We start from the raw sequence: 112,130 nt of genomic DNA on the forward strand, positions 1-112,130 counted from the left end.
CTGCTCGCCCTGGAACTCTACACGTATGTGATTATCGCCAGCGCGATCTTCTCCTGGCTCTATGCCTTCAACATCGTCAATTCGAGCAATCAGATCATCAATTCCATTGGCCGGGTTCTCTACAATCTGACGGAGCCTGCGCTCAGGCCGATCCGGCGGTTCCTGCCTGATCTCGGCGGTGTCGATATTTCTCCGGTGATCCTGCTGCTGGCGATCATCTTTGTCCGCCAGCTGATCATCCTGAACATCCTGCCGATGTTCCGCGGCTACTGACGCCCTCACCATGAAGAGCCCGGCCGATTTGCCGGGCTTCAATCGGTTGCTCCAGCCTCTTCTTCCCAAGTGCTTCAAGCGCATTTGCATCGGAATGGCGGATCGCAACAGGATATTAAAAAAGCCCGGGTCAATCGCCCGGCCCCTAAACCCAAGTGTGGTTGCAAGCAAAACGGCTCCAGCGTTTAGCGAAGCAGACATTCGCGCCAGCTAGGCTCGCAGGCGCTTCCGGCCCAACGGGGCGTTCGATCAGTCTGTGGTGAAGTTCTGCTTGGAGGTCTTTCGAGACATTCGGTGTTTTTCACTCAACGACTTTTAAGGGCGGGGAGTGTGAATTCGCTGCGGACGGAACGAGTGTCTGAAACGGGGCCGAAAGTGGACTGGCAGCTTCGAGGTCCTACGTATCGATAGCTGCCGTTCAGATAGCGGCATCGAAATCTCTACCTGTTTGCCGCATCTGATCCGGTCTTCTCATTGGTATCACGAAGTATGACGACACCCGCGATGTCCGGCAGGTCATCCATTGCAGTGAAGTCGTCGCCATCTGCAATCCTAAGTGCGAATTCGACCATCGGATGCAGGCCACGCCGTAGGCCTAGATAATCCGGATCAAGCTTTTCGAGCGACGTTGTAAGGCGCAGCCGCGCAAGACCAGACGCGGCCCTCTCCGGTGTCCCGCTGCCGGGGCGTGTCCCTTGGCCGACGTTGCACAACAGGCAATGCAGGGGAATCGAATGGACACGGTGCACGTCGAACGATTCGTCTGGGAGCGCGCATGCGACAGCCGACGCTTCTGCCAGGCTGATGCCGAAGCCGAGCACCTGATTAGGATCATCGGATTGCAGCGACTGGCATTTTGGGGGCACGCGGCTCAGGTCAGTAACATGGTTGTAGAAGGCGTAAAGGGCTGGGACACCTTGGTTTCGCGCGGTGGCTAGTAACTGGTCGATCTGGCGAACCGGCGGCGTCCGCTTGCCGATATTGCGATTGATGCCTTTGTAAATCTGCTCAGCATCTTCAAGCCGCTTGGCTTGGACGAGGATAGTCAGCGACTGCGTCCCGTGAACGTTCACAAACGACCACAGCCAATCCGCACCGGTCTTGGCCTCTTGCGCCTTGTTGAACGCAACAACCTGAACTTGGCCGGGATACGCAGTCTTCAGATCAAGCAGGATCGTTTCGGTGATCGTCTCCTCATTGAATGGTAGACGCGAGCTTTTGGCTGCGCTCCGCTTCGCCCAAACCATACGCGACAAAGCCAAGAGGAATACCTGCTCTTGCGAGAGGCTACTCATGCGCGTCTCCCCTTGAAGTCGATAGTGCTCTCGCTCCGTTTATCCGGTTATTCGTCATTTTGCTCGGCCGCGAAAATGCCTTGCCATCGTTCGCGGATCTGTCCTATCCCAGCGTTGACAAGTGGTTCGAGGAAGTTAGCCGAGTTGTCGACAAGCCCTTCCGCAACTTGGTCTGCGGCCTCGCCGATTATCTTGCTGCCCAACGTTTTCAGCGCCCCTTTTATAACCGCCTTCACGCCGCGGTCAGGCGCGCCAGCATCGATCAAAGCACGCTTCACTGCCTCGTGTTGAGCGTCTGGAATGATGTTCAACATCAGGTCTGTGACTGTATCCAAGGGCGCGCGTACGAGCGCAGAATTAAATGAAGTGTCGGAGAAATGCCCTATTTCTCGGATCCTCTGGCGCAGGTGAGCGAGGGTTAGAGGGTTCTCGATCTCCATAACGAAATAATCGCCATCTTTGGCAAACTTCGTGTTGATCAGTGCATTTTTGATAAGCTCGTCGAGCCTATGCCGATCACTACCATACCGGCGTATTTCCAGATCGAAAATTAACTGCGAAGCCTTCGTCCGTGTGACCATTAGATCTGTCATCAGACTGTAGATAGTTGCTTCAGTCTGAAGGATGCCAAGATTGCGCATTAAATCAAAGACACGCAGTTCGATCTCTCGCTTGGGAAGTGAGCCAAATGCTGGCGTCATGAAGTCCTTGAGGAAGTGTTCAACTTCGGCCCTGAGTTCTTCTTCCCCGATCAATTCGAGCGCGCGCGCGATGTCCATTAAATCCGCTCCCAGAATAGCCTAAGCGACCGACAAGGTTCGGTGCAATTCCCTCGCTAGTGATCATAACACTAATGTGCGCTCTACAGTTGAGGAAGTTGGAAATGAAATGGCGATATGTATCTTGGTTGAAGCTGAGGCCTGCCTCAGCCAGCTTCTGAAGGAAAATTTGGGACCAAGTATTAGATTAATCGAAGTGACATTGAATGTCCTTTCCGGGGCCGAAAGCAGACCGGAAGCTCTCGATACAGAGCAAGCTCGAGCGGTCGTTAGACCGACGTGTGCTCTGGGCTCAGTGTACCCGAGATTTCGCGTTGTCCGCTCGTGGTGCAGTATCCCAACGCTCTATCAACGTCGCCATAGGAACGGAGTGCAAGTGATGCTCAGAGCTCGACATCAGCAATAGCCGATTGATGGTGTTGTCCTGAAAGCCACTGAACCGAAACGCGGTCGTAAGACGCGCCGCGATCGCGGGGACTTTGGCGTGCGCGATCAAGGATTTCATCGTGTCCCGCTGTCGCCGGAAGCGTGCAGCGAGCTGCGCCTCGAAATTAGGTTTCAGGTTCTCAGCGGAACGAGTGGCTGTGTACGAGAAGGCGGAACGGAAGAGCGATCCCATCCCGCGGAACGACGGGTCTTCGAATACGCGAAGTATCGCCTGGTGGCCCACAGGGAATCCGATCGGGGTAGACGCAATCTCGCGCTGCAACTGGATCAGGGCAGAGGTGGTGCCGAGATGGCGCCTGGCGAGCGCCGCTTGAAGCTCCTTCCAGCGGAAGGAACTGTCGGTCAGTATTTGAGCGCCGGTCGCCTGGGCCAGGTACATCGCCATCTCGAAGTTGGGGGCCATCTTCATCACTTCGAACTGGCCGCCATTCGTGAGAGAGTCTTCCTGTAAGATGGCTAGCGTGTCGTCAACCTTCATCTGTTCGACGAGGTCGACGAGTGTATTCATCGGCATCGGTTCGTCATCACCGGCCATCTTCAACATGCGCTCGGCGAGGGCTTCATTTGGCATGTTCAGCATCGTACGGCGCATGTCTTCTTGAATCACCGCCTCAAGCCTTGGGTCCTCGGCCGGACCGAGATTTATAGCCCGAGATCTGGCCTCAGCCATTGCCATCATCTGATCACGGAGGTGAAAATCGAAATCGCATGGATCCGGGATCAGGGTGATCAGCCCGGCCTCAACAAGCGGCATGAGCTGGAAGAAAGTCATCAGGGTCTTGAGAGCTTCGCCTCGGTACTTGCGAGGGTGCTCTGTGGGGCGCTTGTCTTCCTGCAGGGTCCGAGAGATTAAGAACGGGTTCTGGATGATGACCTCACCGAAATACAGAGGCGCCCCGAGCGCAAACTCCATTATCAGCTTGGGATGTAGCGATCCTGTATAGACCGAGCGCATCATGCCGTCCGGCTTGGGCAAGAGGGCTAGCAGGTCGGTCTCGAGCGGCCACAGGCCCTCGTACAGGCGATACATCAGGGCGATCTTGTCGTCGGTCATCTCGCGGCGGATCGTATCCCAATCCTTGGTCCTCAATTCGAAGAGCTTGGTCAGAGCGTCCATGAACATCATGTTGCGCTCACGGATGCTTTTCTCCGTCCACGACGTGCGTAGGTGCGCCGACTTATCCCGACAGCAATTCCCGAACGAGTGGCCGGATCCACAAGGACAGTATTCGCGTGGCCGGGGAAGAACCTTCGGCTTCTCCTTGAGCAGCCATTCCCGTGGCTTCTCGGTTCGCCCGAACTGGTCCTGATAGTAGACTTCTCCGTTTTCGAAGCTGGCATACATCTCTCCGCCGAACCGGTAGAGTTCGTCCGACGGCGGAAGGAAAGTCGTACGCAGGTCAGCCCAGGACTTGGACACCACCTTTTCAGGGAAAAGATCCTCCCGGCGGGAACCGGCGACATAGCGGTCAGCACGAGCCTTGATCACGAGGTTCACCTCGGCGACCTGATCGTCGGTCAGGTGCCGCTTCCTGATGAACTCAATCGTGGACACCATCGTGGACTGGTAGTTCCGCGCGAACGTCCGCTTCGCGTCGGGGTTAGTTTCGGGGTTCTTCGCGTATTCGAGGTTGGTCAGGATTAGGAGGTGATCCGGCTCCAACGGGAAAAGCGTCTGCGAGCCTTTGAGAGCGGTCGACGGATCTTCGGGATACCGGTTCCGGGCGTCGGACGGTGGTATGGCATGGTTATAAACGGTGATAGGGTGGTCGCTTACGATGAACTTGACGCCAGCCCGCTCCGCTGAGACGATCTCACGAACTCCGGTGGTCCAAGTCGTAATGTTGAACATACGGATACCCTGCATCTCGACCATCAACTGGTTCTGGGCGACGCCCGGCAAAATTTCGCTAACTCGACCGATCTCCGGATACTGCTGGCGTAGCCACGCGAGACCTTTGGGGGTTCGCAGCTTCTGGATGTCCAGGAATTCGAAGAGGTCCATGAAATGTTCATGCCAGGCACCTTGATCATCGCCGCAGAATGCCCGGACTGCGTCGGCACCTCGCCTATCGATGTCACCGAAAAACGTTCTCTCGATCTCATCGTTGACCCCGGCACCGAAGAATGTCGAGTAGAGGTCCTGCTCGACAAACGCCCGTGACGTAGGTGAATCGAAAAGGCAGCGCCCGCTAGCCGCCGTTCCGTCACGGCGTTTGAAAGTGGGTGGCTTCAGGTCAAGGAGGCAATGCGTGGTTTTCCCAGGCGTGAAGAACCTTTCCTGATACCATTGCGGGACATAGTGGTTCTTCCTGGTTACTGACATAAGTGCTCGCTGCGTCCGATACGGGATATCCAACCAGCCTGATTCGTTAATCGGCCGACCAATAATGTCCGTTATCAACAGTAGCGAGAAGCTTGCCGAATGTCAGGAATGGGGACGCGTTGCCGTCATTGATTGAGCACACGTCCAATGGCAGCTTTGGGGCCGTTTCTTTCATTTGATCTAAGGTCCGGATTGTCCGATCAGTTGCCATTCAAGGCCCTTGGCTTTTATTCGTCCGCGGTTCCCTGCGTGCTGAAACCACTCCGTACGGCAATTGGGAGACGAAGATCGGCGGCGCAGTCTGCGCGGTATTGCAGACCGATATGAAAATCGAACGCAGCGATGGCGGTTATGGCATTCACCGCAGTTCCCTTGACCGCAGGATACTCTAGGATTTCGGCTTGGGGTATCGCTTGACGCCCTTCGGGAACCCGGCGTTCACGCCGGGAATTTTCAGCGTGCTGGTGTCCCACCCGTTGGCTTTCAGCGCGCCCGGCAGCCAGAACCCAACCGAGTTTGACAGCAGCTGGTCACTGTTGATCAGCGAATACTTGAGCCGCATCATGAAGGCATCGATGTCATCCGCCGAGGTCAACGGGTAATCTCCGGGGATTTGCTTCGATAACACGGTCTCAATGTCGTCGACGTTGTAGAACGCATTCCGCGCGATCTGGGTGCGATTGTAGACACCCAGCCAAGCGGTCTGCGAATAGAAGCCATAAGTCGCGGCATCGAGATCGCTGGTAAACACTTCAAGCGGGCACTGTGTGATCACCGAAACCTTCGTGCAGGGGGCCACCGCATAGGGCATGATCAGGATGTTCTCTGCCCCGATCTTGCCGTCGCTCAAGACAGGCAGGGCCGCCGCAAGCTGGTTGGTCGACAAGGTCAGCCCCGCCCCATAATTGGTGCCGATGGGCATGTGCACCACAACACGGGCGTCAGCCCAGTTGATTGTGTCGGTGTTGTTGGCGATCATCATTTGCAACTCCTGGACACTGTTGAGTGCCGCCAGCATGAAGGTGCCGATCATCACGTTGTTGAACGGCACTTCATAGCGCTTGTCACCGCCATTGTAGAAATCTTCCGCGACCGACCTGGCGTCAAAATTCTTCACCTTCCCGGCACGGACACGTTGGACATAATCCAGCGCCATCCACATCCCATAGGTCATCATGGCGTTGATCTCGTCCGGGCGTTCCTTCCAGGAGGGCGCGTCCAGCTTGCTGATCCAGTCAGGGTTAAGCTTCAACTGCGATGCAGCATGGGCGATGCGGGTCTCGAGGTCCGACAACAGCTTGTCAAAGAGCGGAGAGTTGTCTGCCTTCAGCGCCGCAAGATAGGCCAGGGCGGGGCCAATGTGCGACAGCGCCGTCGCCTGCACGAAACCTGTGGCCGGGTCGTTGCGGGTGAGCACATGGTCCAGCAGCTTGCCAGCGGAGGCCTGTTTGCCGTCATAAACAAATACACCGTAGCCATTCACGATGACCAAGGGACCATCGGAGGCAATAGGGCCTGCCCCGCCGTTCTTGGCCACCACTTGCGCCAACGCCCAGCCGATGCTGGGGTTGTCTGCACTGCCTTGGCTGCGAGGGAAGATGTTGAAAAGGCAGGTGAACGTCGAATCCACGCTTGGCGGGGCGGCACAAGGATCGGTGCTTTGCGCCCTGAGAGGCAGGGCCAGGCCAAGGATCAAAACGAGAGCGAGCACGGGAACCGAATACAGACGCATATCAAAACCCCTTTGGCTGACTATGCGCGCAATCATACACACTCAAGATTGAGTTGGCATGGGAAGACCACACAAAGTTGTCTCCGGAATATGGTAAACCCAGTCGTTCCCTTATGTTGACTTCACATCAGGCTTGCTTGCGTTCTGACCCAAGGTCCGCTTTGTCCACTCTGCTGCCGTTCGTGCACGTCGCGACGAATGTCCGGTTCCCGTGCAACGAACGGCGGTTTTCAGGACAAGGCCGAGCGCTGGTGAATGATCAATTTGCGGGCGCGAGGCGGGCGATTTGCGTTCCTGCCAGCGCAGGGCCGGGGAAGCCGCAGTTTCTTGCTTGTTTCAGATTTTCAAAACATGTCCGAACCCCGAAGGCCCTGCAGGACCAAGGAGTTCGGCTTAATCTTTTACCTTACGCCCATTTTGTGGGTTAAGGGGCCGGGGTCAACCACCCGGGCTTTTTGCTGGCCGGTGGCTTCAGCCTTCCAGTTTGCGCGCCTCATCAGGCAGCATGATCGGGATGCCGTTACGGATCGGGTAGGCAAGCTTGGCGGTGCGCGAAATCAGCTCCTTGGCGTCCGCGTCATATTCCAGCGTGGTCTTGGTCACGGGGCAGACCAGCAGTTCCAGCAGCTTGCGGTCAACCGGGCGTTCGGTCGGTTCTGTCATCTGGGAGTGTCTTTCAGGTTGGAGCGCCATGTTCGGAGCACTCACTGCAAGGTGGTGCCGCCGTCATTCTGCGAGCGGGCAATGTCCATTTCGGTGATGGCAATCAGGGTTTCGGCACGGGTCTTCAGGTCGCGGGCTTCCAGAAGGGCCTGCTTTTCCTGCGGGCCGTAAGGGCACATCATGCACAGGGCGTTGACCAGCACCTCGGTTTCGGCTTCCGACACGCTTTGCCAGTCGGCTTCCAGGTTGTTGGCGTCCAGATAGTCGCGCAAGGTCCTCAGAAGGCTCGTCCGGTCGACTTCCTCCTCGCCCTGGCCGCACTTGAGGTCATGTGCAAAGGCGGAGAAATCGCACTCGATCTGGCGGAACCTGCTGTAGTCTTCAAGTTCGCGGCCAACGGCAAACCTGGTGATGCCCTGCAGCGTGATCAGGTACCGCCCGTCGCCGGTTTCCTGAAAGCTGGTGAGCCTTCCGACGCAGCCGACGCTGGCAAGAGCCGGATTGTCCGGATCGTCCGAATGACGGTCGGGTGAAGGCTGCACCATGCCGATCAGGCGGTTGCCGGCCAATGCGGCATCCACCATGTCGATATAGCGCTGCTCGAAGATGTTCAGCGGCAGCTGTGTGCGGGGCAACAGCAAAGCACCGGCAAGCGGAAACACAGGCAGGACCGGCGGCAGATCCGCGATGGTCTCGTAAATGGCATTTCCCGCCTGCATTCCAATGCCTTCTTTGTTTTCGTTATCGCAGCATGACTGCCAGCTTCGTGCTGTTTCCTAAATGTGTGTCAGTTGCGGCGGTCGTCAAGAAAACAGGACGGAGGAAAGCTTGCGACGGCCGTAGGCGCTGGCCGGATCCTTGAAACCCCAGGCTTCGAAGAACTGCAGCAACTGCTTGCGCGCGCCGTCCTCGTTCCACTCGCGGTCGCGGCGAACGATCTCGATCAGTTCGTCGACTGCGCCTTCCTTGTCGCCCTTGCCGTTGAGGCCAAGAGCCAGGTCGAAGCGGGCCTGCAGATCAAGCGGATCCTTGGCAATGCGGTCCTGAAGCTCGGCAAGGTCGCCGAGGGATGCGGCCTGTTCGGCCAGTTCCACCGCAGCCTTGGCCGCCACATAGGCTTCGTCGGAGTGTTTTTCTTCCGGAACCAGTTCCAATGCCTGCTTGGCCCGTTCCAGGTCGTCAGCACCGATATAACACTGTGCCAGGCCGGCAATCGCGGTCACGTTGTCCGGTTCCATCTGCATCACGGCGCCGAAAAGCTGGGCCGCCTGACCATAATCCTTGGCAAGCAGAAGCTCTGCGCCCTGCTCCAGGAAGGTGTCGGTCTGGCTGACCGGGGCAGGGCCGGCAACGCGCTCGATAAATGCCTGGATCTGGCTTTCCGGCTGTGCGCCCATGAAACCGTCCACCGGCTGGCCATCCTTGAAGGCCACCACGGCAGGAATCGACTGTATACCCATCTGGCCGGCAATTTCCGGATGGTCGTCAATGTTCATCTTGGCCAGCTTTACGCGGCCGCCGGCGGCTTTCACCGCAGCTTCGATGATCGGTGTCAGCTGCTTGCACGGACCGCACCAAGGTGCCCAGAAATCAACCAGAACCGGTTGCTGGCGGGAAGCTTCCATGACATCGGCCATGAAGGTCTGCGTCGTCACGTCAAAAATGAGGTCGCCTGCGGGGGCGTCGCCACCACCGTTGCCACCGCCCATGCCGCCGCCGCCCATTTGGCCGCCATAACCGCCACCCATGCTGGCGCCAAAGCCGCCGCCGACCTGGCCGCCGATGCTGTAATTGCCGTTGCTCATGTGCCGCCTCGAATTTTCCTGCCGGTGCCTGAGGCCTGCCGGCTCAAAGTGAATGCCGTTGAAGGGTTGATTTGGCCCATAACATGGAGCCACTGCGCGCGAAATACAAACGCCTTCGCCTGCCGAAAGTGGGTGACGGTTACAGGCCGGCTGCCTTGGCCTCTTCGCTGACCGCCAGAACCTGCGCCGTGTGGCCGCAAGCAGAGGCGAATTTCAGAAGGTCGGCTGCGGAGATCGCCGTCGTCGCGTTGTTCTTCAACGGGTGATAATTCAGCACTTCATGTTGCATCATGGCTGCGTCGAACACGGGCGTGACCCTTTGGGCTTCGCGGTCGTTGATCAGCGAGAAGGGCGTCACCGAACCCGGTTCCACGCCCAGCACCTCCATCAGAAGATCTGCATTGCCGAAAGATACGCGCCCTTGAGCGCCGATGATCTGGTGCACTTTCTTCAGGTCGATTTCCGCGTCGTGCAGGGCAACGATCAGAAACAGCCGTCCCTTCTTGTCCTTCACGAACAGGTTCTTGGTGTGGCCACCGGGAATGCGGTCATGCAGGTCGCCGGACTCGGCAACTGTAAAGACGGGCTCGTGATCCACCGTCGTGACAGGGATCCCGAGTTCCTCGAAATAGGCCAATAGGTCGTCGCGTGTCGCCGGCATGGGTTTTCCTGAGAATTTTGAGAGCTTTTGCGCTGTCTAACGCGATTTGGCTGCCGGCCACAAGAGGTGAAGGGTAGAAAAAGCGGCAGAAATCTGCGATTTTCCGGCTTTGATTTCACAGGAAATCCACAAATCGACGGCTAAAAAAATTTCTTCAATTTCGGTGTTGCAATCCGTCTCAGCATAGTTCATATACTGCGCCACCGACGCCGAGGCGGTCACCGCCACGGACCAGGGACGCTATGCGGGCGTAGCTCAGGGGTAGAGCACAACCTTGCCAAGGTTGGGGTCGTGGGTTCGAATCCCATCGCCCGCTCCAATTCGACCGAAGGGTCCAGAAAACCAGCATTCGAAAGAATGCTGGTTTTTTTGTTTTTGCTCCAGGATTGGCGGCTTGCCGCGCGCTATCGGCAGTATTTCAAGGTTCGTCTAAACATTGATACAAACCCGGCTCCCAAACTGAACGAAGTTGCAGTGGCCAGGGAGTAATGTCAGCGAGCATTATACGGAGAAGCCGGATAGCGGTTGTCTCCGTCTTTTGCTTTGCCTCAAGTACCCAACTTGGCTGCAGTGGAACCATTCGGTTCCGCTGCAGTTCCAGTGCCTGCCAGCGCTCGGCGTCCTGTGTCGCTCCATCCAGATCCTGCCCGGCACACTCCGAAGCTTTTCAGGCCCAAAGAGACTCGTTCGGAACCGGTTGTCCGGCACGTCCGGTCGCGTTTCAAAAAAACGATCTCTCCGCGGTCAATAGTACCGCGCCTTCTGCCGGGCCGTGTTACCGTGCCCGCGTGCCGCATGCAGTTGGGGGGAAGGCATTGAACGCATTGAAGGAACATCCGGTTTTCGGTTTTGTCGACTGGTGCCTGCGTGGCATCGGGCAGGTCGTGTTTCAGAACAATCCGGTCTCGGGTCTGATCATCCTGGGTGCGCTTTTCTTCAATTCGCCGATCTATGGCGCCATTGCCGTTTTCGGAGTGGTCATCTCCACCGCAACGGCAGTGTTGCTGCAGGCGGACAAGGGGCTGATCCGCGACGGGCTGTTCGGCTTCAACGGAGCGCTTGTCGCGCTGGCCTTGATTGCGTTTACAAGCGAGGATTTCCATTACGGCGCTGTTCCGTCCGTTTATCTGACGGTCTATATCGCGTTCGGTTCCGCCATGACGGCCATGGTCTTCACCAGTCTTGCAAATCTGCTTGGCCCGCATAGGGTCGCGCCGCTGACAATGCCGTTCGTGCTGGTCGGCTGGCTGTTCCTGTTTGCTGTCCTGAAGTTTCACAGCATCGATGCCGGCCCGCTCGCCAAGCCTGTCTCGCCCACCCAGTATGACGGCACGGTCCAGTACACTCTGGCGACCTGGTACAAGGGCATCGGCAATGCCATCGGCCAGATCTTCTTTCAGGACAACTGGATCAGCGGTTACCTGATCGTGCTCGGGATTGCGGTGAATTCGCGCATCAGCGCACTCATGGCACTGTTCGGGGCCAATGTGGCGGCCTTTGTCGCCGTTGTTTACGGCGCGCCGGAAGGGGCGATCAGTGACGGCCTGTTCGGTTATAACGCGGCCCTGACGGCGATCGCTCTCGGCGGTTTCTTCCTGGTGCTGACGCCTGCCTCTGCCCTTTACACGCTGTTTGCGGTCGTGCTGTCGACCTGGCTCTGGGCGTCCGTCGCGATCTTTCTGGAGCCCATCGGCATGCCGGTGCTCACCTCGACCTTCGTGATCGTGACCTGGCTGATGCTGATCGGCGTCAACGGATTTGCAGCCCTTGTTCCGGTTGCTCCGGCTGAAGCCGTTACGCCGGAGGCCAACCGCAGGCGTTATCTCAAGGCGTTGCGGGAAGGTTGAGCCGGCAGACAAGTCAGGCTCCATGCAGGCCGAGAAAGCTGGACTTGGATAGGTTGATACCTCCGACCAGCCTGTCGTCCTTCTCCAGTCTCTCCATCGTCGTTCCGGCCAGACGTAGCGTAAGCCGAGACCGGGGAGGCAAGAGCCTCTCCTGTTTCTTGATGCTGCCAGATCAGGGGCTCTCCGATCCCGGATCTTCGCTTCGCTGCGTCCGGGATGACGTTGGAGAGGGAGGTGTGTGAGCGGGTCTTTATTGAGCGGCTCCGCTCGCATTTCTCATGACGTCAGGCTCAGACTTTCAGAAAACAACCGTTTTCAGCGTTTGAGCGTTCGGCAAGGTCTAGGGCGACCTGAAGCCGGGCGCCGTGGTCGAAATCGGGGTCGGCCGGTGCGCCGGTCAGGATAGCGGCGGCAAACCGCTGGTAGACTGTCGGAACAGCGCCAACCTCGATGTCGGTCCAGGTCGCAGAAGAAAGATCTTCGCCCTGGCAGATGCGCAGGCCTTCGATGCCCTTTTCGAAACGCACTTCCAGGCCGCCCTTGTCGCCATAAAGGCGCAGGCGCAGGTCGTTCAGATGGCCGGAGGCAAACCTGGTGGCGCTGATCGTGCCGAGCGCACCGTTTTCCAGCTCGGCCTGCAGGGTGGCGCTGTCGTTGGCGTCGAGCGTGTATTCGCCGATCCTGCCGCCCTCTGCCTTGTCGAAGGTCTTCAGCCGGCAGGAAAGTTCGCTCACCGGGCTGCCGGCGGCGAAGATGACGAAGTCGAGGATATGGATGCCGACATCGCCGAGAACGCCCTTGGAACCGTGCGCGCTCGACAGGCGCCAGAGCCACTGGCTCTCGGTCTTCCAGTCCCCCCACGCCGGCTGCGTCAGCCAGCTTTGCAGGTAGGAAGCCTCGAAGTGACGAAGCGCACCGATGGCACCACCTGCAACCAGCTCGGCAGCCTTCTGCAGCACGGCAATATTGCGATAGCTCAGGTTGACCATGCCGATCAGCTTCTTCGCGCGGGCCAGATCCGCCATCTCCCGCGCATCGGTAGCGTTGGTCGCCAGGGGCTTTTCACACAGGACGTGCTTGCCCGCGGTCATCAGGGCCATCGTGGTCGGATGGTGCGCAGCGTCCGGCGTCACGTTGGCTGCAGCGTCAAAATCGCCCCAGGCAATTGCCTCTTCCAGCGTTGCGAAGCGGTTCGGAATGGCGAAGGTGTCGCAGAACTGGGTGAGCACGTCCGGGCGCTGGTCGACGCCGCCGACGATTTCAACGCCGTCGATCCTTGAAAAGGCATCCGCATGGGTACGCGCCATGTTGCCGGTGCCGACTATCAGGATCCGGAGAGGGTGTGCAGCAGAGGTCACGGAGATCTTCCTCAGCGTTTGAGGGCAGGACGGACCGGCGAAAGTCTGCCGGTCCGGAAGGGAAAGTGGATCAGCGGAAACCTTCTTCGCCGTCGGCGTGCAGCTTCGGACCGCGTTCCTCGATCTTTTCGGGAGCCGCTTCCACCGGAACATTGGGCGCAATGTTCGGGTCGGCGATCCGGGCCATCGGGTTGAACGCCCATTTGACGCCGTTCCTCAGCACCGTCTGCACATGGGTGTTGTGATAGGTCGGATAGGTTTCGTGCCCCGGGCGGAAGTAGAAGACGTTGCCCGCGCCGCGCTTGTAGGTGAGGCCCGAGCGGAAAACCTCGCCGCCCTGGAACCAGCTGATGAAGACCGTCTCCAGCGGTTCCGGCACACCGAAGGGCTCACCGTACATTTCTTCCATCTCCAGCTCGAAGCTGTCCGGAAGACCGTTGGTGATCGGATGGTTGCGGCTGGTCACCCACAGGCGCTCGCGCTCCCCGGCCTCGCGCCAGGTGAGATTGCACGGGCTGCCCATCAGGCGTTTGAACGGCTTGGCGAAATGGGCCGAATGCAGAAACACCATGCCCATGCCGGACCAGACGGCGTCGCAGACGCGCTCCACCACTTCGTCGGAAACGTCGCCATGGGCGGCGTGACCCCACCACAACAGCACATCCGTTTCGGCAAGGCGTTCCTTCGTCAAGCCGTGTTCGGGCTCCTGCAGGGTGGCGGTGGTGGCGGTGATATCGGGATCGGTGTTCAGCGTATCGGCAATGCACTGGTGCATGCCGTCCGGATAGACTCCCGCGACGATCTTGTTGTGCTGTTCATGGACGTTTTCGCCCCAGACCACGGCTCTGATCGGCATTTCAGCCTCTCCCGTTCTTCAGATGTTGGCAGAATTGTTGGCGAGCTAAGGATAGAAAGCGCTTTCTTTTGAAAAGTTCCTCCAAAGCGCTTTGGATAGCGCTAGCACCGAGGTTTTGTGCTGTCAATCGGAGGGGCTGTAATATTCGATCACAGTTCTCGCCGGTTTCTCCCCGGTTGGTACGCTCTGTGTTGTCGACAGATGTCCGTCGTTCAGGGCGGGGCCTCAAGGGCGGACACTGCCAAGGCGAAGAAGGGGTCGATCGGAACGAGATGGCTGGGGGCTGTGACCCACCGCCGCATTTCCAGTCAGGCCAGCTCATGAAAACATACCATATGTTATGGTTTGTTTTGGAGGAGTAGTGAAATGAATGGTCTATTGCTTGCAGCTGCGGGCCTTTCGGCTGCCGTCTGCCTGCTGCATACATTCGCAGGGGGACGGGCGATTGCCGTACCGTTGCTGAAAGCGTCGGATCTGCACCCGGTGCCGAAATATGTCGCCTATTACTGCTGGCATATCGTGACAATCGTTCTGGCAATGATTGCCGTCATGTTTGCCGTCGCAGGTGTGCGGGCTGAAAGCCTCGATCTTGGCTTGGTGGCGACCGTGTTGACAGCTTCTTTCTGTCTGCTGGGCCTTGCGGTGCCACCGCTGAAGAAGCAGAAATACAGCCAGATGCCGCAGGGCTGGCTGTTTCTGCCGATTGTCCTGCTGGGTGGTCTTGGTATTCTGGGCGGAGTGAGTTGACCTGAGGAAGCGTTTCGGAAAATCGGACTGGCTTGATCTCGGTCTGACGCAGCTTGCAAAGGATGGGCCGGCGGGACTGACCGTCGAGGCTCTCTGCACCGCAGCAGACCGCACGCGTGGCTCGTTCTATCACCATTTTCAGGATCACGGGGCATTCGTCGAAGCCCTGATGCTTGCCTGGAAACAGCGGCACACGCTCGACATTGCCGAACAGACGATGGCCGAAAAAGGGGATCTGCGGGCGCAGAAGCTGTCGGATCTTGCCAATCGCCTGGACCACCGGCTGGAGCAGGCCGTGCGCCAATTCGCGCAATCGGACCTTCGGGCGCAGGAGATTGTTCGGGACGTCGATGATTTGCGAACCGGGTTTGTCGCGCAGCTCTACGAAGCCGAAGGGATGGAGCCTGCGCTTGCAGCAGATGTTGCCAAAATCGAATACGCGGCTTTTGTCGGCAGCCAGATTGTCTGGCCGGATATGCCGGTAGATGAGCGTGTTGCCCTCGATCGGCGGTTTGCGCAGCTGGTTGCAATGGCGACAGAAACAGGGTCGAGAAAATAACTCTCGACCAGAGAGGCAAAAAAATCCGGGCGCTCGAAGCGCGCCCGGGGTAATGCGTAGGCTGTTGGTGCCTCAGTAGCCGGCGGAAAGCGCGCCGGGGCGGCGCGGGTCGGAAGCCCCCGCCAGAATACCGTCAACCAGCATGATCGACTGAGTCGACCCCATGGCGTTCTTGACTTCCACCTTGTGCCCCCGGGCTTCCAGCAAGCGGATCGTGTCCGGAGAAAGACCTTCCTCGATGCGGATTTCATCCGGCAGCCACTGATTGTGGATGCGCGGAGCAGCCGTCGCTTCTGCGATGTTCATGCCGTGATCGACGACGTTGAGGATGATCTGCAGCGTGGTGGTGATGATACGGCTGCCGCCGGGCGAACCAGTGGCAAGGAACAGCTTGCCGTCCTTGAATACCAACGTCGGGCTCATGGACGAAAGTGGCCGCTTGCCGCCCTCGACAGCGTTGGCCGTTCCACCGATGAGGCCATAGGCGTTGGGTACGCCGGGCTTTGCGGAGAAGTCGTCCAGTTCATTGTTGAGCAAGACACCTGTGCCGTCGGCTGTCAGGCCAACGCCGTAGGAGAAGTTCAGCGTGTAGGTGTTGGAAACCGCATTGCCGTCCTTGTCGACAACGGAATAATGCGTGGTCTGGTTGCTTTCATAGGGGAAAGGATCGCCGGGCTTCACCTCTTCGGAAGGCGTTGCCATTTCCATCTTGATGGATTTCACCAGTTCAGCGGCATAAGCCGGATCGGTCAAACCCTTTACCGGAACATCGACAAAATCCGGGTCGCCCAGATACTTGGAGCGGTCCGCGTAGGCGCGCCGCATGGTTTCTGCCATCACGTGGATGCTGTCGGCGGAATTCGGACCATATTCGGCAAGTGGATAGCCCTGCAGCATGTTGAGGATCTGCACGATGTGCACGCCGCCGGAAGACGGAGGGGGCATCGATGCGATTTGATAGCCGTGGTAGCTGCCCACGACGGGGTCTCGCCAGACCGGTTTGTATCCGGCAAGGTCTTCCTTGGTCATGCCGCCTCCGGAGGCAGTCACTTTCTGTGCGATCTTTTCGGCAACTTCACCGGTGTAGAACCCGGCTGCGCCCTTGTCGGCGATCAGTTTCAGTGTTGCGGCAAGATCCGTCTGCTTGAGTGTCTCGCCCGGTACGAACGGCAGGCCGCCGGTCTTGTAGAAGATCGCGGCGGTGGCCGGGTCCTGAAGAAGGCGTTTTGCGGATGCGGTCAGCGATGCCGCGAGATCCGGTGTCACTTCGATGCCGTTTTCCGCAAGGCCAATGGCAGGTGCGACCAGCTCTGCCCAGGTCAGCTTGCCGCTGCCGTGTTTTTCAAAGGCCTCGGCAAAGCCGGCGACCGTGCCCGGCACACCGACAGCAAGACCGGAAAAGCGGGATTTCTGGTTATCGGGTTCGCCGTCTTCTCCCAGGAACATGTCCTTGAAGGCTGCGGCAGGTGCCATTTCCCGATAGTCGAGCGCCTTGGTGTCGCCGCTGTCCGCCAGGTGGATCATCATGAAACCACCGCCCCCCAGATTGCCGGCGCGCGGCAGCGTGACGGCAAGCGCGAAGCCGGTGGCAATGGCGGCATCGACTGCGTTGCCTCCTTTCTTCAGGATGTCGACACCGACGCGGCTTGCAACGGCTTCCTGGCTGGCAACCATGCCGTTCTGCGCCGTTTCCGGCTGGAAGCGGTCCTTCAGAGAATAGATCGGCGAATCCTGCGCCGAGAGAGGTGCCGCGATGCCGACAACAAGGGCGGTCGCCAGGGAGACCGCGGCAAAGCTGGATTTGAGAAGATGTTTCATGTGTCTCTCCGGTCGCCTGGATGGCGGGAGTTGGCAAGTGGTGGGTAGGACGCGCAACGGGCGTGGCGCTCTGTCCGACAACTTTAAGTCGTTCTTGATTCAGCGCAAGGCTAGATGATCAGATAGGCTGCAGTCTTGAAGGGACAAGCTGCACGAGGGCCAGAACGCGACTGGTTGAAGGAGGATTCATGAGCAGGGCTATTGCCGTTTCGAAACCGCGTCTCCATTCGGGTGTGCGATCATTCCTGGGTGGGGCCACCCTGATTGCTGTCGCCGCCCTCTCCGGTGCGAGTGCTGCCGAGGCAGGCGATGCTGCTGCCGGCAAAGCGCTGGCGCTGCAATGGTGCTCTGCCTGCCACCTCGTGTCTGAAGACCAGGATCGCGCCTCCAGTGCGTCGCTGCCAAGCTTTTACGACATTGCGAAGGATCCCGGCTGGACGGAAGAAAAACTTGCGACCTTCCTTGCCGATCCCCATCCGCAAATGCCGAACATGACCCTCGGCAACATCGAAATCGCCAATCTCGCCAGCTACATCGAATCCCTTGCACCCTGAGGTTCTTCGCTACACCAGACCTCGTTGCAAGGGGGCAGAAGCCCGTCCTTCGAGACGGCACACGCGTGCCTCGTCAGGACGTGGTCTAGGGGTACCGCAAGATTTGCCATTGGTCCCTTAAAACTCGAAATCGGCCAGCATCGCGGCGTGGAAGGATCCGGCATAGGCGTCTTCATCCGCGTCGAAGACTTCATCCGGCAGGCCGACATTGAACACCTTGAAGTCAACCGTCCGGTGGGCGACGGATGCGCTGGCCAGAATGTGGTCCAGAGCCTGTCCCTTGCCCTTGTGAATGACGGTCTGGCGCTTTTCCGGCGGCAATGAAGCGTCAAGCTGGTAGAGGCGGCGCGCGGCAAGTTGCGGCGAGCAGGTGTCGTCCGGGTCCGCGCGCAGCAGCCTCAAGGTTCCGGTTTCCCCGGTCGCGTTGAAATCTCCCGCCAGGACGATCTGGCTATCCTCGCTTGCATCGAAAAGGTCCTCCACGGCAAGGCGCAGTTCGAGTGCCTGGGCGGTCTGTTTCAACACTGATAGCTGATACCCTTCCGCCCAAGCGGAAACGGATGTCCACGTCCGGTCCTCTGCCTTGCCGCCGCGAATCATTGCGGCGATAGGCGCCCGCAGATGAACGCAGAAGACGTGCAGGGGGCGGTCGGTGCCGATGTCGATTTCCACCTGCAGAACGGGCCGGTCGAACAGGATCGTCTGCGGGCTGTGATAGGCCGGTACAGCGGTTTTAGGCTGCCAGTGTGGCGGGTGGGCATGTGCCTGGTAGAGGCTTAAGCACCTGGTTATCGGAAAGCGAGAGAGAACCACCAGATTATGGCGGTCGCCCGGACCCTTTCCGGAAGGTCGTTCGCTGGTTGCCAGGTGAAATTTCTCGTACGGCGTTCCCTCCAGAAGAAGTTCCAGCGCCTGGAACTGCCGTGCTGAGACACCTTTCCGTTTCTGCGCGTTGACTTCCTGCAGACAAAGAATGTCGGCCTCAAGCTCCAGAATCTTTGGCCGAAGCGCGTCCAGCCGGGGTGTCAGTGCGTCCGGATCATGCCGGTCCGCACCAAAGGATTCCATGTTGAAAGTGGCAAGTCTCATTCAGCAGGCCCGAAGCTGGAAAGCGTACCTGAAACCATAGCCGCGCATCGGGCCAAGTGGTAGAGAGCGCTGATGCAGGAATAGGCCGACCAAAGACGGGGAGAGGCGAATGAGCGGAGAGGAATGCCCCTGTGGCAGTGGCAAGGGATTCGATCTGTGCTGTGAACCTTATCTTGCCGGAAAGGCCCTGCCCGAAACCGCAGAGGCCTTGATGCGTTCGCGTTACAGTGCTTACGTCCGGCAACTCATTCCGTATCTGAAGGAAACACTCTGGCCGAAATATCAGCCGAGTTTCGATGCGCAAGGCACCGCGCGCTGGGCGGCGGAAAGCCACTGGACGGGCCTCAGTGTGTTGGCCGCCGACAAGGGCGGGCCTGCCGACAGGGACGGCACCGTTCTTTTTGAGGCAAAATACCTGTCCGCCGGCAAGCTTCACGTGCACCGCGAACTGAGCCGTTTCCGCAAGAAAAGCGGTCGCTGGTATTATGTGGAGGCCGTGCCGGAATAGGTCGGCTGGCTGTCTTCATTTTTGACTTTGAAAAAATCGTCCGGTCCCTGCGATTGGCGGCGGGAGCAGGGACCGGACCAATTTGCAGATAGAAGGGGAGGCAGCCCTCAACATCCGCAACAAGGAGATCGGGAAAGCCCGCGGCAGGGTCAGCCGAGGGTGGTCGACAGGGTCGAATCGAATCTCGTTCTCTATTTGTTCTCATTAGCATGATTCCCGGTGCCGGTGTCAAGCAGGCAAGCTGTCCTCATGGATGTCCGAACACTGAGAACGGAATTGTCAGGATGGAAGGTAAAATCAACGTCTTGACCAACTTTCCGTCGTCCTCACACATCTGTGAAACGTTGCTGGCTGCGTTTGACTGATCGCCATAGAATATTAAGTCACTCATGTCACAAATACGGAAGAGTACTCATAAGGGACCCCTACGTGCGTTTTTCCGCCAACTCCTGGACCAAGCGTTTGCAAGGCATCGCCTCGCCTCTGGGATTGGGCAAAGGTGCTGATCAGATCCTGGAGTTCCTGAAGGGAAGTGGAAGCGAACGGCACGCTGCGGGCCGGATGGCGGTATCGACCTTTGCGGTGCGGATCGCCGGTGCAGCGCTCGCCTATCTGTCGCAAATCGTGCTCGCGCGCCTGTTGGGGGCGCATGACTATGGCCTCTATTCGGTTGCCTGGACCTTCGTGATCGTTCTGGGTGTCATGGCCTGCGGCGGCTTTTCCACCTCCGCCAGCAGGTTCATCCCGCAGTATCTGCAGAACCGGGATATGGCGCGCCTGCGCGGGTTCTTGCGAACAAGCCGGCAAATGGCGTTTTTTCTCGGGGGAGCAGCGGCGGTCATCGGTATCGGCTGTCTATCCCTGTTCCGCCCGCTTATTGATACCTCCTATTTCCAGCCCTTGTCGGTCGTCCTGCTGGCGCTGCCCTTCTTTGCCTTCGGACTGGTGCAGGACGGTATCGCGCGCAGCTACGACTGGTCGTCGCTGGCAATGCTGCCAACCTATATCTGGCGGCCGCTGGCGATCCTGTTCCTGCTGGTCGGTGCCGTTCTGGCCGGGTTTCGGCCCGATGCGCTGACAGCCGCCATCGTGGCTGTCGTGGCAACGGCGCTGGTCGCGCTTTACCAGTTCCTGCATCTTCGCAGGCGGCTGGGCCCCCGCGTTCCGAAGGGGCCGTACAAGGTCGAGTTCAGATCCTGGCTGGCGGTGTCCATGCCGATGCTGATGGTCGACGGTTTCCTGCAGCTGATCACCAGTGCTGACGTGATCATGGTGAGTTTCTTTCAGGATCCGGACGAGGTTGCGGTCTATTTCGCCGCATCCAGAACCCTGGCACTGGTGCATTTTGTCTATTTTGCCGTAAGGGCCGCCTCCGCGCATCGCTTCTCCAGCTACACCCACAATCAGGATCTTTCGGGGCTCGCCGGTTACATGCGGCAGGCAACTCTCTGGACCTTCTGGCCGTCTGTGGCCGCAGGCGTGGGGCTGCTTCTGATCGCGCCGCTTCTGCTTGCTCTTTTCGGCAGCGACTTTGAAAGCGGCTACGAATTGATCGCCCTCCTGATGATCGGTGTGCTTGCACGCGCATCCGTCGGTCCGGCCGACGCCCTCCTGACGATGACAGGGCACCAGAACACCTGCGCCGGCATTTATGCCGGGACGTTTGTTCTCAATGTCGTCCTCAATCTTGTTCTGATCCCGCTGCTCGGCCTTGCCGGAGCGGCCATTGCCACAAGTCTTGCGATCCTTTTTGAGGCCACTGCCCTTGCGGTTGTGGCAAAACGGAAGCTCAATATCACGACGTTCGTTTTGCCCCTGCTTTTCGCCAGGAACCGTCCGGTTGACCAATGATACGCTCTCTTCCGTGCAGCTCGAGGTCTTGTCTCTCGATCCGTTGAGCGCCGCCATACCGCTTGACGACTGGCAGGCGCTTTGTGCGGCTGCCCTCAGTCCGAACCCCTTCTTTGGCCCGGATTTCCTTTGTCCGTTTCTGGAAAAGATGAGCAAACAGGCGGTACGACTTGTCGTGGTCCGGGAGCAGCCGGGTGGCCGCTGGCTGGTGGCGGCTCCCGTCGGCCGACGTCGTTTTGGATTGGCCGTTGCGGTCAACACCACCTGGGCAACCGAATACGCACCGCTCGGAACACCGCTGATCCACCCGGACGCAAGTGCCGAGGCAATTGCCGCTTTCATCAATGCCGCTCGAGAGCCCGGGAATGTGCTCGCCATCCCCTATCTGCCGCTGCATTCTCAGTCGGCAACACGCTTGAGGGCTGTGGGCGCGGGAAAGAAGTCTGTTCTGGCGAAGTCCTTCCGGGCGAGCCACGGCGCCGGAGCCACAGGCAAGTCACAACTTGCCGAGGCTGACAGCGGCAAGAGGCGCAAGGAAATGCGCCGGCTGATGCGCAGGTTGGGTGACCATGGCAAGACCAGCTTCCGCAGTCTGTCCGGATCTGATGCCATTGCCGGGTTCGAAGCCTTTCTGGAGCTCGAGGCCTCCGGCTGGAAGGGCCGGTCCGGAACCGCGCTGGGCAGCCAGTTCGGGACGGCGGACTTTGCCCGCACGGCCGTCGCCAATCTGGCAAGTCGAAACGGGGTCCGGATCGATCAGCTCTGGTCGGGACAGACACTGGTTGCCGCCCTGGTGCTGTTTCGGCAGTCCGGCAAGGTGTATTCCTGGAAGATCGCCTTTGACGAGGAGTTTGCCCGCTATTCTCCCGGAGCCCAGATCGCGCTGCAGGCCTTGAAGATCAATCTGGCCATTCCTGGCTTCAGGGGAACGGATTCCCTGGCCATTCCCGGGCATTCGATGATCGAGCCCTTGTGGCGGGGCCGGCTGGAAACCGGCACGATGCTTTTTGCCGATGGCCTGAAGCGGTCGATATGCAAGACGGATCTGAAGCTTGAACAAGCCCTGCGCCGAGGCGCACGGGCGCTGAAAAAGCGCCTGCGCTCCTGAAACAGGAGAAGGCTAGCCTTCGACGCTCTCGAGATCCCGCAATTTCCGGCGAATGATCTTGCCGGTGGTGGTCATGGGCAACGAGGTGACGAATTCGATTTCCCGCGGATATTCATGGGCCGACAGACGTTCGCGGACGAAAGTGCGGATATCGTTTTCCAGAGCCGCGCTTTTTTCCGCGCCCGGCTTCAGGACGATGAAGGCCTTGACGATTTCCGTGCGCAGCGGATCCGGTTTGCCGACAGCCGCGGCAAGCGCGATCGACGGATGCTTCAGCAGACAATCCTCGATCTCGCCGGGGCCGATCCGGTAGCTTGCCGAGGTGATGATGTCGTCGTCGCGGCCAACGAAATGGACATAGCCATCCTCGTCCATCAGGCCCTGGTCGCCGGTGATCATCCAGTCTCCGATGAACTTCTCCCGCGTCGCCTCCGGCTTGTTCCAGTATTCCAGGAACATTACCGGGTCCGGCCGGCGGATGGCGATCTGGCCGAGGGTTTCAGCCGGCAGCTCATTGCCTTCATCATCGATGATCGCAACCTGATGGCCAGGCGTTGCCTTGCCGATGGCGCCAGAGCGGCTGACGCCAAGTGCGGCCGCAGAACCGAGCACTGCGTTACATTCCGTCTGGCCATAGAATTCATTGACGTTGAAGCCGAATTCCGCAGCGAACCAGTCATAGGTTTCCCTGCCGAGGGATTCTCCCGCAGAGCCGACGCTGCGCCAGGTGAGGTCGAAGCGCTCGGACGGACGCTCCAAAGCGCGCAGCATCTTCAAAGCCGTCGGTGGAATGAAGGCATTGCGGATCTTTTGTCTTTCAAGAAGATGGAAGGCAAATTCCGGGTCGAACTTGCGAGACGCGTGGCAGACCACCGGCACACCGAGAGAAAGAGCCGGGAACAGCGCATTCAGCAAGCCGCCTGCCCAGGCCCAGTCCGCGGGCGTCCAGAGCAAGTCACCTTCACGGCCAAGGAAATTCTGCGAAAGCTCGATGCCAGGCATATGGCCGAGCAGCACCCGGTGGCCATGCAACACGCCCTTGGGCTGCCCCGTGGTGCCGGACGTGTAGATCATCAAAGCCGGATCGTCGGGTGTGGTCGCAAGGGTCCGGTAGGTGTCGGACGCCTTGTCCAGCAGATCGTCAAACCCGAACACGCCGGTTTCCGGTCCGTCGACCGAGATCACCAGATCGAGGCCGGGCAGGTCGGACCGGATTTCCGCAAGCTTTGCCAGGCCGGCCGTGTCAGTCACCAGAACGCGGGCGCCGGAATCTGAGAGCCGGTAGCGGAGCGCTTCCAGTCCGAACAGGGCTGCCAGAGGCACCGCAATTGCACCGGTCTTGTAGGCCGCCAGATGTGCGATGGCGGTTTGTGGGATCTGCGGCAGAAGCAGGGCAACCCGGTCGCCGCGGTTGAGCCCGAGGCCTTCAAGGGCGTTGGCAAGGCGATTGGCCGACCGGTTCAGCGCAAGATGGCTCCAGTCCCGGCACGAACCGTTCTCGAGAACCTGACGGATCGCGAGGCGCTCCGGGTCTCTTGCAGCCCATTCATCGCTGACGGCTGCGGCCATGTTGTAGGTTGCGGGCCGAGGCCAGCGGAATGTCTCTCTCAGCGCGTCGTAGTTGCCAGTAGGCTGCAGCATTTCAGAGCGTCCGGTGCTTCAATTTTGAGCAGCGGAGTGTAGGGCGGTCATTGCTGCAGCGCAATAGAGCCGAAATCCATCCTTTGAAAGCAGCGATGAAATCCTTAACCGGACTTCTGAAACAGGCCGGCAAGCGTGGCTGGAATAAAATCTTATACTGTCATTATTCCTTATAAATTATCGATTGTCCGAGTGTGTCAGCCAAGCGCGATGGTCCGGAAATTGTTAACGCCTGCCTGCGTGAAACATGGGCATGGCACCACGATCCCAGTTGGCCTGTGACTGCGATTTTGTGGTGAGAAAATCAGCATCCGGTAGCAACGTATTCACTAATAAATGCGAGGTTTCCTTAACTTATGAGGATCAAAATCCCGCCAGGATAAAAAATAGTCCGGCTGGGGACCTGTAGATCCATGAAGATGTTTGGGCAGTCCGCGCTCGCTCGTGTCGGCGCGCTTTCCGTGAAACTGAAAATCCTTTCTCTGAGCCTTCTGACCGCAATCGGCATGTTGTCGATCGGCGGGGTGTTCTGGTGGAGCCAGAACGAGGTGGCCGGAGCCTTCAACAAGCTTGATCAAAGCGCGGGACTGGCACGCAGCGTCGCTGATCTTTCAGATATTGCGAACGGCATGCGCAACATCGGCAAGGGCTACCTGGCGCGGCCGGAGGAAAAGGACCACGAACTTTTCGAGGCCAAGCTCGGTGAGGCGCATGGGGTTCTGGATGACATCTCCGCCAAGCCTGTTGCCGCAGCCTTCAATGCGGAGATCGCAGACGTTCGCGACACGCTTGACGGGGCGTCGGGTGCCTTTTCGTCGCTCAATACCGTTCAGCGGGAAATCGGCTTCAATTCCGAAACAGGCCTTCGAGCAACGCTCAGCGAAAACGCCGACGAGGTGCTGAAGCGCCTGAAGAAGGAAATGCGCTTCGGTGGCGGTCCGGACTTCGAGAAGATGGTCACCACCATGCTCGATGTTCAGTTGTCGGAAAAGAAATTCATTCTCGACCGCAACGACGTTGCCCTCGGCAACTTCGAGGTGGCATTCGGTCGGTATGAGCGCCTGTTGAAGAAGGCTTATCTGCCGAACGAGATCAAGGAAGACGTCGGCTCCAAGATGGCGGTCTACCGGGAAGCGTTCGACGCCTACACGGCGGCGGTGGCCGAAAAGGACAAGTCGATCGAACTTCTGGAAACACTGTTCGATCTGGTGCCGCCACGTCTGGAAGCGCTCAACAATGCCGCGCGCGACGCCGAACTGGCAGCCGAGCAGGATCTTGAAACCGTCCGGGCTTACTCGACCCTTGCCGTTGTCAGCGTGATCGCCGCTTTCCTGGTATCCGGCGTCCTGGCCGGAATGCTCATCGGCCGGTCCATCGCCAATCCGCTTTCGCGTCTCCAGAACGCCATGGAAGAACTGGCGTCCGGGCATGTGGACGTCAATCTGCCGGCCGCCAAAGGCAGTGTCGAAATCGCCGCCATGGCGCGCACCGTTTCCGTTTTTCAGGATAATGCCGTCGAACGGCAGCGCCTCGCGGCCGCATCGGAAGAAGAAAACGCGCAGCGCGATGCCCGTGTGGCCCGTCTTGAATCGCTGATCGCCAATTTCGAGGCAACGGTCGGGCAGGCTCTGGAAAGTCTCGACCGGTCGACCTCTGACCTGACGCAGACCTCTGCCGCCGTCGAAGCCGCGGCGGACGATGTTGCCCAGCAGGCGGACCGGGCCGGCAACGCCGTGCGGGTGGCTGCTGAAAACGTCAACTCGGCGGCATCGGCCAGTGAGGAACTGGCGGCGTCCATCAACGAGATCTCCAACCAGGCGTCAAACTCCACGACGGTGGCCAAGAAGGCGGTTGCCAGCGCGGAAGGCACGTCCCAGACCATGGGGCAACTGTCCCGCGCGGCCGACCGGATCGGCGAAGTCATGGGGCTGATCCGCGATATTGCCAATCAGACCAACCTCCTGGCGCTCAATGCTACCATCGAGGCTGCCCGGGCAGGCGAGGCCGGCAAGGGCTTTGCGGTCGTGGCCGCCGAAGTGAAGCAGCTTGCGGACCAGACCTCGCGTGCGACGGAAGATATCGCCAGCCAGGTGGAAGCAATCCAGATGTCGTCCAGCCATGCGCTTGAAGCGATCGATGAGGTGACCGGTATCATCTCCGAAATGGAAGGCCTGGCCTCGGCCGTGGCATCGGCCGTCATCCAGCAGGATGCCGCGGTTCAGTCCATCGCCAAGAACGTGGTCGATGCCTCGACCCGCTCGCATGAAGGGGCCGAATGCATGACCGCGGTCGGCTCCGCCACCGAACACGCCCGGGCAACCGGCGGCGAGGTCGAGCAGCTGGCAACGTCGCTGTCCGAACAGGCAGCCCTTATCCGCAGCGAGATCTCCAACTTTCTTTCCGGTGTTCGCGCGGCCTGACCGCGCGATAACACGACGAACAAGGCCAGCCTTCCCTCAGGAGGGCTGGTTTTTTGTCTTTCGCGAGGTTGTGGCTGAGGAAAGAATTACTTCGTCGCAAGGGGATGGGCGCTTTCCACCAGTTCGCGCAGGCGCTCGTCCAGGACGTGGGTGTAGATCTGCGTCGTGGAAATGTCCGCATGGCCCAGCAACTGCTGCACCACTCTGAGGTCGGCACCGTTCTGCAACAGGTGGGAAGCGAATGCGTGGCGCAGCACGTGCGGGGAAATCTTGCCGGCATCGAGACCGGCGGCGACGGCAAGGTCCTTCAGGTCCCGTGCAAAATGCTGGCGCGTCAGATGTCCGCTGTCGCCGTGGGAGGGAAACAGCCACGGGCTTTTTTCGTACGCTCCTTCGGCGGCACGCAGACCGACGTAGTCCTTCATGGCAGCCTGGGCTGCGCGGGACAGCGGCACCAGCCGCTCCTTGCCGCCCTTGCCCCTGATTTCGATCAGGCGGGCGTCCCGGAGCGCAGCGGTAACCGGCAGGGCAACCAGTTCCGAAACGCGCAGGCCGGTCGCATAAAGCACTTCGATAAGTGTGTACATGCGCTGCGTACGCAAGCGTGCCGCCGCGCTTTTCTGGGGCTTTTCGGTTTCCGCCCTGGCGGTTTCGATCAACCTGTCGACGTCTTCCATCGACAGCACCTTGGGCAGGCTCGCGCGCTTCTTCGGGGCGGACAATGTGCGGGTCGGGTCGTCTTCCCGGGAGCCTTCTGCGTAAAGGAACTTGTAGAACTGCTTCAGCGCGGACAGGCGTCTTGCCTGCGAGGTCTCGGCAAATCCGCGCCGGTTGAGATCGCCCAGGTAGGCCGAAATGTCTTCGGATTGCGCTGATGCAAGCATCTTTCGGCCTAGGAAGCCTGAAAAATCCTCCAGGTCGCGGCGGTATCCGGCCAGCGTGTTTTCTGCCGCGCCGCGTTCGGCGGCCAGCATTTCGAGGAAGTTTTCAAGATCGAAACCGGTTGCCATTGCGTATGCCTTCGCAAAGGACCTGAAACTTGTCCCGTTGATGACCCGCCGTTTGAAAGCGTGTGCTAGCGGCCGAAGCCGTCTTTCTTCACCCTAACCTCGATTTCCCGTTCACGCGGATCGACAAGGTTGGCCAGGGAGTAGATCGCGCCATAACCGAGCGCGCCGAGCAGCAGCAGCACGAGCAACAGGCGGGTCAGGGTCGGCACGTCGGCTGTCTCCAGGTCAGGGCGTCGGTCCGCTCACGGGCAAGCGAATCGGATAGGCGATTGTTTCAACAAGGCGGGGGCGCATGCAAGGCAAAGCAGCAGTCCGGCAGGCGGAGTTCCCCCGTGTCTTTTTTGACGAATATGCTAAAACGCCGCCATGACAGAACACGACAAGGCGCGGTCTTCCGAAGGAGGATCCGCGGAGACAGACGTAAAACCCGTTGATCTGGCCCGCCTGGTAGCTGCCCTGGGGCATCGGTCCATCGTTCTGGTGGGAATCATGGGCTGTGGCAAGTCGACCGTCGGCAAGCGGCTGGCGCACCGGCTGGGCCTTGAATTTGTCGACGCCGATACCGAAATCGAGCGCGCGGCCAACATGAGCGTGGCGGAAATATTCGCCGAACACGGCGAGCCTTATTTTCGCAGCGGTGAAGAACGGGTGATCGCCCGTCTTCTGCGTGAAGGACCGCAGGTGCTGGCAACGGGCGGCGGCGCTTTCATGAGCGAGGCAACGCGGGCGGAGATCGCCGAGCTTGGCCTGTCCATCTGGTTGAAAGTCGATTTCGACACGGTCATGGCACGGGTCCGGCGCAGATCCACGCGTCCGCTGCTGCAGAACCCCGATCCCGAGGGAACGATGCGCAAGCTGATGGCTGACCGCGAGCCCGTCTATGCCAAGGCGGCCCTGACGGTCACCTCCAAGGACGTTCCGCATGAGGCGGTGGTCGATCAGATCGTCGCCACCCTTGCGGATCACCTGTTCGAACGCGAGGCCACCAGCGCCGCGCAAACATCAATGACCTGATTTTAGAAGCGTGACGGCATGGTAGACACGGTAGTGGCAAAAGCATTGTTGGGCCGGGACGAGAAGATCGTCCGGGTCGATCTTGGCGCGCGCAGTTACGACATCAAGATCGGTCGGGGGCTGCTTGAAGGAGCGGGAGCGGAAATCGCCGCTGTTATGCCCGGCGCGCGTCTTGCGGTCGTTGCCGATGAAACCGTTGCGGGCCTTCATCTGAAGGCTTTTTCGCAGAGCCTCAAGGCCGCCGGTCTGGAGCACACCGCCATCACGGTGCCGGCAGGCGAAAGCACCAAATGCTTCCGTGAATTCGAGCGCCTGTGCGACGAGGTTCTGGCCGCCCGGCTGGAGCGCGGCGACGCGGTCGTCGCCCTTGGCGGCGGTGTCGTCGGTGACCTGACGGGCTTTGTCGCCTCGGCCGTGCGTCGTGGCATGGCCTTCATCCAGGTGCCGACCACGCTTCTTGCCCAGGTCGACAGTTCCGTCGGCGGCAAGACCGGCATCAATTCACGTCATGGCAAGAACCTGATCGGCGCTTTCCACCAGCCCGCCCTGGTGCTGGCCGATACCGCCATTCTGGATACGCTGCCGCTGCGCGACTTCCGCGCCGGTTATGCGGAAGTCGCCAAATACGGGCTCCTGGGTGATGCGGATTTCTTCGCCTGGCTGGAGACCAACTGGCAGGCGGTCTTTGCAGGTGGCGCGGAGCGGGACGAGGCCGTCGCAAGGTCCTGTCAGGCAAAGGCGGATGTGGTTGCTGCCGACGAGCTGGAATCCGGCCGCAGGGCGCTGCTCAATCTGGGTCACACGTTCGGCCACGCGCTTGAATCGGCGGTCGCCTACGAGACCGAGCGTCTGGTCCATGGCGAAGGCGTTTCCATCGGCATGATGCTGGCACATGAATTCTCTCAGCGCCTCGGCCTGATCGGCGAGGACACCGTCGAACGTGTCCACAAGCATCTGAGCGATGTCGGCCTGCCTGTGCGGGTGCAGGACATCCCCGGTCAACTGCCGCCGGCTGAAACGCTCATGGATATCATTGCACAGGACAAGAAGGTCAGCCGGGGGGCGCTGACCTTCATTCTGACGCGCGGTATCGGCGAAGCCTTTGTCGAAAAAGGCGTCGATCCCGCAGTGGTGTCTGACTTCCTGAAGGAGAAACTCGAGGCATGACGGAAACGGCTCTCTGGCTGGCGATTGTCGCCATCTTCGTTCTCCTGTTCCTGTCCGGCTTCTTTTCCGGTTCGGAAACGGCGCTCACCGCCGCATCGCGCGCGCGCATGCACCAGATGGAAAAAACCGGCGACTGGCGCGCCCGGGTGGTCAGCCTGCTGATCGCCAACCGGGAACGTCTGATCGGCGCGCTGCTCCTGGGTAACAACCTGGTCAACATTCTGGCGTCTGCGCTGGCAACCAGTGTGTTCCTGTCCCTGTTCGGCGACGCTGGCGTTGCACTTGCCACCCTGGTGATGACCGCCCTCGTTCTGGTTTTTGCCGAAGTGCTGCCGAAGACCTGGGCCATTTCGAACCCGGAGCGGTTTGCGCTGGCGGTGGCGCCGATCGTGCGGTTCGTGGTGGCCGTGTTCGGCCCGATCGTGGTCGGGGTGGAGTGGATTGTCCGCAACATTCTGAAGCTGGTTGGCGTCAATATCGGCGACGACACCTCGATCCTGTCGCCGCACGAGGAACTGCGCGGCGCCGTCGATCTCCAGCATATCGAAGGTGGCCTGGAAAAGGGTGAGCGCGACCGCCTCGGTGGTTTGCTCGATCTTGCGGAACTGGAAGTCTCGGACGTGATGGTTCACCGCACCAACATGGTGGCGCTGAATGCGGACGATGCGCCGGACAAGCTGGTGAACGCGGCCCTGGCATCGCCCTATACCCGCCTGCCGCTCTGGCGCGGGGAGAGCGACAATTTCGTCGGCGTGCTGCATGCCAAGGATCTGCTGCGTGCGTTGCAGGCTGCCGGTGGCGATGCTGCGAAGATCAACGTTCTGGATATCGCTGCCCCGGCCTGGTTCGTTCCCGACACGACTTCGCTTCAGGATCAGCTCAATGCATTCCTGCGGCACAAGTCCCATTTCGCGCTCGTGGTTGACGAGTATGGCGAGGTGATGGGCCTGGTCACGCTGGAAGACATTCTGGAAGAAATCGTCGGCGAGATCGCCGATGAGCACGACGTGGAGCTGGAAGGCCTGCGGCCGCAAGCCGATGGCTCGGTGATTGTCGACGGCTCGGTGCCGATTCGCGACCTCAACCGCGCTGCCGACTGGAGCCTGCCGGACGACGAGGCGACCACGATCGCCGGTCTGGTCATTCACGAAGCGCGGATGATCCCGGACGAGCGCCAGATCTTCACCTTCCACGGCTTCCGCTTCACGGTGCTGCGGCGGGAGAAGAACCGCATCACGCGGCTGCGCATCATGCCGCTTGGCCAGATTCCGGGCGTCAAGATGCCGGCCGGAGCTGCCCAGGCCGTTGCGGGCGCGGCTGCGAAAGCGGGCACCTGAGCCAAAAATCCACCCGGTTTCAAAGGCCGGGTGGGACTACTTAGGTTGATTGGGGCTGGTCTGAAGACCAGCAAAAAGGCGAGCCTGTCAGCCGCCCGAAACCCGGGCCGCGCGGGGATCCGGTTCGCTGTCGGCGCGAATTTCCAGCGCCAGGGCGTGCACACCGCCGGCAATTTCATCTGCAAGCAGGTCGTTGATCGCCCGATGCCTTGCCACGCGGTTCATGCCTTCGAAAGCGGCTGCGGCGATCTGTACCCGGAAGTGGGTTTCGCCGCCCTCGCGCCAGCCACCGTGGCCCCTGTGCTTTTCCGACTCGTCGATGACGTTCAGAAAAGACGGCGAGAAGGCTGCGGAGAGTTTGTCGGTGATCGTCTGCTTTGTGCTCATGTGTCTCACTTGGCGTAGCTGTTTTCGAAGTTCAAGTCTTTCGTGGTCCGGCCCTGCCTGATACAGTGCCTGGCTCTTCGACTTTCGAAATCCGGTGCGGGGAAATTAACTTTGGATACCGGGACAATGCAACGGCCTGCGGCTTGCCCGTCGGCCCTCACACTTCAATATTTCGGCGCATGAAACTGGACTCAAAACTCTTCGACAGCATCCGTGTGAAACCGGACAAGGAACGGGTGGAACAGGATCGCCATCCTTCGTGCGACCATCCGGGTTGCAAGCGGCCAGGCACGCACCGGGCGCCGAAAGGGCGTGACCGGGAGGGGCAGTATTTCAATTTCTGCGTCGACCATGTGCGCGAATACAACAAGTCCTACAACTATTTTACAGGTATGGGCGACGACGACGTGCGCACCTATCAGAAGGACAGTCTGACGGGGCACCGGCCGACCTGGAAAATGGGCGTAAACCGGCAGGCAGCCGAGGGGCCGGACGGGTTCGACGCCCGCTCCAGCATGCGCTCCAATGCGCAGCGGCGCACCGAGCAAGTTCGGCGCCCGCGCGAAAGAAAGCTACTAACGCTTGAAAAACGTTCCCTGGATGTGCTCAATCTGCCTTACACAGCCCGTGGCGCCGAAATCAAAGCGCGCTATAAGGAGCTTGTTAAATTGAACCATCCGGATGCCAATGGCGGTGACAGGTCTTCCGAAGACCGCCTGCGGGAAATCATTCAGGCGTATAACGTTCTGAAAAAAGCCGGTTTCCTTTAGAGCCTGCAGGGTCCTGCCGGCTTTTCCCAAACGACCCTTCCCGAACTTCCGGGACTGCGGAGGACTGATGACTGAGACGACGACTGCGGCCATGGCCATGCCGGACACTGAAATTTCCGTAGAAGAGGTTTTCGGTTTCAAGTCCGACCTCAAGGTACCTGCATTTTCCGCGCCGTCAGAACATGTGCCCGAGCGTGACGAAGACTACCTGTTCGACCGCGCGACCACGCTGGCGATCCTGGCGGGTTTTGCCCATAACCGGCGCGTGATGGTGACCGGGTATCACGGTACCGGTAAATCGACCCACATCGAGCAGGTGGCGTCGCGTCTCAACTGGCCGTGTATCCGCGTCAACCTGGACAGCCATATTTCCCGTATCGATCTGGTCGGCAAGGACGCGATCGTGATCAAGGACGGCAAGCAGGTCACCGAGTTTCGCGACGGGATCCTGCCCTGGGCCTATCAGCACAATGTCGCGCTGGTCTTCGACGAATACGACGCCGGCCGTCCGGACGTGATGTTCGTGATCCAGCGTATCCTGGAATCTTCCGGCCGCCTGACGCTGCTCGACCAGAGCCGGGTCATCCGTCCGCATGCCGCCTTCCGGCTGTTCGCCACCGCCAACACGGTCGGCCTCGGCGATACCTCCGGTCTTTATCACGGCACGCAGCAGATCAACCAGGCGCAGATGGACCGTTGGTCGATCGTCACCACGCTGAACTACCTGCCGCATGACAACGAGGTGGATATCGTTCTGTCGAAGGCCAAGCACTTCCAGTCGGACGAAGGCCGCAACACCGTTTCCAAGATGGTGCGCCTGGCGGACATGACCCGGAACGCCTTCATCAACGGCGACCTGTCCACGGTCATGAGCCCGCGTACGGTGATTACCTGGGCGGAAAATGCCCAGATTTTCGGCGATGTCGGCTTTTCCTTCCGTCTGACCTTCCTCAACAAGTGCGACGACATGGAACAGTCCCTGGTGGCCGAGTTCTATCAGCGCTGCTTCGGTGAAGATCTGCCGGAATCCTCCGTCAACGTAGTCATGAGCTGAGGTCCCGATGGCACCGCGGCCGGGTCACAATTCCCTTCCGGGCAGCAAGCCCGCACCGAGCACCGAGCCATTCAAGCAGTCGGTGTCCGGTACCATGCGGGCGATATCCGGAGAGCCGGAACTGGAAGTCATCTTTTCCGGTGACCGGCCCGGTCTCAGCGGCATGTCCGCGCGCTTGCCCGAGCCCTCGCGCAAGATCAACGCGCGCGAGATCGCGATTACCCGTGGTCTGTCCGACAGCATCGCCCTGCGCATTGCCTGCCACGACAAGGCTGTTCATTCCAAGAACATGCCGCAGGGCCCGGACGCACGAGCGATCTTCGAAGCGGTCGAACAGGCCCGTTGCGAAGCCGTTGGCGCGCGCCGGATGCAAGGGGTAGCCGACAACCTGTCGGTGATGCTTGACGACCGGTTCCGCAAGTCCGGTGCGCCGGATATCTCCAGTCGGGAAGAAGCGCCGTTACAGGATGCGCTGTCCCTGCTGGTGCGTGAACGCCTGACCGGTGCGAAGCCGCCGGAAAGCGCGACCAAGCTCGTCGACATGTGGCGCGGCTGGATCGAGGACAAGGCCGGTGCCGACCTCGACAGGCTGGAAGCCGAAGTCGAGGACCAGAATTCCTTCGCGGCCCGTCTGCGCGACGTCCTGAAATCGCTCGATATGGGCGATGAGCTTGGCGATCACGACCAGGACATGGACCCGGAAGAAAACGAGGACCAGGGCAACAACGACGAAGCTGAATCGGGCGACGACAGCGAAGAAGATTCCGGCGAACAGGAAGCCTCTCCGCAGGAGATGGAACTTTCCGGCGAAGAGCAGGAAAGCGGCGATACGGAAGCCGCCGAAGCCGATATGGAAGACTTCGCCGATCAGGACATGTCGGAGGATACCGAGGAGCCGGGCGAAAGCGACCGGCCCGATACGCCGTTTTCCAACCGGCCGGAATCCGACTACCGCGTGTTCACCACCCAGTTTGACGAGACGATTACCGCTGAAGAACTTTGCGACATGGCGGAGCTTGATCGTCTGCGCGGGTTCCTGGACAAGCAGTTGACCCACCTGCAAGGGGCCGTGGCGCGCCTTGCCAACCGGTTGCAGCGCAAGCTGATGGCGCAGCAGAACCGGGCCTGGGACTTCGACCTTGAAGAAGGGCTTCTGGACACCGCCAGACTGACCCGTGCCGTGACCGATCCGATGGCTCCGCTTGCCTTCAAGCAGGAGCGCGACACCAATTTCCGCGACACGGTCGTGACGCTGCTTCTGGACAACTCGGGATCCATGCGCGGCCGTCCGATCACCGTTGCCGCCACTTGTGCCGACATTCTGGCGCGCACGCTGGAGCGCTGCGGCGTGAAGGTCGAGATCCTCGGCTTCACCACCAAGGCCTGGAAGGGCGGCCAGTCGCGGGAGAGCTGGATCGGTGCCGGCAAACCGCCGACACCTGGCCGGCTCAACGATCTGCGCCACATCATCTACAAGTCCGCGGACGCGCCCTGGCGCCGGGCCAGGCGCAATCTCGGCCTGATGATGCGCGAGGGCCTTTTGAAGGAAAACATCGACGGCGAAGCCCTGCTGTGGGCCCATGACCGGCTGATGGCACGGCCCGAACAGCGTCGCATCCTGATGATGATTTCCGATGGCGCGCCGGTGGACGACACCACGCTTTCGGTCAACCCGGGCAACTATCTGGAGCGTCACCTGCGCTACGTCATCGAGGAAATCGAGACCCGGTCGCCGGTCGAGCTGATTGCCATCGGTATCGGACATGACGTCACGCGCTACTACCGACGGGCGGTCACCATTGTCGATGCCGAAGAACTGGCGGGTGCCATGACGGACCAGCTTGCCAACCTTTTCGACGACGAGGTGGACACCTCCTTCAACACGCGTGGCCGCCGTCGCCGCGCGGGTCATCGTTAGTCGGCAGGATCTGGAAAACATGGGAGCAGAAAGGCGTCTTTCGGCAGGCAGCTTCGCGCTGGCTGCCGCCTTTCTCTCCACTTTCTGGTTTGCTGCGCCCGCCGCCGCCGGGGCGCCGGAGCTGCTTTCGGACGCGCAGCCGGTCAAGGCCCGTACCCGGTCCATCGACACATTCCGCATAGGGCTTGCCGATACGACCTTCGGCAAGCTGACTTTTCTTGGCGGTGTGGAGCTGATAGCCGCGGACCGCAAGGTCGGCGGGCTTTCCGGTCTGATCAGTCTGGACGGGGGAAGCGCGTTTCTGGCGGTCACCGACAACGGACATTGGGTCAGCGGCCGAATCGTGCAGACGGCGGATGGCAAGCCGACGGAGATCGAAGACTTGCGTTTCGCGCCGCTTTTGGGGGCCGATGGCAAAACGCTCGATGCACGCTGGGGTCATGACACCGAGGCACTGACGCTGTCGGGCTCCGGTCTTTATGTCACTGCTGAAACCCGCAACGCCATCTACCGATATCCGTGGCCGATTTCGACCGGCAAGGAAAGGATGATCGGTGAAGTCGCGCTGCCGCAGGATATTCGTGATCTGCCGCGAAACACCGGTCTGGAAGCTCTGGCAGCCGGGCCGGAGGACGGCCCGTTGGCCGGCAAGCTCGTGGCTGTCGCGGAATCAGCGCCAAGCGATCTGCACGACCTGTCTGGCTTCATTATTGGTCCGGACGGCACGGAACGCTTCACCATCCGCCGGTATGAGCGCTTCGATGCGACGGATGCGGCGTTTCTGCCCGGCGGCGACATGATTCTGGTGGAGCGCCGCTTCAGCCTGCGTGATCTGATCGGCCTGCGGTTGCGGCGGTTCAAAGGAGCCGACATTGCTGCCGGAGCCGTTCTGGAAGGCGAGTTGCTGCTGGAGGCCGACTTCAACTCCCAGATCGACAACATGGAAGCTCTGGGTATTCACACCAATGAAAACGGTGAAACAATCCTGACGCTTGTCTCCGACAACAACCGTTCGATCCTGCAGAGGACCTTGTTCCTGAGGTTTCGGCTGGAAGATTGAGGCGCGGGAGCACTTCTGCCCGGCAAGTCGGTCCCCGGACGACCAACCCGCCTTTTTCGCGCCTAGTGCCTAGGCGGCAGTTCCCTTCGGCATGGCCTGAAACAGGCCGAGCACGATGCGGTAAGGGGCGAGCAGGGCGACGGCAACCAGCATCTTGACCAGGAAGTCTCCCGCGGCCAAGGACACCCACAGCAGCGCCTGGGTATCGTCGCTGATGCCCAGGAAGGGCACCGGGAAGGCGAGCGAGCTGTCGTCCATCCCGAACAGGCCGTCGATGAAGGCAAAGCTGGCGGAAAAGGCGATGCCGAAGAACAGGAGCGTGTCGATTACCGAGCCGATGAAGGAAGAGGTGATCGGCGCTTTCCACCAGGCCAGCTTTCGCATGCGGTCGAATATCGTCACGTCCAGCAATTGCGCGACCAGAAACGCCGTGCCGGAGGCGATGGCAATGCGGGGCGTCGCCAGCCAGACCGACAGGACCACGGCAATCAGGAAGCCGGCAATCACAACCTTGCGTGCGGCGGTCGGGCCGAAACGGCGGTTGGTGAGATCGGTCACCAGGAAGGCGACCGGGTAGGTGAACGCACCCCAGGTGAGCGTATCGGCAAGATTGACACCGCCGATGAAATGCTCGACCGGGAACTGGACCAGAAAGTTGGATGCAACGACAACAGCCGCCATCGCCAGAATGGCGACTACGTGATGGCTTGCGGAGAAGGTCCGAGTTTCGGTCATGTGTTCACCTCATAACGACAGACGCCCAACCGATATCGATTGGGCGTCCTGAAAAGGTTCTTTGCAACTATGCGAGCTGCCCGCTGCCGGAACGAGCCGTGCAGGCGCTTCAGGCCTTAAGCGGCAGCGGCTTCAGCCTGCTTGCGCTTGATGTCGACCTTGATCTTGCGAGCAGCATCGGACAGGTCCGCGTCGCTTGCCTTCATCAGGTATGCGTCCAGGCCACCGCGGTGTTCGACGGAGCGCAGTGCGTGTGCGCAGACCTTCAGCTTGAAGGTTTCGCCGAGCGTGTCGCTGATGAGGGACACGTTGCACAGGTTCGGCAGGAACCGGCGGCGGGACTTGTTGTTAGCGTGGGAGACGTTGTTGCCCGTCATCACATCTTTGCCGGAGAGTTCGCAACGGCGTGCCATGATATCACCTTTTGTTTTCGTGGCTGGGCCGTTACTTTGAACCCAGCAAGTCCAACCGGAACCGGCGCGGACCTGAGGCCCGGCGACATCGTCTCCGGCATTTCTCGGAAAAAGTTGCCCCGCTATAATGGGAGTGAAGGCCAACGTCAAGACATCTCCGCCGCTTTGCGGAGATTCACTGCTTTTATTTGCAGGACGCCCGGCTGTTAACCAGTGAGTTACCATAATTTAGAATGATTGGGGTCGTTCATCGAGCGGGATTTATGGTATCTTTCCGTCGCGGAACACTCATGGCGCGGGGGCGCAATTCGCTGCCAGACGGCAGTCCGGAGGTTTTGAAGTGTTTGGTTTGATGTCTCTCGGGCGGCTGGTCGCCCTGCCAATGCTTGCTGCGGCGCTGCTGACGACACCGGCGGAAGCCAAGAAAAACAGCGTCGGCGGCCTTTACAATATTTCGATTGCCGGCTTCAAGGTCGGGCGCGGAACGCTGTCGCTCGTCATGCAGGGCAATGCCTATTCGGCCAAGGTCAGTCTGGAACCGGCAGGTATCGGCACGCTGTTCACCACCGGCAAGGGTGGGGCGGAAGCATCCGGCTGGATGGTCGGATCGCGCGTCGTGCCGTCGAAATACAGGATGGCGTCGCACGCCTCCAATCTCGATTTCTACGTCAACCTGAGCCAGGGCTCCGGGTCCATCCGTTCAATGGAAGTCGCGCCGCAGTTCAAGCCCAATCCGGAGCGGATCAAGGTGACGGATCGGCATACGCGCAATGCGATCGATCCGCTGAGCGCCGCTCTGATGCCGGTGGGCCGTGCCAAGGACAGTCTCGGGCCGAAGGCCTGTTCGCGTCGTCTGCCGGTGTTCGACGGCTGGACACGGTTCGATATCAAGCTGAGCTATTCCGGCACGAAGGAAGTCTCGGGCCACGGCTATGACGGCCAGGTCGTTGTCTGCAAGGCCCGCTGGGTACCTGTCGCCGGGCACCGCCCGTCCAAGGATTCGGTCAAATACATGGCTCAGGCCAACATGGAAGTGTGGGTTGCGCCGATGGGCCGTGACAACGTGCTCGTCCCCTACCGGATTTCCATCGACACCAAGAACGGCCGCCTGATCGTGGAAGCGGACAAGCTCAAGATCGACGGTGCCGGCAGCGATCAGGCATCCGTCGACTGATCACCGACCCTTCTTCGGCCCTTTCCGGCAAAAAAACCGGGAAGGGTTTCCCAGGCGCGAGAGGCTTTCAATCCCTGTTTGCCGGCACACCGAGACTTGCGCCCACTTGCGTCTCTTGATACAGCCCTCCAACTATGCGTTCAGGCACGCTTGCGTTGCCTGGAGTATCTTGCGTTGTTCAGACGCGGCAAAGATGCTTGAACGTCTTTGAAATGATCGACATTCGGGTGGCTGGTCTCTTTCGGCTGGTAATCCTTCGATCTTGTGACAGAATTTCCGGAGCGGCCGCCGGACGTAAGGCGGTGCCGGCTTGTTTCAGGTAACCGAGTAAATGCACAGCTATTTGGAATTCGAAAAGCCCGTTGCAGACATTGAAGGCAAGATCCAGGAGCTGCGCGCTCTGGCCGGGGAAGATGGCGAAGCCGTCAATGTCGACAGTGAAATCGACCGGCTGAAAACGAAATCCTCGCAAACGCTGCAGGACCTCTACGCCAAACTGACGCCCTGGCAGAAAACGCTCGTTGCCCGCCATCCCGATCGCCCGCATGCCGTTGCCTATATCGCCGGTCTGATCGAAGATTTCACGCCGCTAGCCGGTGACAGGAAGTTCGCCGAAGATGCAGCGCTGATCGCCGGCATCGGTCGTTTTCGCGGTCAGTCGGTGGCTGTACTGGCTCAGGAAAAAGGCCACGACACCGAAACGCGTCTGAAGCACAACTTCGGCATGGTCCGTCCGGAAGGTTACCGCAAGGCGGTCAGGGTCATGGAAATGGCCGAACGTTTCGGCCTGCCGCTGATCACCTTTGTCGACACCTCCGGCGCCTATCCGGGACGCGGGGCTGAAGAGCGCGGTCAGTCCGAAGCCATCGCCCGCTCGACGGATGTCGGCCTCGGCCTTGGAACGCCGTCCGTTTCCGTCGTCATTGGCGAAGGCGGCTCCGGTGGCGCGATCGCGATCGCGACCGCCAACAAGGTTCTCATGATGGAACACGCGATCTATTCGGTGATTTCACCGGAAGGCGCCGCCTCCATCCTGTGGCGCGACAGCGCCAAGGCGCAGGACGCTGCGACAGCACTGAAGATCACCGCACAGGATCTCAAGCAGCTCGGTGTCATCGATGACATCATCAAGGAGCCTGTCGGCGGTGCGCACCGTGCACGTGAAATCGTTATCGACAACGCGGGCAAGGCGATCGAATCTGCGCTGAAAGAGCTGGCGGGCCTGTCGCCGGATGAAATACGCAAGCAGCGGCGCGAAAAATTCATCGCTATCGGCAGAACCCTGAGCTAGGTCTTCCTGCCCGACCTGGTGTCTTCCTGCTGCCGGTTTCGGCGATTTTGCCGCGCAGGCAATCGCGCAGTGCACCAAGCTGCTGTATTTTAGGAAAAAACGATGCAAGGCCGCCGTAAAAGCGGCCTTTTTGCCATCCTGTGGCCAGAATTTGCCGTCATTCAGGCGAAGTTGGGACGCACAAGATGACGCTTGGGCAAGTTTTTGTTCCTATCACCATAATTTTGGTCGCAGGCACAATCCGGTTTCAGTAACTTATCGTCAACCATCATTCCCTAGCCTTTGCGCGGGGGCGAGGACGCAGGAAGTGCGGCAAGGCAGTTCGTTCGCCTTTGTCCGTTTCCGCTTAGTTTGGGACAGTATCATGGTCTTTCGGCGCCTTATGAACACGCCAGCCGGCCTTCTTCTTGGCAACAGCGGCCTGAGTGGCCGCAAGGCAGCCCGTCTTGGTGCGGCGCTGATGCTTGCCGGTGTGCTGGCGGCTTGCCAGGCAGACGAATTCACTGCAGGCCCCAACAAGGCGCAGCAGCCTGTCAGCGCGTCGATCAAGCGCAAGATGAACGATCTCAACATGAGCTCGACCTCGCCGATCATGATCCGGATCTTCAAGGAAGAAAGTGCTCTGGAAGTCTGGAAACAGACCCGCACGGGCAAATATCAGCTTCTGGACGAGTTCGAGATCTGCAAATGGTCCGGCAAGCTCGGCCCGAAGTTCAAGGAAGGCGACCGTCAGGCCCCGGAAGGCTTCTACGAGATCACGCCTGCCCTGATGAACCCGAATTCCAGTTATCACCTGGCTTTCAACCTCGGTTACCCGAATTCCTATGACCGCTCCCACGGCCGCACCGGCTCGCATCTGATGGTGCATGGCGCCTGTTCGTCCCGTGGCTGCTACGCGATGACAGACGAGCAGGTCCAGGACATCTACGCGCTTGCCCGCGACAGCTTCAAGGGTGGTCAGCGCTCCTTCCAGGTCCAGGCCTTTCCCTTCCGCATGACGCCGGAAAACATGGCTCGCCACCGCGACAGCGAGCACATGGAATTCTGGAAAATGCTGAAGACCGGCTACGACCATTTCGAGATCACGCAGACCCCGCCGCAGATTTCCGTCTGCGAGAAGAAATACGTGTTCGATGCCACCACGCTGGTTGAAGGCGTGCCCTTCCGGGCCAGCGCCAAATGTCCCGACTATCAGGTGAGCCCGAGCATCGCGACGGCAGTTGCCTCCAAGCAGCGTCGCGACAACGAGAAATACCAGCAGCTTGCTGCCCGCTTCGATGCTCGTGACGAGCGCCAGAAGCGCTGGGAAGAGCGCTCCAACCGGCTCGCCGAAGCGCTCGGCGGTGGTGAGGACGACACCAATCCGGCTGTTGCCACGGCCGAGACGGCTGCGCCTGACGTACAGCCCGCAGCCGAAACGGCGACGGCTGCAGTTCCTGCAGAAGCGGCTCCGGCGGCACAGCGGCGGCCGGGTTCGGCGGTCGAGACCGCCTTTGCCCCGCAGGACCAGTCGGGCAGCAGCTCTGTCGGAAGCTTCTTCAAGCGTTGGGTACCCTTCGGCCCGAAAGCTTCGGAAGAAGGCGCTGGTGTTGGTCCGATCGAAACCGAAGTGGTTCCGGATACCAAGCCGAACTGATCGGTCCCGGATTCAGCCTCAAACCCGGTCTTCAGCTCCATGGAGATCCCGCACACCGGATGATGTCCACATCCAGAGGACAGCAAAGTCCTCAGGATGTGGAGGGAATGCGATCCGAACTGCGTGACGGTGGATTGAGCAGATCTTGCGTGATGTGGGAGGCTCGCGGCGCAAGCCCGCAGGCACAGCCTGCCTCAACGGACGTTATTTGATCGCGGTGATGGCGGCCCATTGGGTTGGTTTGCGGTCGTAACCACTTCCCAACCAGGTTTCTGTTTCCAGGATGCTCCAGGTTGCCCCTTCTCGCCAGATCGCAGTCAGTTCGTCCTGAGGCAGAAGATTGTAGTAGCGACCAAACGCGTCTGTGCCTTCGTTGGTGCCAACCTTGAAACTGGCCCAAACGACCCCGTTCTCGTGTAGCGCCCGATGAATTCTCTCAACCACATCGCCGAGGTCGGCTCTTGGAGCGTGTGTCAGTGCGGCGCAGGCATAGACGCCGTCATAAACCTCAACCGCATCAAGCTCGTTAAACAACATGGTCCGAACCGGCTGGCCTAACCGTTGCGCAGCTATCGCAGCGAGTTCGGACGAGCCATCCGTCGCATCCAGGACGAAGCCGGACTTGAGTATGGCCTCGGCGTCCACACCGCCTCCGGTTCCCAGTTCCAGAATTCTGCCCTTTGCTTTGCATCGCTCCAGGAAGGCAGGCAATCTGGGATTAGGCGTCTCCTTGTCGGCAACATATTCCTTGGCAGTGGTGTTGTAAAAATTCACTGTTTCGCTGGTCATTGATGACGCTCACCCCTCCCCATCAGGTTCAATTTCAAATTCGCATAACTTGAAGTTGTGGCGGCTGTTTGCGGCGCAAAGTTGGCCTGGAAGGCCGTTGTTGAGGAGGGAGCCTTATCGTGCCGGGATTTGAGCGGAGCATTCCTGGCGGGAGCGCTTGCTCTGGTGGAGTAGGTGGACAGATCTCGGGATCCTCGACACCTGTCAGGACGGCAGCAGGCCCTTGGCTTCAAGCGTCATTCTTGTGGCTTCGTTGAGATCATATTTACCGAGATCTTCGGGAAGGACCCATGCGAAGTCCTCGAACTCTTCGTTGCTGGAAACGTTGCGGTTCGCCGCCTTGCAATCAAATATGAGATAAATCATGTAAATCTGCTCTGACGTGCCGTCCGGGTAGGTCTTTGTCCGGACATCGTCGCGAAACGTCCAGGGTTGGACGTCCTCAATCGTCAGGTCGGATCCCAGTTCTTCCGAGATTTCTCGAAGCAGCCCTTCTGTCATCCGCTCACCCTGTTCCAGTCCGCCACCCGAAAGTGCCCATTGTCCGGGAAAGACACCCCGGTCGCTTGGCATCTTGCACAGAAGGTACGCGCCTTCGTTTTCGATCAAAGGGCAAACAATAATTCTCTGACGCATGTCTTTCTCGATCTAACTGATTTTACGAGGAAACTTCCGGCTACGATCCGCGGCAACGGCGGCATTCGTCGCAACAAGGTGGCAGTCTCCCGAACCTTTGAAAGGTTCAGGGGGCGATGGACGGGTTGTTTGCGATGGAGTGTCGATCGGTGTTTTGAAAGACAAAAGCTACCGCGTCGATCACGTGCTTGTCTTTTACTGCAGCGGCGGCAATCCCCTTGAAACACCTTCCTGCAGCACGGCCGGGTCGTAGGCCTTTCGCGAGAAAACCTCTCGCACCAGAGGTTCGAAGCTTTCCAGCGTGTCCATTTCATAGTCGGGATCGAAGGAGGACTGGTCCCAGCGTTCGCAGAAGTCGGCGCAGGCCTGGAAGTGCATGTGATCCTTGAACTGGTCGCGGGCGTTTTCGTCCCAGCCATAGTGACGGCCGTAATAGAGCATCTGGAAGATGCCATGATGTTCCACCACCCAGGCAACCTCGTCCCGCACGAAGGGGCGGATGACCTCGGCAGAGAATCGGTCGTGGTTCTGCGGGGCCAGCCCGTCGCCGATATCGTGCAGAAGCGCGCCGACGATCCAGTCGATGTCCGCCCCTTCCCGACGCGCCCTTGTGGCCGCCTGCAGGCCATGCTGCATTCGGGTGATCTTGTAACCGGACAGCGTGTCCTCGTTCTGGCGCTTCAGCTCGGACAGGATCCGTTCCGGTGTCAGGGCGTGATAGGGCCGTTCCGCTTCCGCCAGCAGATCGTAGTCTTCCTTGGTGCCGTCTTTCATCTGGGTGAAGGACACGGTTTTCATGGCGCACACTCCTGTTTTGCGGGAGTGTGCGCCAGGACTTCCGATAAAGTCCAGACAGGAAACACCCTGCTTCTGTGAAGGCCTTCTGCCTAGTTTGCCGCTGGCGCCGGCAGGTGTGGCAGAACCACTTCGACAGCCAGGCCGAGCGACAGCAGATGCCGGTCGGAATAGGCGGGGCCATCAAGCTCCAGGCCGACGGGCAGGCCGTCCGATGTCAGCCCCGCGGGCAAGGACAGGCCCGGAATACCGGCGACGGAACCCGGGTCGGTGTTGCGGATGAAGGTGGGGAAGGTCGGTACGTCTTCTCCGTTCAGCGACACGGTTTCATCGGATCCGGTGATGGGCTGTGCCGGCAGCGGGGTTGTCGGGAAAACCAGCGCGTCCAGCTTGTTGGCTGCAAAGACTTCAGCATATCCGGCCTGGATCAATGGCCGCATGTCGTCCATTGCCTCCCGGTAAACTGCATCCGGGATCGCCTGGTTGCCCAGCACCAGACTGTCGAAGACGAATTTGACGTCGGGGCTGGCGACTTCATCGGCTATGTCCTGCAGCCCGAGCCCGGTTTCATGCGTCTCCAGAAAGGCTGCAAGATCCCGTTTCACTTCCCACAGGGCGATCGGGAAACCGGCTTTTCCGGCAAGTTCAAGCTCCGTGCTTATATCGACGGGAACAAGGGTCACGCCGGCGGCCTGCAGCTTGTCCAGGGCTTCCTTGAAGAGACGATCCGTTTCCGGTGAGAGGTTGTCCGTCAACACGCCTGGAACACCCAGGCGGACGGTGCCGAGGTCTGCAGGGTCGAGTGTCGCAGTGCTACCCGTGATCACCGCATCGAGGAGGACCAGGTCGGAAACCGTTCTTGCAATCGGACCGGGTGTGTCGCGGGTCGCGGAAATCGGCACGATACCTTCCGCCGGATAGCGGCCTGTGGTCGGGCGCAGACCGGAGACACCGTTGAGTGCCGAGGGAATGCGCACCGAGCCACCCGTGTCGGTTCCAAGGCCGGCCGGTGCCAGCCTGGCGCCGATCGCAGCGCCGGTGCCGCCACTCGAGCCGCCGGCAAAGCGGTCCGGATCATAGGCGTTGGCAACCGCGCCGAAGGCGGCGTTGTTCGAGGTGATGCCGAAAGCAAGTTCGTGAAGATTGGTCTTGCCGAGCAGGATCGCGCCCGCATCGCGCAGTTTCTTCAAGACAGGCGCGTCTTCTGCGGGCACCCATCCTTTCAGGGCAGGCGTGCCACCGGTGGTCGGCAGGCCAGCGGAGGCAATGTTGTCCTTCACGACAATCGGCACGCCGTGCAGCGGTCCGAGGGGTTCACCTGCCTTCACGCTTTCATCGGCGGCTGCAGCGGCTGCAAGCGCGCCTTCGCTGTCGAACGTTATGTAGACATTGCCCGGGTCATCGCCGGTTCTGGCGATGAGGGCGTTGACGAGATCCGTGGCTGTCAGCGTCTGTCCGGCTATGGCGCTCGCCGTTTCCGCCGCACTCATGGTGGTGATGTCGTCGGCGGCAAAGGCCGGACCGGCAAAGACGGCTGCGATCGCAGTCAGTCCTGCTGTGAGATGCACTTTCATGTTTGTTCCCCTTCTTATGCATGAGGGAAACAGCAAACGCCTGTGCCTTTTCCGGCGCATCCTCGAAAATGAGGAGGCGCTTCGTTTATTGGAGAGAAAGTCGCGTGTTGACGCTGGCGAGCAGTTCCGCCCGGCTAGTCACCCCTGATTTTTGAAACACCGCCTTGAGATGGGAGCGAACGGTCGTGACGGAGATTTCAAGTTCCGCCGCAATCTCGCGGTCGCGCTTGCCTTCACTCACCAGGCAAAGCACGTCCTGTTCCCGGCCGGTGAGCCCGTGGTGGCCGGCCCAGGCCGTCAAGCGCAAGCGGGGGTCGGCATCGCGCTGTTTGCGTTCGTGTGCTTGCATGTTCGCAAGGGCATGTCCGAAGGACGTGCCGATCGCGTTCAGTATTTCCAGGTCGCGCTGCTGGAAGGTTTCCTTGCCGGCGCCGCGCCAGATGCGCAGGTCGCCCAGATGGCCTGTCGCCGCATAGGCATGGAAGTTCATGCCCTGATGCAGGCCGTCCCTTGCCAGAAAGTCGTTGTAGAATTCGGTGCGCAGGAAATCTTCCCGGGAAATGACCTGGTCGAGGTGGGTGGCGCGCCGGCACATGCGGAACCTGGGTGTAATCGGATCGCAGTGCTGGAAATGGTGCTGGTAGGCGGCGAGATTGCTCTCGTCCATGTTCAGGAACACGCCGTCCGTGTCGCCGTCGGTCCTTGTCCAGACGTAGGAGGCAAAGTAGTCTGCCTCCAGAAGGTCCAGCAAGCGGGTGCCAAGCTGCAGCCTGAGTTGCCGTGCGTCCTGGATGGCGATCATGTCCTGCATGATCGCGAAGATCAGATTTGTTTCCCGGCCCGAAAGCGTTGTCAGCATGCCAGACCTCCTCTTGCGTCATGGTAGCGAGGAAGAGGAGATCCGTCATCCAAAAGGATCGGGCCGGGTGTCATGCCTATTTCGGCATCAGGGCCCAGTAGTCGAAATCGAGGACCACTTCGGGCAGGTAGTTGTCCTCATGGTCCTGTCCGGGGAAGTCATGGCAGGTCCGGTTCTTGGTGGCGACAAGCCGCAGACGCAGCGCGCCGACGTCCGAGCGGCCGTCGATATCCGCCTTGTCCAGAACTTCCGACCAGGCATAAACCGTGTCGCCGGCCGCCAGCGGGCCGACGTGGCGACCGCCGTTGATGCCGGCAATATGAAACGCGTTGGCCAGCCCGTTGAACGACAGCGCACGGGCAATGGAGATCACGTGGCCGCCATAGACCAGGCGGTGGCCGAAACGGTTGTAAGCTTCCGTGTGCTGGTTGAAATGCACCTTGGCGGTGTTCTGGTAGAGACGGGTCGCCAGCTGATGCTCGGCTTCCTCCACCGTCATGCCGTCGACATGGTCGATCTTCTCGCCAATCTCGTAATCGTCGAAACGGTACTCGGATCCGGCCAGGTCATTGTCCCAATTGGCGGTGTCGAGCAATGGCACGGCGGTGCCGAGAGACTGCGGGTCGAGCGCTGAGGGAAGTTCCGGCACCACCGGTTCCGGCGCCGGATTGGCGGCAACACGCTTGTTGACCATCACCCAGCGGACATAATCCAGCACCTCGGTGCCGTTTTCGGTGTAGCCGGTCGAGCGCACATAGACGACGCCGGTCTTGCCGTTGGAGTTCTCTTTCTTGCCGATCACCTCGGAGACGGTGGAAATGGTATCTCCCGGGAAAACCGGTGCCAGGAACCGGCCGCCGGCATAGCCCAGATTGGCGACGGCATTCAGCGAGATGTCAGGCACTGTCTTGCCGAAGACAATATGAAAGGTCAGCAGGTCGTCGACCGGGGCGTGGGAATAGCCCAGGGATTTTGCGAAAGCGTCTGACGACTGAACCGCAAAGCGAGAGCCGTAAAGCGCGGTGTAAAGCGCCTGGTCACCGCTGGTGACGGTGCGCGGCGTTGCGTGGCGGATGACCTGTCCCACCTTGAAGTCTTCGAAGAAATTGCCGCGATTGGTCTTGCTCACCTGTGCCTCCCGGTTCTGATTTGTCGGAGAGGATTAAGCCCGCTGCGGTGCACACAAGCAAGTCAGACGTTTTGCCGATGACCTTGTGAAAGCAAGTCGAGGCTTTGGCATCCCGTGCCAACCCGGGAGCGGTTGCCGGTTGGCAGGGGCCGCTCGGCTATTTGCCGGCCGGGTCGGGCAGCGCGCCACAAAAGCCGCCGCTCGGGGCGGTGCCGGAGCCCAGAGCCAGAAGTTTCGGGGCCTTGTAGGGATTGGGCGGTGTCGCAGATGCATCGAGAGCAATCATTGCCGCAAGTCCGGCAAGGGCGATAAAGGCTGTTACCAACCGGGTCATGATCTCGCCTCCAGCTTCAGGAGCGGGCGCAGTTTCACGCCGTAGATCGATCCGGCAAAGGCGGCCGCGAACCAGACCCAACCGTGCAGGCTGCCGGTCGAGATGCCGGAAAAGAACGCGCCGACATTGCAGCCGAAGGCAAGGCGCGAGGAATAGCCCAGCAGAAAGCCCGCCACCATTGCGGCGAGCCAGGCCTGTGCCGGCAGCGACTGGATTTTCTGTGACAGGCCGCCCGTGCGCCAGCTGGCGACCAGAAAGGCACCAAGGATGATGCCGATATTGGTGAGGGATGTGTAATCCGTCAGCAGGCTATGGGTCAGGCGCTCGACGGAGGCAGGTGCACTCCAGAAAGCGGATCCGGAAAGATCCGCCCCCGCTGCAGATGCCGCCTTTGCAGCCCAAAGGCCAAGGCCATAGACAACGCCCCAGGGTTGGCCGGCCACGATCAGGTTCAGGATGGCAAGGGCGGCCAGCAGCACGGCTGCAACTATCAGCCGGCGAGGCAGGCGCCGGTTTTCGGGAGCTGCCAGTTTCCAGAGCACTGCGGCGATTGCCGAAAGTCCGAGGAGGGTAATCGCCGCGCCTTGCCAGCCGGACAGGGTCAGAACGGGCAATGCCCCAAGATCTGTCCACCAGATCAGGTGATAGGCCCCGGCAAAGCTGCCGATGGCAAAGAAAGGCAGGGCGACAAGGGAAACCGCGTTGCCGGACCCTGCATTGACCAGGGTGCCGGAACCGCATCCGAGCACGACCTGCATGGCAGCGCCGAAGACGAAGGCTCCCGCGATCATGGCAAAGCCGATCGGGCCCTGTGCGCCGCTCAGCTCGCCCTGGTTTGCGGCAAGCAGGGGAAAGGCCACCAGCGAGACAAGGGCGATCGACAGAAGCTGCGCCCAAAGGCCGCCCGGGTCTCGGCGCAGGATCATCGCACGCCAGGGGCCGGCAAAACCGAAGCGCAGGCCTTCCAGCACGATGCCGAAGCCAAGGCCGACGGCAAGCAGCAGGCCATACCGTCCACCAACCAGAAGGGCGGTGGCCAGAACGGCTGCAAGGGCGGTCAAAACAAGACCGCTGCGGCGCCAGACTGGCGTCGCAGCGGTGGTGTGAAGGTCTGCGGCTGTGGTCACGTCAGTTCAGTATCTGGTTTATCAGGTTCTGTACGAGACCCGGTGTGTTGGCCATCTCGTTTCCGGACTGGGAATATTCGACCATGGAGCCCGCGTAAAGCTTTGCGTTTTCCACCCCGGCGACTTCGGACACCGCAAACCAGTGAGCTGCGGCCCAGTGGCCGGTGTTGCAGAAAGAAACCGTATCCTTGCCGTCTTCGACACCAAGCGATGCTTTCAGCGCGGCAGGATCGATGGCGGTGGACATTGCCGGCGAGCCTTCCTTGAAGAAAGCGGTGTAGGTGTGGTTGATGGCAGTCGGCAGGGTTCCCGGACGCGAGGCAGCTTCATGCGCCTTCTTGCCGTTGAAGAAATCCGCCGGGCGAGCATCTACCAGAAGCGCATTCGACTCGCCGGCAGCGACGGCGGAAACGTCTGCCGTGGTGGCCAGCCAGGTATCGTCAAAGGTCAGTTCCAGCTCGCTCGGAAAGGCGGATTCGGCCGTGGCGTTGACCGGAAGGCCAGCGGCTTTCCAGGACTCCAGGCCACCGTTCAGGATCGACAGGTCGGTGAAGCCGGTGGATTTCAAGGTCCAGTAGACACGCGCGGCAGAACCGAAGTCCGTATCGGTCTTGCCTTCGGACAGGATGACGATCGGCGTATCCTGTTCCAGGCCGAGTTCTTCCAGTTCGGCTTCCAGCTTTTCAACATCCACAAGGCCGCCCGGGTTTTCCGCCGGTCCGCGGAACATGCGATAGGGCGCAAACAAAGCGCCGTCTGCATGGCCTTTCTCGTATCCCTCGTTGCGGATGTCCAGAAGCACCGGCTCCACGGTGTCCAGCGACGCGGACAGCTCGGCAGCCTCCACCAGCGGGCCGAAGCTTGCGGCGGTGGCGGATGTGGCGAGGCTTGCGGTCATCGCCAGTGCGAGAGCGAAATGTTTCATTGGTTCAGCCTTCCTTGTGCGCAGTTGACCTGAGGCCAGGCGCTTCAATTCTCAGGCCGAAGTGTAGGGAGTTCCCGGTCGGGAGGCGTGGGATGGCGTTTCAATTTCCGTCACCGGACTGATATTTTAAACCAAGGCGGACATGCGCCGTGGCAATTGGTTGCGGTGAGGCATGCAGGCTGTCTCAAGTCTTCTGGTTTGCCGGCGAAAGATCCGGACGAGTGAAAGAGGGCGCGCATAGGCAAACCTCATCCTGAGGAAGCGCGAAGCGCTGTCTCGAAGGATGGGCCACTTGCTCCGAAAATGCCGCCCATGCTTCGAGACGGACCTGCGGTCCTCCTCAGCATGAGGGGAAAATCGAACTGGCTGAAAAAAAAGCCCGGGACATTGCCCGGGCTTTTCTGGTTCGTTCTATCAGGCTTATGCCGATTCCTTGTTCGCCGCACGTTCGGCGCGCTTGCGCTCATGCGGGTCGAGGACGGCCTTGCGCAGGCGGATGGAGTCCGGCGTGACTTCCACCAGCTCGTCGTCTGCGATGTAGGAAAGCGCTGCTTCCAGGGTCAGCTTCTTCGGCGTGGTCAGCTTGACAGCGTCGTCCTTGCCGGCAGAGCGGATGTTGGTGAGCTGCTTGCCCTTCAGCACGTTCACTTCCAGGTCGTTGCCGCGGGTGTGTTCGCCGATGATCATGCCAGGATAAACCTTGGTGCCCGGATCGATCATCATCGGGCCGCGGTCTTCCAGATTGAACAGGGCATAGGCAACTGCCTCACCGGTGCCGTTGGACAGGAGCACGCCGGTGTGACGGCCCTGGATCGGGCCCCGGTGCGGCTCATAGCCATGGAACAGACGGTTGAAGATCGCCGTGCCGCGGGTGTCGGACAGCAGTTCGGACTGGTAACCGATGAGGCCGCGGGTCGGAGCGTGGAACACCAGACGGGTGCGGCCACCGCCGGACGGCTTCATTTCCAGAAGGTCGGCCTTGCGTTCCTGCAGCTTCTGAACCACGACGCCGGAATGTTCTTCATCAACGTCGATGATGACTTCCTCAATCGGCTCCAGGCGGTTGCCGGCATCGTCATACTGATAGACGACGCGCGGACGGCCAACGCCAAGTTCGAAGCCTTCACGACGCATGTTCTCGATCAGGATCGCCAGAAGAAGTTCGCCGCGACCGGAGACGACAAATGCGTCCGGCTCGTCGGTGTCTTCCACCTTCAGGGCGACGTTGCCTTCTGCTTCCTTCTTCAGGCGGTCGCGAATGACGCGGGACTGAACCTTGGAGCCTTCGGTGCCGGCCAGTGGGCTGTCGTTGACACGGAAGGTCATGGACAGCGTCGGCGGATCGATCGGCTGAGCCTGCAGGGATTCATTGACCGACGGGGCGCACAGCGTGTCGGCAACGGTTGCCTTGGTCAGGCCCGCGATGGCGACGATGTCGCCCGCTTCACCCTTTTCGATCGGCTGACGTTCCAGGCCACGGAAAGCAAGGATCTTGGAGATACGGCCGTTTTCAACGACGCTGCCGTCACGGGAGAGCGCCTTGATCGGCATGTTCGGCAGAGCGGTGCCCGACACGATACGGCCGGTCAGGATGCGGCCCAGGAACGGGTCGGATTCGATGGTGGTTGCCAGGATGCGGAAATCGCCCGGCTGGGCTTCCGGCGGCGACACCTTGTCGAGGACCATGTCGAAGAGCGGGTCCATGCTGTCCTGCGGGCCGTTCGGCTCCAGAGCCATCCATTCCTGCTTGGCCGAACCGTAGAGCACCGGGAAGTCGAGCTGGTCTTCATTGGCGTCGAGGGCTGCGAACAGGTCGAAGACCTCGTCCAGCACTTCATCGGCACGCTGTTCCGGCTTGTCGATCTTGTTGATGGCGACGATCGGCTTCAGGCCGAGTTTGAGGGCCTTGCCGAGCACGAACTTGGTCTGCGGCATCGGGCCTTCAGCAGCATCCACCAGAAGGATCACGCCGTCGACCATGTGCAGGATACGCTCAACTTCGCCGCCGAAGTCGGCGTGGCCCGGTGTGTCCACGATGTTGATGCGGGTGTCTTTCCAGACCAGCGAGGTGACCTTGGCCAGAATGGTGATGCCGCGCTCACGCTCGATATCGTTGGAGTCCATCATCCGTTCTTCGGTGCGCTGGTTGTCGCGGAAGGCACCGGATTGCTTCAGAAGAACGTCGATGAGTGTGGTTTTGCCATGGTCAACGTGCGCGATGATGGCAATATTACGAAGGTTCATGAGTGGCTCCAAAAGACAGAACGGGCCCTTGGGGACCCGCAGCTTGTCTGGAAGTTGATTATGCTATGGATCGGCATCCGCGCCGAATTTGGCGCCTTTATACGTGGCGCGAGGGAATTGTGCAACGCAATGTCACATCTACGCATTGACAGTGCTTCCTGAAGCGCCGTATTCGTAAGGTAACCTTACTAAAATGGGGTGGCGATGGGAGTTCCAACTCCGAATGTCGGTGTCACCATGCTGGTCGTTGATCTGGCACGGTTGCTGCGGCGAAACTTCGAGGCGGAGTTATCCAAGGTCGACACTGGTCTGACTGCCGGAGAAGCGCGTACGCTGTTTTATGTCTGGCGACTTCCGGGTCAAAGGCAGGCCGTTCTGGCAGATGCGATGTATGTCGAGCCGATGACCCTGGTCGGGTACCTCGACACGCTCGAAAAGGCCGGATTGATCCGCCGCTGCCAGGACCCGAACGACCGCCGGGCCAAGATAATCGAGCTGACGCCGTTGGCAGATCCATTGCTTGAGAAAATTGGGACTGCCCTGCAAGAGGTGCGCTCCAGGGCGCTTGAGGACATTCCCGCCGACCAACGGCAGATACTGGAATCGCTTCTGCAGACCATGAAGGACAGCCTGCTGCAGGAGGTTTCCAAAGGGAAACAGAAATGACCGCCGACAGCTCAATCATGAGCGCAAGACGTACATCGCTTCTCGGGGCCGGGCTCGTCGCTATCGGCCCCATTTCGATGGCGCTTTATACCCCGGCCATGCCGGCCCTGGTCGAAGCCTTCGGAACCACCGATTCAGCGGTCAAGCTTACCCTGACGGCGTATTTCGCCGGTTTTGCCGTCACGCAGCTGGTTTGCGGCCCTCTGACGGACGCCTTTGGGCGCAAGCCGGTCACGATCGCCTTCCTGGTCCTCTATCTCGTCTCAAGCGTGCTGGCGACCTTCGCGCCGACTGTCGAGTTCATGGTCTTTGCCCGAGCCCTTCAAGGTGTGGGGGCCGCGGTCGGCATCGCGGTGTCGCGCGCCATCGTCCGCGACCAGTTTACCGGTCAGGCCTCTGCCAGGATCATGAATACGATCGCGATGATGCTGGCCCTTGGTCCGGCGATTTCGCCCACCATCGGCGGGATCGTGCTGGAACTGTTCGGCTGGCAGGAAGTGTTCTGGTGCATGGTGATCTACGGTGCGTTGCTGATGATTGCAGTGCTCGTGTTTCAGGTTGAAACCAACCCGCAGCCGGGCAAGCATCACCTCAATCCGCGGCAACTGGCGATCAACTACGGCACCTTGCTGAAGGACCCGAGGTTTCTGGCGCCAAGCCTTCTCATCGGTTTCGGGCTCGGCAACCTTTATGCCCTGGCGACCGTCCTGCCTTTCATCCTGATCTATGAAGTCGGTCTCACGCCGTCCGCCTTCGGGCTGACCATGATCATCCAGTCAGGTTCCTTCATTTCTGGAACCATCCTGACGGGTCGTCTGCTTCGCTTCTTCGAGGCCCGCAAGCTGGTGCCCTACGGGCTCAGCCTCTGGGTCGTTGCGTCAACGCTGATGTGCTATGTCACGCTCACCCATGAACCGACGATCCTGACGGTCATGGGGCCGGTGGCGCTGTTCACATTCGCGCTGGCGCTGGTTCTTCCGGCAAGCTTCACCGAATCCATGGCGCCGTTCCCGCATATCGCCGGTTCGGCATCTTCCATGCTCGGCTTTCTGCAGTTCGGCGGCGGCATTGTCGCCAGCCTCGCGATCGCCGCACTCGGCGAACCGATCCTCGGCCTCGCTTTCATTCTGCCGGGTATGCCCATCGCCGGCATCATTCTGTTCCTGATCCTGCGCAGCCAGATCCGTCAGCCGGCGGCGGCGGAGTAGGCGCACATTATCCGCCTCTCCGTCGTCATCCCGGCCAAGCGCAGCGCGAGCCGGGACCGGGGAGGCACAGCGCCGACTGATAAGTCTCCATCGGAAACACCTCGGCTCTCCGGTCCCGGATCTCCGCTTCGCTGCGTCCGGGATGACGAAGGTAGGTTTTTTTAAAACAAACGGGCCGGTTTCCCGGCCCGCTCTTTTTTTTGGGAACTCTGATCAGGCCTTGAGAACCGGATCCAGCGTGACGGTGTGCAGTTCGACGTCGTCACGGTCCATCAGGCGGACGGTGAGCTGTTCGCTCTGGCCGTCGATGTCGACCAGGCCGAAGAACTGAAGTCCCATGGACGGGGGCAGGTTGGCACCCTGTTCGGCGGTCGGGGCCTTGATGTACTTAAGCTCCGGGCCGAAGGTCATGTCGAGATCGTTCGGGCCGAAGGTGCCGGCGTGGATCGGGCCGGAGACGAATTCCCAGAACGGTTTGAAATCCTGGAACTGTGCCTTGTCCGGATTGTAGTAATGCGCGGCGGTGTAGTGCACATCGGCGGTCAGCCAGACGATGTTGTCGATGTCTGCCGTCTTGATGAAGCGCAGCAGATCGGCGAATTCCAGTTCTCGGCCTTTCGGTGCGCCGTGATCGCCATTGGCAACCGCTTCGGCGCCGGCCTGGTCTTTCCAGTTGTCCCAGACGATCAGGCCGATCGGCATGTCGCAGGCGATGACCTTCCAGGTGGCGTTGGAATTCAGAAGTTCACGCTTCAGCCAGGCAAGCTGCTCGGCGCCGAGGATGCGCGAAGCCGGTGTCATGGTGTCTTCCATCGAAGCGCCGTTCGGCCCGCGATAGGAACGCAGGTCCAGGAAGAACACGTCCAGCAGCGGACCATAGGCGATCTTGCGGTAGACGCGGCCCGGCTCGGCCGGGGTGTAGCGGATGGGGGCCAGCTCGTGGAAAGCCCGGCCGGCGCGGGCGGCCAGAAGGTGGATGTTCTTTTCGCTGTAGCGATCGTCGGACAGAAGGTCCTTGGAGGACGACCAGTTGTTGACGACTTCATGATCGTCCCACTGGAAGAAGGTCGGGACTTCCGCGTTGAACGCCTTGAGGTTCTCGTCCATGAGGTTGTATTTCCACTGGCCGCGATACTCGTCCAGCGTTTCGGCAACCTTGGATTTTTCTTCCGTGACGATGTTCTTCCAGACGGTGCCGTCCTTCAGCTCGACGGTTTCCTTCATCGGGCCATCGGCATAAATCGTGTCGCCGGAGTGGATGAAGAAGTCTGGCTGGTGTTTTGCCATGGTGGCGTAGGTTTTCATGCCGCCACGGTCGGTATCAATCCCCCAGCCCTGGCCGGCGGTATCGCCCGACCAGGCGAAACGAATGTTGCGGCGGGACGCCGGGGCGGTGCGGAAGCGGCCGGTCATCGGCTCGGACACGGCATTGACGTCGTTCAGGTCGGCAAAGGCGACGCGGTAGAAGACATCCTGATCGGACGGCAGTTTCTCAAGCAGTCGCTTGACGGCAAAATCCGAGTCGGGAAGCGCATTGATCGGGGCAAGGCGCCGCGGCGTTTCGAACGTGCCGGTGGTGTCGACTTCCACCAGCATTTGCGCCGGGCGGTCCGAGCGGGCCCAGATCATGCCGGAATTGGCATCAACGTCACCGGACTGAAGGCCGTGCGTGATCTGAGGGCGTGAGGACGCACGCGACAGGCCCGGCATGGCCAGCGGTGAGGCCAGTACCAGACCGGTAGCAACCGATGATTTCAGAAAATTGCGTCGAGAAACGTTTGAAGACATTTTCAAGCTCCGTGGCTGGGGACCGCAGGGGCGAGTCCCTTGGCAAAAACATCAGGTGCTGAAGCTCCGTGACAGACGGATGTCCGTTCCAAGACCGTTTCCCGAATTTTTGATGACGGCGTGTGCGGATTGCCGGAAAACCGCCGCGGAACGATTGAACCTCCAAATTGCTTCCAAATCGTGATCGTCCACAGCCTTGGAGCGGGGTCAAGCAGGGCGAAGTCGCATTGGTGCCGCTTGACCGTCGGTGTCAGACGGGCCAAACACGTGCCTGACCGTCAAAAGGACGCAATGATGCCGACCCCGACAGCCTACGAGCCGCCGCGTTTCAACGCCGGACACCAACGCCCCCACGTGATGGGGATCCTGAACGTGACCCCGGATTCCTTTTCCGATGGCGGGCGCCACGCCAATGCGGATGCCGCCTTGCGGCGTGCACAGGAAATGATTCTGGAAGGGGCCGATATTCTGGATGTCGGCGGCGAAAGCACGCGGCCGGGCTCCGAACCGGTGCCACTGGACCTGGAATGGTCGCGGCTCGATCCGATCCTCGATCAGGTGATCGACATGGGAACGCCCGTATCGATCGATACCTACAAGGCGGAGATCGCGCGCCGCGCCTGTGCGGCAGGGGCGGTCATCGTCAATGATGTGTGGGGTCTGCAAAAGGATCCGGCCATGGCTGACGTCGTTGCCGAGGCCGGCGTGCATGTGGTTATGATGCATAACCGTCTTGCCGCCGATGCCGGACTGGACATTCTTTCGGACATTGACCGGTTCTTCGAAATCTCGATGGAACTGGCGGAAAAGGCAGGGATTGCCAGGGAAAAGCAGATCCTTGATCCGGGCTTTGGCTTCGGCAAGACCATCAACCAGAATTTCACCGTGCTGAACCGCTTCGAAACGCTGCAAAAACACGGCCTGCCGTTGTTGGCCGGTGCGTCGCGCAAGCGCATGATCGGCGCGGTGCTGGAAGCGGAAACGGAAGACCGGCTGTTCGGATCCGTTGCCGTTCACATGACGGCCATGCTGAAAGGGGCTGCGATTGTGCGGGCGCATGACGTAAGTCCACATGCCGATTGCGTGCGTATGATCGAGGCAACCCGCCTGGAACGGAACCCTGTCGAATGAATGCCGAAAATGCGATGGCTGACGCCCCGACCCGCTGTGCGCTCGGGCTCGGATCCAACCTTGGAGACCCGAAGGCCAATCTGGATGAGGCCATCCGCCGGCTGGAGGAAACACCCGGTGTCATGCTGGTGTCCCGTTCCTCAGATTACCGGACGCCGCCCTGGGGGCCGGTGCCGCAGGACGATTTCCGCAATTGCTGCGTGGTGATCGATACCACCATGAGCCCGCAGGCGCTGCTGAAGCGCTGTCTTCAAATCGAGACCGAACTCGGACGTGTGCGCGACGTGCGCTGGGGCCCGAGAACGCTGGACATCGATGTTCTGATCTACGGTTTGCAAAGGGTTGCCGAAAACGACCTCGAAATCCCGCACCCGCGCATGGGCGACCGCGCCTTCGTTCTGATCCCCCTCGCCGAAATCTGGCCCGACGCCCCACTGGGCGACGGCCGCACCGCGATGGAGGCATTGGAAACCTGCCCGGACCAGGACGGCGTGGTGAAGCTGGACGGGTGAAGTTTTGAACCGAGTGGCGATAGCGCCGGGGCGGTGAAGCCGACAGTTGGAACGTTAATTTAAACATTCTTGGACAGGATCCGGCTGGAGATTATCCAGGTTCCGTATTCATGTCAGTTGTTCAAAGTCTGAAAAATGCTCTTGAGAAGCGGCATCTCCTGTCGGCGGATACGCTCACGTTTGCTTTTGGGGCTATCCTGATCCCGAACGCCGTCTTCATTTTTCTCAGCTTGTTCTACTGCCCTTTCCGGACGTTTTTCGTTCTGCTGTTGTCCTTGATCTGTCTGCTGGGTCTCTACCTGCATCGGTCTGTCTTCTTTGTTCTGCTTCTTGCAGTGATGACCGTTGACGTTCTTGTCCTGATTTCCAACTTTTTCCAGATGCCGTTGCCAATGCTGGTCGACTCCCTGCGTTACGCTGGCAATCTCAGCCTGATGAATTCCGCAGTCTACCTTGCGGCCGCCGTTGTTCTACTGGTTTCCTTTGCCCTGACGTACAAAGTCGTGGTGCGCACCCGTCAGAACCGCCAGACAGTGAACCTGGCGCCTTTTTTCGTGGTGCTCGCGGTATACGCCGGTATTGACTGGTGGGCGAATTCCCTGCCTCAGGAGTATGCGCTGGCAGCCACGAGCGTTGAGGAAAGCTATGTTCCAACCGGTGACGCGGCCAGTCTCTACAGCGGCCTGGAAGAACATCTGGACGATGCACAAAAGCGCAATGTGCTTGTGGTGATGGTGGAAGGCCTGGGCGCGTTTGCCTCGCAGGAAATGCGAGACCTGATCTGGCAACCTCTGTTGGAACGCGATGTTGCCGAGCACTATGTCGTTGAACAAGGCGACGCGGTGTATTTCGGGTCGACGACCTCCGGCGAGGTTCGCGAGCTTTGCAATCTCAAGGCGGATTACCGGGATTTTCGCGATCGGGAGAGTGGTGAGTGTCTGCCGCTGAAAGCCGTCAAGGCGGGATACCGCACGGCCGCGTTTCATGCCTTTACGGGTAACTTCTTCGAACGGTTCGATTGGTATCCGAAGATCGGCTTCCAGGACCTCTTCTTCATGGAAAACAAACTTGGGTTTGGTGCTGACCGAACCCTGCCCCTGTGCGGGATCGCTTTCCAGGGATATTGCGACGAAGACGCTGCCGAAGCCGTTGGGAAATTTCTGTTGGAAGCTGACGGTGACCGCAAGTTCGCCTATTGGCTTACGCTGAATTCCCACAAGCCGGTCAATCCCGGTGAAGTGCCGCCGAGATTTTCCTGTGACGATGGCGGCGGTGTTTTTGGAGATGTCGAACTTTGCCGGATGGCGGAGCAGTGGGTGAATGTCTCACATCTGGTCAAGGCCATCGCGCTTGATGAAAGTCTCGCGGAAACCGAAATTGTGCTTGTCGGCGATCACCATCCGCCTCTTTTTTCGCGGAGCGCACGCAAGAAGTTTGCTCCAGGAAGAGTTGCCTGGCTTCACCTTAAACCCAAAAGAGACGAGCAACAGACACTTGCGGCAAAGTTGCCAGATGCCCAGAACTAGTCTGGCTGTTCTGGGAGCAAGATCTGAGTTGGGTGTTAATCTGTTCCAGTTTGGCCCGTCGTTTCAACGCGTTGCCAGTCCAACAAAACTCTCCATGTGAAACCCGGCTGTTGCCTGGCTCTGCCGGTGTTCCTGGCCAAAGGGGCAAGCCCGTCTTGCCAGGCAGCCGGACCAGCAATCGAGGTCGCGGCTGGTTGCCAGATGGTTTCGGCAGTCAGTGACCTTGTAGCCTTCGTGCACCGTAACGGCACCGACCGGGCAAATCGCGAGGCAAGGTGCGTCGGTGCAGGTCGCGCAGGGGCCTTCCATCTTGACCGGTTTTGGTCCGTCAAAGGGTTCCGCACTCAGAAACGCTGCGCGGAAGCCAGCCCAGGGGCCAAAGGTGCGGTGGGCGAGAACGCCGAGCGGGCTTTGGGAGAAGCCGCCGCATTTCATCGCCCATTGCTGGAACGGGTAATAGGGCGGGCCTTCGAAGGGAAACACCGGTTCGTAGCCGGATGCCTCGGCAAGGTCCAAAAGGCTGCGCCGCGTGTAGCGGTCGAGCGGGTCCGGGTGGCCGTTTTTGTATTCCGGACTGGCCGTCAGATGCGGCCAGATTGATGGTCCGGTGCTGCCGATCAACAGAAGGCTTCGGGCCTGCTTGCCGCTGGCAAGAGGTGGAACGGCAACGGTGCCATCAGGAGCAAAGCCGCCGAGCAACAAAAAACCGGCGGCAGCAAGGTTCTGTTCGAGCTTTGCTGCCGCCGGTCTTGTCATGTCAGAGATCTCAGCCGATCCGGTCGCGCTTGGCGAGGGTGCGCAGGCGCAGGGCGTTCAGCTTGATGAAGCCGGCGGCGTCCTTCTGGTCGTAAGCACCCTGGTCGTCCTCGAAGGTGACCAGCTCTTCGGAATAGAGCGAATAGGGCGAGGACCGGCCGACGAGGATGACGTTGCCCTTGTAGAGCTTCAGCCTGACGGAGCCGGTGACATGCTCCTGGCTCTTGTCGATCAGGGCCTGCAGCATTTCGCGTTCCGGCGAGAACCAGAAACCGTTGTAGATCAGCTCGGCGTAACGCGGCATCAGTTCGTCCTTCAGGTGCGAGGCACCGCGGTCGAGCGTGATGGATTCCATGGCGCGGTGCGCCGTCAGGAGGATGGTGCCGCCCGGCGTTTCGTAGATGCCGCGGCTCTTCATGCCGACGAAGCGGTTCTCGACCATGTCGAGACGGCCGATGCCGTTGTCGCGGCCATAGTCGTTGAGTTTGGCAAAGAGCGTTGCCGGCGACATCTTCTCGCCATTGAGGGAGACGGCGTCGCCCTTTTCGAAGCCGATTTCGATGTAGGTGACTTCGTCCGGAGCTTCGGTCGGGTCAACCGTGCGCTGGAACACGTAGTTCGGCGCTTCCTCGGCCGGGTCTTCCAGCACTTTGCCTTCCGATGAGGAGTGCAGCATGTTGGCGTCGACGGAGAACGGAGCTTCGCCGCGCTTGTCTTTCGGAACCGGGATCTGGTGCTGTTCGGCGAACTCCAGAAGGTCGGTCCGGGACTTGAACGTCCAGTCGCGCCACGGCGCGATCACCTTGATGTCCGGGTTGAGGGCATAGGCGGACAGTTCGAAACGAACCTGGTCGTTGCCCTTGCCGGTTGCGCCATGGGCAATCGCGTCAGCGCCGGTTTCCTCGGCAATCTCGATCAGGCGCTTGGAAATCAGCGGCCGGGCGATGGAGGTGCCGAGCAGGTAGACGCCCTCATAGACGGCATTGGCGCGGAACATCGGGAAGACGAAGTCGCGGATGAATTCCTCGCGCAGGTCGTCGATGTAGATTTCCTTGATGCCGAGCATTTCGGCTTTCTTGCGCGCCGGCTCCAGCTCCTCGCCCTGGCCGAGATCGGCGGTGAAGGTCACCACTTCGCAGCCCAGTTCGGTCTGCAGCCATTTCAGGATGATGGAGGTGTCGAGGCCGCCGGAATAGGCCAGCACGACTTTTTTGATGTCACCATGCGCCATTTTGGGAAAAATCCAGTTCGATGTTCCTTGCGGTTTCCCGCCGATGAAAATTTGCGGCAATTTAGCCGGTTCTATGCATGGCGCAAGCCCCGCGATGCACTCATTTCGTCGCGTTTCGCTCTACACGGGTCGATCTGCCATGTCGGGAAATTTTGGTGGGCGCCCGTTACTGCGCCGCCACCGTTTGCGTGGTCGTCCTGGCGCCGTATCGGGCCAGGAACATGTCGACGCTTTCCTCGATGATCCGCTCCATCTCGGGGCGGGTCGTCACGCGGCCGCTGTGGATGTTCGGGTAGAAGGAGCGGGCCTTGATCAGGCCAAGAAATTGCGTAGCCGCCAGGGACGGGTCGTCGGCCGTGAGCTTGCCTTCACGCGTGGCGCGATCCATGAACTCGGTAAAGACGGAGATCTTGGTCATGCGGCTGTCCATATCGGCTGCAAGGGCCGGGTCACGGATCGTTTCGCTCATGACCATGCGGGCCAGGCTCATGAAGCACGGATTGATCATGAGCTCGCCTTCGGCCCAGCCGAGACGCACCAGGGCATCGCGAATAGGCGTTGCCGGGTCGTAGGCGACTTCAAGCGCCGAGTTGATCTGATCGGCAAGGCACTGGTTGATCTCCTTGAAAAGCACGTCCTTGCTTTCAAAGTGATTGTAGACCGTGCGCTTGGAAACCTGGGCTCGCTCGGAAATCCGGTCCATGCTGGCTCCGGCATAACCCTTTTCCTGAAACTCGGCGATTGCAGCCTCGACGATCTGCTTCTTTTTCTGATCCGATACGGACATTACCTACTCATATATACCCCGTTGCATTATCTGTCAGACGACAGGACCCCCGCCTCTTTAATCCCAAAAATCGCGCCCTATGTAAACTCTGGCGTTTACAGATGTGCAGTTAGGAACTAAACTGCACGGTGTAGTTTACATCCTTTAGCCAGAATTGGCCAGCCAAAGGAGACGCCTCCTCATGTCAGTGACATTAAAAATCAACGGGGAAACGCGTACGCTCGACGCGGATCCCGAGAGCCCCCTGCTGTGGGCTCTGCGCGACGAGCTGGGAATGACGGGGACAAAGTTCGGTTGCGGCATTGCTTCCTGCGGTGCCTGCACGGTGCACATGGACGGTATTCCTGTCCGGTCCTGCCAGACATTCGTCGGCGACCTCGAAGGCGCTGAAATCACAACGATCGAAGGTATCGACGGCAAGGCGGCTGCCGCTGTCCAGGCCGCCTGGAACGAGCTGGACGTGCCGCAGTGCGGGTATTGCCAGTCCGGCCAGATCATGGCCGCAACTGCCTTGCTTGCCGAAACGCCCAAGCCGACCGACGAGGACATCGACGCAGCCATGGACGGCAATGTCTGCCGCTGCGCCACCTATGCCCGGATCCGCAAGGCCATCCACCTTGCATCTGACAAGATGGAGGCCTAAGCCATGCTGCATCTCCTGAAACAACCGCTGGCAGCCGCAATGCCGACGCGGCGCACCTTCCTGAAGGTGTCCGCCGGTGCAGTTGGTGGCCTGGTGCTTGCCATGAATCTGCCGCGCTCGACTGCCTCGGCCGCCGAAGGCGAGTTCATCCAGCCCTTCGTTCACATCCGTCCGGACAACACGGTGGTGGTGCTGTCAAAGCACTTCGACATGGGGCAGGGAACGGCCAGTGGTCTTTGCAGTCTGGTCGCCGACGAGCTCGACGCTTCCTGGGAGCAGGTCAGTGTCGAATTCGCACCGTCCAATCCGCAGGTCTATGCCAACTCGCTGTTCGGCGTGCAGGGCACAGGCGGGTCCACGGCCATGGCGAACTCTTTCATGCAGTACCGTCAGGCCGGTGCCGCGGCAAAGGCGATGATCGTTGCCGCCGCGGCAAAGGAATGGGGCGTGCCGGCGGGAGAAATCACCGTGTCGGGCGGCGTGGTCTCTCATGGTGCGGACAAGACCGCGACCCTGGGTAAGCTTGCCGGTCTTGCCGCCAACCAGGACGTTCCGGCAGAACCGACGCTGAAGACACCGGACCAGTGGGTCTACATCGGCAAGTCCTTCCCGCGTCTTGACGTCAAGAACAAGACCGTCGGCGCGCCGAGAACCTACACGATGGACTTCCAGCGTGACGACCTGCTGGTTGCCGTCGTTGCCCGCTCTCCCCGTTTTGGCGGCAAGGTGAAGTCGTTTGACGCCACCGAAGCCAAGAAGGTGCCGGGCGTCGTCAACGTGCTGCAGATCCCGAACGGGGTTGCGGTGATCGCCAAGTCCACCTGGCCGGCAATCAACGGCCGGTCCCTGCTCGAAATCGAGTGGGATGATACCGAGGCGGAAACCCGGTCCAGCGATGCGATGATCGCCGAACTGAAGGACATGACCACCAAGCCGGGTGTGAAGGTTCGCGAAGACGGTGATGTCGACGCGGCGCTGGAAGCTTCGGCCAAGGTCATCGAAGCCGACTATGACTTCCCGTTCCTGGCCCATGGCGCCATGGAACCGCTGGACATCGCCATGATGTTCGACGGTGAAACAGCGGAATTCTGGTTCGCTTCCCAGATCCCGACCATCGATCACAACGTGGCGGCCACCGTACTCGGCATTCCGTTCGAGAAGGTCAAGATCAACACCCTGTGGGCAGGCGGGTCCTTCGGGCGCCGGGCCCAGGCCGATGCGCATCCGGTCGTGGAAATCACCACGCTGGCCAAGGCCATGCAGGCCGCCGGCATGGCGCCGGCTCCGGTGAAGATCGTCTGGACCCGTGAGGACGACATGGCCGGTGGGTACTACCGTCCGATGTCGGCTCACCGGCTCCGGGTCGGGCTTGATGACCAGGGCAACGTGACTGCGTTCAAGTACAACATCGCCGCCAAGTCCATCGTCAAGGGCACGCCTTTCGAAGCCATGCTGATGAAGGACGGTGTCGACCACAACATGACGGAAGGCGCGCATGACACCACTTATGCGTTTCCGCTGATGAACATGGACCAGTCCTTCCAGGAGACGAAGGTGCCGGTTCTGTGGTGGCGCTCGGTCGGTCACACCCACACGGCCTACGTCATGGAAACCATGATCGACCGTCTGGCCAGGGAAGCCGGCAAGGATCCGGTTGCCTACCGCCTCGAGATGATCAAGGACGACCCGCGCAAGGTGGGCGTGTTGAAGCTGGCGGCTGAAAAGGCGGGCTGGGACACGCCCTTGCCTGAAGGGCGTCACCGCGGTGTCGCCGTGCACAAGTCCTTCGGCTCCTTTGTGGCGGAAGTGGCGGAAATCTCTTTCCGCGACGACGGCACTGTGAAGGTGGAAAAGGTGACGGCAGCGGTCGACTGCGGCACGCCGATCAACCCGGATAATATCCGGGCACAGGTCGAAGGCGGCATCGGCTACGGCCTGGGTGCGATCCTCCGGAACCAGGTGACGCTTGCGGACGGCGTTGTCGAGGAAACCAACTTCGACACCTACGAGCCGATCCGGATGTCAGACATGCCGGAAATCGAGGTGCATATCGTTCCCTCGAACGAAGCTCCGACCGGTATCGGTGAGCCCGGTACTCCACCAATCGGCCCGGCTGTCGCCAACGCGATTGCCGCTGCCAAGGGCGAATGGTCGACCAGCCTGCCGCTGGCAAAGTCCGGTCTCGTCTGAGCCTCGCCGGAGAATACAAAAAGGCCGCCTCCGGGCGGCCTTTTTCATGAGGGCGTAGCCTTTGCCGAAGGCGCCAAGCCCCGAACTAGGGGTAAATGTGCGATCTATCTACGGTGGTATTATTTGAAGATGAATCCTCAGGTATAAGAATTGTTGTAGAAAATAATTATCATTTCTACCAATAGTTATGTTGTAATTTCTTTCAACTTCTCAATTTTCTCTAATTTTAGCGAAATTAACCAACATTAAATTGCTGATATCTAGCCTTCTCGTAATAAATCTACTTCGGGAGGGTGCCTTGGGAACCCGAATCTCAAAACTCAGTTTTCGTTTGCCGGCCATTATCTCCGGTTGTTCGGTTGTGGCCGCACTGTTTGTCGGCACCCTTGCCTATTGGGTCAGTTCAACGGACCTGGAAGAGCAGGCGGAAGAGCGGCTTTCAGCCCTTGCAAGTGCACGCGCTGGAGATCTTTCGCACTATCTGGACTCCATCGTTCAGGATCTGCAGGTCACCGCCGCAAGTCCGTTCGTGAAATCCGCGCTGGCCGATTTCAAGGAAGGGTGGGCAAGCCAGGACGGCGACGCCACGGCGAGCCTGCAGAAGGCCTATATTCACGACAATCCGCATCCGACGGGCCAGAAAGACGCGCTGATGCGCGCTGGCGACACCGGCTATGACCAGGCGCATGAACGGTATCATCCGTGGTTCAGCAAGATGCTGAAGACCCGCGGCTACTACGACATCTTCCTGTTCGCGGAGGACGGCTCACTTGTCTACACGGTGTTCAAGGAACTCGATTATGCAACCAACCTGGCCACCGGCAAATACAAGGATACGGATCTGGGCAATGCCTTCCGGGCGGCTTTGAACGGTGGGCAGGACGAAGTTCGCTTCTTCGATTTCAAACCCTATGCTCCGAGCGCGGATGCACCGGCAAGCTTCATTGCGACACCGGTTTTTGAAGGTGGCAAGCGTGTTGGCGTGCTGGCCTTCCAGATGCCCATCGACAACATCAACAGCGTGATGAGCAGCGCGGCGGGGCTCGGAGAAACAGGGGAGGCCATCCTTGTCGGTGCAGACAAGCTGTTCCGGAACGATTCGTCCAAGACACCCGGACAGAACGATATCCTTAGCGCAAGCCTCGATTCGTCTCTGGTGGATCAGGCCCTCGGCGGCAAGCCGGCTTCCGGACACCTGGAAGGATTTCGCGACACGGACTATCTGGCCGCCGCAGTACCTCTGACGTTTCATGGAGCCAGTCTTGCGGTTGTCACTGTCGAGGCGCGCGATGAAATTCTGGCGCCGGTGCGGGCGCTGCGCAATCAGATCGCACTGATTTGCCTCGGCATCTTCGGCATCATGATGGCAATCGGCTGGCTGGCTGCACGCTCGATCGTTGCCCCGATCAAAAGCCTTGTGGCCAATGCGGCCCGCCTCGCCGGTGGTGATGTATCCGTCGCCTTTGCGGAAGCGAACCGAAAGGATGAGGTTGGAGAAATCGCGGCCGCCATTGCTGGCTTCAGAGATGGCGTCGCCGAGCAGGCGCGACTGGAAGAAGCGCGAAAGGTGGAAGAACAGGCCCGTACGGACCGTCAGCTCCGGATCGAGGCACTGATCGAGGGCTTCCGCACGCAGTCGTCCGAAATGCTCGGTTCCGTCGATGCTGCCATGTCTGAAATGCAAGCCAATGCAAGTTCCATGATGGAAACGGCCTCGGGGGCTTCTGAAGAGGTGAGCAGCGCTGCTGCGGCAACAACCCAGGCATCGGGCAACGTGCAGCTTGTTGCGGCCGCCACTGAGGAGCTGTCGTCGTCGATCTCCGAGATCGGTCAACGTGTCGAGGAAACCACGCGGGTGATTGCCGATGCGACCAGCCAGACCCAGGCAAGCACCCAGAAAATGGAAATGCTATCGTCGGGTTCTGCCAGGATCGGCGAAGTGATCGGCCTTATCCAGGCAATCGCTGAGCAGACCAACCTTCTGGCGCTCAATGCAACGATCGAAGCGGCACGGGCCGGCGAGGCCGGCAAGGGCTTTGCGGTGGTTGCTGCCGAAGTGAAGGAACTGGCTACCCAGACCTCCAAGGCGACCGAGGAAATTTCCAACCAGATCGCGGAAATCCAGTCTGCCACCGAGCAGGCGGTGACCGCGATTGAAGGCATCGCTTCCATCATGGTTCGGGCGAACGAGAACACCACCTCGATTGCCGCTGCAGTTCAGGAACAGGATGCGGCCACCGGCGAGATCAGCCGCAGTGCTTCGGAAGCTTCCTCGGGCACACGTGCGGCCAGCGACAACATGTCGAATGTCAGCACTGCCGTGGAAACGACGGCCAATTCGGCGCAGTCGGTGGATCAGGCGACGCAGGTGGCCTCCGAAAAACTGCGTTCGCTGAATACGGCCGTAAACGACTTCCTGCGCGAGGTCGCCGCGGCCTGACGGGTCAGGATCTGAAAACAGGAACGGCGGCCCCAGAGAGCCGCCGTTTTTCGTTCAACAGATGATGTTGCCTCAGGAGGCTGCCAGGGCCTCGCGGTCCTTCTTTCGCATGCGCTCGGAAGCGGATTTCAGCTGGCCACAGGCGGCGAAGATGTCGCGGCCGCGCGGTGTGCGGATTGGAGAGGCATAACCGGCGCGGTTGACGATGTCGGCAAATTCCTCGATCCGCTCCCAGTCGGAGCATTCGTAATCGGTACCCGGCCACGGGTTGAAGGGAATCAGGTTGATCTTGGCCGGAATGCCCTTCAGCAGGCGGACGAGTTCAAGCGCGTCCTGATTGCTGTCGTTGACGCCCTTCAGCATCACATATTCGAAGGTGATGCGCTTGGCGTTGGACAGGCCCGGATACTGCCGGCAAGCGTCCAGCAGTTCCTTGATGTTCCATTTCTTGTTGATTGGCACCAGCACGTCGCGCAGCTCGTCACGAACTGCGTGCAGCGAAATGGCCAGCATGCAGCCGATTTCTTCACCGGTGCGGAAGATTTCCGGCACGACGCCGGAGGTCGACAGAGTGATGCGGCGCTTGGAGAGCGACAGGCCGTCACCATCGGACGCGATCAGCAGCGCCTTCTTGACGTTGTCGAAATTGTAGAGGGGCTCACCCATGCCCATCATGACGATGTTGGTCACCAGACGGCCTTCGGACGGCACGATGGCGCCCTGAGGGGTGTCCGCATGCGGGAAATCGCCCAGCCGGTCGCGCGCAATCAGGATCTGCGACAGAATTTCTTCAGCCGTCAGATTGCGGACCATCTTCTGGGTGCCCGTGTGGCAGAAAGTACAGGTGAGGGTGCAGCCGACTTGGGAAGAAACGCAGAGCGTGCCGCGGCCTTCTTCAGGAATATAGACGGTTTCAACCTCGACCGGGCGGCCGGCGCCGCGCGCGGGAAAGCGGAACAGCCACTTGCGGGTACCGTCGACGGAGATCTGCTCGGAAACAATTTCCGGACGGGCGATCATGAAGGCCTCGTCCAGCTTCTGGCGCAGGTCCTTGGCGATATTCGTCATCTGCGCAAAGTCGGACACGCCGCGCACATAAAGCCAGTGCCAGAGCTGGGAGGCACGCATGCGCCACTGCTTCTGCGGCACGCCGATTGTGCCGAGCGCTTCACCCAGTTCCTCGCGCGACAGGCCGATCAGCGTCGGCTTGTCTTCGCCGGGCAGGACAGCTTCGGCTGAAACGGTGTGCGCGTTCGGATTGTCCCGCGCGATGTCGAGCGTAATTGCCATGTCGTGATCCGTAATCTCTTCCGGCAGGGTCTTCAGGCGTCTTGGAACAAGACTACGCGGTCGCCGGGCACCTGACTTGCAGGTCTGATTTCAAGCGCTCCCAAAACCACAAAAAGCGCCGAAAATCAAGTTTGCTGACGTGCAGGGGAGCTATGCAGAGCTGTTTTTACGCAACGACAACGACCCGGATAGGCCTTTTGGCCCGTCCAGGGTGACGTCGAGATTGGAAGGAAACCACCGGCCGACTTCGGCTTTTCGCCCTGCGGATGCAGGGGAAAGCCGGAGAAGCTGCTGCCTGAACGCGTTAGCGGCAGGCAGCGTTGGAGTCGTCGATCGCGGCTGTGACGCCGGACAGCGAGAACTTGTAGGTGGTGCGGGTGCCGCGGCTGGATTCGCCGGTCACCGTCATTTCCCGGCCTGCCCTCATGGCAGAAACGAGTTGCGCTTCGGTTGCAGCATTTTCGACCCAGGCACCGTCATTGTTGGTGAAGAGCGTGAAGCCCTTGCCGTCAATGTCGACGCTGACCGAGGATTTGTCCTTGAAAGGATAACCGACCAGCAGGCTCGGCTCGGACGAGACGCCTTCCGCCGGGCGGGTGGTCACGAAAAAGAATACGTCCCCGTGATTTCGATCTCCCGGAAGCAACGTCGTCGGTTTGGTAAGCGCGTAGCAAACCTTGCCGCCGCCACTGGTCAGCGCATAGGCCGCCCAGTCCTTGTGCTGCTTCAGAAGTGTCGGGGTTTGTGCGAAAGCCGCTGCACTCGAAACGGCAAGACCTGCTATGGCCAGAACCAGCGATTTTGCTTTCATCATCTCCACACCGTTGGATTTGAGTTTCCGTCAAATTTAGTTCAACTGCCGTCTGACATATAAACCTTGCTTTAATGATAACTTAAAGCGGGTTACGAAAGGGTTGAAGCCCGACAATTGTATTTTCTGTTTTTCGGTGCGTGCACCAACCTAATCGCTTTGCGGCTAAACGCGGCAACAGTGTGGCAGACCTGCTTGACCCCCCTTTCGAATTATGCCGAACCTGATAAAGAAGATGGATCGGCAGGGGGATTGATTGTCTTTGACGCAGGTGCAGTATTTTTCCGATCTCATTGTCAAAGTGGCGAAAGACCGGGACAAGGCGGCTTTCATCGAGCTGTTCGATCACTTTGCGCCGCGCCTGAAGGGCTACCTGATGAAGCAGGGCGCCGATGAGGCCCTTGCCGAAGAAGTCGCCCAGGACGTCATGATGACGCTGTGGCGCAAGGCCGATCTGTTTGATCCGAAAAAGTCCAATGCCAGCACCTGGCTGTTCCGGGTTGCCCGGAACCGGCGTATCGACAGGATCCGTCGCCAGAAGTCTGCCGCGCTCGACCCCGAAGATCCGTCCCTGCACCCGACACCCCTGCCGGACATTGCCGAAGAGATGGATGCGAAGCTGCGGGAAAAACGCGTGCGTGCTGCTTTGTCGCAGTTGCCTGAAGAGCAGCGGAATGTGGTTCGGCTGGCTTTTTTTGCAGGACAGTCGCACAGCGAGATCGCCGAACACACAGGCCTGCCGCTTGGCACGGTCAAATCCCGTATCCGGCTTGCCTTCGGACGTTTGCGCCAGCTTCTGGAAACCGACACGTCCGTGGATGTGGATTAATTGGGGGGCCGGGCAGGAGGCACCCAAAATTCTGGCGGCCTGAAGTTCAGGCGCAACTCATTCAGGTTCCCGGCACTTTCCGTCCCGTGCGCATCACCGGACCGCCGCTGACATGTTTCGGACGCTCGATCCTGGGAGCGCCGGCCGTGGTCGAGCGGTCCGCGTAGCGACCCAGCGCCCTGTGACGGTCGTACATGACGATCGCGCCGGCCATGGCGACATTGATGCAGAACTTTGTCGGGATCTTCACGACGTGGTCACAGCGCGCCAGCATCTGCGGTGAAAGCGAGCCTCTTTCAGGACCCAGCACGTAGGCCGCCTGAAGGGGATGTCCGAAGCTCGGCAGCTCGATCGATTCGTCCGTGAGCTCGATGCCCACAAGCTGGCAACCTCTGGGCAGGTCCATCGTGTCTACGCTGTCCCAGGTGAAGACAGGCAGGTGGCCGGGGCTCTTGGAGGTGTCGGAGGGGGGCGCCTTGCGCAGCTTCTGGTCGGCATCCACCGTGAAGAAGAAGTTGGCGCCGAAGGCATGAGCAGAGCGCATCAAGGTGCCCAGGTTCATCCGTTTCGAGAGGCCTTCGGCCCCGATTGCAAAATATCCGCGCATCAGTTTGTCCGTTTTCGATTTGGCTGCCTCATAGCCGACTTTCGCCAAGGCCGAAAGTTTTCAGCTTATCCGGAAAGCCAATTCCCGCCTCGAACAGGGCTTGCTAACGTCTCACCCGGCGCAGCGCGAGCGGCGCTTTACCCGTAGAATGTCATGAGGATGCCGTGAAAGCCTGTCTCTGCAAAACCTTCGGTCCGCCTTCCAGCCTGGTTGTCGAGGAGATTGCCGATCCGGTTGCCGGGCCGGGGGAGGTCGTGGTGCGGGTGAAGGCCTGTGCGCTCAATTTCTTCGATACGCTGATCATCAAGGGCAAGTACCAGTACAAGCCGGAAATGCCGTTTTCGCCGAGTGCCGAATTCGCCGGTGTGGTCGATCAGGTGGGCTCCGGCGTCGAAGGGGTTTCGCCCGGTGACAGGGTCATGGGCTACATGCGCTGGGGGGCGGCGCGGGAAAAAGTGGTGGTCGCAGCAGGCGATCTTGTCTCGCTGCCGGACGATATTTCCTTTGAAGTCGCGGCAGGTTTGACCGTGACTTATGGCACCACGCTGCATGCCTATCGGGACCGGGCCGGGTTGAAGCCCGGCGAGACTGTTGCCGTTCTGGGCGCATCGGGCGGTGTCGGCCAGGCTGCAGTGGAAATTGCCGCGATCATGGGGGCAAGGGTGATCGCCTGCGCTTCATCTGAGGAAAAGCTCGCCTTCGCCCGCTCGCTCGGCGCTCACATGACGGTCGATTATTCGGTTGAGCCGCTCAAGGAAACCCTGAAGGAGCTGACCGGTGGAAAGGGTGTGGATGTTGTCTACGACCCGGTTGGCGGAGAGCTGTCGGAACAGGCCATCCGGGCAACAGCCTGGGAGGGGCGGTTCCTGGTGATCGGGTTTGCCGCGGGCGACATTCCGAAAATCCCGCTGAATATCGTGATGCTGAAAGGTTGCGACATTCGCGGTGTCTTCTGGGGCGCAGCACTCGACCGGGACCCGGAAGGTCATCGCCGCAACATGAAGGAACTTTTGACCTGGGTGTCTGAAGGCAAGCTGAAGCCGCACATCCACGGCGTTTACAAGTTGGAAGAAACCGCTCAGGCGCTTGAGGAAATCGCTGCGCGCCGGGTGCAGGGCAAGGTGATTGTGACGCCTTGAGGCCTGCGTTGCGCCTGATTGATGGCGCGAGGTCTTTCCAGGTTTAGGCAAGTTCAGATGCTGTTTTTCGGGTACGTGGCCCATCCTTCGAGACGGACCTTGCGGTCCTCCTCAGGATGAGGCTCGGGTTCGGCAAATCCGGGAACATGCAACAAGGATGACCTCATCCTGAGGAAGCGCGAAGCGCTGTCTCGAAGGATGGGCCGCTTGTTCGAATTGACTTCAGATCGCAAATTCCGCGATTACCGGGGCGTGGTCGGACGGCTTTTCCCAGCCGCGTGCATCGCGCAGGACCGTGGTGCCCTTCACATACGGGGCGAGTGGCTGAGACACCCAGACGTGGTCAAGACGGCGGCCCTTGTCGGCGGCAGACCAGTCCTTGGCGCGATAGCTCCACCAGGTGTAGAGCTTTTCGTCCAGCGGGGTGAACTGGCGCATGGCGTCCAGCCAGCCGCCTGCCTCGCGCACCTGCTCGAACAGTTCCGTTTCGACCGGGGTATGTGAGACCACCTTCAGGAGCTTCTTGTGGGACCAGACATCGTGCTCGTAAGGCGCGACGTTGAGGTCGCCGACCAGAATGGCGGGTTTCGAGGTTTCCTCGCCTTTCAGCCATCCCAGCATCTCGGCCATGAAGTCGAGCTTGTGGCCGAATTTCGGGTTGATCGTGCGATCCGGCTCGTCACCACCTGCCGGCACATAGAAATTGTGCAGCCGGATGCTGGAGCCGTTGAAGGGCACGTCCGCGGCCACGTGACGGCTGTCCCCAACCTGGCAGAAGTCGCGATTCTCGATGTTGCTCAGCGGCAGCTTGGAAAGCGTTGCGACGCCGTGGTAGCCCTTCTGGCCGTGGATGGCCATGTGTTCGTATCCCGCCTTGCGGAAGGCGTTTTCCGGGAAATTGGCGTCCGGGCACTTGGTTTCCTGCAGGCAGATCACGTCCGGTGCGACTTGCTCGATCAACTGTTCCACAATCGGCATGCGCAGGCGCACGGAATTGATGTTCCAGGTGACGAGTTTGATCCGGTCTGTCATGGGAAATTTGCCAAGGCTTGTTGCGGGAATAGCCAAGTCATACGGATTCGGCCACCGAGTGCAAACGAATTCAGGTCTCGGGAACGTCTTCCCCGGCCTTGCCGGTTTCGCCGACCCGTTTCAGGGCGAGTTGAGTGGCCGCGGGGCCGAGCAGTTCGAAGACGATGGTTGATCCGATGGCGACGGTCAGGATTTCGTCGCGGAACTGCGGCAGCGCTTCCGCAGCGACCAGAGCCATGCCAAGCGCGACCCCCGCCTGAGGCAGAAGCGAGAGGCCGAAGAGATAGCTTCGGTCGGTTCCGGCCCCGCCGCTGAGCTTGCCGCCCAGCCAACCTCCGGCCAGGCGCCCGGCGAGCCGCAACAGAACATATGCCGCGCCAAGGAGGCCAAGCTTCAAAAGCAGGTCCGGCTGCAGCGCTGCGCCGGCCAGCACGAAAAAGAAGATCATGAACGGCCATTCGATATGTTCGATTTCATAGAACGGCCGGGTATGGTGACGCCCGGTGTTGACCACCATGGCCCCGCAGGCAATGCCGGCAAGCAGGAACGAGAGGTCGAGCCAGAGGGCGAGACCCGCCGTCAGGAACACGATGCCAAGCGCTTCGGCAAGGGTCGGGTCGCCGGGTTGGAGGCGGCCAGACAGGTAGCCCGCCGGGAGGCCGATAATCGCGCCAAGCAGAAGCGATCCGGCGATTTCCCAAACAGCATGCAGCAGGGCGCCCGAGCCGTCGCCGCCCATGAGTGCCTGTGCTCCCATGAGACAGAACGCGAAGACCAGAATGCCCCAGATATCGTCCAGTGCGACGATGCCGGACAGGATGGTCGTGAATGGCCCCTTGGCGCGGTACTGGCGGATGACATCGCTGGTGGCTGCCGGGTCGGTGGCGGTGGCCAGGGCTGCCAGAATCAGGGCCAGTTCCAGAGGAAAGCCAAGCAGGGCGAGACCTGCAAAGACGATGATCGCAGTAGAGGCGACCGCTGAAGCCGAAACGACCGTTACGGCCTTGCCGCTGTTCTGCAGGTGGACCCTGGAGAGTTTGCCGCCCAGAACGAAGGCGACCATCGACAGGGCCAGAACGGCGAGGGTTTCGTAAAGCTGGGTCAGGTTTTCAGGCAGAAGATCCAGAAAGGCGGGGCCGGCGGCCAGTCCGCACAGGATCAGCAGCGTCACGCGGGGCATCTGCGTCCTGTGGCCGATTTCGTCGGCCAGCATGCCGAGCAGCAGCAGGGCGCCAATGGCGATCAGGGTGGTCGCGATTTCCATGCTCATACATTGAGGGAAAGAGACCAGTCGTCTTTGATCCGCCGCAATCCCGCCCTATTCGATTGCCCGCACGATAACAGATACGTGTTTATGCGGAGAAATCGTGATTTCGTCTACGCTCCGTTAGGAAATCCCGCGCATTTTGTGCGGTGAGTGAAAGCCTTTCTTAACCCTGCCGAGGACGCTGTGCTGGCAATCGTAAAATCGTTTTGTTCCATTTTCGGGTTCATCTTTTTAAGCTCGTGCGCGGCTTACGACTTTCCGGATCCTACGCCAGAAGACTACGCGGTACACGGCATCGACGTGTCCCGGTGGCAGGGCGATATCGATTGGGTGGCCGCAAAGCAGGGCGGTGTCGCCTTCGCCTGGATCAAGGCGACCGAAGGCGGCGACCACGTCGACCCGCGCTTTGTCGAGAACTGGGTGGCAGCGCGCCAGGCGGGCATGCCGCGCGGGGCCTATCACTTCTATTATTTCTGCCGTCCGGTTGAAGAACAGATTTCGTGGGTGAAGGAAATCGTTCCCGTCGACCCGCAAGCCTTGCCGCTTGTTCTCGACATGGAATGGAATGCGCATTCCAAGACCTGCCGGGAACGGCCGGAACGACCGCAGATCCTGCGGGACATGAAGATCTTCCTCGACGAAATGGAAAAGCACTACGGCAAGCGCCCGGTGATCTATTCCTCGGTCGATTTCCACCGCGACCGACTGGTCGGTGCGCTCAAGAACGAGCAATTCTGGCTGCGTTCTGTCGCTAGCTTCCCGAACAACATCTATGAGCAGCGCGACGACTGGTTTTTCTGGCAGTATACGGCCGAGGGCCGGGTGCCGGGCGTCAAAGGCGACGTCGACCGGAATGCGTTCTTCGGAACCAAGTCGCAATACCGCGACTGGCTGAACGGCAAGCTGAGGCGCTGACCGTGCCCTGGGCCAATACCGCTAACGCACCTTGATCTGGTGCGTGACGTCCTTGCCGTTGCTGACTGTGACCTGGGTGAAGCCGATCATCTTGCAAAGATCGAGGAAGTTCAGGTCCTGCGGCTGGTTTGACCGCGCGAAGAGTTCCGTCGTGCGGGCCATCGAGGTCAGGGAAGCAAGCAGGGCCCGCAGCCTGAACAGCGTGTCGTAGCGCCCGTCGCCGGTTGCCACCACAATCAGCTTTTCCAGTTCGGTGCCCTTGGCAAAAAGGTGATATCCGGGCGGATACCCCAGTTTTGCGTTCTGGGATGCAAGGCCGCTGACGAAGGCTGCCCGCGACCGCTTGCCGGTGTCAGGTGCAAGGCCCAGTTCTGAGACGTAAACCTCCTGGGTCTGCACCTCCGGGTAATAATAGCCGGCATGCGCATCGAAGGCCGACGCCTGTGCAATGGATGCAGCAGACCAGAGCGCCGCCAGCGCCATGGTAGACGCAACAGATTGAATTCGTTTCACTTCACAAAGCCCCCCGGCTGTTCGTGCGCCTATCAAGCCCGAAATGCAGGCCGAACGCAAATCGGACGCAAGCTGGGCGCAAGCTGGGGCGGGCAGCATTTGGCGTGAGAAGGAATAGAGACGCCTGCAGCGCTATACTTTTGCCATGATGCTAGCCGCTTCTTGAAAGCGTCAGGGCGCAGAACTTTGGAGTTTTGAACATGTTGATCCGCTTTTCGCTGGCATTTGCCGCGATCGTGATGATGGTGCTGCCAGCAAGCGCACAATCACGGCCGGCCATTGCCTTCACGACGGCCAATCTCAACATGCGCGCCGGACCGGGAACCAATTATCCCGTGATGGCCACCGTGCCGCGCGGGGGCGGGGTAACCATTTTCGGGTGTACGGCCGACTTCGGCTGGTGCGATGCCGCCTTCACCAATGTGAAGGGATGGGTTTCCGGCCAATATCTCAGCTATGGCGGTGAAGGCATCTATTATGGCCGGCCAATCCCCAGCGCGGGCATCAACCTGGGTGTGCAGCGCTACTACCGGGATTACCCGATCTATGCGGAGGCGCCTGCACCTGCCTATCGCGGCGGTCCGGTCTACAAGGGCGATCCTCCCTATGATCCGCCGCCGGTTGAACCGGGACCCATCTATGCACCGGAACCGCTTTACGAAGCGCCGCCTGTCGTTGTCGCGCCGCCGCAGCCGATCATTATCCGGCCCTACTGGGATTCATTTCCCGGCTATCCGCAAAGGTATTTCGAGCCGCGTATCTATTGAAGCGGGCTGTTACCGGGCCGGTTTCGGTCCAGCCATGACCAGCGACCAGAAAACCTTGTGCTTGGCATTGGGCGCGTAAGCCGTCGCGATGCCAAGCCGGGTCGCGTCTTTCGTCAGCAACACCTGGTTATGCTTCGGGCTTTCCCGCCAGCCTGAAAAAGCTTCGGCAAAGGTTCTGTATCCGGCGCTGACGTTTTCGGCAGCAGCCGTCTTCGGCTCGCCGATGGAGGCCATGCGGGTTGCCAGCTGCTGGTTCGGGGCGAGCGATGCCTGAACGTTTCCGGCCGCGGCCATCGCGTCGGCCTGCGATTTTGCAATGGATGTCAGCTGCGGATCGGCAATCACGGGCGACAGTCCGTTGTTGATCCGGTATTGCGAGATCATCTGGGCGGCCGTTGCAGCATCTACCACACCGTCGACACGCGCCATGTCCTCGTAGAAGGGGGGTGTCTGCATGCGGTCGCCCATGCAGGCGGCAACCGAGAGCAGCAGCGCTCCGGCGAGGGCGAGTTTCAGGGATCGATGGACCATCGGATTGTCAGCCACGCTGTTGAAGCTCCCGCTCAGGATCAATGAGATTTAGTGAGGCACATGATTCGCCTCACATTGGAAGGTGATGGGACGACAGTTGAGCAGAATTGCGGCGCAAGGCTCCTGAAACCGGTGCACAAGCCTTTCAGCTGGGGTGTGCGCGCAATGGGTTGGAAAAAATGGAGCAGGTTTCTTGAATGGCAAATTTCAAGTTACATATAAAGTAACATGATGGTGCCGAACCTCTTGGTATGGATCGGAGCACCAGGCCACGCATTGCTTGAGGACCTTTTCCATGTCGCTGTTTTCCGGAACCGCATCAACCGCCGGACATGCGGAAAGAACGGCGAGGCTCGTTCCCGGGCTTGCCGACATGCACAAGATGGCCGGCCTGCTGCTGGCGGAGCGGGCGCCATCGGACGGGACAATCCTGGTGCTTGGTGCCGGTGGCGGTGTTGAACTGAAGGCCTTTGCCCGCATGCAGCCCGACTGGCGTTTCCTTGGTGTCGACCCGTCCGCGGACATGCTGGAAAAGGCGCAAGAGCATCTTGGTCCTCTCGGGGCAAGGGTGAGCCTGCAGGAGGGATACATCCATGATGCCCCCGAGAGACAATTTGATGGCGCCGCCTGCCTGCTGACGCTTCATTTTCTGGATCGGGAGGAGAGGTTGAAGACGCTTTCCGGGCTGCGGCAACGGTTGAAGCCTGGCGCGGCCTTCGTTTCGGTTCATCACAGCTTTCCGACCGACCCTGCGGGCAAGGACAGGTGGCTGGCAAGATATGCGGCGTTTTCCACCGAATCCGGCACTTCCCGCTCGCTTACCGAAAACGGCATGGCTGCGATGAAGGAGCGCTTGCCGGTGCTGACGCCCGAGCAGGATGCGGATCTGTTGAGGCAGGCCGGATTTGTCGACGTCGAGACCTTCTACACGGCCTTCACCTTCAGAGGCTGGGTCGCCACCGCCGGGTAATCAAAAAGAAAAGACCAGCCCGTGAGACACGGGCTGGTCAGGCTGCATGAGGCTAACGGGGCTTGAGGCCCCCAGCCTTTCAGGGAGCTTGTTGAGCCCGCCGCCTGCAGGTGGTTGCCCTGAAGGCGGCGGCGCCGGATCAGCGGGTGGAGGCTTCCAGAACGTCCTCATAGGTCCGAAGACCGGTGGTCGGTGCGCAGACCAGGACGGACATGTTGCCCGGTGCGTGCTGGTTCTTCCACATCTTGGTATGGGCCTTCGGGATCTGATCCCAGGGGAAGACCTCGGACATGTAAGGGTCGATGCGCCGTTCGATCATCAGCTTGTTGGCGGCCGAGGCCTGCTTCAGATGGGCGAAGTGTGACCCTTGAAGGCGCTTCTGGTGCATCCACATGTAGCGGACGTCGAAGGTGCAGTTGAAGCCTGACGTACCTGCGCAAATAACGACCATGCCGCCCTTCTTGCAGACCAGGGTGGAGACCGGGAAGGTTGCCTCGCCCGGGTGTTCGAAGACGATATCGACGTTGTTGCCCTTGCCGGTGATGTCCCAGATCGCCTTGCCGAACTTGCGCGCTTCCGCGAACCATTCCGCATATTCGGGCGAGCCGACCGTCGGCAATTGACCCCAGCACTTGAAGTCCTTGCGGTTGATCACGCCCTTGGCGCCGAGATCCAGCACGAACTGGCGCTTGTCCTCGTCAGAGATGACGCCGATGGCATTGGCGCCTGCTGCCGTAATCAACTGGATGGCGTAGGAGCCAAGGCCACCCGAGGCGCCCCAGACAAGCACGTTCTGACCCGGCTTCAGCTCATGCGGGTGATGGCCGAACAGCATGCGATAGGCGGTCGCGAGCGTCAGCGTGTAGCAGGCGCTTTCTTCCCAGGTCAGGTGGCGCGGCCGGGGCATAAGCTGCTGGGCCTGCACGCGGGTGAATTGCGAGAACGAGCCGTCCGGTGTCTCGTAGCCCCAGATCCGCTGGGAGGTGGAGAACATCGGGTCGCCACCGTTGCACTCCTCGTCGTCGCCGTCGTCCTGATTACAATGAACCACGACCTCGTCGCCCACTTTCCAGCGCTTGACCTTGTCACCAACGGCCCAGACGATGCCCGAGGCATCGGAGCCGGCAATATGATAGGCGGCGCCGTGACCGTCGAACGGGCTGATCGGCTGGCCGAGGCCTGCCCAGATGCCGTTGTAGTTGACGCCGGCGGCCATCACCAGAACCAGAACCTCGTGGCTGTCGAGTTCCCAGGTCGGCACGACTTCCAGTTTCATGGCGTCTTCCGGCGGTCCGTGGCGTTCACGGCGGATGGTCCAGGCATACATGTTTTTGGGAACGTGTCCGAGCGGCGGGATCTCTCCGATTTCATAAAGATCTTTCACCGGCGCGCCCTCTCGCGTTTGGTTGTCATTGGCTTCCGCGGTCGCTGTCATTCTCCCCTCCCAGGGCTTCTTTTGGGCCTCAGAATTTCGCATTTGCACAAGTCGTAATCGGGCAAATACCCAATTTTGCGCAACTATTGTTCAAAAACGATCACCGTTCTATACGACTATTGCTTAACTTGCGTTTTGATGCCAACCATATTTTGCATTGCACATTGGGGTTTCGCAGTCGCGTAAACTCCGGCACACTGCTGACTGTTCGGGAGAAACAGGCTGACGCGGTGCTGCCAAATCAAGAAAAAACAGGCAGCAGAACGCCTTAGGAGGATGAGTGGCATGAGTGCATCGGGTGAGAGCCGGCCGGAGAAAGATCGTCCGTGGATTTTCCGGACCTACGCGGGTCACTCGACGGCGGCCGAATCGAACAAGCTCTACCGTGGCAATCTTGCCAAGGGTCAGACTGGCCTGTCCGTTGCGTTCGATCTGCCGACTCAGACCGGCTATGATCCGGATGACGCCCTGGCGCGCGGCGAAGTGGGCAAGGTCGGTGTTCCGGTGGCTCATCTCGGCGACATGCGCACCCTGTTCCAGGACATTCCGCTGGAGCGGATGAACACCTCCATGACGATCAACGCGACCGCACCCTGGCTGCTGTCGCTCTATATAGCGGCTGCCGACGAACAGGGCGCCGACCGCAAATTGCTGTCGGGCACGACCCAGAACGACATCATCAAGGAATATCTGTCCCGGGGCACCTATGTGTTTCCGCCGGCGCCATCGCTCAGGCTGACGACCGATGTCATCGCCTGGACCTATTCCAACATGCCCAAATGGAATCCGATGAACGTCTGCTCCTATCATTTGCAGGAAGCAGGTGCGACACCGGTTCAGGAGTTGTCCTTCGCGCTGGCAACGGCGGTGGCCATTCTGGATTCCATCAAGGCGAGTGGTGCCATTCCCGATGAAGACTTCCCGAAGGCTGTCGGCCGGATTTCCTTCTTCGTCAATGCGGGCATGCGGTTCATTACCGAGATGTGCAAGATGCGCGCCTTCACCGAATTGTGGGACGAGATCTGCCTGGAGCGCTATGGCGTCGAGGACGAGCGCTATCGCCGCTTCCGCTATGGCGTTCAGGTGAACAGCCTCGGGCTGACCGAGCCGCAGCCGGAAAACAACGTCTACCGTATCCTCATCGAGATGCTGGCGGTGGTCTTGTCCAAGAATGCGCGCGCCCGCGCCGTGCAACTGCCGGCATGGAACGAGGCGCTGGGCCTGCCGCGACCGTTCGACCAGCAGTGGTCGCTGCGAATGCAGCAGATCGTTGCCTATGAGACCGACCTTCTGGACTATGCGGACATTTTTGACGGCTCCGCCGAAATTACCCGCAAGGTGGAAGAGCTGAAGGCGCAAGCCCGCGAGGAACTTGCCCGGATCGATGCCATGGGTGGTGCGGTCGCCGCGGTCGATAGCAGCTACATGAAGCGCCAGCTTGTGGAAGCCAATTCCGCACGCCTTGCCGCGATCGAAGGCGGCGACCAGGTGGTGGTCGGCGTCAACCGCTGGACGGACAGCGAGCCTTCACCTCTGGCCGCCGGGGAAGATGGCGGCATTCTCACCGTTTCCGAGCATGTCGAGGAAGAGGCGGTCGAGAAGGTCAAGGCCTGGCGCGATGCACGCGATCAAGCTGCGGTCGAAACCGCGCTGGCGGACCTGAAAGCCGCCGCCCAGGAAGGCCGCAACATCATGGAGCCCTCGATTGCCGCGGCCAAGGCCGGAGCGACCACAGGCGAATGGGGCCGGACACTGCGCGAGGTCTTTGGCGAGTACCGTGCTCCGACCGGTGTCGGCCAGGCCGTGCGGGACAATGCCGGCACCTTGGCAGACATCCGCTCGGATGTGGAAGCAGTGTCAAAGAAACTCGGTCGCCGACTGAAGTTCCTGGTCGGCAAACCGGGTCTCGACGGGCATTCGAACGGAGCGGAACAGATTGCCGTCAGGGCGCGCGACTGCGGCATGGAGGTGGTCTATGAGGGAATCCGGCTAACGCCGGCGCAAATCGTCAACGCCGCGGTGGAAGAAGACGTTCACGTGATCGGTCTGTCGATTCTGTCCGGCTCGCACCTGGCCCTGGTGCGTGATGTGATGGACCGCCTCCGGGCAGCCGGCGCGGACGATATCCCGGTCGTGGTTGGTGGGATTATCCCTGACGAAGACGCGGCACAGCTCAAGGCGCAAGGCATTGCGGCGGTCTATACGCCCAAGGACTTCCAGCTCACCGATATCATGGCCGATGTGGTGAAGATTGTCGGCAACCGCGCAGAACAGGCTGCTTGAACCGGCCTTCGTCGAAAGTGACAATAATGCCGATTGAAGTATTTATTGGCGAAAATTATTCGCTCTTCTAGTCTCGGATAAACTTTCAGTTGCAACTGGCGCAGTCGTGGCTGCGTCGGTTTCGCTGGCGGGTTCAAGATTTATTTATACTTGGCCATTAGTAGTTTCCCTTAGCGCGGGTCTAAGCAGGAAACGATCCGATGATACGTAAGCCAATTTCCAGAATAACTTCAGTCCTCATCGGATTGCGGGACGGGACCAGTCTGCGCCAGCAGGTTGCCCTTTTGGCGGCTTCGCTTTGCATCTTTTCGATCGCGGTGGCCGCATTCGGTGCGGCCCTGATTGCACGCGGCGAAGCCATCCGGGAAAACCAGTGGGACCTGACCCTGATTGCGCGCAGCATGGCGCAGCGGCTGGACCAGACGATGTTCGACCGTTACCGCGAAGTGCGCAACGTCGCAGACATGGAACTGCTGAAGCCCGTCTGGACGCGCAATCCCGACATCATTCGTGAAACGCTTGACCAGTTGCAGCGCAGCCTGCCGCAATATGCCTGGATCGGATTTGCATCTGTCGACGGCACGGTCGTGGCGGCAACCAAAGGCATGCTGGAGGGCGCATCCGTCGCCGAGCGGCCCTGGTTCATCAGTGGTCTGAAAGGGCCTGCGGTCGAGGATGTGCATCTTGCCAAGCTGCTTGACCACCTGTTGCGGACAAGCCCCGATGAAGCGCCGTTTCGTTTCGTCGACGTGGCAATGCCGGTAAAGGACGAAAACGGAAAACTGGCGGGCGTGCTTGGCGCGCACATGAGCTGGAGCTGGGCGGAAGAAACCCGGCGCGATGTTCTGGAAAACAATCTCGGCAAGGAAGGGCTCGACCTCTTCGTGCTTGCGCGCGACGGCACGGTGCTTGTCGGGGAAGACGCCGAAGGCACGAGCCTCTCCCGGGAGAATGCTGCCTACGATCCCGGCAATCCCGACATGGTGGTCGCGGAGGTCGAAACCTCGGGCCTTGGCGATTATCCGGGGCTGGGCTGGAAAGTCGCCGTGCAGCAGCCGGTCAGCGTCGTGTCGGCTCGGGTGGCGGCTCTGGTTCGCAATATCTTTCTGATCGGATTTGCGGTCGCCTGTCTTTCCGCGCTGCTGGCATGGCTTGCGTCTCGCACCATCTCGCAGCCGCTTCTCGGCCTGGTTTCAGCGCTGGACAGGATCGGGCGTGACGAAAAGGAAACGACAGTTCCGCGTCTGCACGGGTTCCGGGAACTTTCGCAGGTGTCTGCCTCCGTCAGGTCGCTGCTGCGCCGGCTCGGTACCGTGGAAGAAAGCGCAAGGACAGCCCGGGACATGCTGGCGGTTCTGAAGGACGAATACAGCCGCAACATACGGTCCAGTGAGGAACGGAACCGGCAACTGGGAGCCGACATCCGCTCCTTGAGAACGCTGGCGGAACGCGATTCCCTGTCGGGCCTCCTGAACCGGCGTGCGTTCCAGCCGTTTGCGGAAGATGCCTTTGCGACCTTCCAGCGCCACGACCGGCTGTTCAGCGTGCTGATGATCGATGCGGACCACTTCAAGGCCGTCAATGACCAATTCGGGCACCGGGCCGGTGACGACGTCATCCGGGCCATCGGTGATGCCATCGTTGAAGAAATCCGTTCGACCGACAAGGCTGCCCGGTTCGGCGGGGAAGAATTCGTTCTCCTCCTGAGGGAAAACGACGCAAACGGGGCCTGGGTCCTGGCCGAGCGCATCAGGTTGAGAATTGCAGCCCTCACCGTGGATGCCGGCGTTGGCAATATCTCCGTCACGGTCAGCATTGGGCTGGCGGAAGTCACGGCTGATGATCGTGATGTCGAAGACACGATCGCCCGGGCGGATCAGGCGCTTTACATTGCCAAATCGTCGGGCCGCAACCGGGTCTGTGTCGACTATCCGACCCCTCGGTCCCAGTCGGCCTGAGGCAGTTGCCTTTGACAATACCGAGGGTTAACTTAACGTAAAGTTTTGTTAACCCTTTGTTGAAACAATTGGCGGGTTCCGCCAGAAGGCGGCAATTCTCTGAGGGCCAGGAGGCCGGAATGGCGACGATCGAAAGGCCGCAATCGGCCCAGGTCGTGGCGCATGCGACAGAGTACCCCGCGGACCGTGACGGTGACGGCACCGGTTACGACCGCAGAAAGAAGCGTGACACCGCAGAGCGCCACGAAAATGAAAACGGGATGTCCGAGGACACTCCGGCAGTTCTTGTTGACGATCACCACACCGTAAATCATGTGCTGGATGGCGTTGCCGCCTATCGGGCTGTCGCGTTGCAGGTCATGGAGCCGGGCATTGATCACGGGCCGGTACACCCCTTGCGGGGACCTGTCGACAGGATGCCCGCGGACAACGTCCGTCATGCCTATGAGGATCACGAGGACGGTGAGCCGCCCCATGAGGTGAATGTCGCGACCTGACGGGCGAAGTCGTCCAAAAGGTTGAAGCCACTTGGCTCGTTACGTATTAACCCGTATCTATGGCCGGCAGGGGAGATCCCCTATCGTTCGTGCACAGGTGCGCGTCCTTCGGGATGCAGCATCAGGTGCCGCCGTTCCGGTTGGCAGGCCTCCCACATCTGGTGCAGGTGGCTGATCCCGGGTGACAAGAGCTGGAGACTTGAGTTTGACTTTCCCCGCACATCTTCTCGAAGGCTACGGCCGTTACCTCAACAAGGGGTTCGTCAGGTACAAGGAAACCCATGAACGCTTGGCGGTCTACGGTCAGACGCCGGATGTGATGGTGATTTCCTGCTGCGACAGCCGGGTTACGCCGGAAGGCATCTTCAATGTCGGTCCGGGCGAATTGTTCGTGGTGCGCAACGTTGCCAACCTGGTGCCGCCATACGAGGATACGGAAGGTCAGCATGGCACCAGCGCCGCGATCGAATTCGCGGTCAACGGGCTCAAGGTCAAGCACATTGTGATCATGGGACATGGCCAGTGCGGTGGCGTGAAGGCGTTCCGGGAAAACGCGAATGCGCCGATGGCGACAGGTCAGTTCATCGGCCGGTGGATCAAGTTGCTGGAGCCGGCGGCAATCGCGATGGCCTGCATGCCGGTGGACAAGGCCGACGATCCTCAGCTTGCCATGGAATATGCCGGTATCCGCCAGTCGCTGAAGAACCTAATGACCTTCCCGTTCATCGAGGCGGCCGTTTCGGCGGGTTCGCTCAGCCTGCACGGGTCCTGGTTCGACATCGGGTCCGGCGAATTGCGGGTCATGGACGCCGAAACACAGAGATTCTCCACGACAGCCCCTGAAGCTCTCGCCACTGCGGGATAAGCGCTGCAAGGAAAGGGACGTCATGCTCGTCGATCCGGTGCTCTATCGCCGAATGGCCAAATACAACAGCTGGATGACCGAAAAGGTCTATGCGGCAGCGGATCTCATGAGCGATGAAGACCGCAAGGCCGACCGGGGTGCCTTCTTCCGGTCCGTGCATTCCACGCTTAACCACATCCTGTTTGCCGACAGGGCCTGGATGGGTCGCTTCACCGGCCGCAAATACGAAATCAAGGGCATGGGCGTTGACCTCTTCGAGAATTTCGATGAGTTGAAAGCCGCCCATTTCGACATGTGCCTGCAGATTTCCGACTTTGCCGAGTGGCTGACCATAGACTGGCTGGCGGAGGATCTGGAATGGACAAGCGGCCAGGACGGTATTCCCCGGTCCCGGCCGCGCTGGATGCTTGTCACCCACATGTTCAATCACCAGACCCATCATCGCGGCCAGGTGTCGACGCTGTTGACACAGGCCGGGCATGACATCGGTGTTACCGATCTGCCGTTCATGCCCGATCTGGTGTGACGGGGAAGCCTGTTCAGACTTCCGTCTTCATTCCGTAGTTCTTCACCGCGCCAAGCACTGCGTCGATCTCGGACTTTGAGAGAATGTGCGGCGAGCCGATCGTCCGGCTGAGGATATAGGCCTTGGCCAGGACTTCCAGTTCCTCAAGACGCCAGAGGCCCTTTTCAAGGGTCTCGCCGACAACAACTGCACCGTGGTTGGCCATCAGGCAGCCTTGCCGGTCTTTCATGACGTCTGTCACTTCTCGCGCAAGTTCGTCGCTGCCGAAAAGGGCGTAGCCTGCCAGGGGAACCGTGTCACCACCGAAGAGCGCGATCATGTAATGGCAGGAGGGGATCTCCATCCGGTTGATCGCCAGCGCGGTGCAGTGGACCGGGTGGGCGTGTACGACTGCGTGCATCTCCGGCTTTGCCCGCAGCAGCGCAAGGTGGAACTGCCATTCGGTTGAAGGCGGCAGGGGCCCTTCGAAAGCGCTGTCTCCGTCCAGCGGGATGGAGGCCAGCATCTCCGGGGTCATGCGGTCATAGGGCACGCCGGAGGGCGTGATGATCATCCGGTCGCCTGCGCGCGCGGAAATATTGCCCGATGTGCCCTGGTTGATACCGCGGCTGTTCATCTCCTTGCAGGAATCGATGATGGCCTGGCGAAGTTCGGGTGTGTCCTGATAAGGCGTCTTAAGCATTGTTTTCCGTCAGATTGAGCATTTCCGTCGCCGTTTCCGAGCAGGTGGCGATGTGGGTGGCGTAGCCGCCGCGCAGGGCGGCCAGCATCGGTCTGGCACGGTCCGGGCCGGAGCCGACCAGCAGGCCCATGTCCTTGCCGCGCATCTGGTCCAGCGTCACGGCAATCATCCGGTCCTCGATTTCCCGGTTGAGACCGTTGCCGTCGTGGTCGATCAGGCGGCCACAGATCACGCCGATAGCACCGCGTTCCGCGCATGGGGCAACGTCGGCGGGGTCAAGCAGACCGGTATGGACAACGTGGCTGTCTGCCGTGCAGGTGCCGCAGGCGAAGATGGTCTTGTTGCAGTCGGCCACCGCATCAAGCTGCATGCGGATCACCGGTTCCCGCTTCAGTTCTTCCACCAGCGCCCGATTGGACAAGAGCAGCGGCACATGAAGGTTGACGCAGTGCGCGCCATAGCGGCGGGCGAGCGTTGCCGAGCAGGTTTCCGCGGCAAAGCCGAGGGCTGCCGGGCGCGAGCCGACCAGCTGAACCACGGTAAGGTCCGGCACTGTTACCCGCGGCGCGGCCTCCGCCACCCGGTAGACCGTTTCGCCCCAGGCAACGCCAAGCCGGTCGCCCGGTTCCAGCAGGCCCGGCAGCCAGTCGGCAACCACACGGGTGACCCGGTCAAGGGACTGATCGGCCCCGGCAGAAGATGTCGGAACGACGATGGCGTCCTGCAGACCAAACCGGTCGACGAGACGGCGCGCCAGATCGTGATCGCGGAAGATGTCCGTATCCAGCGTGATGCGGACATAATCGCGTTTTCGCGCTTCGGACAGATAGTTGACGACCGTCGCCCGCGAAATGCCGAGGCGTTCGGCGATCTCGTTCTGGTTCATGCCTTCCTGGTAGTAGCACCAGGTGACCTCGATGATGGCGTCGTCCTGGCTGCGCGCCCTGGTGGCCGCGGAGGGTGCCGCGGCCTTGGTGCCGGTTGGCCGGGAACTGGTCGGGCCAGGGCTCATGCGCTCTTGGCGATCCTGCTGAGATCCGGGAAGAGCGCGGCAAGGCCTTCGGCGCTGGCCTCGCAGACACCGCGTTCGGTAATCAGGCCGGTGACGAGGTGGTTCGGCGTGACATCGAAGGCAGGATTGCCGCCGGGCGTGCCAACCGGTGTCACCTGGACGACGCCGATCTTGCCGTCGTCCGTCAGGCCCTGGATGTGCGTGACTTCGCGTTCCTGGCGTTCCTCGATCGGAATTTCGGCAACGCCGTCATCTACCGTCCAGTCGATGGTCGGTGAAGGCAGGGCAACGTAGAACGGCACGTTGTTGGCCTTGGCGGCAAGTGCCTTCAGATAGGTGCCGATCTTGTTGCAGACGTCGCCTCGGCGCGTGGTGCGGTCCGTTCCGACGATGACCATGTCGACAAGGCCGTGCTGCATCAGGTGGCCGCCGGCGTTGTCGGTGATGTAGGTGTGCGGAATGCCGTGGCTGCCCAATTCCCAGGAGGTGAGGGCACCCTGGTTGCGCGGGCGGGTTTCATCCACCCAGACATGGATCGGAATGCCGGCGTCATGGGCCTGGTACATCGGGCTCGTCGCCGTGCCCCAGTCGACGGTCGCAATCCAGCCGGCGTTGCAATGGGTCAGGATGCGAACAGGCTCTCCGTCCTTCTTGCCCGCTGCGATCTTGCGGATGATCTCAAGACCATTCTGGCCGATGCTGTGGTTGATGCCGACATCCTCGTCGGAGATCTCGTGCGCGAGCTTCAGCGCAGCGGCGGGACGGTCAGCTTCCGGCAGCGGGAGCAGGTGCGCACGGCAGCGGTTGAGCGCCCAACGCAGGTTGATGGCCGTCGGCCGGGTCTTGTCGAGAAACTCCCAGGCCGTGTCCAGATGCGCATTGGACGGGTCGATCTTTGCGGCCAGTGCCATACCGTAGGCAGCGGTTGCACCAATGAGCGGCGCGCCGCGCACGCGCATCTCAACGATGGCGTCGGCGAAGTCCTGAAGTGTGTCGACCTGCTGGATGCGGAATTCGTGCGGCAGCCAGCGCTGATCGATGATCTGCAGGGCAGCCTTGTCGTCATCCCACCAGAGCGAGCGGTAATGAGTGCCGTTGACCTTCATGGGATGTCCTTCTTGTTGAATTGGCGCGCAAGCTTCACGAGCGCATCGGTCGAGCCGTAACTTTCTGGCGACAGGATGAGGTCGGCCCCCATCAGCAGGTTGCGCGTTTCCAGACGGCGCTTCAGCTGCTTGTCCTCGATTTCCTCGAAGTCGGCATTATGGGCGAGCGACAGGGTGCGGCGGTGCATCTCGATACCGCAATAGCCCATGGCCTCGTTGCGGATATCCTGCAGGAGGCCCGCACATGCGAAGTCTGATGCCTGCCCCTGATCCTCGAACAGGGAAGCCGGATAAAGCATGCCGGTGCGCTCGGTGTTCCAGAGGCGGGTGAACTCGGCCTCGAAGGATGAGAAGGTTTCGGCGATGACCGACAAAACCCATTCCTGGAAATCCTCGAGTGTTTCCGCGCTGCGATGGGCCGGCTGGCTGAAATAGGCCATCAGGAAGTTGGCTGTCAGCATTCCGATGTCGAAGCCGAGCGGGCCGTATTGCACGAATTCGGGATCGATGACACGGCTGTCGCTGTCCGTGGACATGATGGAGCCGCTGTGCAGGTCGCCGTGCACCATGGTTTCGGTGTTGGAGGCAAATTTCATCAGGAACCGCTGCACCTTTGCCTTCAGTTCGGCATTGGTGCGCAGGTCTGCCACAACGGGGTCAAGACCTTCCGTGTGGTGGTTCATTTCAGCAGCATAATAAGGATCGGTGAACACCAGCGCTTCGGTGATTGCGGGGATTTCCACGTTGCCGGCGAACAGGCTGACATCGGCCTTCTTGTCTGCGCTCTTCATGGACAGTTCCGAGCCGCGAAACGCGGTGCGGGCGCAGAAGGTGCCAAGGAAAGCACCGAGTCCTGCAACCTTTTCACCATCGATCAGCTTGCGCCGCAGGATCTTGTGCGGCGAGAGGAATTCCATGACGATCAGCGCCTGGTCCTCATCGAAGTGGTAGACCTCCGGCACTGCGCCCGGATCACGGGCGGCCTGTCGTACAAGCGCATGGTTCTCGTAAAGCGCGCGATAAAGCGGCAGCGGCCAGCTGTCGCCGACCAGGCGCACATAGGGCAGTGCCTGCTTGACGATGATCGTGCCTTTGGGGCCCTCGACAATGAAGACGAGGTTCAGGTTGCCGTCGCCAACTTCGCGAACGGTCCAGTCAGACGGGTCTGCTCCGATCCTGTCCGCAACGGCGGAAATGCCGGAAAGTCTTTCGCCGAGCGTTTCCGGCGTGAGGGGCCGATAGAGGTCTGGCGTGTCCATCTTGGGTCTTGTTCCTCCCTATTTTGCCCCGATAATGGTCAAGATTATTCAAAAGTCAACACAGTTGACAAATGCCTATTTAGCGTGTTGTAACGATGAGAAGCGGGGGAGGAACTCGCAAAAATATCGGGAGGAAAGGTGCCAGACGTCACCTGTAAATTGAGCGGCTTGGAAAAGTCCTTCGGGCGCAACCACGTGCTTCGGGGGATCGATCTGGAGCTGCGCGCCGGCGAAGTCACGGCGCTGATGGGAGCCAACGGTGCCGGCAAGTCGACGCTGGTGAAGGTCCTGTGCGGCTATCATTTTGCCGATGCCGGCGAGATCGAGCTGGCCGGTGCGCCCTTCAAGCCGCTTGACGCGGCCGATGCCATCTCAAAGGGCGTCGTGACCGTGCACCAGTCCATCGATGACGGCGTCATTCCGGATCTCGATGTTGCCACCAACCTGACGCTGGACCTCCTGACCGAACCGGGTGCCGATTTCTTCGTCAACGACAGGAAACTTCGCCGGCAGGCCCGCAAGGTTGCCGAAAGCATGGGGCTGACGATGGACGTGCGCACCCGTGTTGCGGATCTGGAGGTTGCCGACCGCCAGATGATCGCGATCGCACGTGCCATGGCCCGCGCGCCGAAGTTGCTCATTCTGGACGAGCCGACCTCATCTCTGTCCGCTTCCGAAGCCGACCGCCTGTTCGCGCTGATTGACCGGCTGCGTGCGGAAGGTGTCGCCATTCTCTATATTTCCCACCGCATGTCGGACATCCGCCGCGTGGCCGACCGGATCGTTTCCATGCGCGACGGGGCGATTTCCGGCCTGTTCGAGACAGAGCCGCTGGACTATGTCGGCGCGGTCAACGCCATGCTTGGCCACCAGATGACCGAGGTCGATATCGATCCGGTTGCCGGCGGCGATCCGATCCTGGAAGTAGATGGTGTGCGCCTACACGAAAATGGCCCGCAGATCGATCTGACTGCTCGCGAAGGCGAAGTGGTAGCCCTGACGGGTCTGCTCGGCAGCGGCACCACGGAACTGGCGGAAGTGCTGTTTGGCCTTGCGAAACCGGCCGGCGGCACCTTGCGCCTGGACGGCAAGGCCTACACTCCGAAGAGTGCGGAAGACGCCGTCGCCAAGGGTGTGTTCATGTCGCCCAAGGACCGCAGCGTGAACGCCGTGGTGCCGGACTTCGACATCGCCAACAACATGACACTGCCGTTCCTCAGGGCATTCAGCCGGTTCTCTTTCCTGAGCGAACGCGGACAGCGCCGGGCTGCTGACGACATGATCGGCAAGATCGGGATCGTCTGTCAGGGCAACGGCGACGGCATCAACACCTTGTCGGGTGGCAACCAGCAGAAGGTCATGATCGGCCGCTGGCTGTTGCAGGCAAGCCGCGTATTGCTGCTGGACGAACCTTTCCAGGGTGTCGACATCGGCGCCCGGCGGGACATCGGTCACTACATCCGGCAGACCGCAAAAGGGCGCACGACACTCGTCTTCGTGGCGGAAATCGACGAGGCCCTGGAAATCGCCGACCGCATCGTCGTCATGCACGAGGCCGCCATCGTCGGCGAATACATCAACAAGAACGTCGACCTGAACCGTCTGGTCGCGGATGTCTCGGGGCCCGCAAGCGGGCAGGGGCAGAGCGAGCCAGCAACGCAGGCAATGGCAGGATGAATACCGGAACAATGAACAAGAACCCGCTCGAACTTGCCATCCGCTACGGCTTCCTCGTCCTACTCGGCGGACTGGCCCTTTTCTTCAGTCTCTATGCCAGCGGCTTTGCCAGCCCGCGTTCGGCCGTCTTCATCCTGCAGTCGGTGGCCATTACCGGCATTCTCGCGCTCGGTGTCACTTGTACGCTGGTGGTGGGCGGATTCGACCTGTCCATCGGATCTGTCGCAACCTCGGCGCTGATGCTGTCGGCCTACTCCATGGTGGTGCTGGAGCAATCCGCCTTTGTCGCGGTTGCACTCTGCCTGGTGATGGGGGCGGTCGTCGGGCTGATCAACGGGTTCCTTATCGTGAAGATGCGGGTGCCGGACCTTTTGGCGACGCTTGGCATGATGTTCCTTCTGATCGGTTTGCAGCGCATTCCGACCCAGGGCAATTCGATTGCGACCGGGATGAGCCTGGGCGAAGGCGTCGTCGCGGAGGGAACGTTCTCCGCGGCTTTCCTGTGGCTCGGCCGGCATCGCTTCGACCTGTTCCTGGACCGGTTGCTGCCGGTGCCGGTGGTGGTGTTCCTTTTGATCGCGCTGCTGATCTGGCTGTTCCTGGGGTACACCCGGCATGGCCGCCTGATGTATGCCATCGGCTCCAACGAACGGGCTGCCGAACTGGTCGGCACCAACGTGCAGCGCTACAAGATCGTAGCCTACATGATTTCCGGCATGCTGGCATCGGTTGGCGGCATTCTGCTGGCTGCCCGCCTTGGCCGCGGTGACATTGCCTCAGGCAACAACCTTCTGCTCGACAGCGTGGCCGCGGCCCTCATCGGCTTCGCGGTACTGGGCGCTGCCCGCCCGAACGCCTTCGGCACGGCGGCAGGGGCACTGTTCGTCGGCATTCTTCTTCAGGGGCTGACGATGATGAACGCTCCTTACTACATGCAGGATTTCGTCAAGGGCGCCGTGTTGGTCGCCGCCCTTGTCTTCACATTCTACCTGTCCTCGCGACGTGGGGGCCGGAGAACAGCGTGACGCCCTGAATGGCGCCGTTTCCATTGGGAGGAAAACAAATGCTGAGACGTGAATTCATGAAGCTGGCGGTTGCCGCCGGGATCGGGCTTTCCGGCGGAGCGGCTTTTGCAGCCGATATGCCGGCGCCGTTCGATAAGCCGGAAGAGGTCAAGATCGCGCTGGTGCGTTATCTGTCCACCGGTGACTTCTTCCAGTCCTATCTGTCGGGTGTTGAAAAGCAGTCGGCTGCCCTTGGCGTTGATCTGCGTGTTCTCGACAGCCGTCAGGATGCCGCCCTTCAGGCCGACATGGTCGATCAGGCCATCGCGCTTGGTGTCGACGGCATCATCATCCAGCACGGCCTGACCGAATCCATGAAGGCCGCCGCACAGCGCGCCGTCGATGCGGGCATCAAGGTTGTCGCCTTCGACGTCAACGTTGAAAACGATGCGATCCCGCAGATCGAACAGTCCGACTACCTGCTCGGCAAGCTGGCCCTGGAACAGGCGATCAAGGACAATGGCGACAGCTTTACCGCAGGCTATGTCTATGTGCCGGGCATTGCGCCGCTGGATCGCCGCGACGTCGCCTGGAAGGAAATCAAGGAAGCCAATCCGGGGATCACGGAAGCGGCCATGTTCGGCACGCTTGATAACCCGATTGCCAACTCCGTTGCCAACCAGGCCCGTTCGGTGCTGCAGGCCAATCCGAACATCAACGTCGTCTTTGCTCCTTACGATGAATTTGCCAAAGGTGTGAAGATTGCGGTCGATGAAGCCGGTCTCAACCAGGACATCGCCATTTATTCCGCGGACGTTTCCACGGCCGATATCTCCGCCATGCGCGAGCCGGATTCCGCCTGGGCGGCAACGGTCGCGACCAACCCGGCGGTTGTCGGTGAAGTCAGCGTGCGCACGCTGGCGCTGATGCTGGCAGGTGAAGACCCGGGCAAGCAGGTTGTCGTGCCGCCGACCCTGATCACCCAGGATTTCCTGAACGAGCAGGACGTCAAGAACATGGAAGACCTGGGCCAGAAGATGCCGCAGTTCCAGCATGCCGATGTTTCTGTTGCCGAGTGGATCCCGCTTCCGGCGCGCTAAGGCCAGGTTCAAAAACCCGTCAAAAGAAAACCCGGTGCCTTGGCACCGGGTTTTTTTGTCTGGCAAGGACGGGGCGTGATGTCAGATCGCGCGTCCCGTGTTCACATCAGGGATTGCGAGGCCTGCTTAACGTTCTTCGTCGCGGCGTCTATCTGGGCAGTTGCCGAGGAGATCGACTGCATGTTGGAGGTGATCCGTTCCACGCCCTGTGCGGCCGAATGCATGTTGGAGGATATGTCGTTCGTAACCGCCGATTGCTCCTCGACCGAGGATGCGATGCTGGCGGCGATGTCTCCGACATTCTTGATGACTGCCAGGATCGACTCGATTGCGGCGACTGCCTGACCGGTCGTCTCCTGCATGGAGCCGATCTGATTGGAGATCTCTTCGGTTGCCTTGCTTGTCTGCGCGGCGAGGCTCTTCACTTCGGAGGCAACAACGGCGAAGCCCTTGCCGGCTTCCCCTGCTCTCGCTGCCTCGATGGTCGCGTTCAGGGCCAGGAGATTTGTCTGGTCGGCAATGCCGTCGATCAGTTCGATTACCGAACCGATCGTCTTTGCATCCTCAGACAGCCCGCTCATGATGTCACTGGACCGCTCGGCCTCGGTCGCAGCGCTTTGCGAAACTTCAAGCGCGGTCTGGACTTGGCGGCTGATTTCCTGAATCGAAGCAACGAGTTCTTCTGCCGCCGCCGCGACGGTCTGCACGCTGGAATAGGTCTGTTCGGACGCCGAGGCCGATGTGGTGGCCTGTTCCGTCGTGTTGGAAATGGCCGTGGCGATTTCGGACAGATCCTGGTCGATGCCCTGTTGAACGGTGGCGCGGCGACGTCTTTCGACGACTTGCGGTGTGCGGTCAGTCGCGAATTTCACGACCTTGAAGGGACGACCGGCGGAATCGAATATCGGATTGTAGGTTGCCTGGATCCAGACTTCGCGCCCGCCCTTGCCGATGCGCTTGAACTCACCCGCCTGAAATTTGCCTTCGGCGAGATTCTTCCAGAACTGCCGGTACTCCGTGCTCGCCGCATGGTCCTTTTCGACGAACATGCCGTGTTTGCGGCCCTTGATTTCATCAAGGGAGTAACCCATCGCGGACAGGAAATTGTCGTTGGCGTCAAGGATCGTACCGTCGAGATCGAAATGGATCACGGCTTGCGACCTGTTCATCGCCTCGACCTGGCCTTCAAAGTCGGCGGTCTTCTGCTTGCGCTCGGTGATGTCGAAGGCGATCTTGACAACCTTGACCACCTTGCCGGCGCTGTTGAGGATCGGATTGTAGGACGCATGTATCCAGACCTCCCGGCCGCCCTTGCCGTAGCGCAGGTATTCGGCGGTCTGATATTCGCCTTGGGCCAGCTTTTTCCAGAAGGCCTTGTATTCTGCCGATGCCGCGTGGGCGGGGTCGACAAACATGCTGTGGGGTTTTCCCTGAACTTCATTGAGAGCGTAGCCCATCGCCTTCAGGAAATTGGGATTGGCAGTCAGGATCGTGCCTTCGGGTGTAAACTCGATGATCGCCTGCGAGCGATTGAGCGCATCGAAGGCGGCTTTCCACATGTTCGACCCTGAAAACAGCACCTTGTTCACTCCCGGTTTTTGTCTCTGTTTGGGGACAATATTGTCGTAGCGGAAGTTGAAGAAAGAGTTTCGAAGGCCTGTGGAACTGGGTGATTTAGCTGATTCAGACAACACAAAAAGGTGATCGCGCAATCCTGAGATGGCGCAACGTTTTCCGAAACAACCTCTGGGGGCGGTGTTTGGGTGTCAGGCCCTGGCCTGACGCCGGACACGGCCGAATTCCGAGCTCAGCACCAGTGTACGAAATTTGCGCAACAGGTCCATGTCGAGCTTGCCCTTCATCTCGAACATGATCGCAAAGGCCTGTCGTGGACTGAGGCTGTCCTTGTAGGCGCGTTTTTCTGTGAGGGCGGAGAAGATGTCGCTGATCGTCAGCAACCTGACCCTTTGCGAGATCTGATTGCCCCTGAGGCCGTTCGGATACCCGGTTCCGTCCAGAAACTCATGGTGACACAGAGCCATTTCGACAACCAGCTTTGGTACTTCCTGCCGCGTTGCCAGAATCTCCCGGCTATAAAGCGGGTGATTGTTGACAAGCTCACGTTCTTCCCTGGTCAGTTTGCCGGGCTTGTCCAGGATGGAAAGCGGGATCTTTACCTTTCCCAGGTCGTGCACCAGTGCGCCCAGGCCAAGCATCGTCTGCTCCGCCTCGGAGTGACCGAGCGCACGCGAAAAAGAAACTGTGTGCCCGGCGACCATCATCGTGTGGCAGAAGGTGTGGCTGTGGTGGCATTGAACCGCACTCAACCAACTGTCGAGACCTTCCGTCATGATTGTTGAGGTGATGTCCTGGGCGTTGGTTGCCAGGAGCTGCATGGGCAGGGGAGCGCCGGAGAGGGCTGCGGCCGACATCAGGTTCAAGCCCATGCTGGTGGTTTCAACCGACTTGACGATTTTCTCCGAATACCGGCTGGGGAGCGTCGGTTTGGAATAGTCGCCCACCACTTCGCGTATTTTTTCGAACAGTGTCGCGAATTTTTCCTCGCGATCGATCAGATTGTAGAAGCCGAGTTCGCGCGCCTGCAGCACGCTCTGTCTGCTTTTTGTGTCAACGATGCCGAGCGTCGGCACGGATTGGCCGCTTCTCGAAAAATCCCGAAGAATTTTGATGTGGTCAGTGCCAAGGTCCAGAAAGTCGACAAGAAGCAGCGAGCGGGGCTTGATGTCTCTCAGGTTGGCGCCGGAAAAGGCAATTCGTTTTGTCGGGTAGAGGGTCGCGATTCTGGCGAAACGCGATGGAAAATTTCCGAAATCCACTGCCGCAACTAAAATTTGAACCATGATCAATCGGCATCTGAAACAATTTTGGTTGAAATCAAGGATTGTAGAAAAAACCTAAAAAAGGTTTAGTAAATCTGCCAAGTAAAAATACGAAAGACGCTGCGTGAATTTTGTATCAGGCACTTCTCTTTAACCGCTTTTGTGAATTGACCTGCCTGTAAACGTTAAAGGCATTTGGTGAATAATCGTGTGCAGTGCAGCAAAGTTTTGGGCGTGAGAAAAGTGCTGCGTGACGGTTGTGGGGCTGAAAGTTTCGCCTTTTCAGGTGCTCGATGTTTGCCGTCCTAACCAACGTGCGGGACGGGCTGGCACGTTCAGTCTCTGGATGAGCGCGGTTGGAGGCTGATTGCCGCGACGCGGGGCTCTGATGTCGGGTGTGTTCTGAGCGAAAACCCGATGCCGAAAACGAAAAAGGCGCGGACGATGTCCGCGCCTTCCTGACAAGACAAGTTGTCGTTGGATGGTTGCCTCAGGCGGCTGCCACACCGTTCAGGAATGTTTCCACTTCCTGTTTCAGCTCTTCCGTGCGCGAGGACAGCATTTCCGATGCGTCCAGAACCGATTGGGAAGCCTGTGACGTCTGGTTGACCGCACTGGAAAGGTCGGACATGCAGGACGACACGAAGGTGGTGCCTTCGGCGGCATTCTGGGCGTTCTGCGAAATCTCGCCGGTGGCCGAGCCCTGCTGGCTCACGGCTGCCGCGATGGTGCTGGTGTAGGAATTCACCTCTTCCATGATCTTGGTGATTTCCGCAATCGCACCGACCGAGTCCTTGGTCGCGTCCTGAATGGCCGTGATCTGGGCGCTGATTTCCTCGGTCGCCTTGGAGGTCTGGGTGGCCAGTTCCTTCACTTCCGCTGCGACGACCGCGAAGCCCTTGCCGGCTTCCCCGGCGCGTGCCGCCTCGATGGTGGCGTTGAGGGCCAGCAGGTTGGTCTGCTCGGCAATCGCCTGGATAAGGGTCACCACTTCGCCGATCTTGGAGGCGGAGGCTGCAAGGCCTTCCACCTTTTCGTTGGTCATGCGGGTGCCTTCGGTTGCCCGGCCAACAACTTCCGTCGTCTGGGCCACCTGGCGGGAAATTTCGCTGATGGACGCGGAGAGTTCTTCCGCGGCGCTGGCCACGGTCTGAACGCTCGAGGTCGCTTCATCGGCTGAGTTCAGGGTTTCCGTCGCGCTTGAGGCGCTCTGGCCGGACAGGTCGGAGAGATGTCCCGCGGTGCCTTCCAGGCCATGAACGGTTTCGTTGACCGAGTTGAGCACGTTGGAGACATTGGTCCGGAAGGTTTCGATCAGACGCTGAACACGGTTCTGGCGGTCGATCGCCGCAGCTTCGGACGTGCGCTGGTGTTCGGTCAGTTCGATCCGCTCGACAGCCCTGTCACGCAGGGTGCTGACGGCCTGGGCAAGCGTGCCGATCTGGTCGGAGCGTTCCTTGAAGGGGACTTCGTCTGCGAGATTGTCCTGCGCAATCTGGTCCGTGATTTCCGCAAGGCGTGTAATCGGACGCAGCTGGCGGCGAATTGCGAGGATCAGGAGCACCACCGAAACGGCGACGACCGGCAGCACTAGCATCGCGTAGCGGCTGGTCAGTTCCCATGCATTGGCTTCGACTGCGGCCTTTTCCACGCCGGCATAAAGGATACCGAGAATATCGCCCTTGGCTGAGAAGATCGGCTGGTAAACAGTGAAGTAGTCCTTGCCGAGAATGGTCGCTTGTCCGTGGAAGGTCTTGCCCTGGGTAACGACAGGATAAACCGCGCCGTTCTGACCGAGCTGGGTTCCGACGGCACGCTTGCCGTCACCCTTGATGATGTTGGTGGTCTTGCGCCAGAAATCCTTCGTTTCCGGATCCCAGGCAAAAACAGTCGCGGTCTCACCTGTCATGCGCCCGACGGCGTCGATCATGTCATGGTTTTCGAACACGGGCATTTCGGCCAGTTCGATCCGCTTGACGTTGTTGTTGGCGTCCCAGCTGACCTTTGCCCCGTCGATGCGGTCCTGAAACAGCGTCGCGGCCACGCGAAGGTTGATATCCTGCTTGACCTGGGCACGATCCTCAGCCTGGCCAAGGGCGACCTGATACAGGATAAAGCCCACAACAATCATCGATATTCCAAGCACGCCGGCAGAAATAATTGCGAGCGTCGAAGTCACACTTAATCGGGACAAGAACTTCTTCATCATTTCCCCCAGCGTCATAGTTGGGTTCATCTTTCGTGATTTGCGTAAATTAAGAATGAAGGAAAGTTCGCGTAAAAATAGCAGTGATAATCACAGTTTAGTGAGTGTTTCATAGTTCCGTGAAAGGGCTGCGGTTTATGTTGTTTTTGTGTATTTTCTCCGGATAATCCATCTCTGTACCGATGGAGTTTCTGTCTTGTCGCTTTCCTGAAGCTGAACTGAAATGGGCAGAAACCCTCGGTCAGTCACAAGTATGCTGGAGGAAACATGACGCGCCTGGCCGCTATTTGCCTTTTCCTGCTTTGCATTTCGGGGACGTCCGTCCTGGCGCGAACCGTTACCGATTCCGCGGGCCGTACGGTCGAGATCCCGGATACGGTAACCCGTGTGTTCGCGGCCGGGCCTCCGGCGTCCATTCTCGTCTACGCGCTCAAACCGGAAGCCCTGCTCGGCTGGCCGAGAGCGCTGCGGGACTACGAGAAGCCATTCATCGCCGAAGCCTTCCGAGACCTGCCCGAGACCGGCCGCCTGACCGGGCGCGGCGGGGAGGCAAACCTGGAGCGGGTTCTTGCCCTGAAACCCGATCTGATCATCGATTTCGGGTCCGTCCGCGATACCTATATCGATCTTGCCGACCGTATGCAGGAACAGACGGGAATTCCCTATCTCCTGGTCAACGGCCGCTTCGATGAAACCGCTGGCGCGTTGCGCCTTGTGGGCGAGGCGCTTGGCGTTCCGGAACGTGGAGAGGTTCTGGCCGCAGATGTCGAGGCAACCTTCACCGCACTGACGTCGGCACTCGGTGCCGTGCCCGAGGAGGACAGGCCGCGTGTTTACCTCGCCCGTGGGGCGGATGGACTTGAAACAGGCCTGAAAGGCTCGATCAACACCGAAATCATCGAGAAGGCCGGTGGGCGCAACGTGGCCGATGTGCCTGGGCAATACGGGCTGGTGCAGGCAAGTCCCGAGCAGATTATCGTTGCCAACCCGGACACAATCGTGACGTGGGATCGTAGCTTCTATGAAGCTGTCTGGCAGGATCCCCTGTGGCAAGGCATTGCCGCGGTGCGTGAAGGCCGGGTTTTCTTGTCGCCAACGGCCCCTTTCGGCTGGATCGACAGGCCGCCGTCCGTCAATCGGATGATGGGTTTGAAATGGCTTGCGGGCCTGTTCTATCCCGAGCTCTGGGGTGGAGAGCTGCGTCAGGAGACCGCTGACTTCTATAAGCTGTGGTATCATGTGGACCTGAGTGAAGCAGAGCTCGACACTCTGCTGGAATGGGCAAAGGGGCGGGCTCCCTGACCGGCAAATCTACTCCTTTCACGCGTTCCGGCTTGCTCGTATGGCTCGGCCTCGCACTTGTTCTTGGCAGTTTCGCGGCGCTTCTGATCGGTCCGTTTCCGCTTGCGCCGTCCGAGGCCGTCGGTGTGCTGGCGCGCGTCGTGTCCGGCGCACAGCCTTCGGGAACGCAGGACACGGTTCTCCTGTCGATCCGTCTGCCAAGGGTGGTTGCGGCGCTGCTGGTCGGCGCTTCGCTTGCCGCCGCCGGTGCCTGTTACCAGACCCTATTCCGCAATCCGCTGGTGTCACCGGATATTCTCGGTGTTTCTGCCGGCGCAGGGCTCGGCGCCGTTCTCGGCATCTTCCTGTCTCTTCCTGTCGCGGCAATCCAGCTGATGGGTTTTGCCGGTGGTCTAGCCGCCGTTGCCCTCGTCGGTTTTGTGGCCGCGACGGTGCGGGGTGGAGACAGCACGCTTGTGCTTGTGCTTGCAGGTGTCGTCGTCGGTGCGTTGGCGGGAGCGGCGACATCCTTGCTGAAAGTGCTGGCTGATCCTTATGACCAGCTTCCGGCGATCACCTTCTGGCTGCTGGGCAGTCTGGCAGGGGTGAAGGCTGGCGATATCCTTCCGGCAGTACCTGCAGTTCTGTTCGGCCTTGTCCCGCTGTTCCTGTTGCGCTGGCGGATCAACGTCCTGTCCCTGGGGGATGAAGAAGCAAAGGCGCTTGGCGTGGAAGCCGGTCGGCTGCGGCTTGTTGTCATTTTCTGCGCGACCTTGATCACCGCGAGCGTCGTCGCCATTGCCGGTGTCGTTGGCTGGGTGGGGCTGGTGATACCGCATATCGCCCGGATGATCGTTGGCCCTGGTTTCGGGCGCCTGTTGCCGGCAGCAGCCCTGCTTGGTGCGGGATACCTTCTCGCCGTCGATACGCTGGCACGCACGCTCTCGGGAACCGAAGTCCCGCTCGGCATTCTGACCGCCGTTGTCGGTGCACCATTTTTCCTGTGGCTGCTTGCCAGGGGGAGGCGGGCATGGGCGTGAAGCTGAGGGCTGAAAACCTGTCCATCGGCTATCCGGGCCACGATGTCGGGAGCGAGTTGAACCTGACCGCTTCCTCCGGCGACGTCTATTGCCTGCTGGGGCCCAACGGGTCCGGCAAGACCACTCTTTTCAAGACGCTTCTGGGGCTGTTGCCGGCGCGTGGCGGCACGGTGCTGGTGGAAGGACGACCGCTGAAATCGCTGTCCCGTGCGGATATCGCGACGCGGATCGCCTACGTTCCACAGGCACACGCCGCGCCCTTTGCCTTTCCGGTTCTGGAAGTCGTGCTGATGGGCAGAACCGCAAGACTGCGTGCCTTTCAGCAGCCCGGCCCGCGCGACAGGGACGTTGCGTTGGCGGCGCTGGAAAGGCTCGGTATCGGGGAACTCGCCGGCGCAGACTATACGCGGCTTTCCGGCGGACAGAGGCAGCTGGTGCTGATCGCCAGGGCACTCGCGCAGGAAACACGTGTCCTCGTGATGGATGAGCCGACAGCCAGTCTCGATTTCGGGAATCAGGCGCTGGTGCTTTCCGAAGTTGCAGGTCTTGCGGCGGACGGCCTGACCGTTGTGCTGTCGACCCACGACCCTGATCACGCCTTTGCAATCGGAACCAGGGTGGCTTTGCTTCACGATGGTCGCATCAAGACGGATGGGCCCCCAAAGGAAGTGCTGACAAGCGCTGCTCTTTGCAAAGTTTACGGTGTCGATGTGCGGATCGAACAGCTGGCCGATGGCCGCACCGTCTGCCTGCCGTCACTTGCGCGCAAGCGGGAAGCGGTGCAGGTCTGAATTGTGTCTTGACTCATTCATAACTCCGCGGTTATTAATTCAATCAATAACCGCGGAGTTATGAATTTGAGTGAGCCAACACCTGACCTTCTGTTTCGGACGCTGGCCGACCCGACCCGGCGGGCGTTGTTCGAGCGGCTTTGCCGCGAGGGCGAGCTGACGGTGCGGGTGTTGACCGATCAGTCTGGTGTCTCCCAGCCTGCGGTTTCCAAACATCTTGGCGTCCTGAAGGAGGCCGGGCTTGTCACGGACCGCCAGGACGGCAGGCAATCGCACTATAGCGCCAGGCCCGGAGCGCTCGCACCGCTGGTCGACTGGACCCAGCGCATGAACGTGTTCTGGGAACGCCGGTTCGACGATCTGGAAGACCTTTTGAGAAGAATGGACCAATGAGTTTCTCGGACGAAGATACCCTTGCTGTTGTCGTGGAACGGGAAGTTCCCTTTCCCGCGGAAAAGATCTGGCGTGCGTTGACCCAGCCCCACCTGATCGAGGAATGGCTCATGAAAAATGCCTTCAAACCGGTTGTAGGTCACCGCTTCGACCTGAGTGCCGACTGGGGAATGGTTGATTGCGAAGTCCAGTCGATCGAGCCGCATAAAGCGCTGGCCTACAGCTGGAACACCAAGGATCTTCGAAGCACAGTGACCTGGACATTGACCCCGACGGATAACGGCACCCTTCTGCGTATGGAGCAAATCGGCTTCACGCAGGAGCAGCTGCCCTACTATCGCGGTGCAAGCGCCGCCTGGCCCCGCTTCATGGAAGCGCTGGAAAGCGTTGTTGCGCGGCTGGACGATGCCGGCAAAGACGCCTGATAACCGCAAGGAGGACGACCATGGACAATCAAATGTCCCCCGCGCAACAGATCGACGCCAGGATCGCAGACCTTGACGACTGGCGTGGACGCACACTGGCGCGGATGCGCGCCCTCATCCACGAAGCGGTTCCCGATGTTGAGGAAACCTGGAAATGGCGCGGTGTTCCCGTCTGGGAAAAGGATGGCATCATCTGCACTGGAGAGACTTACAAGAAAGCCGTGAAGCTGACGTTCGCAAAAGGCGCATCACTTGATGATCCGGCTGGTCTCTTCAATTCCAGCCTGGACGGCAACGTGCGCCGGGCAATCGACCTGTTCGAGGATGCAGTCATCGATGAAGCGGCGCTGAAAGCCCTCGTTTGTGCAGCCGCCGAGCAGAATGCCACTGCCTCGGCTGCCAGGAAAACGCGCAGGAAATCAGCCCAGGTCTGACAGTCCGCCACGTGGCGGACTGAGCGCACACCCCCAACTCTCAAGAACCCTTTGCTGACGGATCTTTCCGGCAGACGGGATCTTGCGTCGTGATTACCAGGAGCAAACCATGAATTGGAACAAGATCATCCGTCAGCTGCACCGCTGGCTGTCCATAGCCTTTACACTGGCCGTGGTTGTCAATCTGGCTGCCATGGGGCAGTCCGAACCGGCACTCTGGGTCGGATTGCTGGCGTTGGTGCCATTGATCTTCTTGCTGGTATCGGGACTTTACCTTTTTGCACTGCCTTATGCCGAAAGGTGGCGTCGGCAGGCACGGTAACGGGCAGTCGATCGGAGGATAGCCCGAATTCGGCTTCCAGGCGCCGTTGGCCGTCAGGCCAACGGCATCGTCGTGCCCTATCCTGGAAACTTTATCGTGAAATAGGGGGCAGGGGCGTTTTCCCCCGGTGCAATCAAACCTGGAACGGGATTGTCATCCGGTGTCAGGGACTGCAGGTAGCTCGCAAGAGCTTCGGCGTCCTGTGTGGTCAGTCCGGCGTATGCAGGCCAGGGCATAACGGGAATGAGCAACCGTCCGTCTGGTCGAACGCCGGTCGTCAGGGCCGTTACGATTTCTTCCGTACTCCAGGATCCCGCACCGCCATTGGCGGGCGTGAGGTTCGGACCCCAGACAATGCCTGCCTGCGGAATTTCAAAGCCGACATTGCCGCCGATGAGCCCGGCTTCGGGCATCGGTGCGCCGTTCGGTCCGCGCGGACTGTGACAATCAGCGCAAGCCATGATCCGGGCAAGGTAGGCTCCACGTGCAGCCTTGTTCTCATCCGCGGACACGGATCCTGAAAAGGCCGCGAGCACGGCAAAAGCCAGAATGGTTCTCTGGAAGACACAGCAGATCATTGCCGTCTCCTAAGCCGCGGCCTGACCTGGAAGCATTTCCAGGCCGTAGTCGGGAGCAAGTTCCATGAAACGTTCTGCTCCTTGCGTGCCGGCTTCGGCAGCGCGTGCGAACATCGTTTCGAACCCTCCGGGCGTAACGGTGACATCGAGCCAACCCTCGACATCGCCGACATTGCGAAACGCATGCGGGACACCACGCGGCAGGACGACGACATCACCTTGATGGACGTCGAAGACTTCATCGGCGCACCAGATGCGGAAATGACCTTCGCGGACATTGAACATCTCGTCTTCCTTGTGATGGATGTGCAGGGGCACACCTTCTCCGGGCGGAACGATTTCCTCAAAAAAACCAAGCCGTCCGCCGGTATCGGCACTCCGCACCCTTAAGCGGCGGAAGCCGAGTATTTCGTTTTCGCAAGCGTCCCGGTGCGCCGCGATTGCGGCTGCATTAAAAATTGCTGTCATAATGGGTCTCCTCAAACCGCAAACTGCGGCGAGGGCAAAAAATACGACTTTCCCGAAATTGCGGAAGTGGTGATACTCCGGACAGTTTGTCCGGTTTCACAGGACGTTCGCATGGCACTCTTTGATGCAATTGAGATCTTCGCCCGGGTGGTTGAAGCCGGAAACATTACCCGGGCCGCCGAGCAGCTCGGCTTGTCCAAATCCCGTGTCAGCGAATGTGTCATTGCCCTGGAGAAACGTCTGGGGGTACGCCTCCTCGACCGAACCACCCGTCACGTTTCTCCGACCGAAGCCGGTGTGATCTTCTACCAGCGCTGTACCCGTGCACTGGAAGAGGCACACGCGGGCGTAACTGAAGTGATGGCGTATCAGGAAACCCCGGTAGGCCATATGCGGATCGGTGCGCCTGAAGCTTTTGCTGACCGGTTTATCATTCCGGCACTCGGGTCTTTTCTTGCAGAGAATCCGCAAGTGACAGCTGAAATCGTCGAAGACATGCGCATGGTCAACCTCGTTGAGCAGCGTCTCGACCTGTCGATAAGGATCGTGCGTGAACCGGAACCTGCGACAATTGTCCGTAAACTCGGCATGTCGGAGATCCTCGTCTGTGCCGCACCGGACTACATCGCGAGGCAGGGAGCGCCGCAACTTCCTGTCGACATTCCGGACCACAAGTGCATCGGGTTCGCTGCGCTCTACTGGGCACGGGAATGGCCGTTCTTGTCGCCACAGAAACACACCGTTTCACTGTCTCCCGTGATGATTTGCAACAGTACGGCATCGCTACGGGCAGCGGTCCTGTCGGGTATCGGCCTGGCGGCACTACCCCGTTGGGCGGTTGCCACTGAGCTGAAAGAGGGTGCCCTCGTCAGGGTGATGCGGGACTGGACGCTACCTGAAAGCGGCATTTATGCCGTCTATCCTTCAAACCGACTGGTGACGGCGAAGGTACGCCGCTTTGTCGATCACCTGGCGCCGATCCTGCGCCAAAGTCTAAGCGACATGCCGGACATGGACGTAGCGCAAGATGGGTATCCCGCAGATGGCATAAATGCAATTTCGGATGGTTTGCGTCCCGACGAACAAGCCGCCAGTTTGCTTTGATCTGCGTTCATTACCATTCGGTATTTGGCGGCTGAAAGGCGCTGCTTGACTGTAAATCGATGCGGACAATTGTTCTTGTCGTTGAGGTGTTCGTTGCGAAAATACACCCAGTAGTAGTAATTCAGGCGGAGTCGAGGAGCGGGTTTAAGTAAATTTTTCGAAAAAAGTACCGATGTATTCCCCAGATGGGGAATAGGAGATATGCCGTAGGGGCATAAGATCTTCCTGGCTGCGTCGGGGCGGTATGGCTGTTTAAGCTGGAACGTCTTGTTTGGTGTCAGCTGTGTTTTTGCCGGTTGCTTACTCGAGGGGCGGTCGGTCCTCGAAATTCGTTTCGGGTGTTTTTTAAGCTATCGATACTGGCGTTAGGGAGCCGGGTGAGGTTGGAACTACCCGCTTGCAGCCCGCTGCAAAGTACCGGTTCGAATCCGGCTCCCATATTCCTCTCACACTTGTAGATCCATTGTTCCGATCTGCCAACGTCCTTTTGCCTAGCTGGCAAAGAGCAGCGCACTGCCTGCCACAACGCCTGCCGCGCCTACCCAGGCGCCGAGTGCCGGTGCTTCCCTGGTTCGCCACCACATCATCGGTAGCATGAGGACGGGTGTCGTTGCCGACAGGGTCGCGATGATGCCGACTTCTCCGCCGGACAACGCGAACAGGATCAGCGTCATGCCGAGACCCATGCCGAGCAAGCCGGAAATGGCGATCAGGCCGACGACCGGAAGCGTAAAGTTTCCCGCCGGCTTGACCCAGCTGACCGGAAGGCGTGTCAGGAGCAGCAGCCCCACAGCTGCAACGCCGACGCGTATGCTGGAGGCTGCGACCGGGTCAGCGCCGGTTTCCATGATCGGACGGGCAATGAGGGAGCCGACCGACTGGGACAGTGCCGCGGCAAGGCCGAGAAGCACGCCAATCCATACCGGACCCTTGATGTTTTCCCATTTGTGAAGCTGGGACTTGCGCTTGCCGAAACGGATGGCCAGCAGGACACCCAGAAAGGTAAGGCCGATACCGACCATCTGCGTGGGGCTGAGGTCTTCGTTCAAGAGCAGCCAGCCGAGGATCGCCGACATGGGGGCATTCAGAGAAAACAGCATTGCGGTCCGGCGTGGACCCATGCGGTTCAGTGTCAGGAAAAGTGCGGTGTCGCCAAGAAAGATGCCGACGAAACCGGACAGGACAAGAGGCAGCATCTGCGCGTCGCCGATGGAGCTCCACCCCGTGGTCAGGAACACCCAGGCGCACAGCATCAATGCCACAAGCACCATGCGGGTACAGTTGAAGGCAATCGCGCCGAGATGCTGGGCGGGGCCGGTGGACAGAAGACCTGTCAGCGCCCACAGGGCAGCCGCGCCGAGGGCTGCGGCTTCATAGAGAAACATCGGGTCAGGTCCGTAGCAGATCGTCCTCCGGACCGGGCACTTTGCCGGTCCAGGCGGCTTCGAAGAAGGCGACTTCCAGTTTGCTCATCTGGCGGAAAAGACCCGCAACGCGGGCTTGCTCGGGTTCCGGCAGAGTGGGGCCGATCCGATCCATTTCCGCCCGGATCCAGGCCACGAAGGCCTCGAAGCCAGGCACGGCGTGCAGATCAATCCACTCGGCGAGATAAAACGCATCCGGGCGCGGTTTCTCCGCTTCGCGCTGGCCCCAGGTCAGGTAGCACCATTCCGCGCAGAGAAGGCATGCAAGCCCTTCGGCGTAACTGCCTTGTCCGGACGATTTCAGCAGGAGCTGCGAGAAGGCGCGGGTCACAGGGCCCTGTGCGGCGGTCTGATAAACCCGCGGTTCCACGCCGAGCGCCTCGAACGAGCGCAGGAAGTAGTCGTTTTCCTCCGAGGTCAGCAGAGCAAGGAAACCGGATAGCCGCGACTTGGAGGGCATTCCGGGGGCTTTGGCGACGAGATATCCCAGAGTGGAGGCGAGATCCGTGACGAAGGTGTAATCCTCGATCAGATAACGCGCATAGGCTTCCTCCGGCATGGTGCCGTCGCCGATCGCAACGGTGAAGGGATGGCTGGTCGCATCGCTCCAATAGGGCTCGGCGCAAGCTGCCAGCCAGTCGGTGAAGCGTCCGCCGGGAGTGCTTTCAAGGAAGTCGCTGAACGACCCGTCAAATTCAGAGGGCATGGGAGAAAACTCGTTGGCGGCCTTTACGAACGCCGGGAACAGGGGATGACAGAGGTGATGCTGTTTTCGCGGCCTGTCAACATCAAAACCTGTCGGTCGCCGGCAATGTTCGGGTTTGTGGCGTTGAGCTAAGTGTTGTCGCTTCATCCCTCGACGTAGCGCGTCGAGCTTGCCCGGAAAGAGGAAACCCGGGGCCTGGATCGATGGGTCGGGGGGCTGCTCGGCAGGGTGTCGGGAACACGGTTCCCGGTTCAGGACCTTTGCAGTGCCGTTGTCCGGATGACAGTCGGCAGGCCACAAGAAAACGGGCGCCCGAGGCGCCCGTTTGAACTGTCGATCAGGCTGCTGCCTTTTTCGGCGTGATCAGGCCGCGGTTGACGAGAACCTCGGCGATCTGGACGGCGTTGAGCGCCGCACCCTTGCGCAGGTTGTCGGAAACGACCCAGATGTTGAGGCCGTTTTCAACGGTTGCGTCCTCGCGGATGCGTGAGATGTAGGTCGCATCTTCGCCAGCACTTTCGTAAGGCGTGATGTAGCCGCCATCTTCCTGCTTGTCGATGACAAGGCATCCCGGAGCTTCGCGCAGGATGTTGCGGGCTTCTTCAGCGGTGATCTCGTTTTCGAACTCGATGTTGACGCTTTCCGAATGACCGATGAACACCGGCACGCGAACGGCGGTGCAGGTCACCTTGATGGACGGATCGAGCATCTTCTTGGTTTCCGCCAACACCTTCCATTCTTCCTTGGTGTAGCCGTCTTCCATGAAGCTGTCGATGTGCGGGATCACGTTGAAGGCGATGCGCTTGGTGAACTTGCTCGGCTCGATCGGATCGTTCACGAAAACCGCACGGGTCTGGTTGAACAGTTCTTCCATCGCTTCCTTGCCACCGCCGGAAACCGACTGGTAGGTGGAAACGACGACGCGCTTGATCTTTGCGTGATCATGCAGCGGCTTCAGCGCCACGACCAGCTGGGCGGTGGAGCAGTTCGGATTGGCAATGATGTTCTTTTTCGTGAAACCGGCAACGGCATCGGCATTCACTTCCGGCACGATCAGCGGCACATCGGCGTCGTAGCGCCATGCGGAAGAGTTATCGATGACAATGCAGCCCTTGGCAGCGATCTTCGGCGACCATTCCTTGGAAACGGTGCCACCGGCGGACATCAGGCAGATGTCGGTGTCGGAGAAATCGTAGTTCTCCATGGCCTGAACCTTCAGCGTCTTGTCGCCGAAGGAGACTTCGGTGCCCTGGGAACGGCGGGAAGCGAGGGCGACGACTTCGTCTGCCGGAAAGCCGCGCTCAGCGAGAATGTCCAGCATCTCGCGTCCGACATTGCCGGTAGCGCCTGCAATTGCGATCTTGAAACCCATCTTTGACTAGTCCTTGTCCGTCTCCCCGCTTCGCCAGCCGCCCGGTTCTGGATGGGCGTGGCCGGCTCCCGGCGCCTCCCATCCCCGGGGAGGCGGGATGAGCGGCACCGTCAAGCGGTGGTCTTGGTGGTCTTGGTAGTGCGTTTAAGAGCGGTTGCGGCAGCCGTCCGGGGCTCGCCGCGCATGAAGGTAGCGCTGGCAAGGGCCTGGGACATCATATCCAGAATGTCGGCTTTCAGCCGGGTCATCGGGGCTCGCAATCGTCAAAACTTGAGACGGCGGTGTTTTTGCCCGGAAATCCCTGCGAGTCAACAAGGAATAGGCGGGTGTTGCCAGCTAAGTGAACGAATTGATGCCGTTCGGGAACAGTCGAATAGCTGCAGCCTCGGCAATTTCACCGAAAGAAGACCTTCGCCAACCTTGTCTTCTGGCGTGGATCTTTCCGTTTTTTGTCGGTCAGGTGGCAAAAAGCCGTCCCGGTCCACGGTCCGTCGTCTGCAGGTTCGCCAGATGCATCATGTGCCATGCGAGTGCCAGGTTGGAGCTGATGACGGGTTTGGAAAGACGTTTCTCGCAGGCTTCAATGACAGACAGCGTGCGCAAGTTGGTGCAGGAGGCAAAGACGGCTTCTATCTCCGGATCCTTCCCCACCTCGCAGATTGCCTCTTCCACGGACCGCAGGCTGATCCTTGCAACCACGGCTTCTTCCGCTTGCCCGAAAGAACCGACACTCAAGGGCGTTATGCCGTTTTCTTCCAGGAGACGGCAGAGTGCGTCGGAGACTTCCTCCACATAGGGTGAGACGATGGCGATCCGTGAGACACCAAGGTGTGCAAGGGCTGCAACGACTGCGCGAGCGGGGTCGGTCACGCGTGCGCCAGGGTGAGTTGCCTGGATCGCACCGGCGACCTGATCCGATCCGATCACCGTTGCGCCGGACGTGCAGGCATAGGCAATGACGTCGAGTGGGCGCGTTCCCGGCAAAAGGGCTGCGGTGTCCGTCAGCCGGGCTTTCATCTGCATGAGTTTTTCCGAGGTGACTTCGGAAGCGCTCTCGATTCTGGCGTGAAGCAGCGAGACGCCTTCCTGATCAAAGAGAGGCCGGAACTCGCTCTCGATGGTTTCGTCAACCGACAGCAAGATCAGGCCGAAAGCCGCTTTGGTTGCCGATCCCCTGTCGCAGTCGAAGGAAAGTTTCATGCCGCGGTTCCAGGTATTCTAGCGGGTGATAACAGGAATGTCCGGCCCTGCCGGCACGGTCAGGAATTCGGGCGCGCCGTCTCGAATGACGATGTTTTCCTCGTGAACCATCATCCTGCCGGGTCCAAGCGAGAGGCTCGGCTCCAGCGTCAGTACCATGTTCTCTCGAAGTGGGGTCTCGTCGAAGCCGGTCAGGCTGGGCGCTTCGGTAAGCTGCATGCCGAGCCCGTGGCCGAGCCTGCCGACGTCACCTTCGCCCTGGTCCAGCACCTTGGCCATGGCCTGGAATAGATCGGCACAGGTACGGCCCGGGCGGGCAATTTCGGCGGCTGCCTCAACGGCCCGGACAAGTGTTTCATGGGTGGATCTGACGGCATCACTCGCCTGGCCGATCGCAAAGTTGCGGTCAAAGTCGCAGAAATAGCCGTTTTTGGTTGCACCCGTATCCAGCATCAGGACGTCCCCTTCCTGTAGGGGGCGGGTCGACGGGGGAGAAATGACATCGCCGTAGCCGCCCTGTCCGGCTCCGCCGACCAGATAAGGCACGTCGTCCGCACCTTGCTTCAGAAGTTCGATCCGGAAGGTCCGGAAAACCTCGTTGAGCGGTTGGCCGGTGTGGATAAGCTCCGGTGCCCTGGCAAATGCTGCCGAACCGATACCGCAAATCTTGCGCAGGAGAGCAATTTCACGTTCGGATTTCACCATCCTGAGGCTCTGGATCAGACCGGTTCCGTCCAGATATTCAGCGTGGTTGGTGAGATCTCGAAGGCGCTGAAAATCACGAAGCGGCATGCGAAGCGCGCTTTCCCGCCCCATCGGCATGGCGATTTTTGTAAAGCCCTTGAGGGTGTCCGCGAGCAGGGCGATGCCGTCATCGACGGGGTGCGGAGCGGAAAACACCCGGATATCGTCAATCCAGGTGCTCGCCATCAAGTGCGCGCCGATCTGCGGAATGACCGCAATCGGCTTGCCGTTTACCGGCACCACGAGGAACCAGGGTCGCGTGGGGCTCTGCCAGAACAGGGTCCGGAACCCGGTGAAATAGCGCATTTCGGCTTCGGTCGTGAAAAACAGCGCCTCGATGCCCTGGGAATTCATGGCTTTTTGGGCTGCTTGCGTGCGCGCGGCAAATTCGTCTTCAGGAAAATCCTGTTCAGACATCTTCCGGTCCTTCGGAGAGATAGCAGAGCACCCGGGCTTCAGGTCCGAGGCCGAGGGGCGATGCTCCGCGACCTGCGTGTCGAACGGCTGTGATGCCGCCCGCACCGGATGGCGTCGTCGCGATGCCGTTGTTGCCCAGCCAGTCAACCGTTTCAGCCGCCTCGCTGTCAGAAACGGTCACGAAGAAATCGGCTTCCGTGGCCAGGTACTTCAGCGCCAGATGCGAGGGTTCCTTGCAGTCTAACCGGCCCATGTTCGACACCGGACCGGACGCCGTGACGGGCTTTCCGGCTTCGATGCTGGCCATAAGGGCGGGTGCGTGTTCTGGCTCCGCCACGACGATGGTGACATCGTGGCCCCAGGTCAGGCGTGCGCCGACGGCACAGGCGGCGGCAAGTCCGCCGACACCCGCCTGCAGGAAGACATGCGTGGGTGGTGTCTTGATCTGCCGGGCAATTTCCGCGGCCATCACAAGATAGCCCTCCATGACGTCGTGTCCGGCGGCGGTCATGCCCGGCCAGGTGCTGTCCGGCAGCAAGGTCCAGCCTTCGGCCTCGGCGCGCCTCTGGGCTTCCGTCATGCTGTCTTCATAGGTGGCTCCGACCCGGACAACATCAGCGCCCCGGGCCTTGAGGCGGGCCTCAAAGGCGCTTGGAACACTATCGGCAACGAAGACGACAGCCCTGGCCCCAAACAGCGGAGCGCCTGCGGCAAGGGACATGCCGTGGTTCCCGGCACTCGCACAGACAAAGGTCATGCCGTTGAGTGCGGAGGAATGAAAGGGGGCAAGCCCGTCACGGATGCGCTGGTCAGCCAGTTTGGCAATCGCATAGGCAGCGCCAAGCGCCTTGAAGCTGCCAAGGCCCATGCGCTGCCGTTCGTCCTTGAGGGCAAGGTTCTCGATAGCAAGATCGGCTGCTAGGTCATTTGCATTCAGCAGCGGGGTTTCATCCGCACGCGGGCATTTCCGAAAAAGGTTCTCTGCTCCGGCGACGTCCTGCGACACGGATCCATCCGCAAGCCCGCTTTGCTCGGGAAGGCCTCTGCCGAGGAAAGGGTTTTTAAGTGTTTTCATCGTCTGCCCCGCGCGGTTTCCCGGGCAGGTCAGCAGCTCTGAAGGCCGGTTGCAAGCGACTTGCGGAAAATGACGGTTACGAACCAGACCGGGCCGTGTCCGAGATGTTGAGCCCGGTTGCGAAAAAGACTTGCCTGTTGCTGATGAATCGAAATATCATGAATTATGGATATGAAAGATGCACTGAGCGCTTTTGGGGCGCTCAGCCAGAAAACCAGACTGGAAGTCTTCCGGCTGCTGATCCGGGCTGGTGATGCGGGAATGACTGCCGGCGAGATCGGCGAGGCGCTGGACGTTCGGCAGAACACGATGTCGGCGAACCTTGCTGTTCTGCTTCAGTCCGGGCTGGTCCGCAATGAACGCGAGGGGCGGTCGATCCGGTACTTCGCGGACCTTGACGGCATACGTGAGTTGCTGACGTTTCTGATGGCCGATTGCTGTGGTGGTCATCCGGAACTTTGTGCGCAGGTCATCGAGACGATTGCCTGCGGAGAGACCTGTTCAGGTTAAGGGGGACCAAATGTCCGGCGATGTCTATAACGTGCTTTTCCTGTGCACGGGCAATTCCGCCCGGTCGATCATGGCGGAGGCGATCCTGAACCGGGACGGGCAGGGCCGCTTCAGGGCGTTTTCTGCCGGGTC

Annotated in this window: 107 protein-coding genes and 1 tRNA gene (2 of these 108 running past the window's edge); 51 read left to right on the top strand and 57 right to left on the bottom strand. The window is 60.1% G+C overall.

Annotated elements, in window-relative coordinates; genetic code table 11:
* Positions 1–273 carry the 3' portion of a YggT family protein gene (locus tag FIV03_RS08115; RefSeq protein WP_023002770.1) on the top strand. It extends 24 nt beyond the left edge of the window, so only the last 273 of its 297 coding nucleotides appear in the window; its start codon lies beyond the left edge, outside the window; it ends in the stop codon at positions 271–273.
* 440 nt (positions 274–713) lie between these two features.
* Here the strand turns inward: FIV03_RS08115 and FIV03_RS08120 are convergent, their stop codons facing one another.
* From FIV03_RS08120 to FIV03_RS08155, 8 genes are all read right to left on the bottom strand, one after another.
* Positions 714–1,568 carry a DUF6615 family protein gene (locus FIV03_RS08120; protein WP_152509205.1) on the bottom strand — a complete coding sequence of 285 codons (855 nt, stop codon included), beginning with the start codon at positions 1,566–1,568 and terminating at the stop codon, positions 714–716.
* Positions 1,569–1,615: 47 nt separating this feature from the next.
* On the bottom strand, positions 1,616–2,347 hold the full coding sequence (locus FIV03_RS08125) for a hypothetical protein (protein ID WP_152509206.1): 732 nt from the start codon (positions 2,345–2,347) through the stop codon (positions 1,616–1,618).
* Positions 2,348–2,639: 292 nt separating this feature from the next.
* Positions 2,640–5,120 (bottom strand): DUF4238 domain-containing protein, encoded by a 2,481-nt coding sequence (locus FIV03_RS08130; protein ID WP_152509207.1) that lies wholly within the window; start codon positions 5,118–5,120, stop codon positions 2,640–2,642.
* Between the two features lie 388 nt (positions 5,121–5,508).
* Complete coding sequence (locus FIV03_RS08135; protein WP_152509208.1) at positions 5,509–6,888, bottom strand: DUF5624 domain-containing protein; 1,380 nt, start codon at positions 6,886–6,888, stop codon at positions 5,509–5,511.
* Positions 6,889–7,323: 435 nt separating this feature from the next.
* Positions 7,324–7,515, bottom strand: coding sequence for a Trm112 family protein (locus FIV03_RS08140; protein ID WP_031270137.1), 192 nt, complete (start codon positions 7,513–7,515; stop codon positions 7,324–7,326).
* Between the two features lie 41 nt (positions 7,516–7,556).
* Positions 7,557–8,234 (bottom strand): LON peptidase substrate-binding domain-containing protein, encoded by a 678-nt coding sequence (locus FIV03_RS08145; protein WP_023002780.1) that lies wholly within the window; start codon positions 8,232–8,234, stop codon positions 7,557–7,559.
* An 84-nt stretch (positions 8,235–8,318) separates the two neighbouring features.
* Positions 8,319–9,320, bottom strand: a complete 1,002-nt coding sequence (gene trxA / locus FIV03_RS08150; RefSeq protein WP_173013807.1) for a thioredoxin — start codon at positions 9,318–9,320, stop codon at positions 8,319–8,321.
* Between the two features lie 139 nt (positions 9,321–9,459).
* Positions 9,460–9,981 (bottom strand): prolyl-tRNA synthetase associated domain-containing protein, encoded by a 522-nt coding sequence (locus FIV03_RS08155; protein ID WP_023002782.1) that lies wholly within the window; start codon positions 9,979–9,981, stop codon positions 9,460–9,462.
* 244 nt (positions 9,982–10,225) lie between these two features.
* On the opposite strand from FIV03_RS08155, the gene FIV03_RS08160 reads away from it, so the two are divergent.
* Positions 10,226–10,300, top strand: a tRNA-Gly gene (locus FIV03_RS08160).
* A gap of 496 nt (positions 10,301–10,796) precedes the next feature.
* Positions 10,797–11,828, top strand: coding sequence for an urea transporter (locus FIV03_RS08165; RefSeq protein ID WP_152509209.1), 1,032 nt, complete (start codon positions 10,797–10,799; stop codon positions 11,826–11,828).
* A gap of 13 nt (positions 11,829–11,841) precedes the next feature.
* Here FIV03_RS08165 and FIV03_RS31840 read toward each other — a convergent pair whose 3' ends face one another.
* The 3 genes from FIV03_RS31840 to FIV03_RS08175 all read right to left on the bottom strand — a co-directional run bounded on the left by FIV03_RS31840 (position 11,842) and on the right by FIV03_RS08175 (position 14,042).
* A complete protein-coding gene (locus FIV03_RS31840) occupies positions 11,842–11,970 on the bottom strand; it encodes a hypothetical protein (RefSeq protein ID WP_286202274.1) in 129 nt (42 codons plus the stop codon).
* Between the two features lie 148 nt (positions 11,971–12,118).
* On the bottom strand, positions 12,119–13,135 hold the full coding sequence (locus tag FIV03_RS08170) for a Gfo/Idh/MocA family oxidoreductase (RefSeq protein WP_286202303.1): 1,017 nt from the start codon (positions 13,133–13,135) through the stop codon (positions 12,119–12,121).
* Positions 13,136–13,256: 121 nt separating this feature from the next.
* Entirely contained in the window at positions 13,257–14,042 is a 786-nt protein-coding gene (locus FIV03_RS08175; RefSeq protein ID WP_152509211.1) for a ThuA domain-containing protein, read from the bottom strand.
* A gap of 366 nt (positions 14,043–14,408) precedes the next feature.
* On the opposite strand from FIV03_RS08175, the gene FIV03_RS08180 reads away from it, so the two are divergent.
* Together FIV03_RS08180 and FIV03_RS08185 are read left to right on the top strand one after the other, a co-directional pair.
* On the top strand, positions 14,409–14,789 hold the full coding sequence (locus tag FIV03_RS08180) for a hypothetical protein (RefSeq protein ID WP_077291518.1): 381 nt from the start codon (positions 14,409–14,411) through the stop codon (positions 14,787–14,789).
* A gap of 169 nt (positions 14,790–14,958) precedes the next feature.
* Positions 14,959–15,348 (top strand): hypothetical protein, encoded by a 390-nt coding sequence (locus FIV03_RS08185; RefSeq protein ID WP_286202275.1) that lies wholly within the window; start codon positions 14,959–14,961, stop codon positions 15,346–15,348.
* Between the two features lie 72 nt (positions 15,349–15,420).
* Here the strand turns inward: FIV03_RS08185 and ggt are convergent, their stop codons facing one another.
* Positions 15,421–17,166, bottom strand: a complete 1,746-nt coding sequence (gene ggt / locus FIV03_RS08190; RefSeq protein ID WP_152509213.1) for a gamma-glutamyltransferase — start codon at positions 17,164–17,166, stop codon at positions 15,421–15,423.
* A 188-nt stretch (positions 17,167–17,354) separates the two neighbouring features.
* Here ggt and FIV03_RS08195 point away from each other — a divergent pair, with 188 nt between their 5' ends.
* The gene (locus FIV03_RS08195; protein ID WP_228148098.1) at positions 17,355–17,720 is read left to right on the top strand and encodes a c-type cytochrome; all 366 of its coding nucleotides are present in this window, start codon (positions 17,355–17,357) and stop codon (positions 17,718–17,720) included.
* Positions 17,721–17,837: 117 nt separating this feature from the next.
* On the opposite strand, the gene FIV03_RS08200 is transcribed toward FIV03_RS08195, so the two are convergent.
* On the bottom strand, positions 17,838–18,809 hold the full coding sequence (locus tag FIV03_RS08200) for an endonuclease/exonuclease/phosphatase family protein (RefSeq protein WP_152509214.1): 972 nt from the start codon (positions 18,807–18,809) through the stop codon (positions 17,838–17,840).
* A gap of 109 nt (positions 18,810–18,918) precedes the next feature.
* On the opposite strand from FIV03_RS08200, the gene FIV03_RS08205 reads away from it, so the two are divergent.
* From FIV03_RS08205 to FIV03_RS08215, 3 genes are all read left to right on the top strand, one after another.
* Positions 18,919–19,317, top strand: a complete 399-nt coding sequence (locus FIV03_RS08205; protein ID WP_152509215.1) for a YchJ family metal-binding protein — start codon at positions 18,919–18,921, stop codon at positions 19,315–19,317.
* A gap of 429 nt (positions 19,318–19,746) precedes the next feature.
* On the top strand, positions 19,747–21,168 hold the full coding sequence (locus FIV03_RS08210) for a lipopolysaccharide biosynthesis protein (protein ID WP_209009904.1): 1,422 nt from the start codon (positions 19,747–19,749) through the stop codon (positions 21,166–21,168).
* The gene (locus FIV03_RS08215) at positions 21,158–22,276 is read left to right on the top strand and encodes a GNAT family N-acetyltransferase (protein ID WP_152509216.1); all 1,119 of its coding nucleotides are present in this window, start codon (positions 21,158–21,160) and stop codon (positions 22,274–22,276) included. Before FIV03_RS08210 ends, FIV03_RS08215 begins: the two co-directional genes overlap by 11 nt.
* Positions 22,277–22,288: 12 nt before the next feature.
* Here FIV03_RS08215 and FIV03_RS08220 read toward each other — a convergent pair whose 3' ends face one another.
* Positions 22,289–23,917, bottom strand: coding sequence for an AMP-binding protein (locus FIV03_RS08220; RefSeq protein ID WP_152509217.1), 1,629 nt, complete (start codon positions 23,915–23,917; stop codon positions 22,289–22,291).
* A gap of 413 nt (positions 23,918–24,330) precedes the next feature.
* On the opposite strand from FIV03_RS08220, the gene FIV03_RS08225 reads away from it, so the two are divergent.
* Positions 24,331–26,337 (top strand): methyl-accepting chemotaxis protein, encoded by a 2,007-nt coding sequence (locus FIV03_RS08225; RefSeq protein WP_209009905.1) that lies wholly within the window; start codon positions 24,331–24,333, stop codon positions 26,335–26,337.
* A gap of 86 nt (positions 26,338–26,423) precedes the next feature.
* Here FIV03_RS08225 and xerD read toward each other — a convergent pair whose 3' ends face one another.
* The gene (gene xerD, locus FIV03_RS08230; protein ID WP_152509218.1) at positions 26,424–27,347 is read right to left on the bottom strand and encodes a site-specific tyrosine recombinase XerD; all 924 of its coding nucleotides are present in this window, start codon (positions 27,345–27,347) and stop codon (positions 26,424–26,426) included.
* A gap of 65 nt (positions 27,348–27,412) precedes the next feature.
* Complete coding sequence (locus FIV03_RS31535) at positions 27,413–27,556, bottom strand: hypothetical protein (RefSeq protein WP_167579543.1); 144 nt, start codon at positions 27,554–27,556, stop codon at positions 27,413–27,415.
* 157 nt (positions 27,557–27,713) lie between these two features.
* Here FIV03_RS31535 and FIV03_RS08235 point away from each other — a divergent pair, with 157 nt between their 5' ends.
* From FIV03_RS08235 to FIV03_RS08245, 3 genes are read left to right on the top strand one after another with little or no spacing between them, the layout of a single operon-like run.
* Positions 27,714–28,361 carry a shikimate kinase gene (locus tag FIV03_RS08235; protein ID WP_023002799.1) on the top strand — a complete coding sequence of 216 codons (648 nt, stop codon included), beginning with the start codon at positions 27,714–27,716 and terminating at the stop codon, positions 28,359–28,361.
* Positions 28,362–28,379: 18 nt separating this feature from the next.
* The gene (gene aroB / locus FIV03_RS08240; protein ID WP_152509219.1) at positions 28,380–29,528 is read left to right on the top strand and encodes a 3-dehydroquinate synthase; all 1,149 of its coding nucleotides are present in this window, start codon (positions 28,380–28,382) and stop codon (positions 29,526–29,528) included.
* The gene (locus tag FIV03_RS08245; protein ID WP_023002801.1) at positions 29,525–30,865 is read left to right on the top strand and encodes an HlyC/CorC family transporter; all 1,341 of its coding nucleotides are present in this window, start codon (positions 29,525–29,527) and stop codon (positions 30,863–30,865) included. Before aroB ends, FIV03_RS08245 begins: the two co-directional genes overlap by 4 nt.
* 87 nt (positions 30,866–30,952) lie before the next feature.
* Here the strand turns inward: FIV03_RS08245 and FIV03_RS08250 are convergent, their stop codons facing one another.
* Positions 30,953–31,252 (bottom strand): BolA family protein, encoded by a 300-nt coding sequence (locus tag FIV03_RS08250; protein WP_152505312.1) that lies wholly within the window; start codon positions 31,250–31,252, stop codon positions 30,953–30,955.
* Positions 31,253–31,431: 179 nt separating this feature from the next.
* Between FIV03_RS08250 and FIV03_RS08255 the strand changes: the two genes are divergently transcribed.
* From FIV03_RS08255 to FIV03_RS08270, 4 genes are all read left to right on the top strand, one after another.
* Positions 31,432–32,022, top strand: a complete 591-nt coding sequence (locus tag FIV03_RS08255) for a DnaJ domain-containing protein (RefSeq protein ID WP_023002804.1) — start codon at positions 31,432–31,434, stop codon at positions 32,020–32,022.
* Between the two features lie 67 nt (positions 32,023–32,089).
* Positions 32,090–33,076, top strand: a complete 987-nt coding sequence (gene cobS, locus FIV03_RS08260; RefSeq protein ID WP_023002805.1) for a cobaltochelatase subunit CobS — start codon at positions 32,090–32,092, stop codon at positions 33,074–33,076.
* 7 nt (positions 33,077–33,083) lie between these two features.
* Positions 33,084–34,994: a cobaltochelatase subunit CobT gene (gene cobT, locus FIV03_RS08265; protein ID WP_152509220.1), complete on the top strand. Its 1,911-nt coding sequence runs from the start codon at positions 33,084–33,086 to the stop codon at positions 34,992–34,994.
* A gap of 19 nt (positions 34,995–35,013) precedes the next feature.
* Positions 35,014–36,054 (top strand): esterase-like activity of phytase family protein, encoded by a 1,041-nt coding sequence (locus FIV03_RS08270; RefSeq protein WP_152509221.1) that lies wholly within the window; start codon positions 35,014–35,016, stop codon positions 36,052–36,054.
* Positions 36,055–36,123: 69 nt separating this feature from the next.
* Here the strand turns inward: FIV03_RS08270 and FIV03_RS08275 are convergent, their stop codons facing one another.
* Entirely contained in the window at positions 36,124–36,789 is a 666-nt protein-coding gene (locus FIV03_RS08275; RefSeq protein ID WP_152509222.1) for a VUT family protein, read from the bottom strand.
* A 116-nt stretch (positions 36,790–36,905) separates the two neighbouring features.
* Positions 36,906–37,202, bottom strand: a complete 297-nt coding sequence (gene rpmB, locus FIV03_RS08280) for a 50S ribosomal protein L28 (RefSeq protein ID WP_023002809.1) — start codon at positions 37,200–37,202, stop codon at positions 36,906–36,908.
* Between the two features lie 340 nt (positions 37,203–37,542).
* Here rpmB and FIV03_RS08285 point away from each other — a divergent pair, with 340 nt between their 5' ends.
* From FIV03_RS08285 to FIV03_RS08295, 3 genes are all read left to right on the top strand, one after another.
* The gene (locus FIV03_RS08285) at positions 37,543–38,376 is read left to right on the top strand and encodes a DUF3108 domain-containing protein (protein WP_208984624.1); all 834 of its coding nucleotides are present in this window, start codon (positions 37,543–37,545) and stop codon (positions 38,374–38,376) included.
* 331 nt (positions 38,377–38,707) lie between these two features.
* Entirely contained in the window at positions 38,708–39,667 is a 960-nt protein-coding gene (locus tag FIV03_RS08290; protein WP_023002811.1) for an acetyl-CoA carboxylase carboxyltransferase subunit alpha, read from the top strand.
* 364 nt (positions 39,668–40,031) lie between these two features.
* Positions 40,032–41,303, top strand: coding sequence for a murein L,D-transpeptidase family protein (locus FIV03_RS08295; protein ID WP_152509223.1), 1,272 nt, complete (start codon positions 40,032–40,034; stop codon positions 41,301–41,303).
* 204 nt (positions 41,304–41,507) lie between these two features.
* On the opposite strand, the gene FIV03_RS08300 is transcribed toward FIV03_RS08295, so the two are convergent.
* From FIV03_RS08300 to typA, 10 genes are all read right to left on the bottom strand, one after another.
* A complete protein-coding gene (locus FIV03_RS08300; protein ID WP_152509224.1) occupies positions 41,508–42,092 on the bottom strand; it encodes a class I SAM-dependent methyltransferase in 585 nt (194 codons plus the stop codon).
* Positions 42,093–42,296: 204 nt separating this feature from the next.
* Positions 42,297–42,728 (bottom strand): nucleoside triphosphatase NudI, encoded by a 432-nt coding sequence (gene nudI, locus FIV03_RS08305; protein WP_152509225.1) that lies wholly within the window; start codon positions 42,726–42,728, stop codon positions 42,297–42,299.
* A 195-nt stretch (positions 42,729–42,923) separates the two neighbouring features.
* Positions 42,924–43,526, bottom strand: coding sequence for an HD domain-containing protein (locus tag FIV03_RS08310; protein WP_023002815.1), 603 nt, complete (start codon positions 43,524–43,526; stop codon positions 42,924–42,926).
* Positions 43,527–43,615: 89 nt separating this feature from the next.
* On the bottom strand, positions 43,616–45,097 hold the full coding sequence (iaaH, locus tag FIV03_RS08315) for an indoleacetamide hydrolase (RefSeq protein ID WP_152509226.1): 1,482 nt from the start codon (positions 45,095–45,097) through the stop codon (positions 43,616–43,618).
* A gap of 85 nt (positions 45,098–45,182) precedes the next feature.
* Positions 45,183–45,956, bottom strand: a complete 774-nt coding sequence (locus tag FIV03_RS08320; protein WP_152509227.1) for a LuxR family transcriptional regulator — start codon at positions 45,954–45,956, stop codon at positions 45,183–45,185.
* A 76-nt stretch (positions 45,957–46,032) separates the two neighbouring features.
* Positions 46,033–47,085 (bottom strand): MaoC family dehydratase, encoded by a 1,053-nt coding sequence (locus FIV03_RS08325; RefSeq protein WP_152509228.1) that lies wholly within the window; start codon positions 47,083–47,085, stop codon positions 46,033–46,035.
* A gap of 157 nt (positions 47,086–47,242) precedes the next feature.
* Positions 47,243–47,419, bottom strand: coding sequence for a hypothetical protein (locus FIV03_RS31540; RefSeq protein ID WP_167579544.1), 177 nt, complete (start codon positions 47,417–47,419; stop codon positions 47,243–47,245).
* Positions 47,416–48,546 (bottom strand): YeeE/YedE family protein, encoded by a 1,131-nt coding sequence (locus FIV03_RS08330; RefSeq protein ID WP_152509229.1) that lies wholly within the window; start codon positions 48,544–48,546, stop codon positions 47,416–47,418. The genes FIV03_RS31540 and FIV03_RS08330 overlap by 4 nt, the downstream gene beginning before the upstream one ends.
* Position 48,547: 1 nt before the next feature.
* Positions 48,548–49,471, bottom strand: coding sequence for a rhodanese-like domain-containing protein (locus FIV03_RS08335; RefSeq protein WP_055659805.1), 924 nt, complete (start codon positions 49,469–49,471; stop codon positions 48,548–48,550).
* Positions 49,472–49,891: 420 nt separating this feature from the next.
* Positions 49,892–51,715: a translational GTPase TypA gene (gene typA, locus FIV03_RS08340; RefSeq protein ID WP_023002822.1), complete on the bottom strand. Its 1,824-nt coding sequence runs from the start codon at positions 51,713–51,715 to the stop codon at positions 49,892–49,894.
* 204 nt (positions 51,716–51,919) lie between these two features.
* Here typA and FIV03_RS08345 point away from each other — a divergent pair, with 204 nt between their 5' ends.
* A complete protein-coding gene (locus FIV03_RS08345; RefSeq protein ID WP_152505321.1) occupies positions 51,920–52,381 on the top strand; it encodes a MarR family transcriptional regulator in 462 nt (153 codons plus the stop codon).
* Positions 52,378–53,589, top strand: coding sequence for a multidrug effflux MFS transporter (locus tag FIV03_RS08350; protein ID WP_075284834.1), 1,212 nt, complete (start codon positions 52,378–52,380; stop codon positions 53,587–53,589). Before FIV03_RS08345 ends, FIV03_RS08350 begins: the two co-directional genes overlap by 4 nt.
* Positions 53,590–53,802: 213 nt before the next feature.
* Here the strand turns inward: FIV03_RS08350 and FIV03_RS08355 are convergent, their stop codons facing one another.
* Positions 53,803–55,377, bottom strand: a complete 1,575-nt coding sequence (locus tag FIV03_RS08355) for an alkaline phosphatase (RefSeq protein ID WP_152509231.1) — start codon at positions 55,375–55,377, stop codon at positions 53,803–53,805.
* 294 nt (positions 55,378–55,671) lie between these two features.
* On the opposite strand from FIV03_RS08355, the gene folP reads away from it, so the two are divergent.
* The 3 genes from folP to FIV03_RS08370 all read left to right on the top strand — a co-directional run bounded on the left by folP (position 55,672) and on the right by FIV03_RS08370 (position 58,546).
* Entirely contained in the window at positions 55,672–56,508 is an 837-nt protein-coding gene (folP, locus tag FIV03_RS08360; protein ID WP_173013808.1) for a dihydropteroate synthase, read from the top strand.
* Complete coding sequence (gene folK, locus FIV03_RS08365; RefSeq protein WP_152509233.1) at positions 56,505–57,020, top strand: 2-amino-4-hydroxy-6-hydroxymethyldihydropteridine diphosphokinase; 516 nt, start codon at positions 56,505–56,507, stop codon at positions 57,018–57,020. The genes folP and folK overlap by 4 nt, the downstream gene beginning before the upstream one ends.
* A gap of 110 nt (positions 57,021–57,130) precedes the next feature.
* Entirely contained in the window at positions 57,131–58,546 is a 1,416-nt protein-coding gene (locus FIV03_RS08370) for a sulfatase-like hydrolase/transferase (protein ID WP_152509234.1), read from the top strand.
* A 63-nt stretch (positions 58,547–58,609) separates the two neighbouring features.
* Here the strand turns inward: FIV03_RS08370 and FIV03_RS08375 are convergent, their stop codons facing one another.
* The 3 genes from FIV03_RS08375 to FIV03_RS08385 all read right to left on the bottom strand — a co-directional run bounded on the left by FIV03_RS08375 (position 58,610) and on the right by FIV03_RS08385 (position 61,320).
* Positions 58,610–59,302 (bottom strand): hypothetical protein, encoded by a 693-nt coding sequence (locus FIV03_RS08375; RefSeq protein ID WP_152509235.1) that lies wholly within the window; start codon positions 59,300–59,302, stop codon positions 58,610–58,612.
* Positions 59,303–59,312: 10 nt separating this feature from the next.
* Positions 59,313–60,533, bottom strand: coding sequence for an argininosuccinate synthase (locus tag FIV03_RS08380; RefSeq protein ID WP_055659793.1), 1,221 nt, complete (start codon positions 60,531–60,533; stop codon positions 59,313–59,315).
* Between the two features lie 166 nt (positions 60,534–60,699).
* Positions 60,700–61,320, bottom strand: a complete 621-nt coding sequence (locus FIV03_RS08385) for a TetR/AcrR family transcriptional regulator (protein ID WP_152509236.1) — start codon at positions 61,318–61,320, stop codon at positions 60,700–60,702.
* Between the two features lie 181 nt (positions 61,321–61,501).
* Between FIV03_RS08385 and FIV03_RS08390 the strand changes: the two genes are divergently transcribed.
* The 3 genes from FIV03_RS08390 (at position 61,502) to FIV03_RS08400 (ending at position 66,593) form a co-directional block, all read left to right on the top strand.
* Complete coding sequence (locus tag FIV03_RS08390) at positions 61,502–61,963, top strand: (2Fe-2S)-binding protein (RefSeq protein WP_023002833.1); 462 nt, start codon at positions 61,502–61,504, stop codon at positions 61,961–61,963.
* A 3-nt stretch (positions 61,964–61,966) separates the two neighbouring features.
* Positions 61,967–64,153 (top strand): xanthine dehydrogenase family protein molybdopterin-binding subunit, encoded by a 2,187-nt coding sequence (locus FIV03_RS08395; protein WP_152509237.1) that lies wholly within the window; start codon positions 61,967–61,969, stop codon positions 64,151–64,153.
* A gap of 361 nt (positions 64,154–64,514) precedes the next feature.
* Positions 64,515–66,593: a methyl-accepting chemotaxis protein gene (locus FIV03_RS08400; protein ID WP_152509238.1), complete on the top strand. Its 2,079-nt coding sequence runs from the start codon at positions 64,515–64,517 to the stop codon at positions 66,591–66,593.
* 72 nt (positions 66,594–66,665) lie between these two features.
* Here the strand turns inward: FIV03_RS08400 and rlmN are convergent, their stop codons facing one another.
* Together rlmN and FIV03_RS08410 are read right to left on the bottom strand one after the other, a co-directional pair.
* A complete protein-coding gene (rlmN, locus tag FIV03_RS08405) occupies positions 66,666–67,883 on the bottom strand; it encodes a 23S rRNA (adenine(2503)-C(2))-methyltransferase RlmN (RefSeq protein ID WP_152509239.1) in 1,218 nt (405 codons plus the stop codon).
* 304 nt (positions 67,884–68,187) lie between these two features.
* Positions 68,188–68,697: an invasion associated locus B family protein gene (locus tag FIV03_RS08410; protein ID WP_023002837.1), complete on the bottom strand. Its 510-nt coding sequence runs from the start codon at positions 68,695–68,697 to the stop codon at positions 68,188–68,190.
* Positions 68,698–68,950: 253 nt separating this feature from the next.
* Here FIV03_RS08410 and FIV03_RS08415 point away from each other — a divergent pair, with 253 nt between their 5' ends.
* Positions 68,951–69,523 carry a sigma-70 family RNA polymerase sigma factor gene (locus FIV03_RS08415; protein WP_152509240.1) on the top strand — a complete coding sequence of 191 codons (573 nt, stop codon included), beginning with the start codon at positions 68,951–68,953 and terminating at the stop codon, positions 69,521–69,523.
* Between the two features lie 61 nt (positions 69,524–69,584).
* Here the strand turns inward: FIV03_RS08415 and FIV03_RS08420 are convergent, their stop codons facing one another.
* Entirely contained in the window at positions 69,585–70,130 is a 546-nt protein-coding gene (locus FIV03_RS08420; protein WP_031270178.1) for an RNA methyltransferase, read from the bottom strand.
* Between the two features lie 164 nt (positions 70,131–70,294).
* On the opposite strand from FIV03_RS08420, the gene FIV03_RS08425 reads away from it, so the two are divergent.
* The gene (locus FIV03_RS08425; RefSeq protein ID WP_152509241.1) at positions 70,295–71,269 is read left to right on the top strand and encodes an NADPH:quinone oxidoreductase family protein; all 975 of its coding nucleotides are present in this window, start codon (positions 70,295–70,297) and stop codon (positions 71,267–71,269) included.
* 222 nt (positions 71,270–71,491) lie between these two features.
* Here the strand turns inward: FIV03_RS08425 and xth are convergent, their stop codons facing one another.
* Together xth and FIV03_RS08435 are read right to left on the bottom strand one after the other, a co-directional pair.
* The gene (gene xth, locus FIV03_RS08430) at positions 71,492–72,301 is read right to left on the bottom strand and encodes an exodeoxyribonuclease III (protein WP_152509242.1); all 810 of its coding nucleotides are present in this window, start codon (positions 72,299–72,301) and stop codon (positions 71,492–71,494) included.
* A gap of 70 nt (positions 72,302–72,371) precedes the next feature.
* A complete protein-coding gene (locus tag FIV03_RS08435; protein WP_173013809.1) occupies positions 72,372–73,565 on the bottom strand; it encodes a cation:proton antiporter in 1,194 nt (397 codons plus the stop codon).
* Positions 73,566–73,718: 153 nt separating this feature from the next.
* Between FIV03_RS08435 and FIV03_RS08440 the strand changes: the two genes are divergently transcribed.
* Complete coding sequence (locus FIV03_RS08440; protein ID WP_286202276.1) at positions 73,719–74,483, top strand: GH25 family lysozyme; 765 nt, start codon at positions 73,719–73,721, stop codon at positions 74,481–74,483.
* A gap of 21 nt (positions 74,484–74,504) precedes the next feature.
* On the opposite strand, the gene FIV03_RS08445 is transcribed toward FIV03_RS08440, so the two are convergent.
* Positions 74,505–74,996 carry a hypothetical protein gene (locus tag FIV03_RS08445; protein WP_209009907.1) on the bottom strand — a complete coding sequence of 164 codons (492 nt, stop codon included), beginning with the start codon at positions 74,994–74,996 and terminating at the stop codon, positions 74,505–74,507.
* Positions 74,997–75,196: 200 nt separating this feature from the next.
* On the opposite strand from FIV03_RS08445, the gene FIV03_RS08450 reads away from it, so the two are divergent.
* Positions 75,197–75,763: an SH3 domain-containing protein gene (locus tag FIV03_RS08450; protein ID WP_152509244.1), complete on the top strand. Its 567-nt coding sequence runs from the start codon at positions 75,197–75,199 to the stop codon at positions 75,761–75,763.
* A 9-nt stretch (positions 75,764–75,772) separates the two neighbouring features.
* On the opposite strand, the gene FIV03_RS08455 is transcribed toward FIV03_RS08450, so the two are convergent.
* Positions 75,773–76,309, bottom strand: coding sequence for a CAP domain-containing protein (locus FIV03_RS08455; protein ID WP_306355459.1), 537 nt, complete (start codon positions 76,307–76,309; stop codon positions 75,773–75,775).
* Positions 76,310–76,589: 280 nt separating this feature from the next.
* Here FIV03_RS08455 and FIV03_RS08460 point away from each other — a divergent pair, with 280 nt between their 5' ends.
* On the top strand, positions 76,590–77,264 hold the full coding sequence (locus FIV03_RS08460; RefSeq protein ID WP_152509245.1) for a class I SAM-dependent methyltransferase: 675 nt from the start codon (positions 76,590–76,592) through the stop codon (positions 77,262–77,264).
* Positions 77,265–77,403: 139 nt separating this feature from the next.
* Here the strand turns inward: FIV03_RS08460 and ccrA are convergent, their stop codons facing one another.
* Positions 77,404–78,699, bottom strand: coding sequence for a crotonyl-CoA carboxylase/reductase (gene ccrA / locus FIV03_RS08465; RefSeq protein ID WP_023002848.1), 1,296 nt, complete (start codon positions 78,697–78,699; stop codon positions 77,404–77,406).
* A 285-nt stretch (positions 78,700–78,984) separates the two neighbouring features.
* On the opposite strand from ccrA, the gene FIV03_RS08470 reads away from it, so the two are divergent.
* The 5 genes from FIV03_RS08470 to FIV03_RS08490 all read left to right on the top strand — a co-directional run bounded on the left by FIV03_RS08470 (position 78,985) and on the right by FIV03_RS08490 (position 84,828).
* Positions 78,985–80,982 carry a protein meaA gene (locus tag FIV03_RS08470; RefSeq protein ID WP_077291546.1) on the top strand — a complete coding sequence of 666 codons (1,998 nt, stop codon included), beginning with the start codon at positions 78,985–78,987 and terminating at the stop codon, positions 80,980–80,982.
* Between the two features lie 200 nt (positions 80,983–81,182).
* Positions 81,183–82,940 carry a diguanylate cyclase gene (locus tag FIV03_RS08475; protein ID WP_152509246.1) on the top strand — a complete coding sequence of 586 codons (1,758 nt, stop codon included), beginning with the start codon at positions 81,183–81,185 and terminating at the stop codon, positions 82,938–82,940.
* 119 nt (positions 82,941–83,059) lie between these two features.
* Complete coding sequence (locus tag FIV03_RS08480; protein ID WP_152509247.1) at positions 83,060–83,437, top strand: hypothetical protein; 378 nt, start codon at positions 83,060–83,062, stop codon at positions 83,435–83,437.
* Between the two features lie 205 nt (positions 83,438–83,642).
* Positions 83,643–84,302, top strand: a complete 660-nt coding sequence (locus FIV03_RS08485) for a carbonic anhydrase (protein WP_139314252.1) — start codon at positions 83,643–83,645, stop codon at positions 84,300–84,302.
* Between the two features lie 22 nt (positions 84,303–84,324).
* Positions 84,325–84,828: a DinB family protein gene (locus tag FIV03_RS08490; protein WP_055659774.1), complete on the top strand. Its 504-nt coding sequence runs from the start codon at positions 84,325–84,327 to the stop codon at positions 84,826–84,828.
* A 13-nt stretch (positions 84,829–84,841) separates the two neighbouring features.
* On the opposite strand, the gene FIV03_RS08495 is transcribed toward FIV03_RS08490, so the two are convergent.
* From FIV03_RS08495 to mtnK, 4 genes are read right to left on the bottom strand one after another with little or no spacing between them, the layout of a single operon-like run.
* Positions 84,842–85,510, bottom strand: a complete 669-nt coding sequence (locus FIV03_RS08495) for a class II aldolase/adducin family protein (protein ID WP_152509248.1) — start codon at positions 85,508–85,510, stop codon at positions 84,842–84,844.
* Positions 85,503–86,522: a sugar-binding transcriptional regulator gene (locus FIV03_RS08500; protein ID WP_152509249.1), complete on the bottom strand. Its 1,020-nt coding sequence runs from the start codon at positions 86,520–86,522 to the stop codon at positions 85,503–85,505. The genes FIV03_RS08495 and FIV03_RS08500 overlap by 8 nt, the downstream gene beginning before the upstream one ends.
* Positions 86,519–87,628: an S-methyl-5-thioribose-1-phosphate isomerase gene (gene mtnA / locus FIV03_RS08505; RefSeq protein WP_075283981.1), complete on the bottom strand. Its 1,110-nt coding sequence runs from the start codon at positions 87,626–87,628 to the stop codon at positions 86,519–86,521. The genes FIV03_RS08500 and mtnA overlap by 4 nt, the downstream gene beginning before the upstream one ends.
* Positions 87,625–88,887 carry an S-methyl-5-thioribose kinase gene (gene mtnK, locus FIV03_RS08510; RefSeq protein WP_152509250.1) on the bottom strand — a complete coding sequence of 421 codons (1,263 nt, stop codon included), beginning with the start codon at positions 88,885–88,887 and terminating at the stop codon, positions 87,625–87,627. Before mtnK ends, mtnA begins: the two co-directional genes overlap by 4 nt.
* A 138-nt stretch (positions 88,888–89,025) precedes the next feature.
* Here mtnK and FIV03_RS08515 point away from each other — a divergent pair, with 138 nt between their 5' ends.
* The 3 genes from FIV03_RS08515 to FIV03_RS08525 are packed head-to-tail and all read left to right on the top strand — an operon-like array spanning position 89,026 to position 92,668.
* Positions 89,026–90,564, top strand: coding sequence for a sugar ABC transporter ATP-binding protein (locus tag FIV03_RS08515; RefSeq protein WP_209009908.1), 1,539 nt, complete (start codon positions 89,026–89,028; stop codon positions 90,562–90,564).
* Positions 90,561–91,589 (top strand): ABC transporter permease, encoded by a 1,029-nt coding sequence (locus FIV03_RS08520; RefSeq protein ID WP_023002859.1) that lies wholly within the window; start codon positions 90,561–90,563, stop codon positions 91,587–91,589. Before FIV03_RS08515 ends, FIV03_RS08520 begins: the two co-directional genes overlap by 4 nt.
* 56 nt (positions 91,590–91,645) lie before the next feature.
* On the top strand, positions 91,646–92,668 hold the full coding sequence (locus FIV03_RS08525; RefSeq protein ID WP_286202304.1) for a substrate-binding domain-containing protein: 1,023 nt from the start codon (positions 91,646–91,648) through the stop codon (positions 92,666–92,668).
* Between the two features lie 101 nt (positions 92,669–92,769).
* On the opposite strand, the gene FIV03_RS08530 is transcribed toward FIV03_RS08525, so the two are convergent.
* The 3 genes from FIV03_RS08530 to FIV03_RS08540 form a co-directional block, all read right to left on the bottom strand.
* Complete coding sequence (locus tag FIV03_RS08530) at positions 92,770–94,227, bottom strand: PAS domain-containing methyl-accepting chemotaxis protein (RefSeq protein WP_152511869.1); 1,458 nt, start codon at positions 94,225–94,227, stop codon at positions 92,770–92,772.
* A 207-nt stretch (positions 94,228–94,434) separates the two neighbouring features.
* Positions 94,435–95,529, bottom strand: coding sequence for an HD domain-containing phosphohydrolase (locus tag FIV03_RS08535; protein WP_152509252.1), 1,095 nt, complete (start codon positions 95,527–95,529; stop codon positions 94,435–94,437).
* Between the two features lie 469 nt (positions 95,530–95,998).
* Complete coding sequence (locus tag FIV03_RS08540) at positions 95,999–97,639, bottom strand: Cache 3/Cache 2 fusion domain-containing protein (protein ID WP_209009909.1); 1,641 nt, start codon at positions 97,637–97,639, stop codon at positions 95,999–96,001.
* A gap of 342 nt (positions 97,640–97,981) precedes the next feature.
* Here FIV03_RS08540 and FIV03_RS08545 point away from each other — a divergent pair, with 342 nt between their 5' ends.
* From FIV03_RS08545 to FIV03_RS08575, 7 genes are all read left to right on the top strand, one after another.
* Positions 97,982–99,016, top strand: coding sequence for an iron ABC transporter substrate-binding protein (locus tag FIV03_RS08545; protein WP_152509254.1), 1,035 nt, complete (start codon positions 97,982–97,984; stop codon positions 99,014–99,016).
* Complete coding sequence (locus FIV03_RS08550; protein WP_152509255.1) at positions 98,992–100,035, top strand: iron ABC transporter permease; 1,044 nt, start codon at positions 98,992–98,994, stop codon at positions 100,033–100,035. Before FIV03_RS08545 ends, FIV03_RS08550 begins: the two co-directional genes overlap by 25 nt.
* Positions 100,032–100,826 carry an ABC transporter ATP-binding protein gene (locus FIV03_RS08555; protein ID WP_152511870.1) on the top strand — a complete coding sequence of 265 codons (795 nt, stop codon included), beginning with the start codon at positions 100,032–100,034 and terminating at the stop codon, positions 100,824–100,826. Before FIV03_RS08550 ends, FIV03_RS08555 begins: the two co-directional genes overlap by 4 nt.
* Before the next feature lie 60 nt (positions 100,827–100,886).
* On the top strand, positions 100,887–101,219 hold the full coding sequence (locus FIV03_RS08560; RefSeq protein WP_152509256.1) for a metalloregulator ArsR/SmtB family transcription factor: 333 nt from the start codon (positions 100,887–100,889) through the stop codon (positions 101,217–101,219).
* Positions 101,216–101,644, top strand: coding sequence for an SRPBCC domain-containing protein (locus FIV03_RS08565; RefSeq protein ID WP_055659748.1), 429 nt, complete (start codon positions 101,216–101,218; stop codon positions 101,642–101,644). Before FIV03_RS08560 ends, FIV03_RS08565 begins: the two co-directional genes overlap by 4 nt.
* A 20-nt stretch (positions 101,645–101,664) precedes the next feature.
* On the top strand, positions 101,665–102,078 hold the full coding sequence (locus tag FIV03_RS08570) for a DUF1801 domain-containing protein (RefSeq protein ID WP_152509257.1): 414 nt from the start codon (positions 101,665–101,667) through the stop codon (positions 102,076–102,078).
* Between the two features lie 109 nt (positions 102,079–102,187).
* Positions 102,188–102,400 (top strand): hypothetical protein, encoded by a 213-nt coding sequence (locus FIV03_RS08575; RefSeq protein WP_055659743.1) that lies wholly within the window; start codon positions 102,188–102,190, stop codon positions 102,398–102,400.
* A 77-nt stretch (positions 102,401–102,477) separates the two neighbouring features.
* Here the strand turns inward: FIV03_RS08575 and FIV03_RS08580 are convergent, their stop codons facing one another.
* Positions 102,478–102,978 (bottom strand): c-type cytochrome, encoded by a 501-nt coding sequence (locus tag FIV03_RS08580; protein WP_152509258.1) that lies wholly within the window; start codon positions 102,976–102,978, stop codon positions 102,478–102,480.
* Between the two features lie 9 nt (positions 102,979–102,987).
* Complete coding sequence (locus tag FIV03_RS08585) at positions 102,988–103,446, bottom strand: cupin domain-containing protein (RefSeq protein ID WP_152509259.1); 459 nt, start codon at positions 103,444–103,446, stop codon at positions 102,988–102,990.
* A gap of 111 nt (positions 103,447–103,557) precedes the next feature.
* On the opposite strand from FIV03_RS08585, the gene FIV03_RS08590 reads away from it, so the two are divergent.
* The gene (locus tag FIV03_RS08590; RefSeq protein WP_152509260.1) at positions 103,558–104,550 is read left to right on the top strand and encodes a LysR family transcriptional regulator; all 993 of its coding nucleotides are present in this window, start codon (positions 103,558–103,560) and stop codon (positions 104,548–104,550) included.
* A 491-nt stretch (positions 104,551–105,041) separates the two neighbouring features.
* Here FIV03_RS08590 and FIV03_RS08595 read toward each other — a convergent pair whose 3' ends face one another.
* From FIV03_RS08595 to FIV03_RS08620, 7 genes are all read right to left on the bottom strand, one after another.
* Entirely contained in the window at positions 105,042–105,935 is an 894-nt protein-coding gene (locus FIV03_RS08595) for a DMT family transporter (protein WP_152509261.1), read from the bottom strand.
* A 4-nt stretch (positions 105,936–105,939) separates the two neighbouring features.
* Positions 105,940–106,680, bottom strand: a complete 741-nt coding sequence (locus FIV03_RS08600) for a TenA family protein (protein WP_152509262.1) — start codon at positions 106,678–106,680, stop codon at positions 105,940–105,942.
* A 337-nt stretch (positions 106,681–107,017) separates the two neighbouring features.
* Positions 107,018–108,052, bottom strand: coding sequence for an aspartate-semialdehyde dehydrogenase (locus FIV03_RS08605; RefSeq protein WP_152509263.1), 1,035 nt, complete (start codon positions 108,050–108,052; stop codon positions 107,018–107,020).
* 110 nt (positions 108,053–108,162) lie between these two features.
* The gene (locus FIV03_RS31545; RefSeq protein ID WP_006937785.1) at positions 108,163–108,300 is read right to left on the bottom strand and encodes a hypothetical protein; all 138 of its coding nucleotides are present in this window, start codon (positions 108,298–108,300) and stop codon (positions 108,163–108,165) included.
* 208 nt (positions 108,301–108,508) lie between these two features.
* Positions 108,509–109,252: an aspartate/glutamate racemase family protein gene (locus tag FIV03_RS08610; protein WP_152509264.1), complete on the bottom strand. Its 744-nt coding sequence runs from the start codon at positions 109,250–109,252 to the stop codon at positions 108,509–108,511.
* Between the two features lie 18 nt (positions 109,253–109,270).
* Positions 109,271–110,413, bottom strand: coding sequence for a Xaa-Pro peptidase family protein (locus FIV03_RS08615; protein ID WP_152509265.1), 1,143 nt, complete (start codon positions 110,411–110,413; stop codon positions 109,271–109,273).
* Positions 110,406–111,488 (bottom strand): pyridoxal-phosphate dependent enzyme, encoded by a 1,083-nt coding sequence (locus tag FIV03_RS08620; RefSeq protein WP_152509266.1) that lies wholly within the window; start codon positions 111,486–111,488, stop codon positions 110,406–110,408. The genes FIV03_RS08615 and FIV03_RS08620 overlap by 8 nt, the downstream gene beginning before the upstream one ends.
* Before the next feature lie 165 nt (positions 111,489–111,653).
* Between FIV03_RS08620 and FIV03_RS08625 the strand changes: the two genes are divergently transcribed.
* Both FIV03_RS08625 and FIV03_RS08630 read left to right on the top strand, forming a co-directional pair.
* A complete protein-coding gene (locus FIV03_RS08625) occupies positions 111,654–111,998 on the top strand; it encodes a metalloregulator ArsR/SmtB family transcription factor (RefSeq protein ID WP_152509267.1) in 345 nt (114 codons plus the stop codon).
* 10 nt (positions 111,999–112,008) lie between these two features.
* Positions 112,009–112,130, top strand: the 5' end (the start) of a protein-coding gene (locus FIV03_RS08630; protein WP_152509268.1) for an arsenate reductase ArsC. It continues 388 nt past the right edge of the window; the window shows 122 of its 510 coding nt (coding positions 1–122); the start codon lies at positions 112,009–112,011; its stop codon lies off the right edge, out of view.

The organism is Labrenzia sp. THAF187b, from assembly GCF_009363375.1.
Classification (GTDB): Bacteria; Pseudomonadota; Alphaproteobacteria; order Rhizobiales; family Stappiaceae; genus Roseibium; species Roseibium algicola.

What these genes read in the sequence shown, in the direction of transcription:
- FIV03_RS08120 (WP_152509205.1), bottom strand. Translation starts at nt 1,568, where the DNA reads ATGAGTAGCCTCTCGCAAGAGCAGGTATTCCTCTTGGCTTTGTCGCGT.
- FIV03_RS08125 (WP_152509206.1), bottom strand. Translation starts at nt 2,347, where the DNA reads ATGGACATCGCGCGCGCGCTCGAATTGATCGGGGAAGAAGAACTCAGG.
- FIV03_RS08130 (WP_152509207.1), bottom strand. Translation starts at nt 5,120, where the DNA reads ATGTCAGTAACCAGGAAGAACCACTATGTCCCGCAATGGTATCAGGAA.
- FIV03_RS08135 (WP_152509208.1), bottom strand. Translation starts at nt 6,888, where the DNA reads ATGATTGCGCGCATAGTCAGCCAAAGGGGTTTTGATATGCGTCTGTAT.
- FIV03_RS08140 (WP_031270137.1), bottom strand. Translation starts at nt 7,515, where the DNA reads ATGACAGAACCGACCGAACGCCCGGTTGACCGCAAGCTGCTGGAACTG.
- FIV03_RS08145 (WP_023002780.1), bottom strand. Translation starts at nt 8,234, where the DNA reads ATGCAGGCGGGAAATGCCATTTACGAGACCATCGCGGATCTGCCGCCG.
- trxA (WP_173013807.1), bottom strand. Translation starts at nt 9,320, where the DNA reads ATGAGCAACGGCAATTACAGCATCGGCGGCCAGGTCGGCGGCGGCTTT.
- FIV03_RS08155 (WP_023002782.1), bottom strand. Translation starts at nt 9,981, where the DNA reads ATGCCGGCGACACGCGACGACCTATTGGCCTATTTCGAGGAACTCGGG.
- FIV03_RS08170 (WP_286202303.1), bottom strand. Translation starts at nt 13,135, where the DNA reads ATGGCGCGTACCCATGCGGATGCCTTTTCAAGGATCGACGGCGTTGAA.
- FIV03_RS08175 (WP_152509211.1), bottom strand. Translation starts at nt 14,042, where the DNA reads ATGCCGATCAGAGCCGTGGTCTGGGGCGAAAACGTCCATGAACAGCAC.
- FIV03_RS08180 (WP_077291518.1), top strand. Translation starts at nt 14,409, where the DNA reads ATGAATGGTCTATTGCTTGCAGCTGCGGGCCTTTCGGCTGCCGTCTGC.
- FIV03_RS08185 (WP_286202275.1), top strand. Translation starts at nt 14,959, where the DNA reads ATGCTTGCCTGGAAACAGCGGCACACGCTCGACATTGCCGAACAGACG.
- ggt (WP_152509213.1), bottom strand. Translation starts at nt 17,166, where the DNA reads ATGAAACATCTTCTCAAATCCAGCTTTGCCGCGGTCTCCCTGGCGACC.
- FIV03_RS08195 (WP_228148098.1), top strand. Translation starts at nt 17,355, where the DNA reads ATGAGCAGGGCTATTGCCGTTTCGAAACCGCGTCTCCATTCGGGTGTG.
- FIV03_RS08200 (WP_152509214.1), bottom strand. Translation starts at nt 18,809, where the DNA reads ATGAGACTTGCCACTTTCAACATGGAATCCTTTGGTGCGGACCGGCAT.
- FIV03_RS08205 (WP_152509215.1), top strand. Translation starts at nt 18,919, where the DNA reads ATGAGCGGAGAGGAATGCCCCTGTGGCAGTGGCAAGGGATTCGATCTG.
- FIV03_RS08220 (WP_152509217.1), bottom strand. Translation starts at nt 23,917, where the DNA reads ATGCTGCAGCCTACTGGCAACTACGACGCGCTGAGAGAGACATTCCGC.
- FIV03_RS08225 (WP_209009905.1), top strand. Translation starts at nt 24,331, where the DNA reads ATGAAGATGTTTGGGCAGTCCGCGCTCGCTCGTGTCGGCGCGCTTTCC.
- xerD (WP_152509218.1), bottom strand. Translation starts at nt 27,347, where the DNA reads ATGGCAACCGGTTTCGATCTTGAAAACTTCCTCGAAATGCTGGCCGCC.
- FIV03_RS08235 (WP_023002799.1), top strand. Translation starts at nt 27,714, where the DNA reads ATGACAGAACACGACAAGGCGCGGTCTTCCGAAGGAGGATCCGCGGAG.
- aroB (WP_152509219.1), top strand. Translation starts at nt 28,380, where the DNA reads ATGGTAGACACGGTAGTGGCAAAAGCATTGTTGGGCCGGGACGAGAAG.
- FIV03_RS08245 (WP_023002801.1), top strand. Translation starts at nt 29,525, where the DNA reads ATGACGGAAACGGCTCTCTGGCTGGCGATTGTCGCCATCTTCGTTCTC.
- FIV03_RS08250 (WP_152505312.1), bottom strand. Translation starts at nt 31,252, where the DNA reads ATGAGCACAAAGCAGACGATCACCGACAAACTCTCCGCAGCCTTCTCG.
- FIV03_RS08255 (WP_023002804.1), top strand. Translation starts at nt 31,432, where the DNA reads ATGAAACTGGACTCAAAACTCTTCGACAGCATCCGTGTGAAACCGGAC.
- cobS (WP_023002805.1), top strand. Translation starts at nt 32,090, where the DNA reads ATGACTGAGACGACGACTGCGGCCATGGCCATGCCGGACACTGAAATT.
- cobT (WP_152509220.1), top strand. Translation starts at nt 33,084, where the DNA reads ATGGCACCGCGGCCGGGTCACAATTCCCTTCCGGGCAGCAAGCCCGCA.
- FIV03_RS08270 (WP_152509221.1), top strand. Translation starts at nt 35,014, where the DNA reads ATGGGAGCAGAAAGGCGTCTTTCGGCAGGCAGCTTCGCGCTGGCTGCC.
- FIV03_RS08275 (WP_152509222.1), bottom strand. Translation starts at nt 36,789, where the DNA reads ATGACCGAAACTCGGACCTTCTCCGCAAGCCATCACGTAGTCGCCATT.
- rpmB (WP_023002809.1), bottom strand. Translation starts at nt 37,202, where the DNA reads ATGGCACGCCGTTGCGAACTCTCCGGCAAAGATGTGATGACGGGCAAC.
- FIV03_RS08290 (WP_023002811.1), top strand. Translation starts at nt 38,708, where the DNA reads ATGCACAGCTATTTGGAATTCGAAAAGCCCGTTGCAGACATTGAAGGC.
- FIV03_RS08295 (WP_152509223.1), top strand. Translation starts at nt 40,032, where the DNA reads ATGGTCTTTCGGCGCCTTATGAACACGCCAGCCGGCCTTCTTCTTGGC.
- FIV03_RS08300 (WP_152509224.1), bottom strand. Translation starts at nt 42,092, where the DNA reads ATGACCAGCGAAACAGTGAATTTTTACAACACCACTGCCAAGGAATAT.
- nudI (WP_152509225.1), bottom strand. Translation starts at nt 42,728, where the DNA reads ATGCGTCAGAGAATTATTGTTTGCCCTTTGATCGAAAACGAAGGCGCG.
- FIV03_RS08310 (WP_023002815.1), bottom strand. Translation starts at nt 43,526, where the DNA reads ATGAAAACCGTGTCCTTCACCCAGATGAAAGACGGCACCAAGGAAGAC.
- iaaH (WP_152509226.1), bottom strand. Translation starts at nt 45,097, where the DNA reads ATGAAAGTGCATCTCACAGCAGGACTGACTGCGATCGCAGCCGTCTTT.
- FIV03_RS08320 (WP_152509227.1), bottom strand. Translation starts at nt 45,956, where the DNA reads ATGCTGACAACGCTTTCGGGCCGGGAAACAAATCTGATCTTCGCGATC.
- FIV03_RS31540 (WP_167579544.1), bottom strand. Translation starts at nt 47,419, where the DNA reads ATGACCCGGTTGGTAACAGCCTTTATCGCCCTTGCCGGACTTGCGGCA.
- FIV03_RS08335 (WP_055659805.1), bottom strand. Translation starts at nt 49,471, where the DNA reads ATGAAACATTTCGCTCTCGCACTGGCGATGACCGCAAGCCTCGCCACA.
- typA (WP_023002822.1), bottom strand. Translation starts at nt 51,715, where the DNA reads ATGAACCTTCGTAATATTGCCATCATCGCGCACGTTGACCATGGCAAA.
- FIV03_RS08345 (WP_152505321.1), top strand. Translation starts at nt 51,920, where the DNA reads ATGGGAGTTCCAACTCCGAATGTCGGTGTCACCATGCTGGTCGTTGAT.
- FIV03_RS08350 (WP_075284834.1), top strand. Translation starts at nt 52,378, where the DNA reads ATGACCGCCGACAGCTCAATCATGAGCGCAAGACGTACATCGCTTCTC.
- FIV03_RS08355 (WP_152509231.1), bottom strand. Translation starts at nt 55,377, where the DNA reads ATGTCTTCAAACGTTTCTCGACGCAATTTTCTGAAATCATCGGTTGCT.
- folP (WP_173013808.1), top strand. Translation starts at nt 55,672, where the DNA reads ATGCCGACCCCGACAGCCTACGAGCCGCCGCGTTTCAACGCCGGACAC.
- folK (WP_152509233.1), top strand. Translation starts at nt 56,505, where the DNA reads ATGAATGCCGAAAATGCGATGGCTGACGCCCCGACCCGCTGTGCGCTC.
- FIV03_RS08370 (WP_152509234.1), top strand. Translation starts at nt 57,131, where the DNA reads ATGTCAGTTGTTCAAAGTCTGAAAAATGCTCTTGAGAAGCGGCATCTC.
- FIV03_RS08375 (WP_152509235.1), bottom strand. Translation starts at nt 59,302, where the DNA reads ATGACAAGACCGGCGGCAGCAAAGCTCGAACAGAACCTTGCTGCCGCC.
- FIV03_RS08380 (WP_055659793.1), bottom strand. Translation starts at nt 60,533, where the DNA reads ATGGCGCATGGTGACATCAAAAAAGTCGTGCTGGCCTATTCCGGCGGC.
- FIV03_RS08385 (WP_152509236.1), bottom strand. Translation starts at nt 61,320, where the DNA reads ATGTCCGTATCGGATCAGAAAAAGAAGCAGATCGTCGAGGCTGCAATC.
- FIV03_RS08390 (WP_023002833.1), top strand. Translation starts at nt 61,502, where the DNA reads ATGTCAGTGACATTAAAAATCAACGGGGAAACGCGTACGCTCGACGCG.
- FIV03_RS08395 (WP_152509237.1), top strand. Translation starts at nt 61,967, where the DNA reads ATGCTGCATCTCCTGAAACAACCGCTGGCAGCCGCAATGCCGACGCGG.
- rlmN (WP_152509239.1), bottom strand. Translation starts at nt 67,883, where the DNA reads ATGGCAATTACGCTCGACATCGCGCGGGACAATCCGAACGCGCACACC.
- FIV03_RS08410 (WP_023002837.1), bottom strand. Translation starts at nt 68,697, where the DNA reads ATGATGAAAGCAAAATCGCTGGTTCTGGCCATAGCAGGTCTTGCCGTT.
- FIV03_RS08420 (WP_031270178.1), bottom strand. Translation starts at nt 70,130, where the DNA reads ATGCGCGGATATTTTGCAATCGGGGCCGAAGGCCTCTCGAAACGGATG.
- xth (WP_152509242.1), bottom strand. Translation starts at nt 72,301, where the DNA reads ATGACAGACCGGATCAAACTCGTCACCTGGAACATCAATTCCGTGCGC.
- FIV03_RS08435 (WP_173013809.1), bottom strand. Translation starts at nt 73,565, where the DNA reads ATGGAAATCGCGACCACCCTGATCGCCATTGGCGCCCTGCTGCTGCTC.
- FIV03_RS08450 (WP_152509244.1), top strand. Translation starts at nt 75,197, where the DNA reads ATGTTGATCCGCTTTTCGCTGGCATTTGCCGCGATCGTGATGATGGTG.
- FIV03_RS08460 (WP_152509245.1), top strand. Translation starts at nt 76,590, where the DNA reads ATGTCGCTGTTTTCCGGAACCGCATCAACCGCCGGACATGCGGAAAGA.
- ccrA (WP_023002848.1), bottom strand. Translation starts at nt 78,699, where the DNA reads ATGACAGCGACCGCGGAAGCCAATGACAACCAAACGCGAGAGGGCGCG.
- FIV03_RS08470 (WP_077291546.1), top strand. Translation starts at nt 78,985, where the DNA reads ATGAGTGCATCGGGTGAGAGCCGGCCGGAGAAAGATCGTCCGTGGATT.
- FIV03_RS08475 (WP_152509246.1), top strand. Translation starts at nt 81,183, where the DNA reads ATGATACGTAAGCCAATTTCCAGAATAACTTCAGTCCTCATCGGATTG.
- FIV03_RS08480 (WP_152509247.1), top strand. Translation starts at nt 83,060, where the DNA reads ATGGCGACGATCGAAAGGCCGCAATCGGCCCAGGTCGTGGCGCATGCG.
- FIV03_RS08490 (WP_055659774.1), top strand. Translation starts at nt 84,325, where the DNA reads ATGCTCGTCGATCCGGTGCTCTATCGCCGAATGGCCAAATACAACAGC.
- FIV03_RS08495 (WP_152509248.1), bottom strand. Translation starts at nt 85,510, where the DNA reads ATGCTTAAGACGCCTTATCAGGACACACCCGAACTTCGCCAGGCCATC.
- FIV03_RS08500 (WP_152509249.1), bottom strand. Translation starts at nt 86,522, where the DNA reads ATGAGCCCTGGCCCGACCAGTTCCCGGCCAACCGGCACCAAGGCCGCG.
- mtnA (WP_075283981.1), bottom strand. Translation starts at nt 87,628, where the DNA reads ATGAAGGTCAACGGCACTCATTACCGCTCGCTCTGGTGGGATGACGAC.
- mtnK (WP_152509250.1), bottom strand. Translation starts at nt 88,887, where the DNA reads ATGGACACGCCAGACCTCTATCGGCCCCTCACGCCGGAAACGCTCGGC.
- FIV03_RS08520 (WP_023002859.1), top strand. Translation starts at nt 90,561, where the DNA reads ATGAATACCGGAACAATGAACAAGAACCCGCTCGAACTTGCCATCCGC.
- FIV03_RS08525 (WP_286202304.1), top strand. Translation starts at nt 91,646, where the DNA reads ATGAAGCTGGCGGTTGCCGCCGGGATCGGGCTTTCCGGCGGAGCGGCT.
- FIV03_RS08530 (WP_152511869.1), bottom strand. Translation starts at nt 94,227, where the DNA reads ATGTGGAAAGCCGCCTTCGATGCGCTCAATCGCTCGCAGGCGATCATC.
- FIV03_RS08535 (WP_152509252.1), bottom strand. Translation starts at nt 95,529, where the DNA reads ATGGTTCAAATTTTAGTTGCGGCAGTGGATTTCGGAAATTTTCCATCG.
- FIV03_RS08540 (WP_209009909.1), bottom strand. Translation starts at nt 97,639, where the DNA reads ATGATTGTTGTGGGCTTTATCCTGTATCAGGTCGCCCTTGGCCAGGCT.
- FIV03_RS08545 (WP_152509254.1), top strand. Translation starts at nt 97,982, where the DNA reads ATGACGCGCCTGGCCGCTATTTGCCTTTTCCTGCTTTGCATTTCGGGG.
- FIV03_RS08550 (WP_152509255.1), top strand. Translation starts at nt 98,992, where the DNA reads ATGGGCAAAGGGGCGGGCTCCCTGACCGGCAAATCTACTCCTTTCACG.
- FIV03_RS08560 (WP_152509256.1), top strand. Translation starts at nt 100,887, where the DNA reads ATGAATTTGAGTGAGCCAACACCTGACCTTCTGTTTCGGACGCTGGCC.
- FIV03_RS08565 (WP_055659748.1), top strand. Translation starts at nt 101,216, where the DNA reads ATGAGTTTCTCGGACGAAGATACCCTTGCTGTTGTCGTGGAACGGGAA.
- FIV03_RS08570 (WP_152509257.1), top strand. Translation starts at nt 101,665, where the DNA reads ATGGACAATCAAATGTCCCCCGCGCAACAGATCGACGCCAGGATCGCA.
- FIV03_RS08575 (WP_055659743.1), top strand. Translation starts at nt 102,188, where the DNA reads ATGAATTGGAACAAGATCATCCGTCAGCTGCACCGCTGGCTGTCCATA.
- FIV03_RS08580 (WP_152509258.1), bottom strand. Translation starts at nt 102,978, where the DNA reads ATGATCTGCTGTGTCTTCCAGAGAACCATTCTGGCTTTTGCCGTGCTC.
- FIV03_RS08585 (WP_152509259.1), bottom strand. Translation starts at nt 103,446, where the DNA reads ATGACAGCAATTTTTAATGCAGCCGCAATCGCGGCGCACCGGGACGCT.
- FIV03_RS08590 (WP_152509260.1), top strand. Translation starts at nt 103,558, where the DNA reads ATGGCACTCTTTGATGCAATTGAGATCTTCGCCCGGGTGGTTGAAGCC.
- FIV03_RS08595 (WP_152509261.1), bottom strand. Translation starts at nt 105,935, where the DNA reads ATGTTTCTCTATGAAGCCGCAGCCCTCGGCGCGGCTGCCCTGTGGGCG.
- FIV03_RS08600 (WP_152509262.1), bottom strand. Translation starts at nt 106,680, where the DNA reads ATGCCCTCTGAATTTGACGGGTCGTTCAGCGACTTCCTTGAAAGCACT.
- FIV03_RS08605 (WP_152509263.1), bottom strand. Translation starts at nt 108,052, where the DNA reads ATGGGTTTCAAGATCGCAATTGCAGGCGCTACCGGCAATGTCGGACGC.
- FIV03_RS31545 (WP_006937785.1), bottom strand. Translation starts at nt 108,300, where the DNA reads ATGACCCGGCTGAAAGCCGACATTCTGGATATGATGTCCCAGGCCCTT.
- FIV03_RS08610 (WP_152509264.1), bottom strand. Translation starts at nt 109,252, where the DNA reads ATGAAACTTTCCTTCGACTGCGACAGGGGATCGGCAACCAAAGCGGCT.
- FIV03_RS08615 (WP_152509265.1), bottom strand. Translation starts at nt 110,413, where the DNA reads ATGTCTGAACAGGATTTTCCTGAAGACGAATTTGCCGCGCGCACGCAA.
- FIV03_RS08620 (WP_152509266.1), bottom strand. Translation starts at nt 111,488, where the DNA reads ATGAAAACACTTAAAAACCCTTTCCTCGGCAGAGGCCTTCCCGAGCAA.
- FIV03_RS08625 (WP_152509267.1), top strand. Translation starts at nt 111,654, where the DNA reads ATGGATATGAAAGATGCACTGAGCGCTTTTGGGGCGCTCAGCCAGAAA.